This window comes from Kosakonia sp. SMBL-WEM22, assembly GCF_014490785.1.
Taxonomy (GTDB): Bacteria; Pseudomonadota; Gammaproteobacteria; order Enterobacterales; family Enterobacteriaceae; genus Kosakonia.
The window spans coordinates 1,840,276-1,955,618 of the sequence record NZ_CP051488.1 but is presented as its reverse complement, the minus strand read 5'-3'; the positions used below and the strand labels follow the sequence as shown (position 1 = coordinate 1,955,618).

The following is a 115,343-nucleotide window of genomic DNA, read 5'->3' as shown; positions in this document are numbered from 1 at the left end:
ATCTCTGCTCCTTAGCGTCCCGGAGTCCACTCCTGGGCGGTTAATGCGGTGAGGACGTGGTCGCGCCACTGCCCGTCAATCAATAAGTAGGATTTGGCATAGCCCTCTTTTTCGAACCCGAGGCGCGCCAGTAAGTCGCCGCTGCGTTTATTGTGCGGCATATAGTTGGCCATTATGCGGTGCATATGTTGCGTGCGCTGCATATAGCGAATGGCGGATGTCAGGGCTTCAAACATCAACCCTTGCCCCTGCCACTTCTGGCCGATGGAGTAGCCGAGATAACAGGCGTGAAACGAGCCGCGCACCACGTTCGAGAAATTAGCGACGCCGACAATCTCTTTCTCTTCAGGATCGAGCAGGGCGAAGTAAAAAGCGGAGCCCTGTTTATGGAACTCATTGATCATCCCCAGACGCGCCTGCCAGCCAGAAGGGTAACAGTGGCTCTCATCGCGGACGGGCTCCCAGGGCTTTAAAAACTGGCGATTTTCCGCGTAATAATCCGCAAGCCGCCACGCATCGCGCTCGTGAACCAGGCGCACCACTAATCTGTCTGTTACCAAGCGTACTTTCGGCACATTACTGCGATAGCCAAACATGTTAACCACTCCTTCGTTTCGCGGCTTTTTTTACCCCTTCTCTTTACTATACCTTTGCTCTGCGACTCTGTGAAAACAGCAACATGGCATTTTCTGCGCCGCGCCCCCTTTTCGATGAAAAGTCTCAATCAAACGCCCGCCTTGATAAAAAAATATTGTCGCGGTGAATGTGTGAAAACGGTTGCCGAAGCCGCAGAATAGAGGCGTCACCTTTTTCTGATTTCCCGGAGGGGAAATGGCGCGCATCTCGCAGGCAAGGAGCCTGGGTAAATATTTCCTGCTGGTCGATAATTTTTTGGTGGTGCTCGGTTTTTTTGTTGTCTTCCCCCTGATTTCCATTCGTTTCGTTGATCAACTTGGCTGGGCCGCGCTGATGGTCGGGATCGCGCTCGGCCTGCGTCAGTTTATTCAGCAGGGGTTAGGCATGTTTGGCGGCGCGATTGCAGACCGCTTTGGCGCAAAACCACTGATTGTCACGGGCATGCTGATGCGTGCGGCAGGCTTTGCAGCAATGGGGATGGCGCACGAGCCATGGGTGCTGTGGCTCTCCTGTATTCTTTCCGGGCTTGGCGGCACGCTGTTCGACCCGCCGCGTTCGGCGCTGGTGGTCAAACTGGTGCGACCGCGCCAGCGCGGTCGCTTCTTCTCGTTGCTGATGATGCAGGATAGCGCTGGGGCGGTTATTGGCGCGCTGCTCGGCAGCTGGCTGCTGCAGTATGATTTCCGTCTGGTGTGCGCCGCTGGGGCGTTAATGTTTATCCTCTGCGCCGGCTTTAACGCCTGGCTGCTGCCGGCGTGGAAGCTCTCGACGGTGAAAACACCGGTGCGCGAGGGTTTAGCGCGTGTGCTGCGTGACAAGAAATTCGTCACCTATGTCTTAACCTTGAGTGGCTACTATATGCTGGCGGTACAGGTGATGCTGATGCTGCCGATTATGGTCAACGACGTTGCCGGATCGCCGACGCCGGTAAAGTGGATGTACGCGATTGAGGCCTGTCTCTCGCTGACGCTGCTCTACCCGATTGCCCGCTGGAGTGAGAAGCGCTTTCGCCTTGAACAGCGCCTGATGTTCGGCCTGGTGGTGATGTCCTTCAGCCTCTTTCCGATGGGCATGGTCGGCTCGCTGCAACAGCTATTTACACTTATCTGCACCTTCTATATCGGCTCGATTATCGCCGAACCGGCGCGGGAAACCCTGAGTGCGCAACTCGCCGATGCGCGGGCGCGCGGCAGCTATATGGGCTTTAGCCGCTTAGGTCTGGCCTTCGGTGGCGCGCTTGGCTATGCCGGCGGCGGCTGGCTGTTTGATGCAGGAAAGGCGTTCCGCCAGCCGGAGCTGCCGTGGATGATGCTCGGCGTGATTGGGCTTGTCACCTCCCTTGCTTTGCTGTGGCAGTTTGCCCCGCGTCGCGTTCAGCCGCCGATGCTCGAACCCGGCGCCTGATTTGCGCCGCGTCGGCCTCTCTTCCATACTGATTAGTGATGGATAAACCAGTATGGAGGAGAAACGTGAAACTCTACATTTACGATCACTGCCCTTTCTGTGTAAAAGCCCGCATGATTTTCGGCCTTAAGAATCTCCCGGTTGAACTCCATGTCCTGCAAAGCGATGACGAAGCGACGCCGACCAAAATGATTGGTCAGAAGATGGCGCCGATCCTGCAAAAAGATGACAGCCGCTACCTGCCCGAAAGCCTCGATATTGTTCACTACGTTGATAAGCTCGACGGTCAACCGCTGCTGACCGGCTCCCGCAACCCGAAGATCGAGGAGTGGCTGCGTAAGGTGAATGGCTACGTCAATAAGCTGCTCATCCCGCGCTTCGCGCAGGCGCCATTTGACGAGTTTTCCACCCCACAGGCGCGAGCCTACTTCACCGCCAAAAAAGAGGCCGCGATTGGCGACTTCGCCGATCATCTCGCCCACTCTGCCGGGCTGGTGAAGAATATCAGCGACGATCTGCGCGCGCTGGAGAAGCTCATCGTGCAGCCGAATGCCATCAACGGAGAGCTGTCAGAAGATGATATTCACCTCTTCCCGCTGCTGCGTAACCTGACGATTGTCAGCGGCATTACGTGGCCAACCCGCGTCGCCGACTACCGCGACAACATGGCGAAACAGACACAGGTTAACCTCCTCTCTTCCATGGCTATCTAAGCCGTTCATGGCGGAAGCGTCCGGCTTCCGCCCCTTCTTTAAGTATTTTCTGCTGGCCTTTGCGCCGGGCGTCGCGCATGCTACACCTCGATCGAGGCATCGGGACCACGTTGAGGAATTCATGAAGAAGATGATTTTGGCCGCAGCATTAATGCTGAGCGGCGTACTGGTGGGCTGTAACCAACTGACCCAATACACAATCAGCGAGCAGGAGATTAACCAGGCCCTGCAGAAACGGAATAACTTTGCCAAAGATATTGGCGTGCCGGGCGTGGCTGATGCGCATATTGTTCTCAACAATCTTGCCAGCGCCATCGGACGTGAAGAGCCAAATAAAATTACCTTAACGGGCGACGCTAATCTGGATATGACGTCGCTGTTCGGCAATCAAAAAGCGGTTATTAAGCTGAAGCTGAAAGCGCTGCCGACCTTTGATAAGGATAAGGGCGCCATCTATTTGAACGAGATGGAGGTGGTAGACGCGACAGTGACGCCGGAAAAGATGCAGAGCGTGCTGCAAACCGTAATGCCCTACCTGAACCAGTCTCTGCGCAACTACTTTAACCAGCGCCCGGCCTACGTACTGAAAGAGGACAGTACCAAAGGCGAAGCACTGGCGAAGAAATATGCTAAAGGTATTGAGGTAAAACCTGGCGAGATTGTCATCCCGCTTACCGACTGAATCCTTGGGCGCCTGGCGCCCTTTTTTTCAGGAAAAGGATGCAAACGAAAACGTTTCCCCTTATGCTTGGTCTCCGGCAAAAACAGCCCTTTCTCACTTAGCCGGAGCCCTCCAATGACACAACCTCAGGTTTTGAAAATCCGCCGTCCTGACGACTGGCATCTCCATTTGCGCGACGGCGATATGCTGAAAACCGTGGTGCCGTGGACCAGCGAAACCTACGCCCGCGCCATTGTGATGCCGAACCTGGCTCCCCCTGTGACCACCGTTGAGGCCGCTATCGCCTACCGCCAGCGCATTCTTGACGCGGTGCCTGCTGGTCAGCACTTCGAACCGCTGATGACCTGCTACCTCACTGACAGCCTCGATCCCGATGAGATTGAGCGCGGCTTCGCGGAAAAGGTCTTTACTGCGGCGAAGCTCTATCCGGCAAATGCCACCACTAACTCCAGCCACGGCGTCACCAGCATTGATGCCATCATGCCTGTGCTTGAGCGTATGGAGAGGCTCGGCATGCCGCTGCTGGTGCATGGCGAAGTGACCCACGCGGAGATCGATATTTTCGATCGGGAAGCGCGCTTTATTGAGACGGTGATGGAGCCGCTGCGCAAGCGCCTGCCGGAGCTGAAAGTGGTATTCGAGCACATCACCACCAAAGACGCCGCTGACTATGTGCGCGACGGCAATGAGCGGCTGGCCGCGACCATCACCCCACAGCATTTGCTCTTTAACCGCAACCATATGCTGGTGGGCGGCGTGCGTCCGCACCTCTACTGCTTACCAATCCTTAAGCGTAATATTCACCAGCAGGCCCTGCGTGAACTGGCCGCCAGCGGCTTCGACCGCGTCTTTCTTGGTACCGACTCCGCACCGCATGCCCGCCATCGTAAAGAGGCGAGCTGCGGCTGTGCCGGCTGTTTTAACGCACCAACGGCGCTGGCAAGTTACGCCACGGTGTTCGAAGAGATGAATGCGCTACAGCACTTTGAAGCCTTCTGCTCGCTTAACGGGCCGCGCTTCTATGGTCTGCCGGTGAATGAAGAGTTTGTCGAACTAAAACGTGAGGAGTACGTAGTACCGGAGTCCATTGCGCTGGCGGATGATACGCTGGTGCCCTTCCTCGCCGGTGAAACCGTGCGCTGGCAGGTAAAACGCTAAATATTCTTATGCCCCCTGTTGTAATGCGTTTCGATTGACTGTATAAATATACAGTATCTTACACAGGGGGCTGTTATGCGCATTGAAGTGACGATTGCCAGAACCACATCTTTACCCGCAGGCGCTATCGATGCGCTGGCAGGTGAGTTATCCCGCCGTCTGAATGATCACTATCCCGATCGCGAAAATAAAATTTCTGTCCGTTATGCTGCGGCAAATAACCTCTCCGTCCTTGGCGGCGCGAAAGAAGATAAAGACCGCGTTAGTGAAATCCTGCAAGAAACCTGGGAAAGCGCTGACGATTGGTTTATCACCGATTAATTTCCCTCTGAAGTTGAAGTTATTGCCGGGTCGCCCCGGCTTTTTTTGCTTCAATTTTAAGCAAAACCGTAACATCTGATTTTATTAGTGAAATGAGTCGCTTATCTTTTCACCACTCCCTTAAGAAAAATCTATGACTACAAAAAAGATGTTGCAGAGTGTTTATTTTCCCGATCATGGGGTCGGGTTGTTGATATACTGAAAAGGCTTCAAATTAAAACACGCATTGAACCTCGAACGTCGTTGTCTAATTAAAACACGCCAAACAGGGGGTTATGATGGTAAAGAATAATGAAGTCATCCAGACCCATCCACTGGTCGGATGGGACATCAGCACCGTAGACAGCTATGACGCACTGATGCTCCGGTTGCACTACCAGACCCCGAACAGAGCCGCTCAGGAAGGGACTGAAATCGGTCAGACGTTATGGTTAACAACCGATGTTGCCCGCCAGTTTATCTCGATTCTGGAAGCGGGCATTGCCAAGATTGAATCAGGCGATTTTGAGAAAGACGAGTATCAGCGACATTAGTACTATCCGTACTTACTCAATACCAGGCACCCTTGCGGTGCCTTTCTTTTTTCTGCCCTTGTATAAGCCCCCCAGGTTATTTACCCTCCTGAACACGCAATTGCCTGGAGAGAACCATGACATACGACCTGATTATTATTGGCAGCGGCTCCGTCGGTGCAGCCGCGGGCTACTACGCCACACGTGCCGGGCTAAAGGTGCTGATGACCGATGCACATATGCCACCGCACCATGAAGGCAGTCATCACGGCAAGACGCGCCTGATCCGCCACGCTTATGGCGAAGGCGAGAAATATGTTCCGCTGGTGCTGCGTGCCCAGCAGCTATGGGATGAACTGAATACCATCACCGGCGAAGCGGTATTTGAGCGTGCCGGCGTCATTAATTTCGGTCCGGCAACCTCCCCTTTCCTCGCCAATGTCGCTGCCAGCGCCGCGCAGTGGAAGCTGACTCTGGAGAAACTTGATGCCGCCTCGCTGATGGCGCGCTGGCCGGAAATCCGCGTTCCTGATGATTATATTGGTCTGTATGAAGCCGACTCCGGCCTGCTGCACAGCGAGCTGGCAATCAAAAGCTGGATCCAGCTGGCTGAACAGGCAGGCTGCGCGCAGCTCTTCAACTGCCCGGTCACCGCCCTGCACCATCATCAGGATGGCGTCACCATTGAGACTCCGGAAGGGAGTTTCTCCGGCAAAAAAGCGCTGGTCAGCGCCGGAACCTGGGCACAGACGCTGCTGCCGAACCTGCCGATTCAACCGGTACGCAAAGTGTTTGCCTGGTTCCAGGCCGATGGCCGTTACAGCGTGAAAAACAGCTTCCCGGCCTTTACCGGCGAGATGCCGAACGGCGAGCACTACTACGGCTTCCCGGCGGATGAGAATGAGTTAAAGATTGGTCGCCACAACGGCGGACAGGTGATTAACGCGGCCGACGAGCGCACGCCGTTTGGCACAGAAGCTGGCGACGGTTCGGAGTGCTTCTCCTTTTTACGCCAGCATCTGCCGGGCATCGGCGGCTGCCTGTATGGCGCATCCTGCACCTATGACAACTCACCCGATGAAGACTTTATTATCGACACCCTGCCAGGCGAACCGAACACGCTGGTGGTCACCGGCCTGAGCGGTCACGGCTTTAAATTTGCGCCGGTGCTCGGCGAGATCGCCTGCGCCTTCGTGCAGCAGAAAACGCTCGGGTTCGATTTACAACCCTTCTCCCTCGCTCGTTTTACAGATTAAGTTTATGGCGGCCCTATTTCGGGGCCGTTTCTCTTTGCGCAGAATAAAGTAATCACCCGCGTGAAAATGTGGTGGCATATATTCTCAGTTGTTGTTTTCAATTAATTCAGCGTAACGTTAGCGGCGCTAAAACGCTTACAAAAGCTGACACTTAGCGCTTTATTCGCCTTTTACAAACAATATTTTTGAATGCTTTACTTTGACCACAGACCACCTAACCTACTGCACAGCCTGCCTTAAACGTTTAAACTTTCTAATAGCCTGAATATAAACCGGTCAACTCTTTCAAAATTTATGTTATAGAAAAAATAACAATCCAATTCGCTATTTTTGAGTTGCAATATTTTCTCACTGACGCCATTTTAAATTAACTTTTGGTTAACAGTGATGACCCGTTATGCAATTTCGCAACTCTCCGGCACGCTACGGTTTTATTTCCGTAACGCTTCACTGGCTGGTCGCCATCGTGGTGTATGGCATGTTCGCCTTAGGGTTATGGATGGTCACACTCAGCTATTACGATGGCTGGTATCATCAGGCACCCGAAATCCATAAAAGTATCGGCATTCTGCTGATGTTTGGCCTGGTCATCCGTCTGCTGTGGCGTTTTATCTCCCCGCCGCCACCGCCGTTGAAAAGCTACTCCACCGCCACGCGCATCGCCGCGGTGATTGCCCATATCGTTCTCTACCTGCTGTTATTTAGCATCGTCTTTAGCGGCTATCTCATCTCCACCGCCGATGGTAAACCGATTAGCGTATTTGGCCTGTTTGAGATCCCTGCCACGCTTGCCGATGCCGGCTCGCAGGCGGACCTCGCCGGAACGATCCATCTATGGCTGGCCTGGAGCGTAGTGGTTCTTTCCGTGCTGCACGGCCTCGCCGCCTTTAAACACCATTTCATTGATAAAGACGCCACTCTCAAGCGGATGCTGGGAAAATCGTCACCTGACTCTGGAGCATAAGTATGAAGAAGATCCTGCCGGGACTCGCTCTCGCCTCGCTGCTGTTCACCACCGGTTCTGCCGTAGCGGCAGACTACAAGATCGATAAAGAGGGCCAGCACGCCTTCGTTAACTTCCGTATCCAGCACCTCGGTTACAGCTGGTTATACGGTACGTTTAAGGACTTCGACGGTAGCTTTACCTTTGATGAGGCCAACCCGGCTGCCGACAAAGTGAATGTCACCATCAACACCAACAGCGTCGACACCAATCACGCTGAGCGTGACAAACACCTGCGCAGCGCTGAGTTCCTCAACGTGGCGAAGTTCCCGAAAGCGACCTTCACCTCAACGTCGGTGAAAAAGGATGGTGATGAGCTGGATATCACCGGCAACCTGACCTTAAACGGTGTCACCAAGCCGGTTGAACTGGAAGCGAAGCTGATGGGCCAGGGCAATGACCCGTGGGGCGGCGTGCGCGCAGGCTTTGAAGCCTCCGGCAAGATCAAGCTGAAAGACTTTAACATCACCACCGATCTCGGTCCGGCATCGCAGGATGTTGAGCTGATTATTTCGGTTGAAGGTGTGCGCCAGAAGTAAGCAGGCGTAAAAAAGGAGAGGGGTTCCCCTCTCCTTCTGCATTATTCCGGGTCCGGAATGCCCAGTTTGGTGTTCAGGCGGCCACGCGATTTATTGAAGATCTTATTGCCATTCTCCCGTCCGGCGCGGCGTTTACGCTGCTCCTCTTCCGGCAGGGCACGCTCCTCTTTGCACAACTCGCTGCAGCAACCGTCGAACTTCTCAGCACAACTTGGGCACTGAATAAAGAGCAGGTGGCAGCCATCGTTCAGGCAGTTGGTGTGGGCATCGCACGGCGTGCCGCACTGGTGGCAGTGCGCAATCACATCGTCAGAGATGCGCTCGCCCATCCGCTCGTCGAAGACAAAGTTTTTGCCGATAAAGCGCACCGGCAGACCCTGCTCGCGGGCGCGGCGGGCGTACTCAATAATGCCGCCTTCAATGTGCCACACTTTATTGAAGCCGTTATGCTTCATCCAGGCACTCGCTTTCTCGCAGCGAATGCCGCCGGTGCAGTACATGACAATCTTTTTGTCTTTGTGTTCCTGCATCATCTCGACCGCCTTTGGCAACTGCTCGCGGAAGGTGTCGGCCGGGATCTCCATTGCGCCGTCGAAGTGGCCCACCTCATATTCGTAGTGGTTGCGCATATCGATAAATACTGCGTCCGGATCGTCAAGCATGGCGTTCACTTCCGCCGCTTTCAGGTAGTCCCCGACATTGCTGGCATCAAAACTCGCATCCTCAATGCCGTCTGCCACAATGCGATCACGCACCTTCATGCGTAGCACCCAGAAGGATTTACCGTCATCATCAATAGCGATATTGAGACGCAGCCCGTTCAGCGCCGGATCGAAGGTATAGAGCGCTTCGCGAAACGCCTCGAATTTGCTCTGTGGTACGCTGATCTGCGCGTTGATCCCTTCATGAGCGAGGTAGATGCGCCCAAAGACGCTCAACTGCGACAGAGCCTGGTAGAGCGCATCGCGCGTCGCCTGCGGGTTAACAATCGAGAAGTATTTGTAAAACGAGACGGTAACGCGCGGCTCGGTTTCGGCGAGCATGCGGGCTTTCAGTTCATCATTGGAGATGCGGTTGTGTAACACTGGCATGGTGTACGTATCCTGCAGAGTGGAGAGTGAAAAACGGGCGGCATCATAAAGCAAATAGTGTTAATTTACATCCCCACATTTTGCGCTACATTTCCACCCATTCATTTCACACTGTAACGCGCGTTGCGCTTATGGAACGCGGCTTCACACCCTGGTTTTTGCGAAATTCAAAAAAAGTGCGAGAATACAGGCCATTGTAGCTATACACAGGACAGTCATGACGCATTTACCCAAATTTTCGGCATCGCTGCTGCACCCCCGCTACTGGGCAACCTGGTTCGGGATCGGCGTGCTGTGGTTGGTGGTTCAACTTCCCTACCCGCTCCTCTACCGCTTAGGCTGCGCACTCGGCCATCTTGCCCAGCGCCTGATGAAGCGCCGCGCGCACATTGCGCATCGCAACCTGACGCTCTGCTTTCCGCAGATGAGCGAGGAGGAGCGGCAAAATATGGTGGCGAAGAATTTTGAATCCGTCGGCATGGGGCTGATTGAAACCGGCATGGCCTGGTTCTGGTCCGATCGCCGCATGCGCCGCTGGATGGATGTCTCCCATTTCGAACATGTACGTAACGTGCAGGCGCAGGGTCGCGGCATTCTGCTGATTGGTGTGCACTTCCTGACGCTGGAGATTGGCGCGCGGATGTTTGGTCTGAATGAGCCGGGCATTGGCGTCTACCGCCCGAACGACAACCCGGTTATCGATCTGCTGCAAACGTGGGGGCGCATGCGCTCCAATAAGAGCATGATTGACCGTAAGGATCTGAAAGGGATGATCCGCGCGCTGAAAGCGGGTGAGGTGGTCTGGTACGCGCCGGATCACGACTACGGCCCGCGCGCCAGCGTCTTTGTCCCCTTCTTTGCCGTTGAGCAGGCTGCCTCCACTTCCGGCACGTGGATGCTGGCGCGCATGTCGCAAGCCTGCGTGGTGCCGTTTGTGCCGCGCCGCAAACCCGGCGGTAAAGGGTATGAGCTGATTATGCTTGAGCCAGAGTGCTCACCGCCGCTGGACGATGCCGAAACCACCGCCGCGTGGATGAACAAAGTGGTGGAGCGCTGCATTATGATGGCACCCGAGCAATATATGTGGCTGCATCGCCGCTTCAAAACCCGACCTGAAGGCGTCCCTTCCCGCTATTAACTGCCCTGCTCCGCCTGTAAACCACGGGCGGAGCCATCTCTGTTACGGCTTCTCTTCACCCTTTTCGTTCTCATTGCGGTAACCGCCGCCCAGCGCTTTTATCAGCATGATATCGGCACTGAGCTGCTGTGCCTGCATATCGAGTAGCAGAAGCTGCTGCGCCAGCGCTAAACGGCGCGCCTCCTGCGCCCTGAAACGGCTCAGCAGCCCGCGCTGGTAGTGAGCCGCCGCACTGTTGGTTGCCGTCATCGCGGCGCGCACTTTCTCTTGCTGCATCGCCACCATCTGATTGAGATCGTTAAGCTGGCTGGAGGTGATCGCCACATCGCGCACCGCGTCGAGCACTGCCTGGTTGTACTGTTTGATCAGGATATTACTGGCGGTACGCACCGACTTCAGGTGGGCGTTTAACCGCCCGCCATCGAACAGCGGCAGGGTGAGCGCAGGCAGAATATTGAGCTGCTGGAAGGAGTAGCGGAAGAGATCGCCGACATCAAAGGCGTTGTAGCCCCAGAAAGCTTTGATATCAAAGTGCGGATAAAAGGCCGCCTTCGCGGAGTCTACCTGGCTCATGGTGGCAGTGACATACCCGCGCAGCGCCTGCAGATCCGGGCGGCGCGCCAGCAGTTCGAAAGAGAGCGAGGCGGGCAGCGTTTGCTGCAATTGCGGCAGCGCCACCGCATGAATCTCAGGCATGCTCTGCGCGTCCGCGCCGATCAGCGCCCGCAGGGTCTCGCGGTAACGGGTTAACGCGCCGTTCGCTTCCACCAGTTGTTGCTGCGTCGCCAGCCGTTCAGCCTCTGCACCAGCGAGATCGACGCTATCCTCCAGCCCGCGCGCCGCGCGCTGCTGGTGCGCCTGCTCGGAGAAGCGGGCAATCTCCTGCTGCTCATTGAGCAGTGCAATGCGTGCGAAAGTCGCCTGCATCGCAAAGTAGAGCTGCGCGACGCTGCTGGCGATATCCAGCTCAATCGCCGCAGTCTCGGCAAGCTTCGCATTCTGCTCGCCAATCGCGGCCGCCACGCGCGCGCGATCCGATCCCCAGAGATCAATATTGAGCGACGCACCAACGCCGACCGTATTCAGCGTGTACCACGGGCCCTGTTTATCGACCGGCAGAGAGTAGGCATAGGGCCAGGTCGCTTTCGCTTCCCTGTCCGACACGCGCATGTAGTTTTGTGCAGCGACGGCACCTGCCTGCACGCCCATTGCCGACTGCGCCAGCGCCACCGTCGACTGCGACTGGCCAACGCGCAGCCGCGCGGCCTGCATGGTGGGCGAGTTTTGCAACGCGCGGTTGACCAGCATCGTTAGCTGGCGATCGTGATAGTTTTCCCACCAGCGCGCCGCGGGCCAGCCGCTGTTCGCCAGGTGAATTGCCTGCGCCAGCTGCGCCTTCTGCGGGTTGACGATGGCCACCCGCCCCGGATCGTCCTGCACCAGCGCACAGCCGGATAGCAGCAGCAGGCCAAATGCGGCCAGCGTGCCGCAGCGAAAACGCGAAGCGATCATTTTTGCGCGCATACTTTACTCTGCCCGTCGCGAACTCAGTGAAAAGGGGGATGACCACGCCGGCAGGCTGGAGAGTGCCTGCATCAGCGGCGGGCCATAGGGGTTTGCCGCATCGGCGCGAAGCGCCTTCAGCTCCGGCTTCGGCTGCGCCTGATCGATAGCCGCAGCGTAGGCCTCAATATACCCGGCGCAGCGGGATAAAAAGGGATCGTCCGCCGCGCCATAGCGTCGATAGCCTTCAATCAGGCGTACAAGCTCCTGCGCGCTGGCAAAGGTCTCGCCGCGCGGCCAGACTTTCGCTTCCGCATGGGGGTGCGCCCAGGTGTTGAGCGGCTCGGCGGCAACGCGGTTAAGCAGCGCATCGCTCTCAGTCAGGCTGGCAAACAGCGCCGGGGTAGTGGCCTGCCGATCGGTTGCCCGCAGCAGGTCGGCTATACGCCGGTAGAGGCGCGCAAGGCTGGCTTTGAGCTGTGGCGCTTCGCTATCCGGCCATAAATAGAGGTGAATAAGCGACGAAATCAGCACGCCAAGCAGAATACCGATCACCCGATCGCGAAGCTCGGTTAAGTTGGTCAGCGGGCCAAACCAGCTTAAAAAGGCCAGAGCAAAGGTAAAACCGAGCTGAATACCGGCATAGGCAATGCGCTCTGACCCACCCGCCAGCCAGGCGGCCAGCGCCATTACCGGCAGCGCCATCGCCAGCAGGCCTACCAGCGACTCCGTCCAGGGTTGAATAAAAACAATCAGCAGCAGTGCCAGCAGGGTCGCCAGCAGCGCGCCGCCAATGCGCAGCGCGATCTTCTGCATCGTCGCGCCAAGCCCCGGCTGCGCCACAATCACGCAGCTCAGCATAATGGTGTGAATGCCCTGCCAGTCTGCCGCGGTATAGAAGACGTAGCAGATCAGCGTCGCCAGCACAGTTTTCAGGGTGAAGTGCAGATAGGCCGGGTTGCGCCAGGCATCCGGCGGCATCAGGGCAATCTTCTCCCCCTCGCTTGGCGGTAAAGCAATCTCCTCACCACGTTGAAGTGCGGTCAGCAGCGCGGCAATGTCGCGCACAATCACATCCTGCTCACGCTCAACGGAGAGGGAGAGATCCTGCACAGGCGGCAATTTGCCCTCCTCCACCTGCTGCGCCAGCGTAAGCAGCGCATCGACAAGCGGTTTTCGCGCCGCATCGGGTGCAGCGGTTTGCAGCAGCGCGATAAGCTGATAGCTGCGCAGCGTAAAGGCCATCACGCTCTGCCACTTCTGTTGATTATCAGCGATTTCCGCGCTGGAGAGCCGGGCCAGCTTGTAGAGCGTGTGCAGCTGGGACATCTGGCGGGCAATGGCGCTAAAAGTGGGTCGGGTCTGCTCAAGGGAGCCACCATCAGTTTGCGTCAGGCAGGCCGCCGTCTGGCGCAACATCGCGGCGAGCGCGCTTTTGAACTGCCAGCCAGGGAAGGCCTGCGCAAAACAGGCATTGACCAGCAGCGTTACCACAATCGCACTGTTAATAGCCACCCACAGCCACAGCAGCAAGCGCACGAGGATCTCGCTCTGCCCGGTCATCGAGGGAAAGGTTTGCGCATAGATCACCGCCAGCGCCACGACGAAAAATGCCAGCCCCAGCTTGCCCATAATGCGCATCAGATAGACGGCGAGAGCGAAGAGCAGCACCGAGGCAACAAGGCGCACCAGCGGATAGTCATAGGTCCACTTGATAATCAGCAGCACGCCGCCCAGCACCAGTGTCACCACCAGCATAAAGGCGACGCTGACCAGGGAAATCATCACCACGTTGGGCTGGCTGACATAAAAGACTACGATCAGGGCTATCGCCAGAAAGGGGATCTGCAGGCTCATAAACAGCGCAATCAGGATGGCGCAGCTGAGTGTCATGCGCAGGGTGTAGTTGCCCCGCCCCGGTGTGGCGCGCAGCTCTTTTTGCAGATAGCCCCAGGCGTGCTCCATTGCGATGCTCACTCTGGCTTGAGGATGACGCTTGCGGAGGCGCCCATGCGGAACAGCGCCGGATCGGGGTGCTCAACGGCGATTTTCACCGGGAAGCGCTGCGAAACATGCACCCAGTTAATGCTTTTCGGCACAATCGGTAAGCCGCCAATTACTGTTCCGCCCTCCGGCAGCACGCCAAACCCAACCGACTCGACGCGTCCGCTAAAGCGTTTGCTGTGGTCGGTCATCACGGTGATCTCAGCTGGTGTACCGGCACGAATACCCTGCAGATCGGTTTCGCGGAAATTGGCTACCACATACCAGTGGTCGTCATCCATCAGCGTGAAGACCGGTTTCAACGCCGAAGCGTACTGCCCGACCGTGGTTTTCAGTGCCACCACCACGCCGTTAAAGGGGGCGCGCACCTCGGTAAATTCGAGATGCAGCTCTGCCAGCGCAACCTGTGCCAGCGCCCCTTCCCGCTGTGCCACCATTGCATCGACGCCGAGCACGGCGGAGGCTGCCTGGCTGGCCTGAAGCTGAATCGCGGCAAGCTCAGAGCGCGCGGCCTTCTCCGCCGTGCGCGCCTGATCCAGCTCCTCCTGCGAAGCGAACCCTTGCGGCACCAGCGGCTCCAGCCGGCTGCGCGTCGAGCGAGTCTGATCGACCAGCGCCTGCGAGCGCGCCACCGCGGCGGCAACAGACTGCGCGTTATACTCCTGCGCCTTGATGGTGCGTCCGGTCAGGGTGATTTGCGCATCGAGCGCCGCCAGCCGGGATTTCGCATCCGCCAGCATCGCCTGATAAGGGCGCGGATCGATACGAAACAGCAAATCGCCCTTTTTCACGCGCTGGTTATCGCGCACCGGCATCTCGACTATGCGGCCCGTCACTTCCGGGACGACATCAATCGTATCGGTGTAGACATAGGCATCGTTGGTTTGCGGAGAAGTCTGCAGGTGCCAGATCACCGCAATCAGCGCCACAATAGCGCCAATCACGACGAGCAGCAGCGGCCACTTTTTCCGTAACAGCGTTGAGCTGGAATCAGTCATAGGCCTTCATATCTAAAAAAGTAAGAACCAGAAAAGCGCGGCAAAGAGAAACAGCAGAGCCAGGTAGCTTATAACCAGCGGCGAAAAACGCGCCTGCCAGCCTCTACGCACAATCAGCAGATGACACGGAATAAGCAGCAGCGCGGCGGCGAGAAAACAGAAGAACCAGGCGGGAAATGACGCGCCCAGAATCGGGATAGCGGGCGGTAAGCCGCAGCCGGAGAGTAAGCAGCAGAGCATGAGCGCGGCCCCGCGCAGACGTTTTGCGATCCCTTTCACAGCCTTGCTCCTGCGCGCGAAATCATCGTCACTGACACCTTTTCTCCATCCCTTAGATAAATAATTCGCTAACGACGCGTGTGGCACACCCGACTCAGATTATGGGTAACCTTTGCAAGCGGTGATTATAAACCGCTGCGCCAGAAAATATAACGCTGACGTTACATTTCCGCTTTTTTGCATAACCCTCAGGCAAATCTCAAAAGCAAAATGTTCTCCCGCGCAGAATCGTCTGCCTGGCGGCAGAATAAAGCCGGGTACCTTTAACAATAACCGAACCACTCTTTTAAGCTGCCCACAATCAGTGAACGGAGCGCCGCGTCATCCTCGTTTTCGCGCCAGAATAACATCAGCGAGTGCAGGTTATTAAATTCATCATTATTGACATCCAGGGCGACCGCTCGCTTCGCCAACAGCTCCGGGCGCGCAATATGATCCGGTACGCAGGCGATGCCAAGCCCCTTTTTCGCCAGCATCGCGCTCAACGTGTAATCCGTTACCAGCATCGCTTCCGCCGGGGCGTGCAGCGGATAGCGATGGTCATTATTTTCATCCGGAAAGGCGGGATAGATAAGCGTCTCACCATCCAGTTGAAAGGCATCGATATGGCGCTGCTGCGCCAGCCAGTGCTGCGGATGGGCAATGAGCATGGTTTGCAGATCGCCCACTACGCAGCCTTGTAGCCCGCATGGCATAACCGGCAAATGCAGCCCCAGCACATAGTCGACGCGCCTGCCGCACAAGCTCGCTTCGGTGTCATATAAATCGGTATGGATAATGTGAAGCAGCATCCGGGGATAGGCCGCCTTCACGGTGAGTAAAATATCGGCCACCACCTCTGCCGGAATAAGTTCATTGAAGGCCAGCCTGACTATTTCCGGGTCACGGCGTGTTTGTAGTGATAAAGAGAAAGCCTCCAGCCGCTGCCAGCTATTCACCATTGATTTTGCTTTTGGCAGTAGGCGCTTGCCGTTACTGTTAATTTTTACCACTGCTCCATTACCACGCTTGTGAAATAATGGATAGCCAAGAATATCCTCCAGCTCTTTTATCCAGCGACTAATGGTTGATTTCGAGCGATTCATACGTTGACCCGCCTGTTGAAAACTTCCTGTTTCCGCCGCGGCGACAAAGGCGCAGAGCGCTTTATTATCAATAACCAGATCGTTTTTTTTCATGCTGTGTGCGTCCTTACCTCATCTCACTATTGTGATGAGCGTGATGCTAAAGCACCCGACGCCCATCTCGCTGGATCAGGTTTAAGCACTTTTCCATCGCAACATATTGATACAGGTCATTTTGAATCAGCTCCACCGATAATTTCACAGGGCGTTATTAACATGCCAATAAAGATAATTACAAAATGAAAAGCAAATAACCAAACAGCGTCAAAAGGCGTTATTAATTGTCAAAAAGCCGCTTCTCCTGCGTCGTTTCTGATAACCAGAAAAATAGTCTTTTAAGAAAGAACTCATCATGCATATCTACATAAATATTTTCTGTTGCATAAACAGGACTTTTTATGCGGAAAAAGTTTCATTATTGCCACCACACTCCATCACCATCGCTATTTTATGGGCTGTCCGTTTGTATCGTTATTCGCTTCTGATTATTATCGCGGCGAAATTTATTACCCCACTCTTTTAAATGGAGAACATGATATGGCTTTATTTCAGCCTACCAGTACGCTACAAAAAATAATTAAAGTGAGTCTGTTATCGGCATTAATTAGCACCTCACTTACCGCCACCGCGGCAAAAGTTGTGCCGAACGATCCCAATGACCGGCCAACCCCTGCCGATATCATCATAATGAATGCCGATATCCGCACTTCCGATGCCGCCAAACCGCGCGCGCAGGCGCTGGCGATTAAAGATGGCAAATTTATCGCCGTGGGGAGCCCGAGCTATATCAAACTGCTGCAAAGCGATAAAACGACGATGATCGACGCTAAGGGTAAAACGGTGATCCCGGGGTTGATTGATGCCCACACGCATCTGATTTCCGGCATCGATCTCATCAACGGCGTCGATCTCTTTGGCGTCAGCAGCAAGCAGGCGTGGCTGAAGATGATCAAGGAAAAAGTGGCTGCTCAGCCAAAAGGAAGCTGGATCTTCGGCGGTCGCTGGGACGCCACCTTAACCGCCGAGAAGACGCTGCCAACGGCGGCCGACCTCGATAAAGTGGCTCCCGATAACCCGGTCGCGCTGGTGGACGTCGACTATCACACCATGTGGCTGAACAGCAAAGCGCTGGCGGAGCTGGAGATCACCGATAAGACGCCCGATCCGACCGGCGGGACGATCCAGCGGGATAAAAACGGCAAAGCGACCGGTATTCTGCTGGAGAACGCCCTTGATATTTACAACCGCTCGCCAAAAGTGATTGCCGCCCAGGGGGATAAAAGCGAGGGCTTGCGCAAAGTGATGGCGCACTTCAACAGCCTCGGCGTCACCGGTGCCCATGATATGTGGACTAACTCAGGCGACATCTACATCGATATGCTGAAAAAAGGCGGCTTCCCGATGCGCATCTGGTTCGGCTATATGGTGGATACCAGTGAAAAGAACAGTGGTGAAGAGGCGTGGAAAGTAGAGGCCAAAAAGCAGAAAGAGATGAATGCCTTTGCCGAAGACAAAGAGCGCGAGCTTGGTAAAGGGCCGCAGTTCCGCTATGGCTACCATAAATATTTTATGGATGGCACCCTGATGAACCACACCGCCTTCCTGCATGAGCACTACTCCGATCGCCACGATCACTACTTCGGTACCCCGCTCTATACCCAGGCGAAGATGAACGAGATGGTGCAGCGCTCCCATCAATATGGCTTCCCGGTGGCCATTCACGCCATCGGCGATAACGCCGTGACCATGGCGCTGGAGGCGTATCGCAACAGCCCGCAGGGTAAGGATAAAATTAACCGTATTGAGCATATTGAGCTGACGAAGTACGCCAATATTGAGAAGTTTGCGCAGAACGGCATTGTGCCATCGATGCAGCCCGATCATGCCATTGCGCCTAATTATCTGGAAACACGTCTGGGTAATGAGCGCCTGAAGCGCGGTTATGCCTGGCAATCGCTGCTGACTGCTGGCGGGCACCTGGTATTCGGTAGCGACTGGCCGACGGCAAAAGAGAATCCAATGACGCAGTTGGGTGATGCCGTGTTACGCCTTAAAGATGGCAAAGTGTGGTATGGCGAAAACGCCCTCACCTTCGATGAAGCGCTGTATGCCTATACGATGGCACCGGCCAAAATCAGCGGCTGGGATAAAGAGATAGGCTCGATCACCGTCGGCAAGTGGGCTGATTTTGCCATCGTTGACGGCAAAATCAACGATCCGGTGCCGCAGGATATTCGTAACTGGAAAATTGCCGAGACCTGGTTTGCCGGGGAGAAAGTTTACGATAGCGCGCAGAAAAAATCGTAATGCCCTCTTCCCGCGCGGAACTCGCTCCGCGTGGGAAGCTAAATGCAACAGGCCAGATTAAGAGTTTTCACGTCGGGGCAAGAAGATGCCTGGCAACATCACCGCCGCTCTGCTTGTTTTTAGCCCATGGCCTGAAAAAAATAGTGGCTAAGTCCCCCCCACCGGAACCCCTTTTCCAGGATGGAAAATTATGCATATCTTTCTGCTTTGCAGCGCCTTTAATGGCCTGTCACAACGTTTTTTTGTCGAGCTTACCGATGCCGGGCATCACGTCACCGTTGAGGTATTTACTGGCGATGACGCGCTTGAAGAGCGGCTTGCGGCGAACCCGCCTGACATTATCGTCGCACCGTTTCTGAAACGGGCTATCCCTGACTGCGTCTGGCAACGTTTCCGCTGCTTTATTCTGCATCCGGGTATTGTTGGCGACCGCGGCCCCAGCTCCCTTGACTGGGCGATCCTTGAAGGGTGGCACGAATGGGGTGTGACCCTGCTGGAAGCCAACGCGGTGATGGATGCAGGCAACATCTGGGCGACCCGAACCTTCCCTCTGCCGCCGATGGCGAAGAGCCAGATTTATCGGCATCGGGTTACCGATGCCGCCGTCGCCTGTTTGTGGGAGCTAATTGAGAAGTTGCAACGCGGTCAGCAGCATGGCGCTCCGCTTGACTATTCCCGCGCTACGACGCGGGGCCGTGAGAGAGCCATGCTACCGATGCGCGTGCGTACCCTTGACTGGCAGTGCGATCCCACCGATCTGCTGCTGCGTAAAATCCGTGCCAGCGACAGCCTGCCCGGTGCACCGGCGCAGCTGGCAGGCGTGCCGGTGCGGGTGTTTAACGCCTGGCAAGCAGAGGCGGCTGTCGCCAGCCAGCGCGGGCGTGCGGGAGAGATTTTCGCCCGCGACGGCGACGCACTCTGTGTAGCGACGCTCGATGGTGCGCTCTGGATCGGCCACCTGCGCCGCAGTGACGATCACGCCTGTGCTCAGGTTAAACTTCCCGCCGCCGTTGCGCTGCGGGACGAACTCGCGGCGTACGCTTCGCTGCCGGTACTCGATGCGCGACACCCCAACAAACCCTGGCTTGAGACGCGCGGGCGCGTCGCCATTCTCCATTTCCCGCTGCTCAACGGCGCGTTTACTGTCCATGACTCGCAGATCCTCACGACGCTTTTTGCGCGCGCTGCCGCTGATTCCAGCGTGGATGCCATTGTGCTTGCCGGAGGAGATGATTTCTGGTCAAACGGCATTGAGCTGAACTCCATTCATGTGGCGGATAACCCTGCCGAAGAGGGGTGGGCGTCGATCAACGCGATTGATGACTTTGCCGAAGCGCTCCTCACCTGTCGCGACAAGCTGGTGGTAAGCGCGGTCAATGCCAATGCTGGCGCAGGCGGCGCAATGCTAACGCTGGCAGCCGATCGGGTCTTTATGCGCGCGGGTGTGGTGATTAATCCCCATTACAAAACCATGGGACTAAACGGGTCGGAATTCTGGACCTTAACGCTACCGTGGCGCGCGACTGCTGAGGCAGCGGTGGCACTGAGTGAGAATTGCCTGCCCGTTAGCGCCAGAAAGGCGGCGGCGCTCGGTCTTGTCGATGTTGTGCTCGATCTCCCGCGTGAGGCATTTCTTGAGACGGTTGTCAGTCATGTTAACGTGCTTATCGCCCCCGACACTCTGGCAGACAAACTTCAGGCAAAACAGCGAGCTCGGGAGGCGATGCGCAGTGGGCGTCCTCTCGACCACTATCGCCGGGAGGAGCTCGGCAGGATGAGAGGCAATTTTTTTGCTGACGATCTGCACTTCTCTTCTCGTCGTACGGCGTTTGTGATGAAGCAGCCCCCCTGCGGGACCCCGGAGCATTTGCAGCGGCATAACGCCGCCGTAATAGCGAGCCTGGCGGGCCTGCGACGCGATAAAAGTGAGGAGGAAGTTTGACGCTGGGATAACCAGCGACTATAGATTTCTGCATGTCTATATCGTTATCAAGGAGCGTTTTACATGGCTGATTCTGAACTGAACTATTACACAACCCTGGCCGAAGCCATTGACGCGGCGCGCGAAGCGTTTATCGCTAACAACCCCGACGTCGATGAAGATGAGCTCAATGTGCAACAGTTCAATGTCCAGAAGTACGTGCTGCAGGATGGCGATATCGTCTGGCAGGCAGAATTTTTTGCCGACGAAGAGCAGCCAGGCGAGTGCCTGCCGATGTACAGCGGCGAAGCAGCACAGAGCGTCTTTGATGGCGACTTTGACGAGATCGAGATCCGTCAGGAGTGGTTAGAAGAGAACACTCTGCACGAGTGGGATGAGGGCGAGTTCCAGCTCGAGCCACCGCTGGACACCGAAGAGGGCCAGGCTGCGGCAGACGAGTGGGACGAGCGTTAATTACTCATAGGGGCCGTGCTGGGCATCTATCGGCAACAGCAGCGTGTCAAACACCAGCGACAGCGGCAGATCCAGCACGGTCAGGAAGCGCCATGAGGAGTCACGTACGTCCCACTGCACGCCGGGGTAGTACTGATTCCCGTGGCCCTGGCCTGGGATGGTTCTGCTAACAATGCTGCCGCAGCCACTTAATACGCACACCATGACCATCACCATCATCACTCTCACCGTGTTCCCCTTCTAATTATGCAGATAAAAAAATACCGGCTAATGCCGGTATTTTCTTAATGATGGCCTATTTTGCCTTCAGCGCCAGTGGATTAAGCGACAACGTTTCGTAATGCTTCACCCAGGACAAATAGCGCTCTGGTGATTCCCAGACGCGATAGTGCAGGCGTGAGAGCGTAACCGGGTCACTTAACAGCACCAGACGACGATCGCGGTTGAGCTTCTCTGGCGTCTCATTCAGTGCCTGCTCAACGTGACGGTCGCGGGCAATCTCCAGCACATGGCTGGCACGGTGACGCGCCGTCGCCATCGCTGTCGCCAGCGCGTTAAAGGAGGGGTTAAACACGGCGTGCATAAACCCATCTTCCAGCGAGCGCGAGCGGTTCAGCTCGAGGTAGCGATCGGTATCGACCAGCACCTGCGGCGGAGAGTACTCTTCCGGGATCAGGAACAGTTTCCAGCGTTTGGTGCGCAGCCCGACCGTTGAGCGGCTCGAGATCACCGACACGAACGGCGAGAGGATCAGCGAGAAGACGATCGGTGCCAGCCAGAAGAGGAAGCGCAGATCTAACCATGCCATCCCCACTGCCCACACCAGGCCCAGCAGCAGCTGCGAGCCGTGACGCATAAAGGCTTCACCCCACGGGGTAGAGTCATCATCACGCTGCGGCGAGTTCCATACCACTTCCCAGCCAAGGAACGCGCTGACCACGAACACGGTGTGGAACAGCATACGTACCGGCGCCAGCAGCACGGAGAAGAGCACTTCCAGCAGCAGCGAGAGCGTAACGCGGAAGAAGCCACCGTACTCTTTCGGCCCTTTGCACCAGACAAGGATGATACTCAGCAGCTTCGGCAGGAAGAGCAGCACCATGGTCGAGGCAAAGAGCGCGATAGCCAGTTCCGGACGCCACTGCGGCCAGACCGGGAAAAGCTGGCGCGGCTGCAGGAAGTACTGCGGCTCGGTCAGGGCATGCACCACCTGCAGTGCCGTTGAAAGCGCGAGGAACATAAACCACAGCGGTGCCGAGAGATAGGACATCACGCCCGTCAGGAACACCGCGCGGTGAACCGGGTGCATCCCTTTTACGAGGAACAGACGGAAGTTCATCAGGTTCCCGTGACACCAGCGGCGGTCGCGTTTCAGCTCATCAAGCAGGTTCGGCGGCAGCTCTTCATAGGAGCCAGGCAGATCGTAGGCAATCCACACCCCCCAACCGGCGCGGCGCATCAGCGCAGCTTCCACAAAGTCGTGGGAGAGGATGGAGCCTGCAAACGAGCCTTCACCCGGCAGCGGTGCCAGCGCACAGTGCTCGATAAACGGCTGCACGCGGATAATCGCATTGTGACCCCAGTAGTGGGACTCCCCTAACTGCCAGAAGTGCAGACCGGCGGTAAAGAGCGGCCCGTAGACGCGGGTAGCAAACTGCTGGCAGCGCGCATAGAGCGTATCCATACCGGAGGCGCGAGGCGAAGACTGGATAATACCGGCGTTCGGGTTGGCTTCCATCAGGCGCACCAGCCCGGTCAGGCAATCCCCGGTCATCACGGAGTCCGCATCCAGCACCACCATATAGCTGTACTGGCTGCCCCAGCGACGGCAGAAGTCATCGATATTGCCGCTCTTACGTTTCACGCGACGACGACGACGGCGGTAGAAGATCTGCCCTTCGCCCTGCACTTCGGCGATCAGCTCCATCCAGGCTTTTTGCTCTGCGACGCAGATATCCGGATTGTAGCTGTCGCTCAGGATATAGACGTCGAAGTGCTTCTCCTGGCCGGTGGCTTTCACCGACTCCCAGGTCGCACGCAGACCGGCGAAGACGCGATCGACGTCTTCGTTACAGATAGGCATGATTAGCGCTGTACGATGCTCCGGATTCAGCGGTTCATCGCCCACCGTCGAGGCGGAAATACTGTATTTATCCCGCCCGATCAGCAGTTGCAGGAAGCCCATCAATGCCGTCCAGAAGCCAGCCGAGACCCAGCAGAAGAGGACGGCGAAGAGGATCAGGATCCCGGTCTGCAATACGTAAGGCAGCAGTTGCATAAAGGAGACCCACAGATCCTGGTCCGCCATATCGACAGGATTGATCAGCGCCCAGCCCTGATAAGGCAGGATGGTCTTCATGTACCAGGTCGCGACGACGGTCTGTGCCAGCGTCAGCAGCAGCAGGATGTAGCGACGAATGGAACCGACCGTACGCCACTTCTCTTCCTGAACCTGCTCCTCTTTGGTCAGGCGTGCCATATAGCGCGGCATAACCTCACGGCCGCGCAGGCGATCCCAGAAACGACCAAGGGGGTTGGTGCGCCAGGGATCCGGGAACATGGAGGAGCGTTTCGCTTTCGGCATCGCCTGCAGCTGCGCGCGTCCTTCGTCATCCTTGATCAGTTGCCCTTGTGCCAGCGACTCCGGCCAGCTGTTCTCCAGCCGCGCGGTCACCGAACCGAGCGGCGTGTCATCCTCACGCTTCCAGTCCGTGTGCTCCGCGTCCAGCGCCTCATGCACGCCGCGAATCGAATCCGTCGGCAGCGCTGCTTTCTGCTCCGTAGGGAGCGGCAGCGCGTCGATATACTCAGTTATCTTATTCATTGGCAGGTAGCTGATAGCTCCAGGTTTCACTCAGGGGCTGATCGGCGTTGACCAGCGCTGCGCGCATATCCGTCGTTTTCTTCGGATCTTTGACCTTCACGCGCAGCGTCAAACGCCAACCTTGGGTCACTGGATTATAGCGAACGGCATTTTCAACGATCTCACCGTTATCGCCAATGCTCGCCTGCGCCGTTACCGGCGTATCCTGCGGCAGTTTTTTCATATCCTGGCCGGTGAAGTCGATCACGAACGCGATGGTGCCGTCCGGCTGGCGGATAAGGTTGGACTGCTTCACATCGCCCGTAGAGCGACGCGTCTGCATAACCCAGGCATTATCCGGCGCATGCAGCTTATCTTCGTCACGGCTAAAGGTGATGGTGTACTTGAAGTTCATCTCTTTGCCCGGCTCCGGCAGCTGATCCGGCGTCCAGTAGGCAACGATGTTATCGTTGGTTTCGTCGTTGGTCGGGATTTCCACCAGCTCGACTTTCCCTTTGCCCCACTCGCCTTTCGGCGTCACCCACGCGCTCGGGCGCTGGTCGTAGCGGTCATCAATATCTTCGAAACGCGAGAACTCACGGCCACGCTGCAGCAGACCAAAGCCCTGCGGGTTTTCCATCGCGTAGCTGCTGACGGCCAGGTGTTTCGGGTTGTTCAGCGGACGCCAGATCCACTCGCCGTTACCGGCCAGCATTGACAGACCGTTAGAGTCATGCAGCTCAGGACGGTAGTTGACCGCCGGCGAGGGCTGAGAAGGCCCAAACAGGAACATACTGGTGAGCGGCGCAACGCCCAGTTTGCCCACTTTGTCACGCAGGTAGACTTTAGACTGGACATCAACCACGCTGTCGCGGCCCGGAATAATGACAAAACGGTAGGCGCCGGTAGCACGCGGGGAGTCGAGCAGCGCATAGATGGTCAGACGCTTGTCAGTCGGCTTCGGACGCTCAATCCAGAACTCTTTAAAGCGCGGGAACTCTTCGCCGGAGGGCAGCGCCGTATCGATAGCCAGACCGCGTGCGGAGAGACCATACACCTGGCCTGCGCCAATCACGCGGAAGTAACTCGCGCCCAGCATGCTGACGATTTCGTCGTTTTTGTCTTTGCTATTGATGGGGTAAAGCACTTTGAAACCGGCAAAGCCGAGATCCTTAACGGTATCTTTGTCGTGCTGAATATTGCCGAAGTTGAAGTAGTCCGGGCTGCACTTAATCTGATGCACGGCGGTCGCGGTCACTTCATTGATGGTCACCGGCGTGTCGAAATACATCCCCTGATGATAAAACTCAAGCTTGAACGGGGTGCTGGTCTTGTTCCAGTAAGCTTTATCATGGTTGAACTGAATTTGTTGATAGTCCGCATACTTCATGTCGCGGAACAGTGAGGGCAGATTGCTTTTGGGTGCTTCATAGCTTTTGCCAGCCAGGGATTGCGCCTGTTTTGCGACATCGTCGATAGAAAAGGCCCAGCCTGATGACGTATAAAGTGACAACAGTACTGCTGCCCCTACCCAATGCATTTTCATCATTCGTAATTTAGGTTTCATAATAACTAAGCACTTCCCCCTTTGTGTGCTTAAATCGATCCGATCCATTTTAATGGAAACTCTGGCAATCCGACAACCGAATCCCTGCTTTGTTCTCAGGTACCGTTCATTGATTAAACAAGTGCATCCGGCCCCCATTTCCTTTTGCAGTCTTATCCTGGAGACAGGTTATCTGACATAGTGTAGGGTTGCTTTGGAATGTAATCATTATTTGTCTTATGGATAAGACGAAAAGTCTGAGAATGCACGGAGATATATGTCTAAATCCCCCGCACAACGTGAATATTTCCTCGATTCGATCCGCGCGTGGTTAATGCTGCTTGGGATCCCGTTTCACATTTCACTCATTTACTCGAGCCATATGTGGCATGTGAATAGCGCTTACCCATCATGGTGGCTGACGCTGTTTAACGACTTCATTCACGCTTTTCGCATGCAGGTTTTTTTCGTCATTTCGGGTTACTTCTCTTACATGCTTTACTTGCGCTACCCCCTGAAACGCTGGTGGAAAGTGCGCGTTGAGCGCGTTGGTATTCCGATGTTGACGGCAATTCCCCTGCTGACGTTGCCGCAATTTATTATGTTGCAACATGTAAAGGATAACACCGCTAACTGGCACACCCTCTCTACTTATGACAAATTTAATACGCTGTCATGGGAACTGATCTCCCATTTATGGTTCCTGTTAGTGCTCGTTATATTAACGACGATCAGCTTGTGGTTATTCCGCGCCATCAGAAACAACGCCGATCGCCTGCTTAACGACATTTCTCTTGGCAAACTTTCTGTCTGGTTCCTGCTATTGGGGCTCGCCTGGGCGGCATTTCGCCGCGGTGTTTTCCTCTTCTATCCGGAAATATTGCGCGACGCGCTGTTTAATTTCACCGTTATGCAGACGCTGTTTTATATCCCCTTCTTCCTGCTTGGCGCGCTGACCTTTATCAGCCCGCGCCTGAAGAGCCTTTTTGTCACCCCATCGCCCTGGTGCATGGTGGGCTCAGCGCTGGCGTTTATCGCTTATCTGCTCAATCAGCACTATGGCAGCGGTGAAGGGTGGATGTATGAAACCGAAGCGGTCATTACCATGCTAATGGGCTTCTGGATGGTGAATGTGGTCTTCTCACTTGGCCACCGGTTACTCAATTTCCAGTCCGCACGCGTCAGCTACTTTGTTAACGCCTCGCTCTTTATCTACCTGGTGCATCACCCGCTGACGCTGCTGTTTGGCGCGTGGATCACGCCGCATATTCAGTCGAACGTAGTGGGCTTTTTCACCGGGCTGGTGTTTGTGATCGGCATTGCCATCGTGCTGTATGAGATCCACCTGCGCATTCCGCTGCTGCGCTTCCTCTTCTCCGGTAAACCGCAGGAGAAGACGGCGAAATCATCGGTTCAGGCAGGGTAAAGCAGCTGGCTGCTCTGTTCTCAGAGCAGCCACTCTACCGGCAGCCAGTAGACGAGGCGCACGAGAATGCGCTGCCACAAGCGGGTTTGCGGCTCCTTTTTCAGCACAATCTCCTCGCCATCCTGCTGTTCAATCCAGTTAATACGACCGAATCGATCGAGGCGTAGCTGCCATGTGATGTCCTTCTGGCTGCGCAGAAAACGGTGATGGATCTGTTTGGCCAGCGTTTCGCTGTCGATGACAAAGCCCATCTCAGTATTTAGCACCGCGGAGCGCGGGTCGAAATTAAACGAGCCGATAAAGACCTTTTCCTCGTCGATACTGAAGGTTTTCGCATGCAGGCTGGAGCCAGAATTACCGGTTAACCCGCGATCGTGCACCGGGTGAACGGGCGCTTCCCCGCGCGTTGGTTTCAGTTCATAAAGCTCAATGCCGTGGCGCAGCAGCTTTTTGCGCCAGCGCGCATAGCCTGCGTGTACCACCGTGACGTCATTGGCGGCGAGAGAGTTAGTCAGAATAGCGATCTTCACTCCTTTACGCGCCAGCTGAAGCAGTAGGGCGACGCCCGCGCGACCCGGCACAAAATAGGCCGAGATGATATCGATCTGCCGGTCAGGTTTACCCATCACATTCAGCAGCCGCTGCGGCAGTAACGTGTGCTCACGCGCTTTGCCCTCCCCTTTGCGCGGGTCGTCGCTCAGCAGACGCGTTTTTGCCCACAACAGTGGCAGGCTGCCATTTTCAAGGTGCGCGGCGAAATGCGTCGATGCGAGCCTCTCCTGGTAGCGCACGGCGGTGATATCTTCCCGCCAGCTCTCCGGCAGACGAATGCGCTCGGCAATCTCCTCCGGCGACAGGGAGAGTACGCTGCGCAGCGGTGAGACCGAGGCGGAGTTCCAGTAGCGCAGAAAATCCCGCTCCACCTCTTTCACCACCGGGCCGACCGCCATCACATCGAGATCCGTAAATAGCGGCTCTTCGCCAATACCAAAATAGGCATCGCCAATATTGCGCCCACCAACCAGCGTCACCACGCCATCGACGGTGAAACTTTTATTATGCATCCGCCGGTTGAGGCGCGCGAAATCGGTCAAATAGCCGAGCGCGCGCAGGGAGCGAAAGGAGAAAGGGTTAAAGAGCCGCACCTCGATATTGGGGTGGTTATCGAGCTGGCGCAGTACGCCATCCATGCCCAGCGTATTGTTGTCATCCAGCAGCAGACGCACCTTCACGCCGCGATCGGCAGCGGCCAGCAGCGCCAGCATCAACAAGCGGCCGGAGGTGTCATCTTCCCAGATGTAGTACTGCACATCGAGCGTGCGCTCCGCCAGCTCCGCTAACCGGTAGCGGGCGACAAAAGCGTCCATACTGTCATCGAGAATATGCAGACCGCAAAGACCGGGGTGCGCTTCACAAACGGGTGCGACGGCGCGCCCAAGCCGGGAATCAGCGTGCAGGGTCGGCACCGTGTTGGGTGAGTAAGCGTTGATAGAGTCGCAGAGTTTCATCGTCATAGCAGACAAAGTATATCTGCCGTAACAGAGAATAGCGGGTTAGATAATCCGAAACGGTGTTGATGGCGATCTCCGCCGCGGCCGCTTTCGGGTAACCGTAGACGCCGGTGCTGATAGCAGGAAATGCAATAGAGGCGTAGCCGTTGGCATCCGCCAGTTTGAGGCTATTGCGATAGGCATCTTCAAGCAGATGAGCCTCGTTATCACTCCCGCCGCGCCAGACCGGGCCAACCGCGTGGATCACCGCTTTAGCATTAAGGTTGCCCGCGGCAGTGATCACCGCATGGCCCGGCGGGCACTCGCCCTGCTGCTGGCGAACCTGTTTGCACGCCTCAAGCAGTGCCGGACCGGCTGCGCGATGAATTGCGCCATCAACACCGCCACCGCCCAGCAAAGAGGCGTTGGCGGCATTGACAATAACATCCACCTCAAGGGTCGTAATATCCCCCTGAATAACCTGCATACGTGATTCCATTATGGCTCCCTTGTCGGTGCAATACCGAGAACATGCATTAAGTGTATCCTGGCGCAACGGAAATGGTGGAGCGGCAAGCGAGCCGGCAGGAAATATTGTTATGCAGGGAGTAAAAACGAACGCCTAATCACGCTTTTTTCGCTGCCGTCGCGCGGGAAGAGTTGCCCCGAGAAGCGAGCCACAGGCCGCTGTTTTTCATGGCATAGCCAAACAGCAGGCCCAGCGCCAGCGAAGGAGCCACCACTCTCCAGTCGCCCTGTCCGGCAAAGGTGGCACAAGCGCCAATAAAGGTGCCAGGAACGAAGGAGAGCAGCAGGTTTTTAGCCTGCAGACACATCAGAAACGCTACCACGCCGGTCACCAGGTAGCCCAGAATCTCAAGGTGGGGAGCCAGCGCGCTGCCGTACATAATCACCAGCGCCCAGATGAGACCGCTCATCACCGTGCAGGCAGAGATCGCAAGCCCCTTCAGCCCGCCCTGCGGGCAGGCAAAATAGGCCGTGCAACCCAGAAAACCGGCCCAGCCTAAAAGTCCTGAAGCGACGGCAACCCAGCCCCAAATACCGGAGAGGATGCCTGTCGTTAATGCGAGTGCGAAGAGTCTGTTCATGGCGCGCATCATAGCAGATGCGTGCCGCTGAAAAGTGACATTCACCACATAAATTTAAACAACGAAATCATCGTTGCAAATTATTTGTGATTAAAATCACTTTTCACTATCTGACTCTTCCTGCAACTCTTCCCACATCGCGGCAATTGCGTCACGGGAGAGTTCGGCCAGCGTGCGCCAGAACGGCGTGGTGGCATGGGCTTCCACTTTGCCAAAGAAGGTGCCGCACCACGGCAGCAGGTAATCCGCGAAGAGCGTTTCCAGCGCTTCACTCTCATCTTCCGCGGAGTGATCTTCAAGCCACGATGCTGCCAGCAGTAGCGTACCAATATGATCCGCAGGCGCGGCGCTCAGCGGCATGCCGCGGCTGGAGAGAAACTCGCGCACTTCAGTCTCACTTGCCCCATCAACCCATGCGCTGCGCAGTGGTGAGACGCGACACTCTTCGCCGACAAACAGCGCGTTGTAATCGGCGGCCAGCGTCTGGGCATCGCAGCTTTTTTGCAGTCGCTCCAGCAGCGCATCCTGCTCAAGCGGCCAGCTCTCTGCCAGCTTTCCTTCGCGGATCATCGTGTAGAGCGGCACCAGCAGCGGATCCTGCGGCTGACGGTAAAAAAGCGAGCCCAACACGCGGCAGAGAATAGAAAATTCGTTCATTCAGTCGTTCCAGTCAGTATTAAAGTTCAGCAAATTCATCAATCGGCGCCATGCCGCGTGACTCAAGGAAACTCAGCATGCGGCGCGGGGATACGTTCAGGATGCGATCTTCCGGGAAGCCGACCTCATCCAGCACCTTGCGGCACTCCGCGAAGTCGCCCAGCGTAAAGGCGGTGTGCGAGTCGGAGCCAAGCGCCACCCAGCCACCCGCATCGCGCACCGCAGCAGCAATGGCGCGGCAGTTCACTTCACTGCCCTTGCGCGAGTGAATAAAGGAGGAGTTATTAATCTCCAGCGCCACATCATGCTTCGCGGCGGCGGCGGCCACCGCCGGGATATCAATCTCAAATTTCGGATTACCAGGGTGGCTAATAATATGCACGTTGCCGCTGGCTATGGTGGCGATCATCGCCTCGGTATGGCTTGCTTTATCCTGCGGCGGGAAAACAGGCTCATGGAAACCGGCGACAATCAGATCCAGCGCGTCGAGCATCGGCCCTGTGCAGTCGATTTCACCGGCGCGGTTTTTAATATTGGCTTCGATGCCGCGCAGAATGCCGACGCCGTCGACCAGCCGCGGCCAGATGCGCATATTGATAAAGTGCCAGTGGTGAGGGGCATCGGCCATGTCCGGGCCATGGTCGGTAATGGCGAAGAGCTTAATGCCTTTGCGTTTCGCCTCGGCAATATAGTCATGCAGCGTGCTGTAAGCATGGGTGCTGGCGACGGTGTGCATATGCAGGTCAACGGGGTACATGGCTCACTCCTGTAGTCAATTGCGCAAGAATAGCAGCTATTGTTATGCAGTTTAATGAAAACCCGGCGTGGCCGGGCTTATCTCAATATCCTCGCGCTCTGTCAACGCGTCCGCTCACCGGCTCACCCCGCTCAAGCTGGCGGATAGTGCGGCAAATATAAGTAATCGCTTCCTGCGGACGCGTCACGGCAGCGATGTGCGGGGTAATGGCGACGCGCGGGTGCGCCCACAACGGGTTGTCAGCGGGGAGCGGCTCCTCACGGAAGACATCCAGCATTGCGCCCTTTACCTTGCCACTCTCAAGCGCCTGTAACAGATCCGCTTCCACAAGGTGTACGCCGCGCGCGAGGTTGAGCAGATAACTTCCCTCTTCCAGTTGTGCCAACAGGGAGCGATCGATGATGCCTGCGGTCTCTGGCGTATTAGGTAGCAAGTTGATTAATACCCGCGTCCCCTGCAGGAATTCCCCAAGCTCTTGCGCGCCGGCAAAACTGGTGACGTCCGGCAAATCTTTTCGGCTGCGGCTCCAGCAGCGCAGCGGGAATCCCCATTTAAGGAGCGCTTCGGCGACTTTTGCACCCAGCACGCCGGCACCAAGAATGCCGACGGTGAAATCTTCATGCGCATACTCCTCAAGCGGTTGCCACTTCGCCTCGCCTTTAAGCGCCTGATAATCATCGAAGCGGCGGAACCAGTGCAGCACCTGACTTACGGCATACTCCTGCATCTGCTGCGCCATGCCGGTGTCTTCAAGGCGAAACAGCGGCACCGCAGCGTCGAGCATCTGCGGATGGACCTTGAGTTGCCCGAGGATCGCATCAACACCTGCGCCGAGGGCAAACACTGCTTTTAGTTTCCGCCCTTCCAGCATCTCAACGGGCGGATGCCAGACCAGCGCGTAATCGGCTGGGGCGTTATCGCCCGGCGCCCAGACGCGTACGCGGGCATCCGGCAGCGCGTCGCGCAGGGCATTCACCCAAAAGGCGTTATCAAATGAGGGGTGGTAAAAGAGGATCTCCATCGGCACTCCGGTTTTGTTGTCGGTGAGGCATTTTATGCGGCTGATAAGCATAACAAATATCCTCTTCAGCGCGTGGGTTTAGTGCCAAGGCGAGAAAAAAGGCGTTTTCAGAACGTTTAAGAAGCAGGTTGTTTGAAGTTTGTCTAAACGCACTAATTTATTGCAAAAGAAGATTGACGCGGTTACGGGTTTTCCCTACATTAGCGCCCGTCCCGACGACATCGGGACAACAATGTGGTGAGGTGTCCGAGTGGCTGAAGGAGCACGCCTGGAAAGTGTGTATACGGCAACGTATCGGGGGTTCGAATCCCCCCCTCACCGCCATTATTCGAAGAAGAGCTCGCATGAAAATGCGGGCTTTTTTTTCGCATATACCTCCGCGCCAGGGGGGATGAGAACCCCCGACCGGGGTTCGACAACGGGTGAAACCCGTTGGACAGACCACGAACGCAGTGAGCGGGCTGCCCGCAGGGCGAGCGAAGCGAGTCAATCCCCCCCTCACCGCCATTATTCAAGATGAGAGCCTGTACGAAAGTACGGGCTTTTTTCTTTTATATTCCCCGAACAGGGCGGATGAGAACCCCCGACCGGGGTTCGACAACGGGTGAAACTCGTTGGACAGACCACGAACGCAGTGAGCGGGCTGCCCGAAGGGCGAGCGAAGCGAGTCAATCCCCACCCGGCGCACGCATCGGCAGCGGAGCCAGTGCCTGATGGCGGCTACGCCCTATCAGGCCTGCGCGTCCAGGCCAACACCGTGCCATGTCCAAATGCCTGATGGCGGCTGCGCCTTATCAGGCCTACGCGTCCAGGCCAACACCGTGCCATGTCTAAATGCCTGATGGCGGCTGCGCCTTATCAGGCCTACTTGTTTGCCCCTTCCCGACCATCAAATCTGCACTATTCCGTAGGCCGGATAAGCGTGAGCGCCATCCGGCATTTTTATCCCTGCAAATCCCGACATTTCCACCGCTAATCCACGCCGTTGCTCACACCTTAAGCGAACAATCATCAGGGCTGAAAATCTGCTTGACCGCTTCAGCGCAACTCCCTATAGTAGCGCCCCGTTGCCCTCCTGTATGGCGGGTGGCAATACAATGTGGTGAGGTGTCCGAGTGGCTGAAGGAGCACGCCTGGAAAGTGTGTATACGGCAACGTATCGGGGGTTCGAATCCCCCCCTCACCGCCATTATTCGAAGAAGAGCTCGCATGAAAATGCGGGCTTTTTTTTCGCATATACCTCCGCGCCAGGGGGGATGAGAACCCCCGACCGGGGTTCGACAACGGGTGAAACCCGTTGGACAGACCACGAACGCAGTGAGCGGGCTGCCCGCAGGGCGAGCGAAGCGAGTCAATCCCCCCCTCACCGCCATTATTCGAAGAAGAGCTCGCATGAAAATGCGGGCTTTTTTTTCGCATATACCTCCGCGCCAGGGGGGATGAGAACTCCCGACCGGGGTTCGACAACGGGTGAAACCCGTTGGACAGACCACGAACGCAGTGAGCGGGCTGCCCGCAGGGCGAGCGAAGCGAGTCAAGCCCCCCCGGCGCACGCATCGGCACCTGAGCCAGTGCCTGATGGCGGCTACGCCTTATCAGGCCTACGCGCCTGAGCCAACACCGTGCCATATCCAAATGCCTGATGGCGGCTACGCCTTATCAGGCCTACGCGTCTGGGCCAACACCATACCATGTCCAAATGCCTGATGGCGGCTACGCCTTATCAGGCCTACACGCCAGGCGTACGAGATCGCGCTTTCCCTGCCCCACAAAAAATAAAACCCGGTTTCCCGGGTTTTAACGCTAACTGGATCTTGCGCACCGCTTAATCGTAGGCTTTCAACGTGCGCTGGCAGAGGGCGGAGCGTACGCAGTCGTCTTTATTAAAGCGCACCACACCAATCATCTCGTCCTCTTCAAAACGTGCCAGCGCATCGCTCAGCCCCGATTTAACACCGGAGGGCAGATCGCACTGGGTGATATCGCCGTTGACAATCACGGTCACGTTTTCCCCGAGGCGCGTTAAAAACATCTTCATTTGCGCAGCGGTGACATTCTGGGCCTCGTCAAGAATGACCACCGCATTTTCAAACGTACGTCCGCGCATATAGGCGAACGGCGCGATCTCTACCTTGCCAATTTCCGGGCGCAGGCAGTATTGCATAAAGGACGCACCAAGACGTTTCAACAGCACGTCATAGACGGGCCGGAAATAGGGTGCGAACTTCTCCGAGATATCGCCGGGTAAGAAGCCGAGATCTTCATCAGCTTGCAGGACCGGCCGGGTCACGATAATCCGCTCCACGTCCTTATGGATCAGAGCCTCTGCAGCTTTCGCCGCGCTAATCCACGTTTTCCCACAACCCGCTTCGCCAGTGGCGAAAATCAACTGCTTCGTCTCAATCGCATGTAAATAATGCGCCTGAGCCTCATTGCGGGCAGCAATCGGAGAGTTATCACGGCAATCCCGCGCCATGCCAATTGCTTCTACACCACTCATCTGCACAAGCGAGGTGACCGACTCTTCTTCACGCTGTTTATGGCTACGTGAATCACGTCTCAGCACGCGTTTCGCTTCACGACGAGCTTTGATCACTGCTTTCTGTCTTCCCATGGATAGCACCTTGAGTTGTTGGTTTACATCACACGCATCGAAATCGACGCGATTATGCGCACGAACGTCTGAGGGTTGGCTTCCTTGTAAGCCATGGCTTGCCTTTGAAAATGACATGGCGCAACGAACAGCAAAACCGTCTGCCACATCGTCAGAAGGAGTTAAAAAACAGCAGGAGGAGAAATCAGGGGCGAAAAAGTCGTTGCCGGAGATGCGCTCCCCGGGCCGGGTTTTGCGAGGTCGTTTTGTCTGTCCACTACAGCACTTTACCATCCGCGATCTCCAGAAGACTTCATCACCGCAGGGATAACCGAATGAACTGCTCTTCTAAAGCGTAGCATCAATGCAACAATTTTTTTACTAAACATTAACAGCTACGCACTCTGCGTCGTTTCACAGAGTCTCTTCGATGAATATTACAGAAATATAACAGATACTTTGTAATACATTAAAATTATGCGTGGATGGCAGAAAAAGTATGTCAAATTGCTACAGATAACAGAATATCCTGCCCGGGCGGGCAGGATAGGATCTTCACGCTTCGAGCAGAGACTGGGCAAGATAGCCTTGGGTTGACTTCACGCCGGGTAACGCGAAGAAGAAACCGCCGCCGATGGGCCGGATATACTCCTCCAGCGCTTCACCATTGAGCCGCTTCTGTACGGTCAGGAAGCCCTTCTCCAGATCGTGCTGGTAACAGACAAACAGCAGGCCCATATCCAGTTGACCAGCGTTGGTAACGCCCAGGGAGTAACTGTAACCCCGGCGCATCATCAGGTTCGCCTGCGTCTCTTTCGTACGCGGGTTTGCCAGGCGGATATGGCTGTCGAGAGCGATAACATTGCCCTCGGGATCGCTGGCGTAATCGGGCACATCGTGCTCATGCTGCATACCGAGCGGCGCGCCGCTCTGCTTATCTCGCCCGAAGATGGTCTGCTGCTCTTTCAGCGGTGTGCGATCCCAGAACTCAACGCGGAACTGGATAATGCGCACCGCCTGATAGCTGCCGCCAACCGCCCATGCCGGCTCATCCTGATCGCTGGTCACCCAGACGATCTCATTCATCAGCGGCGCATTGCTGCTGTCGGGGTTTGCCGTGCCATCCTTAAAGCCGAGCAGATTTACCGGCGTCTCTTTCCCCCGGCTGCGCGCAGCGTGGTCTGAGATAAACCCTTCCCGCTTCCAGCGCACGCTGAGCAGATCCGGCGTGTGTTTAATCACATCGCGTAGCGCGTGAATCACCGTATCCTGCGTGTTAGCGCAGATCTGCAGCAGCAGATCGCCATGACAGAGCGCGGCATCAAGAGAGTCGTTAGGAAAACGCATCATCTTCTGCAGCTTCTTGGTTTTCTGCGCCGAGAGACCAAAGCGCTCATCAAACAGCGCAGAACCAACCGAGACCGTCATCGTTAGGTTATCCGGGGCGATAAACGGCCCGAGAATGCCGGAATCCATCGGCGGCAGGCGCGGGTTTGGCGTTTCCGGTGCCGGGCCGCCCGTCGTCAGGAAGGCAATTCGTTCGGTGAGCAGGCGAAACAGACGGATAAGATCGGCTTTATCCGTCGCCAGCACATCAAACGCCACCAGCATCATCGAGGCCTGCTGCGGCGTTAAGATGCCCGCCTGATGCTCACCATAGAACGGCTGCTTTTCCATACGCGAATCGGGCGAAAGGGTTCCCGGCGCGCTTTGCGGTTTCGCCGCATGCGCCACCGGACAACCGCCAGCGAGAGCAAGCGCGCCACCCAGTGCGCCCATCCCTTTTAATAACCGACGCCGCGAAGGTTCGCTGACGTCGTTTTCATCATGCTGCTTCATGATTAATCCAGCCCAAGTACGCCGCGCAGCTGCGCCAGATCTTCCGCCAGGGTGGTGATTGGCCCCTTCAGCGCATTACGATCGGCATCGGTCAGCTTGTCATAGGTCTCAAAGCCCGTTTTAGTGCGGTACTTCGCTAAAATGGTATTCACTTTCTTAAAGTTGGCATCCACTTTCGTAAGCAGCGCGCCGTTCTCTTTTTGCAGCTGCGGACGCAGCAGGTCAACGATCTTCTGCGCGCCTTCGATATTGGCCTGGAAATCCCACAGGTCGGTATGGCTGTAACGATCCTCTTCACCGCTGATTTTGCTCGCCGCCACCTCTTCAATCAGCCCAGCTGCACCGCCGACCACTTTTGACGGCGGGAAGGCCAGTTCATTAATGCGGGTTTGCAGTTCAAGCACATCGTGATTGAGCTTATCGGCGTAGCTCTCCATGCCTTTGATGCTGTTATCGCCAAACAGTGCCTTCTCCAGGCGATGGAAACCGGTGAATTTCGGATCGGCGGCCTTCTGCTCGTAATCATCTTCACGGGCATCGATGCTGCCATCGAGATCGGAGAAGAGCTCAGCAATGGGCTCAATACGCTCGTAGTGCTGGCGCGTCGGGGCGTAGAGCGATTTCGCTTTTTCGATATCGCCCGCTTTCACCGCATCGGTAAAGGCTTTGGTGCCGGTGACCAGCTGCGCGGTTTCGCCAACGACATAGGCTTTATAGGCGGTGATCGCCTCGCCAAGGCTCAGCAGCGCATCCCCTTTCGCCGCATCCGCCGTCGCTTCCCCTTTGACCACCAGTTTGCCTTTCGGGTTGGTTAACAGGCCGCAGGTCATCTCATACTCGCCCGGCTGCAGGTTGGCGGTGAGCTTCTGGCTGAAGCCCGGCGCAATGTTTTCGCGCTCTTCAACCACCATCACGCCTTTAAGGATCTCCCACTCCAGCGCTTTCTGGCTGTGGTTGAGGATCACAAACTGTGTTTTGCCCGCGTTGACCGTCAGGTTCATCGGTTCGCATTGCTTATCTGTCACCGTCACTTTTACCTGCGGCACATCCGCTGCCTGTGCCCCAAACGCACACGCCATCAGCGCGGCGACCCCGATTTGTACTGCGCTACGTCGAAAAAGAGTTGCCATGATCCTTCCCTTTAATAAGTGTGTTGTAACTAAGAATTGTTATGGAGACTTATGGTGCCGCTCGTGATGGCTGCGCGCCGGCGCGCGGCGGTAAAACAAACAGCACCAGCGCCGGGATTAAATAGAGGAAGTAGACAGCCACTTCGCTGACACTTGGCGTCTCCTGGTAACCAAAAATGCCCTCCAGCAGTGTGCCGGTCAGCGAATGGGTGGTCAGCACGTTGCTTAAATCAAAGGCCACATCCTGGAAGTGGTTCCACAAGCCCGCTTCGTGGAAAGCGCGGATCGCACCGGCGGCAAGACCGGCGGCGACAAAGAGGATAAACAGGCTGGTCCATTTGAAAAACGCACCGAGATTTAGGCGCACGCCCCCCCAATAGAGCAGAAAACCGAGCACTACGGCGGTAGCGAGGCCCAGCACAGCGCCGAGTGGCGGCCAGATGCCAACATCTTGCTGAAACGCTGCCAGCAGGAAGAAGACTGACTCCAGCCCTTCGCGGGCGACGGCGAAAAAGACCATCAGGATCAGCGCCCAGCCGTGGTTATTACTGCGCGCCAGCGCACTATCGACGGCCTGCTCCAGCTGCACTTTGACGTTGCGCGACACACGGCGCATCCAGAAAACCATCCAGGTAAGGATCACCACGGCTATTGCCGCGACAATGCCTTCGAATAGCTCCTGCTCTCTTTGCGGAAACTCGCCGGTGGTTTCATTAATGGCGATGCCAAGCCCGAGGCAGAGCGCGGCAGCGAGAAAAACACCGACCCACATCACGCTTATCCAGCGCCCGCGTTGGGTGCGTTTCAGGTAGCTGGCGATCAGGCTGACAATCAGGGCCGCTTCAAGGCCCTCACGCAACATAATGAGGAATGGGACAAACATAGAACCGCCCTTGTGTTATGCACCGTCAAAGGTTGCAAAGAAAGGTAAATTGCATTGATAGTGATTATCATTACGCAAGAAAGAAACTCAAGCGAAAAATATGTTGAGAATGATAACCGGATGTAACCGGCTAGCAGGCTAACGAATCTCTTATTCGTCTTATGCAGAAGCCGTTGAAAAGCAGAAAAAAGTTAGCTAACGAAGCATTATCTTTCTGTTTACCGCCCCTCACGCCTGTGGCTAAATAAACGCCCGTTTCGTTTACCTGGCTACACCCAACTATGCTCAATTTTTTACATTTCCTGCTGGCGCTGGGGGTGATCCTCGCGCTGGCCTGGCTGGTGAGTTTTGACCGCAAGCGCATTCCGTTTCGTTTCATCCTGCAACTGATTGTGATTGAACTGGCACTGGCCTGGTTCTTTTTGCACGCCCAGAGCGGATTAACGCTGATTAAATATGTCTCCGGCTTCTTTGAAATGCTGCTGAAATTCGCCGCCGAAGGGACCGGCTTCGTCTTTGGCGGCATGAGCGAAAAAGGGCTGGCGTTTATTTTCCTCGGCGTCCTCTGCCCTATCGTCTTTATCTCGGCGCTGATTGGCATTTTGCAGCACTGGCGCATTCTGCCAATCTTTATTCGTCTGATTGGCACGCTGCTCTCGAAGCTTAACGGCATGGGCAAGCTGGAGTCCTTCAACGCCGTTAGCTCGCTGATCCTCGGCCAGTCGGAGAACTTCATTGCCTATAAAGGTATTCTGGCGGATCTCTCCTCACGCCGGATGTTCACCATGGCGGCGACGGCGATGTCGACGGTATCGCTGTCGATTGTCGGTGCCTATATGACGATGCTTGATGCGAAATATGTGGTCGCGGCGCTGCTGCTCAATATGTTCAGCACCTTTATCATTCTGTCGGTGATCAACCCGTCGCGCGGGCAGGAGGAAGCGGAGATCAAGCTGGCGAAGCTCCACGAATCGCAAAGCTTCTTCGAGATGCTTGGGGAATACATTCTCGCGGGCTTTAAAGTGGCGATGATAATCCTGGCGATGCTGATTGGCTTTATCGCGCTGATCAGCGCCGTTAACGCCCTCTTCTCAGCGCTGTTTGGCATTAGCTTTCAGCAACTGCTCGGCTATGTCTTCTACCCGTTCGCGTGGCTGATTGGCATCCCGTTGAGCGATGCGCTCTCGGCAGGCAGCATTATGGCAACTAAGCTGGTGGCGAATGAGTTTGTGGCGATGATTGAGCTGCAAAAGGTTGCCCCGCAGATGAGCCCGCGCGGGCTGGGCATTCTTTCGGTCTTCCTGGTCTCCTTCGCTAACTTTGCCTCCATCGGCATCGTCGCGGGTGCCATCAAGGGGCTGAACGAGCAGCAGGGTAATGCGGTTTCGCGTTTCGGCCTGCGGCTGGTGTATGGCGCGACGCTGGTGAGCCTGCTCTCCGCAGCGTTTGCCGGTGTGGTGCTCTAAGGTGTGATTTCCCTCTCCCATTGCGGGAGAGGGACGCTGTCAGAACTGTACGCAGACCGATTGATCGACGCGCATCACCGACTCCTGGGCGAAACGCGATTTGTAAATCCCGCGCAGGTCATCAATATTTTTATCACTTTGCGCGTCCGCGGCGTGAATCAGCATCAGCGCTTTACTCGGCTCCCGCGCCACTTTGCCATCATTGCCAAGCCACTGGCCGCGCGCGTCAAACACCGTTAACCCCTCACGAAAACGCGGCGTTACATCGCCATCGACAAACTGCTGCCACTCCTCGGCGGTGATCGCGTTACCTGCCGGGCGATTAAGGCCGAAATAGAGCGTCGTTTGCTCCATCCGATCCGCCGGTGCGCACTGTTGCGCCATAGGTTGCGGCTTTTGCGCCGGCGCATTACAGCCCGCCAGTAGACCAGCCACCATCAATGCCATAGCCAATTTTATTGTTTTCATTCCCCTGCCCTCACGGTTAGTTGTCGGAAGATATCAGCGTAATCTCCATGATTTAGCAACAAAAAAACCCGCCGCAGCGGGTTTTATTAAGTGAATAGTTACTTGACCATTGCGCGAACCGGGGGCGCAGAGCGGTAATGGGCATCCGCCTCTGCGAAGCGCTGCTGCATGGCGGCAGACGGCACTTTACCGATCAGGCTGAAGACGACGATCCCAAGGCTGCCGAAGATAAAACCAGGGATGATTTCATACAGCCCCAGCCAGCCGAAATGTTTCCAGACGATAACGGTGACCGCGCCGATAATCATCCCCGCCAGCGCGCCGTTGCGCGTCATACGTGACCACATCACCGAAAGCAGAACCACCGGGCCAAACGCCGCACCGAAACCGGCCCATGCGTAGCTTACCAGGCCAAGCACGCGGTTGTCCGGGTTTGCCGCCAGCGCGATTGCCACCAGCGCGACCACCAGCACCATTGCACGGCCAACCCACACCAGCTCTTTCTGGCTGGCGCCTTTACGCAGGAACGCTTTGTAGAAATCTTCCGTAATCGCACTGGAGCAGACCAACAGTTGGCAGCTTAGGGTCGACATCACCGCCGCGAGGATCGCAGAGAGCAGAATACCGGCAATCCACGGGTTAAACAGCACCTGCGCCAGCTCAATAAAGACACGCTCGGCGTTCTGGTTTACCGCGCCCGCCAGCGACGGGTTGGTATCAAAGTAAGCGATGCCGAAGAAACCGACCGCCACCGCACCCGCCAGGCAGAGGATCATCCAGGTCATACTGATACGACGCGCATGCACGATGGTGTGGTGGGAATCGGCCGCCATAAAGCGCGCCAGAATATGCGGCTGACCGAAGTAGCCCAGCCCCCAGCCCATCAGCGAGACGATGGCGACAAAGTTGAGACCTTTGAGCATATCGACGTTTTCAATGCTCTTCTGCTTGATCACTTCCAGCGAATCACCAAAACCGCCGACGGAGATAATCACAATCACAGGGGTGAGGATCAGAGCGAAGATCATCAGGCTGGCCTGGACGGTGTCGGTCCAGCTGATGGCAAGGAAACCGCCAATGAAGGTATAAAGAATGGTTGCCGCCGCCCCGGCCCACAGCGCCGTTTCATAGCTCATGCCGAAGGTGCTTTCGAACAGACGCGCACCCGCCACAATGCCGGAGGCACAATAAATGGTGAAGAAGACCAGAATCACCACCGCAGAGATAATGCGCAGCAGCCGACTATTATCTTCAAAGCGGCCGGTGAAGTAGTCAGGCAGGGTCAGGGCATTATTGTTCGCTTCGGTGTGAACGCGCAGGCGCCCTGCCACCAGTTTCCAGTTGACCCAGGCACCGACGGTCAGACCAATCGCGATCCAGCTTTCAGAGATACCGGAGATAAAGATCGCCCCTGGCAGCCCCATCAGTAACCAGCCGCTCATATCAGATGCACCGGCTGATAATGCCGTGACTAATGGCCCAAGGCTGCGACCGCCGAGAATGTAGTCATCAAAGTTTTTTGTTGATCGCCAGGCAATAAAACCGATCAGGATCATGCCAAAGATATAAATAAGAAAGGTCACCATCATCGGTGTGCTTATTGCCATCAAAATAGTCTCCAGGATCTTCGTCGACAAATGTCTATTTGCCGCTTTTATCCATCGCCGGAACGTAGCGACGGTGCGTATGTATTATTAGAAGCGCCCGTATCCTGCCGGAAGCCTCCGTTATTCACAATTGATTTAACACACCATTTACATCGAAGATATCCCATCAGGAATAGGATTTTGTTATAGGTTGCACTCCGTCACAATTTTAAAGGTTGCACCTTTGAAAAGTGTTAGCAACCGCATAAATCCTGGGCTAGAGGCAAATTGCAGCCCTCTCATCGCCTCTTAAGATAATTAACAATTCATTCATTTATAACCTTGCCAGCCAGCTCACAATTAACAAGGTTGCACAAAGTTGCAACATGGTGGATATTTCAGCCTATTGTGCAAAACACCATATGAACAGGAGCAACGCATGGGCACCACCACCATGGGGGTCAAGCTTGACGACGCCACGCGCGAAAGGATTAAAGCTGCCGCAGCGACCATTGACCGCACGCCACACTGGTTAATTAAACAAGCCATTTTTAATTTCCTCGAAAAGCTGGAGAGCAGCGAAGGATTACCGGAGCTGGCAGGCGCACAGGCGCATAACGTGCAGGAGGATGAGGCAAGTGCGGTGATTGACGAAAGTCCGCAGCCATTCCTCGACTTCGCCGAGCAGATCCTGCCGCAGTCCGTCTCCCGGGCGGCGATCACCAGCGCCTGGCGTTGGGCGGAAACTGATGCCGTACCCATGCTGCTTGAGCAGGCGCGCCTGCCGCAGCCGGTGGCAGAGAGCGCCCATAAGTTGGCTTACCAGCTGGCCGAAAAATTGCGTAACCAAAAAACCGCGACCGGCCGCGCGGGCATGGTACAGAGCCTGCTGCAGGAGTTCTCCCTCTCCTCGCAGGAGGGTGTGGCGCTGATGTGTCTCGCCGAAGCGCTGCTGCGTATTCCTGATAAAGCGACGCGCGATGCGCTGATCCGCGACAAAATCAGTAACGGCAACTGGCAATCCCATATTGGCCGCAGCGCTTCACTGTTTGTGAACGCCGCTACCTGGGGTTTGCTGTTTACCGGCCGCCTGGTCTCTACCCACAACGAAGCCAATCTCTCCCGTTCGCTGAACCGTATTATCGGCAAGAGCGGCGAGCCGCTGATCCGCAAAGGGGTCGATATGGCGATGCGGCTGATGGGCGAGCAGTTTGTGACCGGCGAGACCATCGCCGAAGCGCTGGCCAATGCCCGTAAGCTTGAAGAGAAAGGGTTTCGTTACTCCTACGATATGCTCGGCGAAGCGGCGCTGACCGCTGCCGATGCGCAGGCCTACATGGTCTCTTACCAGCAGGCGATCCACGCTATTGGTAAAGCCTCTAACGGCCGCGGCATCTATGAAGGACCGGGCATCTCCATCAAGCTGTCGGCGCTGCATCCGCGTTACAGCCGTGCGCAGTATGACCGCGTAATGGACGAACTCTATCCGCGTCTGAAATCCTTAACCCTGCTGGCGCGTCAGTACGACATCGGTATCAACATTGATGCCGAAGAGGCGGACCGGCTGGAGATCTCCCTCGACCTGCTGGAAAAACTCTGCTTCGAGCCAGAGCTGGCGGGCTGGAACGGCATCGGCTTTGTGATTCAGGCCTACCAAAAGCGCTGCCCGTTTGTCATTGATTATCTGATTGAGCTGGCAACCCGCAGCCGTCGTCGTCTGATGATCCGTCTGGTGAAAGGCGCGTACTGGGACAGCGAAATTAAACGTGCGCAGATGGAAGGTCTTGAGGGCTACCCGGTCTATACCCGCAAGGTCTACACCGATGTCTCCTATCTTGCCTGCGCGAAGAAACTGCTGGCGGTGCCGAACCTGATCTATCCACAGTTTGCGACCCATAACGCCCATACGCTGGCGGCGATCTACCAACTGGCCGGGCAGAACTACTATCCGGGCCAGTACGAGTTCCAGTGCTTGCACGGGATGGGCGAACCGCTCTATGAGCAGGTGGTCGGCAAGGTCGCCGATGGCAAGCTCAACCGTCCGTGCCGTATTTACGCCCCGGTCGGTACCCATGAAACCCTGCTGGCCTATCTGGTGCGCCGTCTGCTGGAAAATGGAGCCAACACCTCGTTCGTTAACCGTATTGCAGATAACACGCTCCCGCTCGATACGCTGGTCGCCGACCCGGTTACGGAAGTGGAAAAACTCGCCGCCCAGGAGGGCCAGATTGGCCTGCCGCATCCGAAAATTGCCCTGCCGCGCGCGCTCTATGGCGAAGGCCGCATCAACTCGGCCGGTCTCGATTTGGCGAACGAACACCGTCTGGCTTCCCTCTCCTCTGCCCTGCTTAATAGCGCGGCGCAGAAGTGGTACGCCCATCCGATGCTCGAAGAACCTGTAATGGAGGGCGAAGCAATTGCGGTGATCAACCCGGCAGAGCCGAAAGATATTGTCGGTTATGTGGTGGAAGCGAGTGAAGCGCAGGTGAACCAGGCGCTGGAGAACGCGGTTAACCATGCGCCAATCTGGTTTGCTACGCCTGCGCAGGAGCGTGGCGCCATTCTGCAGCGCGCCGCAGTGCTGATGGAAGACAATCTGCAAACGCTGATTGGTATTCTGGTGCGTGAAGCGGGCAAAACCTTCAGCAACGCGATTGCGGAAGTGCGTGAAGCGGTCGATTTCCTGCACTACTACGCAGGCCAGGTCAGCAGCGATTTCGATAATGAGACCCATCGCCCGCTTGGGCCGGTGGTCTGTATCAGCCCGTGGAACTTCCCGCTGGCGATCTTTACCGGGCAGATTGCCGCCGCGCTGGCGGCCGGTAACAGCGTACTGGCGAAACCGGCGGAGCAGACCCCGCTGATTGCCGCCCAGGGCGTGAAGATCCTGCTTGAAGCGGGCGTACCGGCAGGCGTACTGCAACTGCTGCCTGGCCGCGGTGAAACTGTGGGCGCACAGCTGACCGGCGATGCGCGCGTGCGCGGCGTGATGTTTACCGGCTCCACCGATGTCGCCACGCTCTTGCAACGCAACATCGCCACCCGCCTGGATGCCCATGGCCGCCCAACACCGCTTATCGCCGAAACCGGCGGTATGAATGCGATGATTGTCGACTCCTCGGCGCTGACGGAGCAGGTAGTGATTGATGTGGTCGCTTCGGCGTTTGACAGCGCCGGTCAGCGCTGCTCGGCGCTGCGCGTGCTCTGTCTGCAGGAGGATATCGCCGACCATACGCTGACCATGCTGCGCGGCGCGATGGCCGAGTGCCGGATGGGCAATCCAGGGCGCCTCTCCACCGACATCGGCCCGGTGATTGATGCCGAAGCCAAAGCCAATATTGAGAAGCATATTCAGGCGATGCAGGCGAAAGGCCGCACCGTCTACCAGGCAGTGCGTGAAAACAGCGAAGATGCCCGCGAGTGGCGCACCGGCACGTTTGTGCCGCCAACACTGATTGAACTGGAAAGCTTTGACGAGCTAAAAAAAGAGATCTTCGGCCCGGTGCTGCACGTGGTGCGTTATTCACGTAACCAGCTCGATCAGCTACTGGAGCAGATTAACGCCTCCGGCTACGGTCTGACGTTGGGTGTCCACACGCGTATTGATGAAACCATCGCGCAGGTCACCGGAAACGCCCACGTGGGGAACCTCTACGTGAACCGCAATATGGTCGGCGCCGTGGTTGGCGTGCAGCCCTTTGGCGGCGAAGGGTTGTCGGGCACCGGGCCAAAAGCCGGTGGGCCGCTCTATCTCTATCGCCTGCTGAGCAGCCGCCCGGAGAAGGCGGTGCTGAAAACCCTGTCGCGCCACGACGCCGAGCGCCCGCTGGATGCACAGGTGAAAGCCGTGCTGACTCAGCCGCTGGCGGCGCTGACCGCGTGGGCCGCCACGCAGCGCCCGGAATTAAACAAGGTGTGCGAGCAGTTCAGCGAACTGGCGCAGGCGGGTACGCAGCGACTGCTGCCAGGCCCAACCGGGGAGCGCAACAGCTGGACGCTGGCACCGCGCGAGCGCGTACTCTGCGTGGCCGATAACGAGCAGGATGCGCTGGTACAGCTGGCTGCCGTGCTGGCATCGGGCAGCACGGCGCTATGGCAGGATGACACGCTGCACCGCGATCTGGCTAAGCAGTTGCCGGAAACCGTCAGCCAGCGGATCACATTCGCTAAAGCGGAGAGCCTGATGGCGCAGCCGTTCGACGCAGTGATCTTCCACGGTGACTCCGATCAGCTGGTGCATCTGTGCGAAAGCGTCGCGGCACGTGATGGCGCGATCGTCTCCGTTCAGGGCTTTGCGCGGGGTGAAACCAATATCCTGCTCGAACGCCTGTGGCTGGAGCGCTCCCTCAGCGTCAACACCGCAGCAGCCGGTGGTAATGCCAGCCTGATGACGATTGGTTAAATCTTCGGTCATATTGAAACTTGCTATTGCCCTACAAAAAAAGGCACCCTCAGGGTGCCTTTTTTATTTGTGACGGAACACAATGCTCAGAATCAGACAAACAAATTCGACCAGGCCGCTTCATCTCACGACGCTGATAGCGCTTATCTCAGTGACCGTTTTGTTAATCAGCGTTCTCATAAACTTCGCATTTTTCAGGCAACCCGAGATCATGGCAACCAAACAGAATCTCAATTTCTCTGATGTTGCGGTGAAAAATATGCCTTTTACTGAAAACGGGAAAATAGCGTGGTGGCAAGAGAACAAAGGTAAATTGCATAAAGAGTTCAATATCCCTTCTCCGGCCAAAAACGGCGACTGGTATATAAGCGTCTGGAACTCTGGCTCGGGCTTTCAAAACAGACCTGAAGGTGACATTCGGGTTTTCAGTTCAGAAACACAGGATATGATCTGTTTTAGAAATGACAGCGATAAATGTCTGCAAAAAGATCTAGTTATGCGCATTGAAAATAACCGAAGTGGCGGTGTGAATATTCAAATCGGTGATAAAGATATCTCTGTGAAATAGAAAAACAGGCAAAGCTCTCCTGACCTCTGATTACATGCCCGATGGCGCTGCGCTTATCGGGCCTATGCGACGATCTGTAGGCCGTATAAGGCGTCAGCCGCCATCCGGCAGCGTGTCGAAAGTGAAAGAATCGTTGTAATAAAAAAGCGCCTTACGGCGCTTTTTTTCGTAGCGTTAAACCGACGTCGCCGCCGGGGTGTACGGCGAGCAGTGTCTCTTTCGAGTAACTGCTTTCACTCATCAGACAGGCGCAGGCGGCATCAAAAATCGCCAGCACCAGCACAATGGAGGTGGTCGCCAGCATATTAAGCGGATCGATCTCGCGCTGTACGCCGGTAGAGATCACAAGCCTTGATGCGAGCGCAATCGCCGAAGCCGGGTTCTCCGTCACGCAGAGAATCGGCGTATTTTTCCTTGCTAACCCCGGCAACAAACGGGTCAGCTCTTCCGAGTTACCGCCGCGCGAAAGCATAATCACTAAATCATCTGGTCCGATAAAACCGAGATCGCCGTGCGCGGCATCGGTGGCATTCAGGTAGATGGCCGGGCGCTCAACACAGGCCAGCATATGGGCAATTTTACGCGCTGCAATGCCGGAGGTGCCGACGCCGGTAACGACAATCTTTCCTTTGCAGCCGCGCAGTTCCGCCATCAACGCCGCCCAGGTCGCGGGATCAAGGTGGCGGCTCAGTGCCGCCATCTCTTCGCTGTAGATACGCCAGGCATTGCACGCCTGCTGCCAGCTTTCGCTCATGCCTCCTCCTGCATCAACGCGCGGTACTTCATATGATCGGCGTACATCTCATGGAAGACGGTGTATTTACGGTCGTAATAGAGCTTGATGCGGTTGGTCTGCGGCGTCACTGTTTTACCAATGCGGCTCATCGCCGACATCGCCTCCGGGAAGCTGTCAAACACGCCGGCAGCAATGGTGCCCATCATTGCCCCGCCAAGCAGCATCGCCTCGCTCTCCTCCGGCAGCAGCATCGCGCAGCCGGTGGCATTGGCGTGCTCCTGCACAAAGATTGGGTTTTTAGTGCCGCCACCGCTCGCCATTACCGTATCAATACTGTAACCGCTTTGATTCATGGTCTCGATAATATGGCGCGTACCGAGGGCGATAGCCTGAATGGTCGCCAGATAGTGCAGCGCCATATCTTCCGGCGTGCGCGACAGTTTCAGCCCGCTAATTACGCCGGTCAGCGTCGGGTTGGCGCGCGGGGAGCGGTTGCCGTGGAAATACGGCAGGATATGAATATCGCGTGTCAGAAAGGCGATATTCTCAGGCTCACCCGCCATTTTGCGCAGCAGCGCATTCAGCACTTCATAGATGGTCTGCCCCTGGGTTTTAGCTTGCGCAAGCAGCGTTTCGTAACAGGGGTGAGACTGAATGACGTGATCGATCAGCGCCCCGGTTGCCGACTGCCCACCTTCATTCAGCCAGTAGCCCGGCAGCACCGCCGAGTAGTATGGCCCCCAGACGCCGCCGATAAAGCGCGCCTGCGGTGAAATCGCCATGTGACCGGTGGAGGTGCCGCCAATCAGCGCGATGCGGCGGTCAAAATCGGCCATCTCGCCAGAGGGGCCGCTGGCACCCAGCGTACCGAGCGTCCCGGCGTGAGCATCGATAATAGACACGCTGACCGCCGTGCCCGGCATCAGCCCCATCTCGGTAGCCGCGCGCTGCGACAGCCCGCGACCAAGCGGTTCACCCATCGTTTTCACGTAGCGGCCAATTTTCTCCGCATCATGTTCGAGCAGATCTTCAAGGCCAATCTGGCGGAAGTAGCTGGTATCCCACTTATCTTCATGGCCCATATAGGTCCATTTACACACCGTCGAGCAGAGGGAACGGGTGTCATCGCCGGTGGCGCGCCAGGTCAAAAAATCGGGGAGATCGAAGAAGAAGCCGGCGTTCGCCCAGGTGTTCGGCATGTGCTGTTTCAGCCACAGCAGTTTTGGCGTCTGCATCTCAGGCGAGATAATACCGCCGACATAATCCAGCACCCGGTGATGGGTGGCGTTGATGCGATCCGCCTGCGCAATGGCGCGGTGATCCATCCACACGATAATGTTCTGCTCGCTGCGCCCGGAGGGGCTGATGGTCAGCGGGTTACCCTTTTTATCCAGCACCACCAGCGAACAGGTGGCGTCAAAGCCCAGCCCTTTAACCTGAATCGGGTTGATATCGGCCTGGTTGATGGCATCACGCACGGCGTTACACACCGCCTGCCAGATGTTGTCTGAGGATTGCTCGACGAAATCGGCCTGCGGGCGATAGATCTCAATGCTCCTGCTGGCCTGGCTGACCATGCGGCCCGTCAGATCAAAGATGCCCGCACGGGCGCTGCCGGTCCCTACATCCACACCAATAAAGTAGCTCGCCATGGTTTTTCTCCCGAAATCAGGCTTTACGATTCTGTAATGCGATAAAGAGGATCAGCACTGCGCCCCAGAGCGCCATCGTCAGATAGCTGCTGATACCTAATAAGTTAAAGCCACTTTCCAGCATCTGCAGCACCACCAGCGCCAGCACCAGCCCGAGCACGCGACCAAAGCCGCCGTCCGGGTTAATGCCACCGAGCACCGAGGCCAGAATGGTTACCAGAAGATAGGATTCGCCATACCCCGCTTTCGCGGAGTTAAATTTTGCCATCATCAGAATGGCGGCAACCCAGCCGAGCAGCGCGGAGATGACATACACCGCGATCTGCACGCGCACGGTGTTGACACCGCTGTAGCGCGTTGCCTGTTCATTCGAGCCCACCAGGTAGAGGCTGCGCCCGAGCGTGGTGTGTTCCAGCAGCACCCACAGCAATAATGCCACCACTAAAAAGAGCAGCAGTGCCACCGGAATACCGACAATCGTGGCGTTCCCGAGATACTGGATCGCCGCCGGGAAGCCGGAGATCACCGTGCCGTTAGAGAGCAGAATATTGAGCCCGGAGATAAGCGTCATGGTGCCGAGGGTCGCGAGGATCGGCGAGACGCCCACCCAGGCAACTAAGGTGCCGTTCAGCACGCCAATCGCCACCGCCGTCAGCAGCCCGGCAAACAGCGCTAACGCGAGGAAGAGCGGATTATCCGGGTGCATCACAATCACCGCTGCCATCACCAGCGAACAGGCGTTAGCCCCGGCAATGATCGACAGGTTGATGCCGCCAGTGAGCATGGTTATCCCCATGCCGAGCGCCAGCATGCCAAGGATCGGCAGCTGCGATCCAATGGACTGGAAGTTCGCAACGCTGAAAAAGCGCCCGCCGAGCAGGAAGGAGAAGATCAGCGCAACGCCAATAATAATCACACACTGCAAGCGGATGATGGCATCACCGGGCAGGATTCGGACGATGGATTTCATCTTATAGCTCCCTTGCGAGTTTGCGTTTTTCATGCCACGCGGTGGCGCTGATACTGACCAGAATGATGGCGCCGCTAAAGACCGTGTGCCAGTAAGAGGAGACGCCAAGCAGCGTTAAACCGTTTTGCAGGAAGGCGAGCAGAATCACACCGAGCAGCGTACCGATTAAGGTGCCGCGCCCGCCGGACATGCTGGTTCCGCCAAGTACCACCGCCGCCAGCACCGTCAGCTCATAACCAAACAGCGAGTTGGGTGCCACCGATTGGGTGATCTGCGCCTGCACCACCGCCGCAACGCCCGCCAGAATGCCCATATAGCCGTAGACATAGAAGTGCAGCCTCAGCAGATTTAGCCCGAGACGGGACGCCGCATCACGGTTGCCCCCCATGGCGTAGATTTGCCGCCCCAGACGGGTGTAGTTCATCAGCACGGCGGTAAAAATAATCGTCGCGCCAAGGCAGATAAGCGGCAGGGTCAGACCATAGTCATAACCATCCGCACCGGTAAAGGTGAACCAGTTGACGCCGTTCATAAACCAGTCCGGGAAGCCATACAGCCAGGTGCCTTTGGTGGCGTAGACCAGCAGGCCGTAAAAGAGGTTCAGGGTGGCAATGGTGATAATGATGGCCGGTACGCGCAGCCAGTAGACGAGGAAGCCGTTGATCAAGCCGAGCAGTAAGCCGACCGCCATCGCTAATGTCAGCGCGAGGACAAAGTTGCCGCCGTGGGCAATTACCCAGCTGGCCATCGCGTATTGCGCAATCGCCGTCATTGCCGGGAAGGAGATGTCGATGCCGCCAGAGATGAGCACGACAAACAGCCCGCAGGCCAGGATGCCGAGGATCGCATAACTGGTGGCGACATCCGTTAAATTGCCGAGGGTGAAAAACTCATCGGTACGGATTGTCAGGCCAACCGCCAGTGCAACCACCAGCACACCCAGCCAGAACTCATGTTGCCCGATCAAGCGGGCGAGCGAGTTACGCATTGACCACCTCCGCGATCTCCTCTTCGCTACAGCGGTGCGGGTTGAACTCCGCCACCAGTTCACCCCGGCGCATCACCAGCACGCGGTGGCTGTTGTAATAGGCTTCCGGGATTTCATCACAAATCATCAATACTGCCATTCCCTGCTCTGCCAGCTGGCGGGCGATCTGATAGATGCCCTCTTTGTTGGCGATGTCGACGCCTACGGTTGGCGAGTCGAGGATCAGGATCCGCGGCTGGGTGGCGACCCATTTGGCGATAGCAATACGCTGAGCATTGCCGCCGGAGAGGGTTTTCACCGGCAGCTGCGGGTCGGAGACTTTGATATTCAGGTTACTGATTAGGTCATTGACCAGTTGCCCGGCTTTAGCGTGATCGAGCAAGCCGCTGCGGGTATGAAGCTTGTCGAAAACGGTGACAATGGTGTTGTCATAGATTGACTGCTCCATAATCAGCCCCTGGGTTAAGCGATCTTCCGAGACATAGCCGATGCCATGGCGAATGGCGTCATGGTTATTGCGCAGTTTCACCGGCTTATCATTAATGCGGATTTCGCCATCTTCCGGTTTGGTCATGCCAAACAGGCTCATGCAGAGCTCGGTACGCCCGGAGCCCAACAGCCCGACAATCGAGACGATCTCGCCGCTGCGCAGTGAAAGATTGATATCGCGGTACTTGCCTTTACGGCTTAAGTGGCGCAGTTCCAGCATTGGCGGCTGGTCGACCGGCGGTTTTTCCGGCAGTGGGCTGTAGTGAAAACGCTGCCCGGTCATCAGATACGCCAGTTCGTGACTATCAAGTTCGCTGGCAGGCCAGGTGCCGACCAGCTTGCCGTCGCGCATTACGCTGATGCGATCCGCCACTTCCATCACTTCATCGAGGCGGTGACTAACAAATACAACGCAGATACCGGCGGCTTTCAGTTCATTGACCACGCGCAGTAAGCCATTTACTTCATGGCGAGTTAATGACGCCGTCGGTTCATCCATAATCACCAGCCGGGCTTCGGCGGCAATCGCACGGCAGATCGCCACCAGTTGGCGGTCAGCAATAGAGAGTTTTTCGACCTTTTTATCCGGATCGAGGCGCACGCCAATGCGTGCCATTGCGGCCAACGCCTGTTTGCGCATCGCACCGCGGCGTACCCAGATATCACCGCCGGGCAGATAGCGATGCAGGGCGATATTTTCTGCCACGCTGAAATTGGGGAATAACGAGAGATCCTGATAGATCACCTGAATGCCGTAATGGGCGGAGAGCTGTGGCGTCAACTGATGAAAGAGCTTGCCATCAAGTTGAATACTGCCGCCCTTTTCCGGGTGATAAACGCCGGAAATCACTTTAATAATGGTGCTTTTCCCGCAGCCGTTTTGCCCTGCCAGGCAGTGAACTTCACCTTTTTTGAGGGTTAAATTCACCCTATCCAGCGCCAGCACGCCCGGGAATTGCTTGCTGATGTTCTCAAGAGTGATAAATGCGGTGGGGTCGGTCATCGACAATACCTCTGCCAGCGCCCGTGAAGGACGCGAGGATGAAATCTGCGGCGGAAGAGCCGGCCTGAATGGCCGGCGTTCCGGTTCCCTGGTGTGGCCAGTAAGGCTCAGAAACCGAGTGTTTTAGCGTTTTCTTTTGTCACTTCGAGGATCTTATTAAAACGGATCACTTTCTTATTCATATCAACATCGGCTTTGCCCAGCCCCTCGATAGAGAGATCGGACGTGACTTCTTTTCCTTGCAGCAGCTGGTCGGCGACGGTCACCAGTGCGTAACCGGCATCACGCGGGTCCCACAGCAGTGCTTTTTTGATATCGCCGCGCATCAGATAAGGAGCAGCCTGCGCCGGCATCGCGATGCCAACAACCGCCAGTTTATCCTTCGCGCGTTTCTTCTGAACGGCCTGCCCTGCGCCAATCGGCCCAAGGGATCCGAAACCAATCACCCCTTTCAGATCCGGGTAGGTTTTCATCAGGTCCAGGGTCGTGGCATAGGATTTATCAATGCTCTCTGCCACCGGTAAGCGCGAGGTGACTTCAAACATATCCGGGTACTTCTCTTTTTGATATTTGATGGCGTAATCAGCCCAGGCGTTGTGCAGCGGCACGGTCAGCGAACCGACATAAATCGCGTAACCGCCCTTACCGCCCATATCTTTTGCCAGCTCATCGACGTTAGCCTGCGCATATTTTTCGCTGTCGATGGTTTCAATATCCCACTGCCCAATCTGCTGGTCCGGGGACTCATGGGTCAGTACCACAATGCCTTTGTCGCGCGCTTTTTTCAGCACCGGCTCCAGCACCTTCGCGTCGTTTGGCACCACGATGATGGCGTTAACGTTTTTCGCGATCAGATCTTCGATCACTTTCACCTGCTGCGCCGGATCGGGGGTAGATGGCCCGGTCTGGTAAGCATTGACGTCCAGTTTCTTTGCCGCTTCGTTGACACCGGTTTCCATGCGGTTGAACCACGGGATCCCGGTCACTTTAGCCACAACGGCAATTTCATACTTCTGGGCAGCAAAGGCCTGACCGGAAAGCATGCTGACAGAAATCATCGCTGCGCTAATCAGGGCGAGTTTGAATTTCATGGTTGTACCTTTCTTAAGGACAGAGGAAAGTCGCGGAAGAGAGATTAACAACGATGGGAAGAGGCAAAACAACGAAAATGCCATAAATGTGATACACGCCCAAAAATGTTAAATTAAAGATAATTAAAAGTTAATTTTAAGTTAAAATAAGATATATCTGCCTCTGATTGCCAGTAAATTCTGTTAAATAAAACTCATTATATAACAACTTAATAACATTTACGTAACCAACGTCTCTTAAGAATGTTTTTTGTACCCGATTTTGGCGCGTTTCACCCGCAGAAAATTATCAATTTTGTGAACTGAAACGAAAAGGGCACCTCACCAGACATGCTGACAGATGGCGAAGTGACATTTTTTAAGGGCTATGTTAATAAATCCGCTGAATGAATGTGAGAAGGAAAGGAAGAGAATGAAACGATGCTTGTTGATGCTAAGCGCATTGCTGCTCAGTCAACCGCTCTACGCCGATGAGTGCGATAATGCCTCAACCCAGGGGGAGCTTAATAGCTGCACTGCTGCGCAATATCAGACGGCAGACAAAAAGCTTAACCAGACTTATCAGGAAGCACTGAAGCGTTCGTCACCGCAGCAGGCTGAGCTACTAAAAAAAGCACAGAAAAGCTGGATAGCCGTCCGCGACAACGACTGTGCGTTTGTCATTTCCGGCTCTGAGGGCGGCAGTATTCAACCGATGGTACAAAACCAGTGCCTGGCAGATAAAACCAGTGAACGCGAAGCGTGGCTCGCCTCGCTATTGCAGTGTGAAGAGGGCGACATGAGCTGCCCGCTGCCGCCTGCCCATTAACGCACACGGATGCCTTCAATAATCATGCGCTGAATATTATCAACGGTACGCTGAAAAAAGGCTTCATCCTGCAGAGTCGCGCCGGTGACCGCTTCCACCTGGGTGGCGAAATCGGCGTAGTGCTGTGTGGCGGCCCAGATCATAAAGATGAGATGGTGCGGATCTACTGCGGCGATCTTACCGCTGGCGATCCAGCCTGCAATGATGGCTGACTTATCCTCCACCAGCGTTTTCAAATCGCCCGTCAACTCCGCTTTAAGCAGCGGCGCGCCCTGCAACATCTCATGGCAGAAGAGGCGCGAAGCCTGCGGATGATCGCGCGACACTTCCAGCTTCAGGCGAATGTACTCTCCGATCGCCGCGAGCGGCAATAGATCGGAGCGAAACGCTCTGAGCGGTGCCAGCCAGACATCCAGCAGTTGGCGCAGCACGGCAATATAGAGCGCCTCTTTTGACGGAAAATAGTAGAGGAGATTGGTTTTGGATACGCCAGCCTGCTCGGCTACCTGCTCCAGACGCGTACCGTGAAAGCCGAGACGGGAGAAGATCTCCAGCGCCGCGCTAAGAATCGCGTGTCGTTTCTCGCTGACTGCCCGCGTACGTTTACCCATTTCCTTTGCCATACCGACTCCCAAACCCTGATCTGGCAGCAGCATAGCAAAGCTCGCTGTCTGGCTCGACCCTCTGTGTAGCATTCCCCAGCGGGAAATTGAGGGGAGCCGGCAATCTGAGGCCAAAAAAAACCGCCGGGTCTCCCCGGCGGTGGGCGTTTTCAGCAACCTCACGGGTTACCGCACGTCGTGCTAGCTATTGCTGTTGTTGCTCCGGCTACCATGACTATTTTTGCCCCCTTTTTTACCTGCTTCTGAGGCGCGCTGAGGATCGTTCTTGAAGTTCCCCCCGCTCTGCTGGCCACCTTTGCGGCCTGCTGCTGATGCTCTTTCACGGTCTTCAGCGAAATTACCTGAACCACCACGATGATTTGCCATCTCTCACCTCCGATCGGTGTAAGTGAAATATCAGACATCTTTCTGCATTCAGTAAAAGAGGACTCTTTCACCTCACGACGTCAAAGTTAACTCTTTAACTGCGCCGCGTGGGAATAAGCTTAGTGGAACGTGCTCTGTCGGAAGATGCTCATTAACATTTCGCAACACCTTCAGAGCCTGGCGGCATAGGTGACTTAAGCTAAACCAATAAATAATTCTTATGTATGGGAAATTTAACAGGGCGAAAAGTGTGTCAAAAAGTAACGGCACGATTATCCGGGGAAATATTCTTAATTATCAGTAATGACGCGTGTTGATTTGCACTCTCGCTATCACGTCATACCCTTAATAAGGTGCGCAGCGTACCGCTGCGCAATGAACCTGGCAGGAGGAGAAGCCAATGGCTAAAGTGCTGGTGCTCTATTACTCCATGTATGGACATGTTGAAACCATGGCGCACGCTGTCGCGGAAGGTGCGCAGCAGGTGGAAGGTGCACAAGTCGTGGTGAAGCGTGTTCCTGAAACCATGCCGGAAGAGCTGTTTTTAAAATCAGGCGGTAAGACGCAAAGCGCGCCCGTTGCCACCCCTCAAGAGCTGGCAGAGTATGACGCAATCATCGTCGGTACGCCGACTCGTTTTGGCAATATGAGCGGGCAGATGCGGACCTTCTTTGACCAGACTGGTGGGCTGTGGGCCTCCGGCGCGCTGTACGGCAAACTGGCGAGCGTCTTTAGTTCTACCGGTACCGGCGGCGGTCAGGAACATACAATTTCCTCAACCTGGACTACGCTTGCTCACCATGGGATGGTGATTGTTCCCATCGGCTACGCCGCGAAAGAGCTGTTTGATATTTCGCATGTGCGTGGCGGTACGCCTTACGGCGCGACCACCATTGCCGGCGGCGATGGTTCGCGTCAACCAGGCGACGACGAGCTGGCCATCGCCCGTTATCAGGGCGAGTACGTTGCCGGCCTGGCAGTCAAATTGAACGGCTAACTTAACAGGAGGCACTTATGCCAACTCAGGAAGCAAAAGCTCATCGCGTCGGTGAATGGGCCAGTCTACGTAATACATCGCCGGAAATCGCCGAGGCGATCTTTGAGCTGGCTGATTACGATGAGGTTCTCGCCGAGAAGATTTGGGAAGAAGGTAGCGATGAAGTGTTGATGCGCGCCTTCGAAAAGACCGATAAAGACTCACTCTTCTGGGGTGAGCAGACTATCGAGCGTCAGAACGTCTAGCGCTTCGGCTCCCCCATTTTACTGGGGGAGCTTATCTGCTTTTTACTTCGCGACTTCGCGCATCACTTCACTGAATTTTTCCATCGGGCAGAAGCCGTTACTGTCCGTCGGGCAGCCCGTGAGCTCCAGCGTGTAACGTTGTACTGGCGTATCAAAACCCATTTTTGACACATTACGCATCTGCTCGGCAGTGAAGTAGAGATACTCAATCTTCATGAGATCGCGGTTGCTCTTACTATCATGCCAGCGTTGGAACACCACTTTGCCGCTGATCGGTGTCTGCTCAAACTGCCCGGGAAGCTGCCACGGTTTGGCCTCCAGCGCCGCCAGCAAAGAGGCGATATTGGAATCATGACCGACCAGTAGCGTCACTTTCGGTGCCGCGGCGGGCTTCTCCACCAGTTGCTGGTCGAGGTAGTTGAGCAGCGGTTTTGCCACATTGCGCGCCACCTGCGGCGTGGTAAAGAGGATCGCTTGATAGCTATTCTTCAGCTTCTCCAGCAGTTGCCACTGCTTATCGCTTTGAATCCCACCAAAGGCGACTTCATTTTGCGGGAAGCCTTCGTAATATTGCAGGGTAAACGCATCCACCAGCGCATTTGCCGTTTTTAACGGCCCGCTGACCGAGGGCTCCAGCCGATAATCGGCGCGAAAGGTATCCTTTTCATCACTGAGATTACAGGGTTCATCGGCTTTCGCTTTGCAGGCTGGCGAGGCCGGATAGTCTACGATCTGCTCCAGCAATTTATAGCTTTCTTTCAGATCGACATGCTGGCGGCTGGTCACCATGGCCGCCACCGCTTTCTGGCGAAAGTCGTCACTATCTTCGGTAATCACCGGGTTGAACAGCGGATCCATCTCCCCCATTTTGCGCTGATGGAAGATCGGCACATCGCAGGCAATAAAGGTGTTGCTGACGAAGAATTGCGCGGTGTCGTGAGTACGCGGCAGGCTGTTTGCCCAGGCGAAAAATTGTTTCTTTGTCGGACACTGTTCGGTGGAGAGCACCTTTTCGTGGGTCATCCACTTACGCATCTGGTGGGCAAAAAAGATCTCCACCAGCGCACCGCGATCCGTCAGCTCCCCGCCTGCCACTTTCCAGGTCGGCCACGGTTTGGCGGTGGCCTGCGCCAGCGCACTGCCGTTGTTTGCCAGCGGCGCGCGGATACCGTGGCGGCTGACAATTACCACCTGTTGCAGGGTGTAGCCCCCTGGTGTCGTTTGCGCCATTGCGGTGGGTAAGGCCAGGGCCGTGGTGATGGCGGCTGACCAGAATAGACGTTTCATCCTTTCTCCTTGTATCTCAACCCGATGAGGCAAGTGTGACACACCCGCACAGCTTGCAAAGGCAGTTCCCCTCGTTTTAATCACAGCAGCCGCCCTGGATCACAAAAAAAGGAGCCGCTAGCGGCTCCTTGCAGTGGGTAAACTTTCAGTATGGGCTTTGCGTATGACGCACAATGATCTCGCTAACATCGACGCTATCCGGCTGCTCAATGGACCACGCGATGGCATCGGCAATCGCCTCAGCGGGTAACGCGATACGGCGAAAGTCCTCCATCGACTCTTTCGCACTGGGATCGGTAATATGATCGGCCAGTTCAGAGGCGACTACGCCCGGACTTACTACCGTGACACGAATGCAGTCGCTCTCCTGGCGCAGCCCGTCTGAAATCGCCCGCACAGCAAACTTGCTGGCACAATAAACGGCGGAGAGCGGAAAGACCGCATGGGCACCGATTGAAGCAACGTTAATGATCTGCCCTGCTTTTTGCTGCTGCATGGTTGGTAGCACCGCCGCAATGCCGTTCAACACGCCGTGAACGTTGACGTCGATAGTCTGACGCCACTCCTCCATTTTCAATGCCGCCAGCGGTGAGAGCGGCATTACGCCAGCGTTATTGATCAGGACATCAATACGGCCATGCTGCCGCAGCGCAAATTGTGCCATCTGCGCCAGATCTTCCGCCTGAGTTACGTCAATGGCTAAACAGTCGATACTACCCAGTTCATCACGCAGAGCCTGCAAACGCTCGATACGGCGCGCGCCAATCACCAGATGATGACCCGCCTGCACCAGACGACGTGCGGTGGCCTCACCTATCCCACTGCTTGCGCCAGTGAGCAGAATAATTTTGCGTTTACTCATCTCTCTTCTTCCGTTTTAAGTAACGCAATCAGATTAACCAGCATGTGCCACACAAAACAGGTGCATTCTTATTCCATGATTGCCTGTTTCTCTCGACGTTGTTCACTTGTTGCGCGTGAATCGGCAGAATGGTTGCTTAAATATCAATATCAGTGAGGGGCAATGATGGAGGAGATGGTGGCGCTGCTGCGGGCGCTGGCACCGCATGAGGGCTGTACACGTTCCGCGCTGGAGAGCGTCTGCTTTATGCGTTCAGACCGTCCACTGGCGCGCACGCCGGTGGTTTATAAACCCTCTATCGTCATTGTCTGCCAGGGACAAAAGCGGGGATATCTGGCGAACCGCGTTTATCACTATGATAAACAACACTATCTGGTGTTATCGGTGCCGCTCCCCTTTTCGACAGAGACGGATGCCAGCCCCGAGCAGCCGCTGCTGGCGGTTACGGTGGATCTTGATATAACGCTGCTCTCTGAGTTAATGCTGTCACTGGATCTTCCACCTGGTCGCGCCGAGGCTGCGCCTGAAGGCATTATGTCAACGCCGCTTGAAGCGGACCTGGCCGATACGGCAGTGCGGTTATTAAAAGCGCTCTCGTCAAAACAGGAGGCGCAAATTCTGGGGCCACAGCTGGTGCGGGAGTTATATTACCGGGTGCTGGTAGGTAAGCGTGGCGATGCGCTGCGTGCGGCGCTGGTAAATCAGGGGCAATTTGCGGCAATTGCCAGAGTGCTGCAGCGTATCCACACACACTTTACTGAGCCACTGCATATTCCGTCGCTGGCCAGGGATGCAGGTCTTAGCGTACCTGCGTTTCATAAACACTTTAAATCTGTTACCAGCACCTCACCGCTGCAGTACATCAAGTCTGTGCGGCTTAATCAGGCACGCTTATTGATGATCCGTGATAACGCAACAGCTGCGGGTGCGGCTTTTCGTGTTGGCTATGAGAGCCCTTCGCAGTTTAATCGTGAGTTTCGCCGCCTGTTTGGCCGCAGCCCGCGCGAAGAGGCGAATGAAATGCGAGCCTCCTTCGCGCTCTTTCCTCCGGAGTAAGTTACTCGGCGGCTTGCCAGATATGGATACAGTTGCGGCCGCGCGCTTTCGCAATATAGAGCGCTTCATCTGCGCGCTGAATAAAACGCTCATAGTCAGGGTGACCATCAAACATGGCGGCACCGATAGAGAGAGAAATGGGCACACGCTCCCCCTCCGCCGTTTTAATGATGGTCTTTTCGACACGAGAGCGAATACGTTCGCCAATGCGATGCGTATCAAACTCTGTCGCTTCAGTTAACAGGATCACGAACTCATCGCCGCCATAACGGAAGACATAATCACTACTGCGCACGTTGTCATAAAAAGCATTTGAGACTTTACGCAGAATCTCATCCCCCATCGGATGCCCCCAGCTATCATTTATTTGTTTAAATTTATCGACATCAATGATTAATACTGAAAGGGGAGTTGAAGCTCTTTGCGAATGAGCAATTTCACGCTTAAAAATTGTAGGCATAAATCGTCGATTCAATAGCTTCGTTAATACATCCATTCCCACTTCATGGCGGGAAACTTCTTCGAAAAGCTCACGTAACAATGTGATAATTTGCACCACATTTTTCCTTACCGAAATAAGGAAGCCCACGCGCAGTGCGCGATTACTTAATGAACGGGGCGTTGCTCGGGTGGAGCGAAATATTTCATCAAGCTCTTGCAGCAAGCGCGAAATATGTCCTACTTCCGCAATACCACTAAAATAGTGGCGTCCCTTATGGTTAAACCATAAACCAAAATCGGACTGGCTAATGGCCAGTGTGTTGCCTAAATCAGCGTCCATGATAATTTTATAAATCAGGTCGATCTCCCAGCTGAGTAATGCCGCAGTTTGCCGCTCTTTCTCCTCTTCTGCATTCTCCATCAGCGTGAAAATACGATAATTTTCATCCTCTTTTGCTGAGTTATGCTCGCTGAAAGAGAATGCGCGCGACATCACCTCCATTGCCAGATCGATACTGTTAATTGCATGGTGATAGACCTGCAATTTTTCTTCCGCTGTGAAATGACTTTCAATAATTACCGGGTAGAAGAGTTTTTTAAGGACACGAAAACCCATCTCAACCAACTCAACAGAGATACCAATGCGCGCATGCACTTCGGCAACCGTATGCTGCTGCTGAATCAGACGCTCGATATCATCCGGTTTGCAGGCCAGTACTTCTCTTATCCAGCGCTCCAGCGCGGATTTAAGATGTATTTCAACCTGGGCATTGGAGAGAAATTCCCGGGCATGCGGATCGGTTAGCACTATGCGGTAGAAGGTTTCGCTGAGTTCGTGTGCGTGTGAGTGAGCGACTTCAGCGGTAAGGCGGCGAATGTGTTGGTCGGTCTTTTCTAATAGGGTAAGCCATTCGCCCTTCATCGATTTAAGATAAGTTTCCATCAATCAAACCCTTACGGTAGTTAAAATATCTTACGTTCAGGATGGTGCAAACAAATGTCCATCGACGCAGATCGACAGGGCGAGAATAACCGTGGCACCGCCCCACTCCTTCCCTCTGTTAGCGTCCGAGCGCTCCTCGCTCACAAATTGAATAATATTACAAAACAACAATTTAGATTGAAGCCCAACCATATTAGAAGGCAAAAGCAGAAGCATGCCGAAATAAAGTATAGACCGTCTAATTGCTATCACAAGTTGGAATAATAACTCGGGCTGGGTGTTAAGATCTTATTTAAGACTATTTAATTACGTGTTCGCGTCAGGGCAATTTACAATCCGAAACAATCTCCCAAGCATTATTCTGCATGGTAATTAATCATATGAAGATCTATACAATAAGTGATGATGTATATTTTCAGAACGGAATGATTTCATTGGCTAATGCAAGAGGCTGGAATATCGAAGCACAACAATTTAACCCACAATTATTGACTGAACTCACTCTCGATGATGTTGTTATTCTTCATCTCGACAAAAAGAACATGGCGTATGCTAAGGCCATCTCTCCTCTCAATAAAGTATGCAAGCTTCTTGTTATTTCCGGTACAACGCGCAATATTTTAATCGACGAAGCCGATATTGTACTCAAAGCACAGGACTCGCTAAATGAAATAAGCCACGCTATAAAAAAGCTGGCCAAACTTACGAAAGAGTCCACACACAAAGAAAATATTCTTAGCGATATTGAGAGAATCGTTTTAAATGAGTCACTGAAGGGCAAAAACATCCATCTTATTGCCAAGCTGCTCTCTATTTCACCTAAGCGAGTTTATGCCTACCGGAATAAAGCATGCAAAAAAATGGGTGGAAAAAAGATAAGTGATCTACTCCTGATAAAAGATAATTTACTGGAGCATGCCCAACTTCCCTTCCCTGCCCTTTCTTCCTGACCCGCCCCCCCTTAATGCCCGTCTGCAGCGTTAAACTGCTACAGACGGGCATTACCTACCAGAGCTGTGACTGCTTGTTGATCTCCTCCCAGCGAAAACACATATCGCATGCCATCAGAAAATCGTTGTGCCACAGCCGGTATATATACAGAAAGCTAAACGCCAGGCATGGCAATAAACACAACAGAAAGTAGGCCTCGAAAAAGATAGCCCGACCCGACAAACCGAGTAATAAGCTGATGACTGCAATCCAGAGCGTTTCAATCAACACTAAGCTGGAAAGCTGAATCCATAAAGGCGTCGCTACATCAATGCACCGGGGTAGTGGACTGGCGAAGTAAAAGTCAATTTCGCGTGTGAAAAGGCGCCCCAGAAAGATATAGCGCCTGGATAGCCGAACAAAGATCAGATTTATCGCCAGCACAACAGCACAGAGCACGAGCATCGCGACTATTAGCCGCGCAGAGAATAGCCCTTCATCAAGGGAAAATTCAGGCTGATGTTTTAGCGGCACAATGGTTAACAAGGTGACGCTAAGGCTGATTAGGAGATGACGGGCAACATAACGGTGAAGATGCTTAAACCTCAGTTTTTCATTCACTTCTTGCCCGAGCAGCTTGATATAGGTGGTTCTGATAAAACGAAAGACGATATAGAGAAAGAACGGTGATACCGCAGCCAGAAGCGGTAGCACCCGCTCTGGCGTAAAGAACAAAAGTGCCATCTGAGTAATCAGCCAGAAAAGTATTCCGCTTAGCAGGCTGGCGCTCGCCGGTCGTGATAGCACCCTTTCTGTTTGGCTCGCTTTTTTGTTAACGAAGAAAGAGAGATCGATATTTTTAACCACGCATTTATATGCCCAGTAGGCTTTTAACTCCCAGATAAAATGAAACATCACCAGGGCAAGAATTGCACTAATAATAATCGCATCCTGCGATGTCAGATTAAACGCCGTATTTTTCCAGTATAACCCCAGTAGCAGATAAATAATGGCGCAGAGCAGCATCACTATTCTTTTGTCCTGGTGGCGGATAAAAGTCTGGTAATCAGGAATCACGATGGCGCCCTCACGCTGATAAAAGCGCTTTGCAGTGCCGGGACATCGCGGGTGTGAAATCGCTAAAGTCAGTGAGCATCTGTGCGAGGTAAGCTTTATTGCTGATCTCAATAAACTTCACGCCCGGCTGATGGATAAGCCAACCATTGATTGAATCACGCCATTTAACTGTGTGAGTCAAATGGAGCGCGAGGTTCTCTTTAATCTGCTCAGGATGGTACTCTTCCTTACCGGATACATTCATTACCACAGCATGGCGCGGCGGCTTCATCTCTATCCCGGCAAGATAGTTCCGCATCAAGGCAATGCCCTCCGTCATTAAACGCGTATGCCATGCGCCGCTAACGCCAAGTTTAACCGGTTCGAATCCCTTCTCACGCAAAAGACGAGAGCACTCACGTAGTGGCTCGCTCGCCCCGCCAATAACCTGCTGGTTAGGAGTGTTATCACAACTGATATCAACAATTAACCCGGCGCTGTCGATTAATTCGCGCAAGCGCAGAGTATCAAGACCTTTTACAGCCGCCATCTCTCCTTTGTGTAGACGGCTGATATCATGCATGACCTTCGCGCGAAAGTGGATCGCCTCAAACAGCTTCTCCAGAGAGATCGAGCCTGCGGCATAGAGGGCGCTGTATTCGCCGACGCTGTGTCCGCAGGAGCCGACTATCACACAGCGATCGAATTCTTGCTGGCAAAGGGCATAGAGCGTGACATTAATTGCCGTCACCGCCAGTTGCTGTACCGTTGTCTGGATCAACCGATTCATCGGGCCTTTCAGGCAGAGACGACGCAGATCCATTCCTGATACATCACTGGCGCAATCCCAAATGTGCTTTGCCGCCGGAGTGAGATCCCATAAGTCAGCGCCCATGCCGATAGCGGGATTGCCCTGTCCGGCGAACAGTAATACAAGCGGTTTTTCAGTGTTGTGTTCACTCATCTGCCATGTCCTTATAGGAAATAGTTAAGTCCAAGATAAAATCCGAGGGTTTTGCCAAAAAAAGCGAATTCCGTATCCTGCTTGCCGAGCCCTGTCCAGCCGCCAGCATAGAGATTGAGGCTGTCATCAAAGGCCGCTACTGGCGTCGAGACGTGAAGGCCTAACAGCGAGCTGTTATCACGCATATTCATCGTGATATAGGGCTGGAGCGTTGCGCCTTGCTCGCTGCGAAAACTGCCATAGGCACTCAAATAGTGTTTTCCTTGCAGTTGGCCTCTGTTGGCGACATTCCCAATCTCTCCCCCCATCAGATATTTGTAAGCATCGAAGATGTGATCTAATAACGCCGACTGCGAGGCGCTGTTCAGATAGCGTGAGAGTTGTGCCTGCTGTTGCCATTCACTTTCTGAATAGCCTTCACTCTGGAAGTAGTATTCAAGCCCCAGCACAGCGAAGTCGCGGGTGGTGTATTGCGCCCCTAAGGCCACCTCCACCCCTGCGTTACGATCGGCGCGGTAAAGCGACGAGGGAAACTGATAATCGACAACTTCTGCGGCACGTTCCGGCGAGAAGTGCCGCCATTGCTGAGCGTTATGCAACGCCACCTCGCCATTGAAGGTGAGCGCTGGCGTATAGCTGAAGCTGTCCGAGAGTGCGAGAGAGCGGGTGTCGCCGAGCAACAGGCTAAGAGCTGGGGTATGGTTCGCCAGTCGGTAATCGGAATACCTTAACAAGTAGCGCGCCTGCGCATTACCGCGCCGTTTTGCTGACCAGTTGCTGGATGTTTCATACCGCTGGTTAAGGGTCGCCAGCTTCGGAGTGACCGTTAAAGAGAGGCTGTAGTTACGGTTGTTATCAACCAGGCGTGCCCCCCAAGAGGATTCGCTATAACTCGCGCGCATGGCTGGATCATAGATGCGCGTGTTTTTAAATCCCGCGTAATAGTTGCTCATCAGGGCGGTGGGTGATTTGAGAAAAAAGAGGCCCGGTATTGACGCTAACTTTCCAGCCTCCAGTCGAAGCCGGTCAGAAAGGGTGTAGCTAAGTTGCAACCTATTGAGCAGCACACGTGAACGCTGCTGATCCTCTTCAAAAGGGCCGGGCAAATGCCATGCATAATAAGTCAGGCCTGAGAGGGAGAAATCGATATCAAGACGGTTTTCGATAACCGCACATTTGCTGCTGAATTTTATTCCGGCATCCTGAAAAGCATTTGTCGGGGCATAAGCACGTTCTCCGCCAACCCTCCACGGTGAAGCGGTGCGCTTCATATATGAGGTTTGCAGCATCAGCGCGGTTTCGCTATTCGCGGCCACCTCATCGCCAGAGAGGCAAGAGGCCTGAGAGAAAGAGGCGAGTAATGACAAAGGAAGCAGCAGAGTATTAACACAACGTCTCACCTGACACCCCGCTGAATAGCTTCCCTGGTAAAGTAAAATTCTGGCAAGGACTCAAGCCTGACGTTGCTATATTCCATAACGGTAAATCCCTTATTGTGGCGTGCATCTTGCACAATGATCTTCATTGGCCGCGCTTCTCCCAGCACCGTCTGATAATCCTTGTAACGTACCTCTTTGAGTAATTTCTCATCCTGTGAATAAAAGGAGGCGGTATAAGGTCGGGAACTCTCCTTCTCTACCAGATAGACAATTTTGGGATAGGTTGCCGCAGCAGTTTTTCGCTCAAGGGAGAGTCGATAACAGACGATATTTCCACAAGTCGTTTCGCCAGTGAGGTGAGCGTGGTACGAGTAATCAAAATTGGTGACAATAACATCGCTATTAGCGATCTGTCCGACTAAGCGCTGCTCAGGCGAAACAGGCATCGGGCGACGTAATTCCGGTGAGTAGAACCATAAGTCATACCAATCAGAGAGCATGACCTTACCTTTGTCTCTGGCAGGATAGATAAAACGGACAAGGGATCGTGCATCCGCAGGCCGGCCATTTTCGGGCTTCATAAAGCGCATCGACACATCGAAAATCTGCTTATTAACCGCTTCGCCGGCTATATCTTTATATTCATGTACCGTAACCGTATAACGGAACGGTTTATTAGGTGAGCGTATTTCATCAGCCCGGCGAATAATATCCTGTGCCAGCGTTGCATTGCAGATGGCAGGAAGTATCGACAGCGCAATAAGAAATGGAGAGAAAATATTCATAATCGGTCCTGTTTATGAAAATTTAAAAGCGTCGGCTAAATTCAATTTTGCTGCGCGTAATGAAGGGCGCAGAGAGGCGAACATTGCGGTAATGATCGGTAAGAAAAAAGTAAACCAGACCGTATCTATATCCGTGATTTTAATAAATGCGGTATAGCCCTGCGACTGTCCCGGAGAAGGCGGCATCGCAATACCTTGAATGTTAATAAGCCATGCAAGGGCAACTCCTATAGCCAGACTCCCTGTCGCGCCAATAATGCCAATAAAGATCCCTTCCAGAATAAATAGCCGCGTAACATGCCATGGCCTGAGTCCAATAGCGCGCAAAGTGGTAATTTCTCGCGTACGCTCAATGATATTCATGGTGAGGGAGTTACCAATCATAAAAATAACAATTACCGCGACAAGAAGTTTAATAAAAAAGTAAATCCCTGAGAGAAGATCTTCGACCTGCTGGTAAAACGGCGAGACGTTATTCCACTCTTTTACGATCAGCGGTAAGTGATGCTGGGCAATAAAGTGTCGAAGTTTAGCTGCAAAGCCTGACACATTTTCTGTATTGAGTAGAATCAGTATTTTACTAACACCCTCTGTTCCCATCAGGCGCTGCGCCGTCGTTAACGGCATCTTCATTGCCGTATCATCATAGTCTTTAATACCGGAGGCAAAAATACCGCGTACTTTCAAAGATATTGCTCCCTGCCCTCCTTGTGCATTAACCACCATAATATCGAGCCAGTCGCCATACGCGGCATTGAGGGTTTTAGCAAGTCCGCTTCCGGCGGTCACTTCGTCCATTTTTACGCGGGATAAGTCGCTGCCGATAATGAGCTTATCGAATGAGCCAAGCTTTAACGCAGCTAAAGGCTCGACGCCAAGCCCGGAGAAATAACTGGTGGTTTCGTTTTCATATTGTGAGGCCACACCAGTAAATTCAAGCTGGCCCGAGATGGTCGAAATATCCGCCGCTAAATCGGGTTGAGCAAGAATGTCTTGCTTCAATGCCGCATAATTTTTAATCAGGCTCTTATTTTTCTTTGCACTCTCAAAATAGCCCGCATTATAAATTTGCACATGACCAATATTGGTACGAATGGTTTGCTCTTTCAAAATCCAGAAGGAGTACTGAATAAAACCGCCGTAGAGAAAAATCGCCACACCGCCAAGCATAATTGCCGCAAGCGTTGAGAAAGAGCGCCGTCGATGGCGGAAAATATTCAGCAAAGCAAACTGCGTATCTCTGAACCTGAACAGTAAACAGAAAAGTATAAAAAGCAGGACAGCGCTCATCGCCAGATTAATAAATAACATGATGGATTCCTTTACTTCTCTTTTAATAGCGGCATCACTATCTGCGTCATTTCCTGCAGATCCCACTCTGGCGTGGCGCCAGGCGATAAGAGGATATATTTCTCTGCTTGCGCTCCTGATTGTCTTAATTCACTTAACAGGCGCTCAGCGTCGTGCTGCTGCCGACAATTGATGAGCGCGCGATAGCGCATATAACGAACGGGAATGAGCATTTTCTCATCGAATAAGCCCGCTGCATTTAGTAAGCGTTCGGTGTCATGCAGGGCGATAATGCATCGACCGCTTTCCGCAGGTAAATAAGCATCAATACGCGCTCGCAGGTAGTGCAGCCGCAGATTATCGTCGTTTGACTCCACCGCTTCATCGAGAAAGAAAAAACCGGTTTTTGCATACTCTGCGGCGTGGATAAAATCATTAATCGCAGCATAGTGTTTTGCCTGTTGTAACAAGCCGTAGGCATAAAAGATCAGCGAGGCAATATGCTGTTCACGGCGATATTCACGCCACAACGCAGAGGTTGTTTCCACCAGCGCCTGCGGCTGTGCCGGAAACCCCTGCTGGATTATTTTCTCAACTTCAGACGTTGGTGCGGCAATTACCGTGTTCACTACCAGCGTCAAGGCGATGATGACGCCCTTCAGGCGATTGCGTTTAACGGGCCGAATCATAAGTTAATTCTCCATCCGTGATTTCAATTACCCGCTTCACCCGATCCTTGAGTGGGGTGGAGTGCGTGGAAACAATAAAGGTGGTTTGTGTTTCCTGGTTAATTTTTAATAGTAAATCCATGATCGCTTCGCCGGTCGCTAAATCCAGATTCCCCGTTGGTTCATCGGCAACAACGATGCGCGGCTGATGGGCAAGCGCGCGGGCAATCGCCACACGTTGTTGCTGACCTCCGGATAGTTGGCCTGGTTTTCGCCGTGCAAGTTGCGCGAGGCCGACGCTGTCGAGCGCATGTAATGCGCGCGCTTTCGCCTCTTTTTTATCGTAATAGCCATTGAGAACCAGCGGATAAAAAATATTATCCAGCACGTTCAACACCGGAATCAGATTGAAAAACTGAAAGATAAAGCCTAGATGCTTACCTCGAATTGCGGCGAGTTCGTTTTCAGGAAGGTTATTGAGTAGATGATTTAAAAAAATAACCTGTCCTGTGCTCGGGCGGTCTAGCCCGGAGAGGATATTGAGCAGGGTACTTTTGCCGCTACCGGAGGGGCCGCACAGCGCGATAAATTCCCCCTTCGCAATCTCAATGTTCACCTTTTTTAATGCATTTACCTGACTTTCACCTGCGCCAAACTGTTTTGATATATTGCTCAAAATAATGGCAGGCAGAGCTTTTACGCTATTTTTCATGCGCCTTCCCTTTCAGTGTCGATCCAACTGTCGAACCAGGCGCTACCACCAAAACTATCTTTCACGATAGTGCGGATTTTTGTCCCGCCAGGTGCTTGATGTTGCAGGTACTCCCAACTTAGGGCGGGAGTTAAACAACCGCTGGCTCCAAACATAGCGCTGAGATCGAGGACGTTAGCCGCCTGTTCAGGCACCCGGCGAAGTGTTGTCGTATCGGTCTGCGCGAACAGGTCGATATCGCTCGCAGTCTCATAGAGCTCACGCTGAGTTTGCGTGCCATCCTGCCAGCTAAGGTAATTTCCGCAGCGAACGCTGATGCCACCTGCACGGCGGCTAAAGATAAAACAGCCTGCCCGCTCAACGCTGAGATGAATACCGCTTCTCTGCTGCGCTCTGCTCTTCCCAGCCTCGCCCGCTAATGCTGCTTCGGAGAAAACCAGCAGCGGTATTGCACGCCACGCGGCGCACACCACCACAAAATCAAACGTATCCCAGCAGAGATAATCCTGTGCACAGCGCATCGCAGCAATTAACGAGAGCTTCTCGCCGCGCATTTTGCAACTGACATCTTTGATGGCGAATTTCTTCAGCAGATTTTTCGGCAAGGTATCAATAGTTGAGGTGTGTAATGCGCTGCTTATATTTTCGAAAATTGCACTCTCCCCCCACGCATCAACATAAAGAAAAGCAGTGCGGGATTTTAATAATAGCATCCGCTCTTTTGCGCCGAGGCTCTGTAACACTTCCTCGGCTGCCTGCTCAAGCGCCTCGATATAATGGATATAGTCAGGTTTACGCAGCATTTCTTGTGCATAGGCAGCTTTGCTTGTACCGAAACGTTTAAAACCCCAGCCACATTTAGCCGTTTCTTTTAGCGCCTGGTTGTAGAGATGTGATTCCCAGACGTTCAACCATCCGGGAGAGTAAATATAAAAATCATCTTCCGGCTCGATAATCGCAAAGGCATTGAGATATATTGCATCGTTCATTACGCTGCTTCTCCGTTCGCGAATAGAGAAATGACAATGCCGATAATTGAACCATCAACACCGAGGCCAGTTTTCAACAAATATTTTTTTTGATGAGAGACGATCGGCTGATCAACTAATAAATGCTGAGATATTTCATCACTTATCTCGTCGTTCGCCACCGCGGGAATTAACTCGCCCTTTCGCAACGCCTCGGCACCGATAATAAGATCGACAATACCGGAGCCGGTGGCGGTATAACCCAGCATGCCTTTATAGGCCAGTATCGGTATTGTTTGGTCGCCCACCAGCATTGAAATCGCTTGCGCTTCAGATTTATCGCTGGTAGAAGAGCCGTTGCCGTGTGGAATAATAGCGCAGAGTTGATCCAGCGTTACCGCAGCTTCACTCATTACGCTGCGCATTACTTTTACCAGGTTGGTACTAAGCCATGTTGGATCGTGGCTTCGCCCGGCACTGGTCTGGGTATAGTTTGATTGCAACTTCACATGGCGTTTCCCCTTCGGCCCACCACGATACCCTTGGCGCTCCAGCAATATCACCGAAAAACCTTCTGCAAATAAGACAGCCTGGCTGTTTTTACCAAACGGCTGCACTACCCTGCTTGCCAGCATCAACTGATTTTCCAAGAACCATATATCCTGGGTATTAATTTTTGAGCAATTAATCACGCAAACCAGATTGAGGCCGCCGCGCTCAATGGCCTGGCACCCCAAATGGATGGCTGTCAACGCGGAATTACTGGTGCAGTGCATCGCAGCTGGAATGTTTGTCAGGTGATACTTTTCTGCCAGTTTAAAAGCCAGATAATCCTGGGACATATTTCGGACATGCAGATTTTTTATCGACTCTGAGAGCGCGACATCTTCAATGTCGTTTTTGTCGTAAAAAGATTTGTAGTCCATCGCATCGACACGCGGGCCGAGACCGGTCAAATAGACCCGGACGGACTCCCCCGCCAACGCGGCGGGGGGTAAAGCGGCCTGCGCTATTGCTTCTTCAATTAAGCAGCAGATGAGGTCAAGATCGCTCTCTTTCGTTGTATTAAGCCGGGCGACGTTGACATTTCGCTTAAATCCACATTTGATGGCCTCCTCTTCGCTGGCAAACCAGGGCGTGGTATTGACGCGGATACCCTGGTGCAGATTATCAATCAGCTGCGCGGGATGACGGGCATAGGGTAGCGCCAGGCTGTAGCCGGAAATCAGGGCTGCATTTTTCACGGCGCTACCCCTTTATAATCATCGCGTAGTAGTTCCCACCTTCTGTTGCGCCAACCAGTAGCGCATGGCGAACAGCAAGCCTGAGCGGCTCGCGCACAAAATTCATTCGCTTATCAAAGAAGGGATGGGAGCCAGGCATTGCCGGTACGCATTGCGTTTTCATGCATTCAGTCAGCACCAGCAAGTTCAACAGAGCGGCCACTGAGGCGACAAAACCGAAACAGGCGTTGTAATTAACAACCGGCACCTGCGGATGGCTCTGGTGAAATACATCGTAAAGGGCGTTGATCTCAACCTGCGCATGCGCAGGTCCACCGTGGCTGCTGCCACATACCAGATCGATTTCCTGAACGCTCATGCCGGCATCAGCAAGGGCGCGTTGAATAGCAAGCGCCATGGCAGCCGATTTTTCGCCTAACTGGGCGGAATCAAACCAGCTGTTATCACAAGATTTTCCATAGCCGATAATTTCGGCCAGCACTTCAACACCACGCTCGCGCGCCGCCTGCGGATCCTCAAGCAACAGCATACAGGCGCCTTCGCCTGGTACATATCCTTTCGACTCGTCACTATAAATTTGATAATCGCTCACATCGGAGATCATGGCGATTTTTTGCGTCACGGCATCCATGTAGAGCGCCATGGAGGGAAAAAACTCATCCGCGCCACCGACAATTACCTGCGGCTGCAGATTCTGCCGCACGAGTTCGTAACCATAAGTCAGTGCGCCAAGCGCTGCGTTTTCGCCCGTTGCCAGCGTCGTGGTGTACCCTTTAATCCCTTCAGAGATGCCGCAAAAAGTGGCAATCGCATTCATTAGCGAACCGGGAAACTCGGAGGTGCGGACTTTACGCGGATCGGGTTTGAGGCTTTGCAAATATTTATAGGTTGTCTCCTGCGGACCGCGCGACATTCCCATGATCAGCCCAAGGTTTTCGCCGTCGCGCTTAATTTTGCGCTTACCGCTATTCAACGCCTCTGAGAGTGCGACCAGAGCAAAAGTTCCGCCGCGCGTGGCTTTGCGTGCATCAAAGCGGCGCAGATACTTGCGGGGTTCCAGATTCTGCACCTGAAAAGTTTTGAAATGCGCCTCCTCTACCGGCACTTTTCCCGCGCCTATGCCGTACTCACTTCCGAATATGTCGCTCAGTTGGCCAGTTTTTTCCAGAACCGCTAACAGCTCACGGGCTTCGGCGAGCGTATCCTGCGGGAATGTCACGCCCCCCAGGGTTCCGGTGGTACTCCGCTGCCAGATGTTCTGCAAAATGTCGCCGACGGTGTGTCCAATGGCCGTTACGGCACCGGCGCCTGTTATCGCAACGCGCTTAGGGGAATAGTGCGTTACAGGTACTGTTGCAGGCCTTGTACTGATAACCATGGAGCAGTTATTACCGCCAAACGCATAGTTGTTTTTCAAAAAGAGATTAACCTCTTTCTCTCTGAATTCATTTGCCACGTAGTCCAAATCGCAATTGGGGCGTGGAGTTGAGAAGTTGAGGGTCGGCAAAACGATATTGTCAGGAAGGGTAACCAGACAAGCGATTAACTCCACGATGCCAGCAGCGCCGATATTATGACCAAAGTAAGATTTAGTTGAGCTGACAAGCAAGTCCTTGCGGTGGCCGAAGACTTTGGTCATCGCCATGCTCTCTATCCGATCGTTAGCCTCCGTTCCGGTGCCATGAGCATTAACATAGTCAATCTGTTCAGGCGAGACACCCGCGTTTGCCATCGCCTTGAGCATAACCTGTACCGCGCCATTCGCACGCGGATCGGGACCGGTCTAATGATAGGCGTCGCAGGAGGTAGCATAGGAGAGGATTTCACCATAGATAGTGGCTCCACGCGCTACAGCATGCTCATACTCTTCCAGTACCAAAGCCCCTGCACCTTCGCCAATGGACATGCCAGGTTGACCAGAGAATGGAGTACAAGTATCCGGATGCATGACGTTTAGGGCGTAGAAACCGGCGAAGGTCGGCAAATAAATGGGTTCCGTTCCCACGGCAAGCATCGTTTTGCTTTTCCCGTTTTGCAGATAGTCGAACGCTATACCGATGGCGTTCGGGCTGGCCGTACAGGCGGTGGCTACAAGTTCTACACCTCCTTTTACCCCAAGCAGCGTTGAGACGCTTGAGCAGCAAGAGGCGAACCCGCCAGCATAGAGAGCCTTACGCAGAGAGAAGTCTTCAATGCGCTGTTCAAATAGCGGCAGAAAGGCTTCTGTGCCTGCAGAAGAGACGCCAACAATTAATCCCATTTCCTCGAGCGCAGAGGCGTTTGTGATAAGGCCCGCATGGTTTAACGCATCCTTACCTACTTTATAAGCCCAGAGTGCAGCGTTATCTAATGACTGCACGACCTTATCTGACAGCTCAGGGTAATGAATCTCGTGCATCACCTCTGCTGCACGCGCATTTTCGAACCATGTACTAAAACGTTGGCTATCCGTTACGCCACACTTCTTATTAAGAAGTGCGGACTTAAAATCCTGGAGAGTTTCAGCCAGAGACGAAAGTATACCCATCCCGGTAACAACCACTCTTTTTCTAGTGCTCTTCATTATTCATCCCTGCAGCAGAAGTGAAAAACAGACCTCATGAGGTGATACGGTTAACAAAGCCAGTTACACTCGCGGGAAACTGGCGTTGCGGACGATTAAGCGTGTCGTGTCTTCGTGTCATCGATATAGCTGTGCTCTGTCGGGTTGACCAACAGACTCAAGTTATAAAGAAAGGGAAGAGTTTGTGTTTTTGCCGGGATCTTTGCCGTAGCGGTTTCGATAGTGAAGCCTGAAATATCTGACCACGCGTAATCATCTTCGAGCAGCGCGAGAGCAATTGACGCCTCGAGTGCAGGAGACCAGGCAGATTTAACGATTACGCCGACCTGTTTATCATCGACCAGAACTTTGTCATTGGGCGCGATTCCGGTGCTATCCGTTAGTGGACAGATGCCGACAATTTTACGTTTTGCAGGATTATGGGAACGCTCGACAGCCGCCGCTTTACCAATGAAGCCCTCTTTGTCGTATTGCACAGCCCATTGCAACTGCAGTTCAGCCGGATGACGGCTGAAGTCGGCATAAATATTTTCATCCCAACACATATTTTCAATGCGCACTGTACGCTGATAATCAAGACCGCCTGTTTTAAGTTGATATTTTTCACCTTTCTCAATAAGCATTGACCATGTATCTACGAGCTCTGGCTGTGGGCCAACTAGCAGGTAAGCAAACTCTCCATGTTTACCGCAGCGAAAAAGAATCAACTCGCCGTCCTGGTTAATATATTCATGGTAGGGTAAGCCGATGATATCGAAGCCGTAGACTTCAGCAAGCAACTCCCAGGAGTAAGGGCCTTCAACCATAAGCGCCCCCCACGCCTCCTCTGTCATTGACTTAATAGCAGGTAGTTCAGCGATCTCAAGTTCTTCAGCACGCAGCAGAAGGTTATGGAGGGAGCTAATCATATCGGACGCGGCAATATTTTCTGACAAGATGTAGTAGCCATCGGGCGTACACAAAATATAGATGTCGCCTTTAATCGTGCCATCCTCATTAAGCACCAATGAATAAAGCCCTTGTTCATCGCGGATGATAGAGACATCAGCCGAAGCTAGATGATTAACTAAAGCCCATGCATCATCACCCATAACGCTTACTATCGACATATGAGAATAATCAACCAGCAGTGCATTTTCTCTCACCGCTCTATACTCAACGCTGGGTTCGTGATACGCGGCCGGGAGTAAATAATTATTAAAAATACCCATTTTAGCCTTATTGGCTAAATGTAAGTCATGCAGCGATTTCATAGAAGTCCTTATTAAAAAAACCAACCCAAATTAAGCCTGGCGTTTAACAATCACAAAAGAAGCAAGGCTGTTAATGCTACGCATATATGACGGCTCATCGCTTTCATTAACCTGAATATTAAAAACTTTATCCAGCATTACAATAATTTCGGTAGCATCAACAGAATCCAACTTCAGACCATTACCAAACAAGGGCGTATCGTCGTCAATTTGCGACAGTTCGCGAGAAATATTTAAACGCTGAATAATCTCTGTTTTAATAGTGAACATAACCTCTTTGCGCTCTTCAATTTTACTTTGCATTACTGTCATTTTTTTCATCCCTGTAATAGAGTTTCGCGAAAGTTAATGATTGTTCCTTGGCTAATATTTTTCTTACCGACGCTTGCCGTAACGGAGTAGTGTTTGAACCCGACAGGATCGGTAAAAGCTGGCCTGCTTATTATCTCAATAGTATCTCCAGGATAAGCAGTGCCTTTAAACTTCAAATTTTGTGACGCCAGCACACCACGGACTTGAGCCCGACGCTCACGAATAATTGCGACTAATTCGGGGCTGTGAATAACACTGTAAAAATCACGCAAACTGGTTAATGACGTACCGAACCGCCCTGCAAAAATATCGCAAACATCGCTGATAAAAGAAAAATACTCACTTGCCTGACCGAATATTTCCGCAACTATTACACCGGGCATAATGGGATTGCCCGGAAAATGCCCGATTAGGTAGGAATCGTTATATGTTACATGTTTGATCACGCGAATATAACCGTTTTCACCATATTTATAATCCTCTATGCGATCGACCATCATAAGAGGTTGGCGCCATGCACCCATCTCAAGAAACAATTTCGGAGGGATAGTATACTTTGACATAAATCACCGCATGACCAGTCCACCATCAACAACAATAGTTTGCCCAACGATATAACTGGATGCTGCTGACGATAACCAAACGATAGTATCAGCAACTTCATTACAGTTTCCTAACCGCTTGAGTGGGATTGAGTTGGTTACATCACGAACAACAGTCCTTGAGACCTTTTTAACCATCTTTGAAGCAATCATTCCCGGCGCTACGGCGTTAACACGAATGCCGCGTGGTGCAAGTTCAGCAGCCAGAGTCCGGGTAAAGCCTAGTAAGGCCCCCTTAGAAGCACTGTAGTTTGTCTGTCCAACACTAGGAATAATTGCAGCGATAGAAGCAACATTAATAATCGTCGCATTTTCCGCACTTCGCAGGAATTTTAACATCGCTTTGGTAAGGTTAAAGGTGCTCAACATATTAGTTTCGATAACCATATTAAAATCCTCGAAACTTATAGCGGAAAAAAGATTGTCTTTAACAACCCCAGCATTATTAATAAGAATGTCAAGTTGCGAGATAGCAGAGCTAAGATAGATAATCAGTTCACTCAGACTCTCATTATTAGTAAGATCGCACTGTAAGGTAGTCAAACGACAGCCGTAGTCATGTTGCTCGCTTAATAAACGAAGCGGCTCTACGTTGCTTTTAAATAATGCGAAGACATTACAACCCTGTTCAAGATATCTCTCACATGTTGCCAGGCCAATATCTCCGCTTGCGCCGGAAATAAGCACGTTTTTTGTTTTCAAATCCTTATATGCATACATTTTTGTTTTTCCTTCATCGGGATATAATTGTTACTGCAACAGCATGTGTTCGACAGTGAGATATGCTTAAAGAGATATGTTCTATTCCTCGCTCCTTGATTATCTGTGCTATACGTCCAGAAAGAGAAAAAAAGGGGCAACCTAAACGGTCATGCTGAATCTCCATATCCTGAAAGGTTATGCCTTCACGGAACCCTAAGCCTAACGCCTTAACAAGAGACTCTTTTGCAGCCCAAAAACCCGAAGCTCTTTCATAATCCAGCGCTTCTGCAACAAACTGCGCTCTTTCGGATGAAGAAAAAACGCGATAAAGGAAATTATTCCCCCCATGGTTTATTGCCCTGGTAATCTTACTTACTTCAACGATGTCAGTACCGAGATAAAGATTATTTTTTGCCATAGATACTAGAACTGATAACTGAAGTTAAATTTCGCCGTAAAATCATCAACAATCATTTTGGAAGGATAGAGTAAAGGAAGGGATAATGATAATTCATATCCCAAAGACTGAACATTCCCTTTTACTCCACCGGTAATACCCATAAGTTTGTTGCCACCATATAGTTGCCGCGTGGATTGGTTATTACCAACTTGCCCATAATCAGTTCCGAAGAAAGAAGTTACCCCATTAAAGGCAGTTGTAATATTAAGAGTGTTTTGTATATAGAAAGCATTTATAGCATCCACACCAGAACTATTTTCAAAACCTCGTACATTCCAGCGATTGCCTAAATTAAACTGATCCTGAATGGTTAGTGATTCAGGGCTATATTGCGCACCTATAGTCATCTCATACCAGGCTGGAGAAGTTAATAGCTTCATTACCTTCAAATAAGTCATATTTAAGTTATAGATGTGACTAACACTGTCTACGTCGCCTGATAACATATCTGGAGTTTCCTTCCCCCCAGGCCATTTAACAAATCGTTGCCAGCTTAATGTTGAGTCCAGTGAGGCCCCATCAAAGCTCTGGAGGTAATTGAGCGCTAGCTTCAGGTTGCTCATGTCACGCTTTTGCATGGCCAGCTGGACTCCACCGAACTCGTAACCTGATTTTCTTTTAAAAAGCTCTATACTTGCAGAAATTTTCTTGGACATATCACGATAAAGCAGGCGCGTGCTTTTGATACTGTAATATTTATTTTTACCGATATAATTATAATGCCAGTCAGCTATAGGAATATTTTGGTTAGAAAAACTTGTGCTATATATAAATTCATACTCCCAAAAGCCATATGGGAAAGAGTACCAAGCGGTAATGTTTTTGTAACCCCCTGTCGTACTACTCGCCCCAGACAAATAACCTATATCACTTAAGCCTGCGACATTAAATAGATAAAAAGCCGCACTAAATAGGTTTTGCCCCGTACTTTTATCCCCCTGGTTACTATAGTTTGCTTTGACACTCCATTTTTTAGCGCGGTGCGTATTAATTAATATTTTGCTGTACCCGTTACGACTTCCAGGAGCAATGTTTATTTTTACATCAACCGCAGGTGTTCTTTGCAAATTCTCTAGCCCCTGCTCTATATCTCTTAGATTTACAATATCACCTTCTTTAAAAGGCAATATATAAGAGTTAACATCTTTACCTTCAATTATAATATGCTCTATCCGACCAGGAACTATCGTTAAGATAAGCTGCCCCGTTGTCAAATCTTGATTGGGGATATCTACACGTGTTGTTACAAACCTGACATTAATAAAATAGTCCTGAATAATCTTAGCTAAAATTCGTATGGCGCTGATACCAATACAATGCCCAGAGAATTTATTTTTAATAGCGCTGATATTACGATCATGTATAAAATCATTACTAAAAATAAACTTATCAATTTTATAGCATACTTTATCATGAGGGATCTGTATGTTATTGATAAGCAACTCTCTTTTGTTTGAGAACACATTTTTTTTAGTAAGTTTATTTTCACGCAATACATTCGAGTCATTGCGTTGCTGCTCTTTCGCAAACGTGTCCAGATTATCCGCTGCTACCACATGAAAACAAAAAAAACAAATAATAAGATATAACTTATGAAGTTGCACTATTACGATCGCTCTTATTTTTGAAAAGCAGCAGAGAAACTGCTGCTTTTCATTGTGTATTTAAATCACAAACCAACAATAGTGCCTGACCCGGTCAATTGTTCAGTATTTAGTATAACGCCCCTTTCACCACCTAAAATAGCATTAGCTCCTGAGTTATGTACCATTTTCGAAGTAATGAACGCATTGCCTTGAGTATAGATATTTTTATAATTATAAATTGTGCGAGCAGCCTGGACATCGAGATAATCCCATGCCACCACATTACCATAGTTAGTTAAATCAGTTCCCGCCTTTATAAACGCTGAACTACCAACCAGATTGCCTTTGCTGCTGTTAACAACATTTCCATCTGATTCAACATATAGTATTGTACCCGCCACAATATCTTTCTCATTAGTAAGAGTACCTGACGTGTCAACTTCTAACGTATTATCAGCGGAGATAGTATTATAATTATGTAATACACCCGCCACGCGTACTAATGAGTTTTGCTTACTGCTTACCCACCCATAATTAGTGAAAGCACTACCCACAATTAATGAGAGATGCCGATCGGAAGAAATTATTCCCGTTGCATCATTGCTTTCGATTGTTCCAGTACTGTAATTGGATAGCGAATTGACGTCAATATTAAGATCTCCAGCGCTATGAATTGTGGAGTAATTATTAGTTAATCGTTTCGCAATAATATTTGCATCACTACCGCTAGCTATTAAAGCGCGATCGCTACTAAGTGTTTCCAGAACATTCATGGTTAATGGACCATACTCCGCAATGATACGGCTATGGTTGTTGTTAACTGACTGAGCATTGATTGAAACTCCGTTGCTCCCAATCAACCCACCAATCTGGCCTGGTATACCGAAATAATTACCATATACTTTCCCAAAATTCTCTCCATAGGAGTTATTAACATTTGTTTTAGCATCAATATTCAGTACATTACTTGCCACCATCAAGCCGTGATAGTTATCAACATCTGCTTCAGTTTTGATTGAAATATCTTTACCAAGAATCATGCCACCGATGTTTTTGACATTTTTAGCTTCGATATCAACATTGCCAAACTGTGAGCTTACTAAGCCAATATGGTTATTAAAGTATCCGGTCAAATCGATTTTGATACCACGATCGCCAATGATTTGCCCGACATAAAGACTGTTATCCATTGTGGAACCAACGACTGAGATGGTGTCTTTAGAAAGAACTCTTCCGCTCGAGTTTTCAATATTTCCAATTGCAGAAAGTGACACGGATTTATCAGCAGCAATTTTGCCATTACCATTATTGATAGTGCTATCACTTGCCAGAGAGATACTTCCCGATGAACTTATTCCGCCTGTGGAATTATTAATTACGCCAGCCTTTACTTTAATTCCACCATCGCCTGAAATCAGTCCTAAGGAGTCGCTACTTGTAGCATCAGCAGTAATGTTTTCTTTATTAATAAAAGACTTTGCCGTCTCAATCTGTATACCACCTGCTTGAGACCTGATAAGGCCTTTAGTATTGTCTATATTTCCAGAGCTAATCATATCAATCTTGCCAGCAGATTGAATTTCACCTCCTACATTAGTTAATTCTGAAGTTTCAAAGGCTAAATAACCACCTTTAATCTGACCAGTCCGGTTATCTAACTTACCGGTTTTCAGGGCAACAACACCTGCCTCCAATCCTACAGCAGTACCCTTGCCAGTGTTAGTTAATGTTTTACCATTGGTATTAATGCCTAGTACACCACTAGAGGCAACTTTTCCATTTTTATTATTAAACTCACCACTATCGATATAGATATCAGCCTCTGAGGAAATACTACCTGCCGTGGTGTTGTTAACAACATTTTTTGCTGTATTGATGAGTATCTTACCTTTACCAGCGATGTCACCACCAATATTATCCAGAGCTCCATTAGTTGTGATTTGAGTTTCTCCAACCGCTTGTACATTGCCATTGCTGTTAATGAACTTGCCGTTTACATCAATTACGATATTATCTGCACCGCCTGCAATTATCCCTGTATTTCTTACACCAACACCGCTTTCAGTACTGATTAGATTAATGCGATTAGCGTACATTCCACCCAAGTCTGAAACATCAACTGCATATGTGTTTCTGGCTCCGCTCGCCGTTACATGTCCCGAGACTGCTGCGTTTTCATTGATATAATTATTGCCTGCGATCACGGTAAGCTCATCTGTCACGATTTGGCCTTGCACCGCCACAGAGCGAGCAAGGATCTCTGTTGGTGAAGAACTCATTAACCCCTGGACGTTGATAATGCCGCCCCCAACTGAATAACCTTTTAACGCACCATTTTGAATATCGGGTTTACCGGTCGTGATGGTAGCCTTACTGGTATTGATAAAACCACTTCCCATAGTTGTTGAAATACCATTAGGATTGGCAATAACCAAGTGTGCCTTATCCCCTGCAACTTCCATCAGGCCTTCAAGCATACTGGATTTATTGGACGTAACTTCATTAAGGATAACGTTGGCGCTACCAGAAGTAAGATTACTATTACCCGCAATTGAACCACCAATTACAGTATTAGTACCGGAAGAGCTATTATTAAAAATCACCCCATCCTTACCAACGTTGAAATCATCATAAACATTATGAGAAAGACCATTTTCATTTGGTTTTGCAATGTTTATTATCGGCACGCCATTTGCTTTGAAGAGGGTACCATTTTTGATATTGAGATTTGCTGCTTGAACTATAACCGGTAGAGAGAGCAGAATAGACGCTGCTATTGGATTAAATTTCATTAACATTCCTGTGATCCTTTCACTTTTCATTGATTACCTACCTGTAATTTATGCAACTTATTAAGATGAGCTTATTCGTTCAAAGAAACTAATATTACAAATGCGGCTAATTCAGGCATTTAAATTCGTAATGCAGACTAAAACCACATTAACATTTGGAACTTCCTCGTTTGTCTTAACACTTTTACCATATAGAACCAAAGTACATGTAAGAACATCAGATGTATGCTTCTTAAATCAAGGGGAATATTATACTTTTTTCTTGATACGCCTTCAAAAATGGAGAGCCGATAGGAATTTTTTAATTATTACTAAAGCAAGTATTAAAACAAGTGAATTACCCTTAAAGGATAGAAAATTTTTTATTAAGGCTGCTTAAGAAAATTTTCCATTTTTCCTTTGATATCAACAAATTACAAAATTTAATCATATCTATAATAAATTCCAGAGCGCCTAATATAGGCCATACAAATAAATAGTGAGCATAGATATCTTCTACATCACAAAGGCAAAGAAAAATGAACGACCCTCACCGGTGCTTACGCGCGGACTGAGCATGAATTTTCAACCAGACAATACATTTTTGTTGCGGGATATCTACAGCCAGGGATGAAACTCAGTCTCAGCATAGTCTTTAAGGTTGGTGATAAAATTTAAATCTTAAAAGAACGCATCGAGGCACCCTTAAATAAACAATCATTCATTTAAATAAAATTTATTTACTTCTTAAAAAGAAATCAACGGTATTATAAAGGCAAAACAAAAAGGTTAACGAAATGTTATCAACAAGGCGGTAAGCGGCATTGCTTCAGATGAAAAGAGCACAATTAGTTAACAGTTATTATTTATTCGCAGCATAACATTTTATTACTATCCGATTATTTCGCATCAAGGTTATTATTTTTGTGAGGAGCAAATATTTTGCGTAAGCTCATGATTAATTAAAAGTTGCTAAGCACTCATTAACTAACGCAACTGTAAGGTATTGAGTTGTTATTAGCGCATATATTCAAGTTATACTTTCTTAGCTTCTTATGATCGGTTTGACTATTTGATAGAAGTACCGATTAGAAAAAATCCTTGTGCATACAAGGAACCTTCAAGGTTAAAAACATTAAGAGTAAGGTGCATTTATGAAACGTAAAATTCTAGCGCTTGCATTATTGTCTTCTTTTAACATGGGTGCAGTTCAGGCAGCTGACACTTCAGCACAAGCTGTTGCAACGTGGTCCGCCACGGCAAAAAAAGATACAACAAGTAAATTAGTTGTAACGCCTCTAGGAAGTCTTTCTTTTCAATACGCAGAGGGCGTTAAAGGTTTCAATACACAAAAAGGTCTTTTTGACGTTGCAGTTGAAGGCGATTCAAGTGCAACGGCATTCAAACTCACCTCACGATTAGTGAGTAACACGCTAACACAGCTTGATGGATCAGGGTCCACGCTTAATGTTGGTGTTAATTACTTCGGTAACGCAGTTAACAAAACGACTGATACTGTTCTTGTTGATACTCTTTCTGGTCAAAGTGGTGGTCTTGGCAATATTGCTTCTAATTAAAATAATGCAGGTCGTTTTGCCGGTCAGGATGCATTTACATTCTCAATTGCAAGTGCAACGACTGACGGAACGACGCCTGCAACAGATTTGAGCGTATTGCCAGAAGGTATTTGGAGCGGCGATGTTAGCGTTCAGTTTGATGCAACCTGGACTAGCTAATTTCCAATATTTGAGGAGCGAGGGACCGCTCCTTTTTTTTAGGAGAATGGATATGACGAAGAATTTTCTAACTTTTGCCATTTGTTTAAGTTTCATGATGCCCACTTACGCATTAGATATTGGCGATATATCTTCTTTTATGTATAGCGATAGTTCCATTATTAATAAAGAGATCAAAAACTCTACCAATACAGGTCGCCTTATTAATATCAAAGTCGAAAGAATAACAAACCCTTTGGAAGGCGGTAGCATCATTCCTATGGAGAGTAAAGATGAACTTCTTTTGACACCCGGGAGTTTGCTGCTTCCGGCTAATAGCAATGAGACTATTCGTTTTTTCTATAAAGGTCCGAATGATGATAAAGAACGCTATTACCGTATTCTATGGTCCGACCAAGCATTGAGCGAAGGGAAAAGGAGCAACGCAAAGCGTCATGCCGTTGCCACAGCCTCAGCGTTAATCAGTTCAATATTAGTAGTTGCGCCACGCAAAGCAAAATATGCATACCACTACTCTGAAGGGAAAATCACTAATCCAGGAAATGCAACTTTGCGTATCATTGCTTATGGGCCATGTTTGAAACCCACTGATGGCGACTCTTGCAAAGAGAATTATTACCTTATGCCAGGAAAATCGCGAAAATTTACGCGGGTCAACGTTGCAGATAGAAATGGTCGTGTAGCATTCTGGCAAGAGAACCATTTCGTTTCAGTAAAATAGTTTTCGGAAGACGTAATCTGTGCGCATTGTCGAGAACAAGATCTTCCAAGCTTGCGTTACTTATACAGTCATTTTCTTTGCTGGTATGAATGAAGTTTACTCTACTCCTTTTCAAAACTTACATATCGCCGGCATAATGGTTCCTGATGCTTTTAGAAAAGCATTACAAGATGGTATGAGCATCCCTTTATATATCCACCTGAATGGGTCTTCTGGTACAGAAGATGATCAGCGTATTGGCACGGCTTCCATATGGCTTGATGATAATATGGTAAAAGTACGTTTAATTGAGCTTGAAGATCAAAACGGCAATGCTTCATTGAATGAAGTTACACGTTCAAAAATAGATAGCCTTAAAGATGTTGCATTTAATGAAGAGTTTAAAATATCTCTCACCGATAACGCTTGGCTATATTTAAATTTCCAGCAACTTACATTACAAATAATTGTAACTCAGCAGGCGCTCAAGACTCTCTTTCGTCCCAAGATTGAGGACATAGGTAAATCCAGTGCGGAAAATTTAAGCGGCACGCTGAGTTATAACTTTGGCATTTATAACAATAAGATGAAGGGGGGTGAAAGCAGCACTTCCAACTATCTTTCATTTGATTCTGTTACAGCATTAAAAGAGCACCATTTAATGGTGAATGGTACTATGTACGGTCTGGGATCTAATTCCCAACAAGCCCAATTTTATCGTGCTATGTACGAACGTGACTTTTCAGGCTTTAGACTTGCAGGTGGCATGTTAGATGCATGGAATTTACAGTCGCTTGGTTCTGTTACCGCGCTTCCTTCAGGAAAAATTTATGGCTTCTCCTGGGGTAACTATGCCCAGTCAACAGTCTTCAATGATTCACATTCTGTTGTACCAGTCATTGTGTTTTTACCTTCTGCTGGCGAAGTTCACCTATCTCGAGACGGTAAACTTCTCAGCGTACAAAATTTCAGCATGGGTAGTCATGAAGTTGATACCAGCGGACTCCCCTATGGTATCTACGATATCAAAGTCGATGTGATCGTTAATGGCCAACATATAAACCAAACTATTCAAAGAGTTAATAAGCTTTTCGCTCGCGGCAAATCTGCGGGAATGCCATTCCGTTGGCAATTTTGGGGAGGCAACATGCATATTGAGCAATGGGAGAGTGGCGAGAGGGAAATTCAGGAAGCTAAAAACAGTTTACTGATTGGCTTGTCCACGTCCGGTACACTTCATGCTTTATCCTGGATAGCCTCAGCGTATAACTATGATTCTGTCAGTATCGGGGAATTGCAGCTTTCATGGCCTGTTTTCGAGGATTTACAAATAAGTTTACAAAATATGCTGGCTACAGATGGGTCATGGAGTTCAATTAGTAGCTTAAATGCTACTTTGCCTGGAAGATTCAGTACTGTCTGGTTAAGCCAGGAAAAAACTTCAATCGGAAACAAAGTTCGGCGGAGCGATGCCACCAATATTTCAATGGGTGCGTCATTAAATCTTAATACATTTTGGTCCCGGCTTGGTTCATTAAGTGCGAGTTATAACAAAGATCACCAACATAATAGTCATTATTACACTGCCGATTATACGCAGACACTATACAATGGCCAGTTCGGTTCACTATGTCTACGTGCAGGCCTGCAACGTTACCAGCACAGCAATAGTCGGCAAACAAGCCGTATGCAAAAATATGTCGCTTTTGATTTTCTGCTCCCACTTGGTAGCACCTTTCGAGCAGGGATAACGCAACAAAATGGTTATGCTATGGCAAACATCTCCGCTCAGAAGCAGTTTGACGAGACTAATACTATACAGGCTATTGGTGCCGACCTTTCCCGAGGCATTTCTGGTGAGAAGAGTAATAATAAAAACCTGAGTGCCACTGCATGGACAAAATATGAGAGCCGTTTTTCCACAGGAACATTGAGTATCAATAGCGGCCTGGATGGATATTTAAACTCTAACTTCACTGCGAATGGCAGTGTCGGCTGGCAAGGAAAAGAGTTAGGTGTTAGCGGCAGCACAGAAGGTAATGCTGGCGTAATATTACATACTGACATTGAGCAAAATGGTCAACTAACTGCAAAAGTCAATGGCCGCCTTTTCCCATTGCTTGGTAAACGTAACTACCTTCCTTTAGATCCTTATTCACGTTATGAAGTTGAAATTATAAATAGTAAAAATTCTATTGACAGCTATAACATCGCAAACGGTAAAAAAGGTCAATTCACGCTTTATCCAGGCAATGTTGTTACCATGAAACCTGAAATCAAACAAATGGTAACTGTTTCAGGCCGGATACGCGCTGAAGATGGAACATTGCTTGCTCATGCTCACATTAATAACCATATTGGGCGGACGCGTACAGATGGTAATGGTGAGTTCGTAATGGATATTGATAAAAAATTTCCTACTGTCGATTTTAGCTACGAAGATAATAAGAGTTGCGAAGCAAATCTTGATATCAGTAATGCTCGTGGTGCAGTTTGGGTAGGCGATATTATTTGCCAGGGATTGAAAACCTTTGCCGGCACTATGGTTGAGGGAGAGACCAATGAAGGTTAAACACTATTTATTCTTAACACTAGCATTTATACTCTCAAAAATAACGAATGCAGAAGCAGGCGTTAATAAAACTATATTTCCCGACGCACCTACGCGCGAATATGTTTTTGTAGAAAATAATAACAACGATAACTTTTTTGTTACACCAACTGGTGCACTGGATCCACGGATGACAGGCTCCAACCGTTGGACAGGGCTAAAATACAATGGTTCAGGCACCATATATCAGCAAAGCCTTGGCTATATTGATAACGGATATAATACACTTTTGTTAAGTAACCGCCGTTTCGATATGTGGCTTGAAAAGGCCCCCACCTCACATCTACTGACAGGGTTACGCTGTATCAACTGGTATAAAGGCTGCGATATGTCAACAAGTTTAATTTCGCCAGAGGCCAGGGATGCCGCTGGATTTTATGGCGTATCCGTTCCAGCAGGGGGAGCTAAATGGATGCATGGAATGATGAGCGATCAGTTTTATCATTATCTAAATAATGCGTCCGTAGGAAGTAACTTTACCATGACCATTAACACCTGCACTACAGCGGAAAGTTATAGCGCTAAACTGGGCCAACGCTGCCGCTATCTGGGTTCAGGTAACTGGTACGTCCGCAAAGTCTCATATACCAAAGGCGCTCATATTAAGTTTGAAAACACCAACAACATTTCGGAAGTTTTCATTAATAGCGATGGCATACCTACGATTGGAGAAGGCAACTCTGGCTGTTATCCCCTTGTTATAGGGAAAATTTCCGGTTTGGCCTGTAAAATGCTCACTTACTCATTACGTGACAACGGGATGAGCAACTCAACAATAAAAGTTTTTCCATCGATTAATAAACCCGATCTAGAATCAGCAATAAATTCTCAGGATATGCAGTTTAGTCTGGATAGCAATACCTGGAAGACTGTAAGCAAAACAAGTCATTACTTTACGTTTAATGAACTAAAAGGAAAGAGAAATATTTATATTTTTCTGTCGCAAAATTTTTTCAAACAAATGGTAAAATTAGGCATTAGCGACAGTAATACAAACGATCTCTTCAATTTTAGAATGCACAATGCCCTCGCTCCAGAATCAGGTTGGTACGAATTCTCAACTTCAAGTCAGATCATTATCAAGCCACGCGATTTTAGCGTGAGTATAATTTCGGCCGATTATGTGCAAAACCCTTCACGCACTGGAAAAATTGGTAGAAACACTCCTTCGCTTGATTTTGATTATATCGTTACGACCAATGGAAAGACCTCTGCAGATGAAGTGCTAATTAGCGTAACGGGTCCTACGCAAAAGATCCATGGGCGATCGTGGTGCATATTCAAATCGCCTAACAGCATAACTCAGGTTCCTTTTCCCGCATCATTAATTTATAAAACCAGAAACGGAGTAAATAAAACTTATGATGTCGGCTGCGATGGTCTGTGGCGCGATATGACTGATGCTTTTTGGCTAACGACACCATGGTTTAGTGCAAACGGCTCTATGGGGTTAATGAATAAATCAAATGTTCGTTTTTCAATACCTATGAATGATGAGCGCTCTCTGTATACATTAAACCAGTCAACATGGTTCGGAGATGTTAGCGCATCGGGTGAAATTAGAATTAAGGCAACATGGCGCAATGTTAATTAAACTACTATCAAAATATTTCTTAATCTTTTTTTTGCTAGCACCCTTTTTTGCAAATGCTATATATGTCGGCAATCAAACTTTTTCGATTAACTCTGATAGCAATATGTATGCAAAGCTGGTTATAAATAATAATCAGGCGCCTCGTCTTTACCGCATAACTATTAAGGCGATTGTAAGCCCCGGAACATCCGAGGTTTATTTTCAGCCTAATGATGGAGAGCTACTATTCGCACCGCGACAAATGATGTTGAAACCTGGCGAGGGTGATTTTTTTAAGTTTTATTACCATGGCCCAGCTGATGACAAAGAACGTTACTACCGTATTGCATTTGAAGAAATTCCTCCTCAAAACAAAAAATCAAAGAATGCGAAGGACAACATTATAAGTATGATGCCGGTCATCGTAATGGATACAATACTTGTCGTGAGGCCTCGTAAGATAAACTTTGAATGGTTTTTTGATCACTCTCATGGGGAGGTAGCTAATAAAGGAAATACATGGTTTAAGTTATTATTAAAACCAGGGTGCGGTGCCACAGAGGATACCAGCTCGACATGGTATCTCCGGCCCGGGGAGGCACTGAAGAGTGGTTATGTGAAGGGAGCCGGTGAAATATTTATACTCTATAATGATTCATTTATAAAAATACATGATGATTGTACTTGAATCATTATGAAGGTTTATATTTTTTTGACTATTCTTATACCTTAGAGTTTAACTTCAAGAAAAATGGAGATTCTAAAAAATTGTCTCCTGGCATCGACCTTTTCAAACTCCATATAGGAAAGTTGATAATTTGAGTGCTTAAAGCAGTCTTGTCAATGTTCATTCATGCTACAAAAAAACGTGGAAATTACTCTTACATCATGTTGAAATTACTGTATGGAGTAATAGCTATGTTTAATATGGAATGTTGATAAGGAACTCAGCCCTGGCTGCGTTGAAAGGTATATGCACTGGATTATAAACGAATGTATTGAATTCAGACCAGTTTTAAAGAAATTAACCTCCCTTAAAAACCCTGAAGTGAGTGTGATCTTAACCACCCCAGCAAGTCGGTGCCTTCTGCTATTACTTGAGGCATCTCCCGACATTGTCCTGCAGCAAGATTTTTTCAAGAAAGTATGGGAAGAGGAAGGAATGTTGGTTCCGGCCAACACTCTCTATCAGAATATTTCAATTGTCCGACGCGGACTACGTGCAGTGGGCGACACGGATCAAAAACTCATCGCCACCATTCCTCGTAAAGGCTTCCAAATTGATGACAGTGTCAGAATCATTAAACAGGATGATATCGTAGAAGCAACTGACAGCATTGCGCTTGATATTACCAACGCCTTAGACTCGGAATTGCCTGATAAGAGCTTCAATCCCGTTATTGATGATGCCTCGTCAGAGCCTCTCATAACACCATTATCCCAACCATCACCTATTGAAAATGAAAAGCAAATTAAAAAAATGCTTTTGCCTGTCATGCTTGTTCTCATCGCTTTTTTCACTGGCTTCATTGTTACAAGCTTCATTTGGTATGCACATGAAGAACCCGCTTTCTTCAACAATTACACTCTCATTGAGACAGATAATGGTTGCCATTTTCATACGAGGAATGACATTCATGACAACAATAATCCCTATTCGAAATATAAAAGCTTAATTCTGAACACAGGATTAAGTTGCAAGAGCTATCCATGGGTCTATTTTCCTCTTTCTGCTACGTCTCCTACTTTGACCGCATTAGCCTGTAGAAATAAATACACTACAGAGTCTTCACCAGGATGTATCTCTCTCCATATTAGTGGAATCAAGCGAGATGACTAAAAAGAGGATTAGCTTATTAATTTTTTTTCTCTCTGCAGGTCTCGCATTTGGCTATCTGTACCTAAAGGCCATAGCAAAATTGCGCGCTGCGGAAACTTGCTCAGCAATGGTTGTTGTCTTTAATAAGGATGCGCAAGCTAACTTGACGCTGGACTTTATGTACAACAGACGAACGCTGAGCGGAATCGTCTCTGTGAGTGGGCGCTATCGTCACCCCAACCACCCGGAGGGTACGATTAGAAGGGATGTCGCATACACATGGGTGGAGAACAAAAATACCTTTCAACTTTTATCAACCAATATCAATAAGGTCGATAACGTTGAGAGTTTGCCCGATGATGTTATCGCTACCATTATGCCCGCTTTTTACGTTTACCCTAACAGACAGATAAATTACGCAATCAAACGACAAGGCGGTAGTAGCTTTCTCTTCAGTGTCGGTAAACGACCGTTGTTTGTCTGTAGTACATGATCAAAACACATGAAAAGGTATAAGACATTACTTGGTTATTTGGCAGCATTTTTGCGGCTATAGCCCGTTTCTTTACAAGCAAAATACGGGGTTATCTTTCGAGAACCCCTTATCATAGCTTGCGGTAGCGCAGACATTCGAACTCTGGAACCCTTTCGGGTCGCGGACTTCAAGAACGAAAAAATAACATCATTTGTAAATGTTATCAAAATGTTTTCGTGTATTTAGCGCATCAATATATATATGACAAATTAATACAATGAATCGACAGGGATAGTCCAACATCTCCGAGTCTTAATAATATTGTTTTTTAAATTTTGTCGATGATATTCGCTCACTCGCACCATACCGATGTTTACTGTCACAGAATATTTAGTGTGAATCAATAAGATCGTTACTGGATTCTCCCCTCCTTTCATAGATTTTTATCCTTTCGCATTTAATAACACGAAAATGCTTAGCTGACAGCTCTGGTAACAGTGGACCAAAACCTGATTTGGTGGTGATTACGGCGCCACACATCCACCTTCAACCAACCTTTATGGGTCTGATGGATGTAGCCAGTCCCAAACGGTTCTTGTCAGTACACCTACTGCCGCCCAGTGGCAGGGGCCTACTTTGTCAAGTAATTGAAGTAATTATCAAATGCTACTTCCTCTACAGGTGACGCTGGATACTACCACCGCCAGGGTGAATGACTTTTTATCCTCATGCCTTACACCCGTGGGTTTCACTTAATTTTGTATGAATGTAAGGCATCGGAGTGGTCGGCTTACCGACTTTAATAGCTTGTAACGTGATGACCGTACGGCTAAAATCATCTAACTTTTTTTCTGAAAATTTAGGTATGTGCCGTGATGTGTATTTTTGGAAAAATTAAAAAATTTATTAATCGTAGCTAATACTTCTTAGGGATAAACATGAAAAATTTCATCAAAACACTTATTTATGATTTGAAGATAAACAATGCAAAATCTAAGGTTGTCATATTACTATTTAGATTATCTACGATACATGCAAAAACAAAGATATTGTATCCACTATCTCTCGTTTTTGTAATTCTCAATAAAATAGTAAATGAGTTTTTCCTTGGAGTTGAATTATCCTACCATTTAAAAATAGGTAAAGGATTTAAAATATGGCATGCAAATTCTGTAATCATCAACAGAAACTGCGTTATAGGAGATCACTTTGTCATCCGTCAATGCTGTACACTTGGTGGAAACAAGAGAGGAATAGATATAAATTTCAAAGTTGGCAATAACGTCGAAATGGGTGCGCATTCCTGCATCATCGGAGACGATATTGAAATCGGTGATAACGTTAAAATTGGTGTTGGAACGCTTGTAATGAAAAGTGTCCCTTCGGATAAAGTAGTTATTTCAAGCAATAAAATGGTTATTCTTGATAATTGAAGTTGTAATTATATTATTCATTTTAATCATCGCTTTTGCTATATTTCTTCCGGTTGAGCGGTGCATCTATGGGCTCTTTAATCATTAATTTTTCTTCAGCTCAAAGATGCACCTGCTGGACTCCAGTATCCCATCCTCAGTATGAGTCCTTCGGAAAAGAACTGGCCGATATCGCTAGATGGCCCAGTCAACATTATGCTATCTCTATATTAAAGTCGGACCGGTCATAAAGATGATATCTGAGCGATCGACGCCCTCGAACACCATCTTTTGCGGCGATCATTCAACCTCTTTTCCTTTGGCTGCTTATTTAAGCGCGTATTGGCCCACAATGGCGTATCACCGATGTCGGTGGAATGACGGCATTATTCGCATCTTTCACTACAGCGGACTCGGACACGCCATCGACATACTTACCGTCCCATTTTCCAACATTACTGATATGCAGAGCATCGATAACCACGCCGTTTTTCTGAAATTCACTACTGATACGCGCAACCATATTATTGTCGATGCTAATTTTCGCGCACATGCCGAAACCCGTGACGAAGAAATGAATCGCCTGGCGGAACGCATAAGATCTTTCGCAAATAAAGATAAAAACGCTTAGGAAATTAATTCTGTTGTGCCTTATGTCGATGAATCTGGATAGCTCAAGATACAACAAAACACATTCACTCTCCGCAAAGGTCTCGTCTACTTTACGATCGATAATAAAAAGCTTCTGCCTGATGATTTGTTATCTGTTCAAAAGATCAAAAAGCCATCTTAGAGGTAATTAAGGCTAAGAAAATTGCCGCAGCACAAATTACCGTTGATGGCGGCGCATTACCTGCCGAACAGTTAAACCCGCTTCCGGAAGCCCATCTTGAGATTGGCGAACACTTAGTACAGGTACACTAACAATACTGAAACTACCGCTCAAACGTAGCAATGAGTATATATCGTTCTATATGATGGTAGTAACGGCATTATTGAATGCCTGCAGCTGTTCTGAATTTTGGATACATCCGCCAAAAACGTAACGGTTACGCGTATGAGAAGCATTTCTCACTTTAAATCTCATTAAGTGTAATCAGAAATGTATTCCATCACTGTTAGAATTTAGATCTCATTATTTGCATGAGATCGCAATGAGGCTATGGCAATCCGGATCTACCCTCTTCAACAATTTCGATATAACAACTGGCCCGTTATCGGCAAGCTTGCGAAAGAAGACCCTGCCCTGTTTGACATCGAACACGCCTGCCGTGATGCTTTTTATTGGATGATGAGAAAAGAGCAACATGACCGGAGAAAATAGTCTGCTAACAGACGCGGAACTGATGGATTATACCGGTTATCCACAACCATCCAAACAACAGGAAATAGAGGAGCGTGGCCATTTTTAATATATCCCAGACCGACAAGTAAACCCGATGATTATCTGGACATATACCACGATATACTGAACGGACAGTACACCATGCAGATCAGTACAGAAGATAAAATCGATTTCGGATCTATTTATTTGGCGAAACCGGGCGATAGCAAGCTCCCTCCCCGCGTATAAAAAATCAGAATGCGTTACTAATACAAACCCACGCCGAGGGAGACCGTGACGCTGGGACCAACCACCCTCACCATGTCAGCGTTACACAAACGAAACGAGGAAGACGATGCAAATATTCAGATGTGATTACGTTCGAAAAGCCTTGGAAGATTTTCTTGAAAGTGCCTACTAAACTGAGCTTGCAATACGAACACCGCGAGATCATCTGCAACATCAAAAAAACTTTTCGCCGTATACGGTAAAGTTAAAGCTGACTTAATCTAACTGGCAGACGTTCGTCATTTTATGGATCGTCGTGGCCTGCAAAGTAAAAATCAGTCCAACCAGGAAATGAGCTGTATGTCGAGTGTTTACCGCAGGGGATATGAACGCGGTTACGTTAAGGGAAACCTCTGCGCCTGGGTCAGTAAATTTTCTCTTAAGTCTCGCGTAAGATACAGTACTGACGAAGACTTTATGGCAATTTGTAAGCGTGCCTATCACGTCGTTATGGCAGCAATATCGTAACTGTCCGCAGCCCGGCAATCTGACGTACTTTCTCTGCGCTGGATGCAGGTATCTGATAAGGGAATTGTGATGCTCATGGAGAGATAAGATATTCTCCGACAACACTCTTTTTCTTCGCCTCAAAAACAAAGGGGTTACCTTTCGGTAACCCCTCATCTTATATGGCGGAAGCGCAGAGATTCGAACTCTGGAACCCTTTCGGGTCGCCGGTTTTCAAGACCGGTGCCTTCAACCGCTCGGCCACACTTCCGGTGTGAGGCGCACTATAAACATCCTCGCCCTTCATGTAAAGCGTGACAATGTTTGTTTGCGTGAAAAACAAGCAAAAACAGGTTAATTGCTTTAAAAATCAACACAGTGTTCAACAAAGAAGCGGATACGGGTAAAGATTTAATGTTTTTTGATGTACATGTCCTGAGTGAGGTAGTAACCAAGAGGATCGGGATTGAAACCTCCGACCCAAGGTTTCACTAAATGTGTACGGACGTAGTGATAGACAGGAATTGCCGGAACATCACGTGCCAGAATATCCTCTGCTTGCTGATAATATTTTCCTCGCTCGGTGACATCTTTCGCCTTCGCCGCCTCATCCAGCGCGTCGTCATAGGCTTTGTTATTGTACTTACTTGTATTTTCACTGCTTCCGGTACGGAAATTGTTCAGGAAGGTCGCTGCATCGTCATAATCCGCGATCCATGCGTAGCGCACCGCATCAAAATTGCCGGTATGCATCGTATCCAGCATCGTTTTCCATTCCTGATTCTGCAGCTTTGCCTCAACGCCAAGATTTTTTTTCCACATTGAGCTCGCCGCAATGGCAATTCGTTGATGCGTCTCCATTGTGTTGTAGAGAAGATTGAAACTTAAAGGATGGGCCTCGTTAAAGCCTGCCTCATTCAGCAATCTTTTTGCCTCCGCGAGGCGTTTTTCGCGTGGCCATGTTGAATAATCTGGCGGGGATATTTTCACTCCGCCGATCTCAGGCTGACTGACGACCCATGCAGGCCTTTGCCCCTGCGCCATCACTTTGTCAGCAATGATATCTTTATCTAACCCCATATTGAGCGCACGCCGTAGACGTGGATCGTTGAAGGGGGGGTTAGTGGTATTAAACTCGTAATAGTAAGTTGCAAGTTGAGGCTCAACGCTGACCTGCTTGCCAAATGTTTTACGCAACTGGGCAAACTGGTTTACAGGGATGGTATAGGTAATATCTATCTCCCCGGCCTTAAAACGGTTCACATCCGCCGTTTCCGCGCTGATAGGCAAATAGGTGACTTTATTGATTACCGTAGCCTTATTATTCCAGTAGCGCGTATTGCGTTCCGCTACGATACGCTCGTTGACCACCCAGTCGGTGACTTTATAAGCCCCACTGGTCACAATATGTTCTGGTTTGGTCCACTTATCTCCGAAGCGGTTAACAAGAACTTGATCAATTGGTACTAAAGAGGGATGGGCCAACATCGATAAAAAAGAGGCTGTAGGCTGAGTAAGGGTAATCTCGAGAGTCGAGTCATCCACCGCTTTTACACCCAACGCATCTACCGGCTTTTTACCTTGTGCGATATCTGCTGCGTTAAGGATATGCATATTCCCCGGATAGCTGGCGTATGGTGATGCCGTTTTAGGATCAACAAGACGTTGCCAACTCCAGACCACATCTTTTGCTGTAATCGCTGTACCATCCGACCATGTGATCCCCGGGCGTAGATGAAACGTCCAGACACTATTATTTTTGTTCTCCCATCTTTCGGCTAAAAGCGGCTCAATAGAGCCATCCTTTTTGACGGCCACCAGCCCGTCAAACATATCGCGAATAATGTTGAACTCGATATCACTTTCAACCTTGTGGGGATCCAGAGATGCCGGCTCACTGCCATTGTTACGGACTAATTCCTGCTTTGCCGCCAGTTCAACACCCGTGGGTACGCTTGCCCCATAGACCTGAGTCGTTGCGGACATCATCCCAACTGCAAATAAAACGCGAGTTATGTTGTTTAGTGTTTGTGGTTTCATATCCATTTCGCCTTTGAAATTTGTTTTATACCGACGCCATTACACTCTTAACGTGCTAAAGATTAGACGGCAAAACATTTCGAGGGATATAAGAGATAAATATGGCTCTGCATCACATTTGCTTCCCATTCATCTGGTAACACTTTTTATTGATAAAACAGGCATCAGCAGCCGCTGCGATGAGTAAAGATGGGTAAAACGGCTTTTACAGCAAGCGAGACTTTCCTAGACTCCACTTCTAATTACATCTGTCATAAGAGAGTGGCTTATGGATCGTCTAATTACTTCTTCGCGTGATCGCACATCCCTGCTGAGCACGCACAAAGTTCTTCGTAATACCTATTTCCTGCTCAGCCTGACACTGGCTTTTTCGGCGATCACAGCAACAGCGAGCACCGTTCTGATGCTGCCTTCGCCGGGTCTCATTCTGACGCTGGTGGGTATGTATGGTTTGATGTTCTTAACCTATAAACTGGCGAATAAGCCGAGCGGTATTCTGGCGGCATTTGCCTTTACTGGCTTTCTTGGGTATATCCTCGGGCCGATGCTAAACGCGTATTTGTCTGCCGGGATGGGTGACGTCATAGCGCTGGCGCTTGGCGGCACCGCGCTGGTCTTTTTCTGCTGTTCAGCCTATGTGCTGACAACACGCAAGGATATGTCCTTCCTCGGCGGTATGCTGATGGCAGGTATTGTGGTTGTGCTTATCGGTATGGTTGCAAATATTTTCCTTCAGCTCCCTGCCCTGCACCTTGCAATCAGTGCAGTGTTTATTCTGATTTCAACCGGCGCGATTTTGTATGAAACCAGCAACATCATTCACGGTGGCGAAACGAACTATATTCGTGCGACCGTGAGTCTCTATGTATCGCTGTACAACATCTTTGTCAGCCTGCTGAGCATTCTGGGTTTCGCTAGCCGCGACTAACAACTATGCCGTCTCAACCAGGCCCCGCTTATGCGGGGCTTTGTTTTTTGGTACACTCCCGCCGTTATAAACAGCCGTTGTGGAAATTATGTTGATCTTCGAAGGTAAAGAGATTGAGACGGATAGCGAAGGCTATCTGAAAGAGACCTCACTGTGGAGCGAAGCGCTGGCAGAGGCGATCGCAGAGAAAGAGAGTATTTTTCTCACCCCGGAACATTGGGAAGTGGTGCGTTTTGTGCGCGACTTTTATCTTGAGTTCAATACATCGCCTGCGATTCGCATGCTGGTAAAGGCAATGGCCAATAAATATGGCGAAGAGAAAGGCAACAGCCGCTATCTCTACCGCCTCTTTCCAAAAGGGCCGGCTAAGCAGGCAACCAAGATTGCCGGCCTGCCTAAACCGGTAAAGTGCATTTAGTAGCGGATCCCGAAATCGGTCCACTCTCTGTCGGGTTGATGAGGCTCGGTCAAAACCTTATCGACCCGCGCGCTACGCGGCCCGCCAGCTTTTAACCACTCGATTAGTTTGTTGACATTCTCAGCCTCACCACAGGCAACCACCTCAACGCTGCCATCATCCAGATTGCGCGCATATCCTGATAATCCAAGACGCCGCGCTTCATGTTGAGTGGTGTAGCGAAATCCGACACCTTGTACGCTGCCATGTACCCAGGCAATTGTGCAAACTTGAGCCATATCTTATCTCCATCAATGCGGGCGCGTTGCATTTACCCGGCGAACCCGTGACAATAGCGCCCATTTTCTTCAGCCGACAGAATAGCCAAATATGAGTGTACGTTTAGTGTTAGCCAAAGGACGCGAGAAGTCATTGTTGCGTCGTCATCCCTGGGTATTTTCCGGCGCCGTAGCGCGAATGGAAGGCAAAGCCAGCCTCGGAGAAACCGTGGATATTGTCGATCATCAGGGTAAATGGCTGGCCCGCGGAGCGCTCTCTCCCGCTTCACAAATTCGCGCACGCGTCTGGACATTTGATAAAGACGAAAGCATTGATATCGACTTCTTTACGCGCCGTTTACAGCAAGCGCAACAGTGGCGTAACTGGCTCGCCGGGCGTGATGGACTGGACAGCTACCGCCTGATTGCGGGCGAGTCAGATGGCTTACCGGGCGTAACAATTGATCGTTTCGGCAATTTTCTGGTGCTGCAACTTCTGAGCGCGGGTGCGGAATATCAGCGTCCGGCACTCCTTTCGGCACTACAAACGCTCTATCCGGAGTGCGCCATTTACGATCGCAGCGATGTTGCGGTGCGAAAAAAAGAGGGACTGGAATTAACCCAGGGCCCGGTACTGGGTGAGCTTCCGCCGCCGCTGCTGCCGATTGAAGAGAACGGCATGAAGCTTTTGGTTGATATTAAGGGTGGCCACAAGACAGGTTATTACCTCGACCAACGCGACAGCCGCCTGGCGACACGCCGCTATGTAGCGGACAAACGCGTGCTTAACTGCTTCTCTTACACCGGTGGCTTTGCCGTCTCCGCACTGATGGGCGGCTGTCGTGAGGTTGTTAGTGTAGACACCTCACAGGAAGCGCTGGACGTGGCGAAGCAGAACGTTACCCTGAATAAGCTGGATCTGAGTAAAGCAGAATTTGTCCGCGATGATGTATTTAAACTGCTGCGTAAATATCGCGATCAGGGCGAAACTTTCGATGTAATTGTGATGGATCCGCCGAAATTTGTTGAAAACAAAAGTCAGCTGATGGGCGCGTGCCGCGGCTACAAAGACATCAACATGCTGGCGATTCAGTTGCTCAATCCCGGCGGCGTGCTGCTGACCTTCTCCTGCTCAGGTTTGATGAACACTGACTTATTTCAGAAAATCATCGCTGATGCCGCCTTAGATGCCGGGCGTGATATACAATTTATAGACCAGTTCCGTCAGGCCGCCGATCACCCGGTGATCGCAACCTACCCGGAAGGGCTTTATCTGAAAGGGTTTGCCTGTCGCGTCATGTAAGTTGAAATCTGGAGCCGTGCCCCCATATTTGGGGTTATCTAAGGTTCCCGGGAGGTGACAATGATAGCCAGCAAATTCGGTATCGGTCAGCAGGTTCGCCACTCTCTGCTGGGGTATCTTGGCGTAGTGGTCGATATCGACCCCGAGTACTCTCTGGATGAGCCGTCAGCAGACGAGCTGGCGGTTAATGATGAGTTACGCGTACTGCCCTGGTACCACGTAGTGATGGAAGATGACGACGGTCAACCCGTCCACACTTATCTCGCTGAAGCGCAGCTCACCAGTGAAATAACGGATGAGCATCCTGAACAGCCCTCAATGGACGAACTGGCGCGCACTATTCGGCGCCAGCTGCAGGCTCCAAGACTGCGAAACTGATCTTACCCCGCAACCGGCGGGGTATTTTTTTATTTAGCCAAACCCAGACGCGGAATTTCAATCGCCGGGCAGCGATCCATGACGACATTTAGCCCCGCTTCCTGCGCCAGCACAGCAGCCTGTTCATTGATTACGCCCAGTTGCATCCACAACGTTTTCGCCCCTACGGCAATCGCCTCTTGCGCAACTTCCCATGCGGCTTCAGAGTTGCGGAACACATCCACCATATCAATTTTTTCTGGCACATCTGCCAGCGTGGCATACCCTTGTTGTCCCAGTAGCGTCTTGCCAGCTACTTTTGGCGACACAGGGATAACATGATAACCCTGCCCTAACAGGTAATTCATAACGCGATAACTGGGACGATCGGGTTTGTCGCTTGCGCCGACCAGAGCAATGGTATGCGTAGCGCGTAAAATCTCGGCAATATTGTTCTCTTTCATCTTTTCCTCCGCGTGATTTCACAAAGTGTAAATCAATCGGGGTAACTCAACCATTTTCTGTTTTTTTTATTCGCTTCTCTTGCAGCATCAATCGCTTCCAGTAATCTGTAGCAAACATCACTGACGGAAATAGATCATGGAATCAACCACTCGCACGCTACCCGTACGCAAGAATATCGCTCTCGTTGCGCACGATCACTGCAAGCAGTCGTTAATGAAATGGGTTGAGCGGCATCAGCCCGTGCTGGCGGCGCATCAACTGTATGCAACCGGCACGACGGGTAATTTGATTCAACGTGCAACCGGGCTGGAAGTGAATGCTATGCTGAGCGGCCCGATGGGCGGCGATCAGCAGGTCGGCGCACTCATCTCTGAAGGTAAAATCGACGTACTCATTTTCTTCTGGGATCCGCTGAATGCCGTTCCCCACGATCCCGATGTAAAAGCCCTGCTTCGCCTGGCGACCGTATGGAATATTCCTGTGGCAACCAATCTCTCAACGGCCGATTTTATTATCGAATCCCCACAATTTAATCAAAGCGTCGATATTTTGATTCCGGACTATCAGCGCTACCTGGTTGAGCGGTTGAAGTAACTTCAGGCGGCAATGCCGCCTGAGTTCAGGGCTTTTTGACCACGGGCACATCCAGCGATTTGAGTATTTCAACAAAGGGTGATGGCTCATCTTTGTTGAACAGTAACCACACTCGCTGGCGTGCCCGCGTCAGTGCAACATAGAGCAGGCGACGCTCCTCCGCGTCGGGAAAATCCTCTTCTGCGGGCAAAAGCGCCTGCTCCATAATCGACTCGCGCGCGGGCGCAGGAAACCCGTCAGCACCCTCTTTTAGCCCAACAATAATAACGTAGTCGGCTTGCTGCCCTTTACTGGCATGGACAGTCATAAAATCCAACTGCAGCTTCGGCCAGCGCGTAGCCGCTTTATCGAGGCTTGTTGGTTTGGCGTGATGATAACGGGCAAGCACCAGGATGCGCTCCTCCGGCTTCGCGAAACCGCTTAGCTTGTCGAGCAGCGCATCGAGTTGATCTTCTGCCAGCAGAGTTACGGATTTTTTATCGCCAGGCAGCAAACTATTAAGCGGCTTGGCAAGCTGGGAAGGATTTTGCTGAATAAAGCGGTTCGCCACTTCTCCGATACGGGAATTAAAGCGATAAGTGGTATCGAGGGCGCAGAGATCGCCTTCGCCAAAATAGTGATGAAACGCGGTGGTGAGCGAAAGTTGCGCCCCACTGAAGCGATAGATGGCCTGCCAGTCGTCGCCGACGGCAAAAAGCGTTGTTTGCGTGTTCTGTTTGCGTAACGCAGCCAGCAGCGCCGCGCGCTGGGGTGAAATATCCTGGAACTCATCCACGAGGATATGCTTCCACGGGCTGATAAAGCGGCCTTTTTCCAGCACGCTAATGGCCTGGTGAATAAGCCCCGAAAAGTCGACGGCGTTCTCTTCCTTAAGCGCGGTTTTCCATGCTTTCAGCAATGGAGCCATCAATTTGATGCGTTTAGCAAAGAGATCGCGTATCTCTTCTGGTGCGCTGGCAACCATTTCCGCCTGCGCGCCGCCATGCATGCGCATTAAACTTATCCAGCGATCCAAACGCGGTGCAAGGCGCCGCTGTAGCGCCTCATCTTGCCAGTAATTTCCTTCGGGAAGATGCCAGCCCAGCTCCTCTTGCAGCCATAGCCGCCACCCTTTTGCCTGCGCTTTTTTCTCGCTGCACTGCTGGACCCATGTTTGGGTTAACAATGCTAATCGTGCGGCAGTGTCGTTTTCCAGCTCGCTCAGGGCGGGCACTTTCTTGCTGCCTTGCTGAATGATATGCAGCGCCAGGGCATGGAAGGTGCGCGCAGTAATCTCATCGCTATGCAGACGCTCGCTAATGCGCTCATCCATCTCCTGCGCCGCTTTACGCCCAAAGGCGAGCAGCAGAATTTGATCGGCAGAGGCCTCGCCACGTGCCAGTAGCCAACCGGCGCGCGCCACCAGCACTGAGGTTTTACCGCTGCCGGCGCCGGCCAATACCAGAAGAGAGTGTTCGCCGTTGACCACAGCCCTCGCTTGCGCCGGATTTAATGGCGAGCATTCTACCTGTTCAAAAAAGGTCGCATACTGCTCCAGCATCGTTTCGGTAAAAGCCTGATTATGTTCTGCCCGACGCCCTTCAACATCCTGCAGCCATGCCTGGCACTGTTGCCAAAGCTCGCGACAATTATCAAACTCCAGCAGACGGCTGGTGGGCATCGGAAGCGCGGAGAAAGCCTCCTGTAGCTGACGCTGTACGCCGGTCAACTGACTACGTGTCAACCATCTGGATGGATCAATACGCGCCGAGATAAGCGCCAGCTGGCTCGATAAAAGCTCTGCTGCTATCTCGCTCATCTCCGCGCTCCAGTTGCGCCAGCGCTCATTCAAAAGGTGATAAAAACGCTGTGTGTCACTCCATTCGGTACCATGCAAGCGCACCACTTTGTTATCAGCCAGCTGAAACTCCATCTCTCCCCAAACTAAACCCCGTTTACACTCAATATCCAGTAATTGATTAAAAGGTATGAGGTATTCATGGCGGTCACCCGCTACTTTTATGCCTGCATTCAGGATGGTCGCGCGATCGTACGGGTGCTGCGCCAGGCGTTTTCCCAGGGAAGTCGCTTTCAGTTCCATCTCATGGTGATCTCAGCTTGTGACAATTATTGCCAGTTTACCTGTCAGAGAATTGGTGCTCCAGTCCAAAAAATCGTTACAATTGCCGGAATAATCAATACCCCGAACTCAAATGAGGTTTTATGCGTACCATTTTGAATATCCTGAATTTTGTCCTCGGTGGTTTTGCCACGACCCTTGGCTGGCTGGTGGCAACAGTTGTCAGCGTGCTGCTCATTGTGACCCTTCCGCTAACGCGCTCATGCTGGGAGATCACGAAACTCTCCCTTATTCCGTGGGGAAATGAGGCGGTACATGTCGATGAACTTTCTCCGCAAGGTAAGAATGGCCTGCTGAACGCAGGAGGAACCTTACTGAACGTGGTCTGGTTTATCCTGTTCGGCTGGTGGCTTTGCGTGATGCATATCATTGCCGGTATAACTCAGTGCCTGACAATTATTGGCATTCCGGTTGGCGTGGCGAATTTTAAAATCGCCGCTATCGCACTGTGGCCGGTAGGGCGTCGTGTTGTGTCCGTTGAAACAGCACAAGCGGCACGTGAAGCCAACGCGCGTCGTCGTTTTCAGTAACCGGATCCCCACCCTATGTTGAGCCCCATTCTTCGCCGTTACACATGGAACAGCGCCTGGCTGTATAACGTCAGGATCTTTATCGCTCTTTGCGGCACCGCTGCACTACCCTGGCACCTTGGCGAAGTAAAACTGACTATTCCATTAACACTGGGCGTGGTGGCTGCGGCGCTGGCCGACCTTGATGATCGTCTTACAGGGCGGTTAAAAAACCTGGTCATTACCCTGGTCTCGTTTTTTATCGCCTCAACATCCGTTGAGTTGCTGTTCCCCTGGCCATGGCTCTTCGCGCTAGGACTGGTAAGCTCCACTATCGGCTTTATCTTGTTAGGTGGGCTAGGTCAACGCTATGCCACCATTGCCTTCGGCGCGCTGCTGATTGCTGTCTATACCATGCTGGGCGTCTCACTGTTCGAGCACTGGTACCAGCAACCTCTACTGTTGCTGGCTGGCGCCGTGTGGTTCAACTTTCTGACGCTGGTCGGGCATCTGGTTTTCCCCATTCGCGCGCTGCAGGACAACCTGGCGCGCTGCTATGAGCAACTTGCGCATTATCTGGAACTAAAATCCCGCCTTTTCGATCCTGATATTGAGGAAGCCAGCCAGGCACCTTTATATGAACTTGCCTTATCGAATAGCCAACTGGTCACCACACTTAATCAGACGAAGGGCACTATGCTCACCCGTTTACGGGGCGATCGTGGCCAGCGAAGCACGCGTCAGGCGCTGCACTACTACTTCGCGGCACAAGATATTCATGAACGGGCGAGTTCATCGCATATTCAGTATCAAACCCTGCGCGAACATTTCCGTTACAGCGACGTCATGTTCCGTTTTCAGCGCCTTCTCTCGATGCAATCGCAAGCCTGTGCGCAGCTCTCACGCGCGATTTTGCTTCGTGAACCCTATCAGCATGACAGCCGTTTTGAGCGTGTATTTATTCACCTTGACGCCGCGCTGGCGCGAATCAAAAACAGCGGAGAAACGACCCCTGAACATGTAAAAGCACTCGGGTTTTTACTCGACAATTTACGTGCAACCGACGCCCAGCTTGCGGCGATTGAATCAGGGCAGCCTCATCCTCAGGCTCATGGCGAAACAGAGAATCAGCTAGCAGACGACAGTCTGAACGGCTTACACGACGTCTGGTTACGTCTGCGCCAAAACCTGACACCCGAGTCAGCCCTGTTTCGCCATGCGGTGCGTATGTCCGCAGTGCTCTGTATCGGCTACGCCTTTATCCATCTCACCGGTTTACAACATGGCTACTGGATCCTGTTAACCAGTCTGTTCGTTTGCCAGCCAAACTACAATGCGACTCGCCATCGCCTCAGCTTGCGTGTCATCGGCACACTAATAGGGGTCGCTATCGGTCTTCCGGTGCTCTATTTTGTCCCTTCGCAAGAGGGGCAGTTGCTGCTTATTGTTGTTACAGGCGTGCTTTTTTTCTCATTCCGCACAGTGCAATATGCCCATGCCACAATGTTCATCACACTGCTGGTGTTACTCTGTTTCAACCTACTTGGCGAAGGATTTGAGGTAGCAATCCCGCGCATTATAGATACGTTGATTGGCTGTGCTATCGCCTGGGCGGCAGTGAGTTTTATCTGGCCAGACTGGCGCTTCAGGAACCTTGCGAGCGTCACAGAGAAGGCATTTAACGCCAACTGTCGTTATCTTGATGCAATTCTTGAGCAGTATCATCAGGGGCGTGATAACCGGCTTGCCTACCGTATCGCGAGGCGTAATGCTTATAACCGCGATGCCGAACTGGCTTCGGTCGTGTCAAATATGTCTTCGGAACCAGGTACCTCACCTGAGCTTCGTGAAAAGGCTTTCAGATTGCTTTGCCTAAATCAGACTTTTATAAGCTACATTTCTGCTCTGGGAGCCCATCGCGAGCAATTAGCCCAACCGGAGGTGTTGCGTCTACTGGATGACGCGGTGTGTTATGTTGATGATGCCCTCCAACATTCGCCTGCCGATCAAGGTCGCGTGCAGGATGCGCTTGCTGATTTATCGCAGCGCATCAAGCAACTGGATCCGCGCCCTGACAGCAAAGAGCCGCTTGTATTACAACAGATTGGCCTGTTGATAGCGCTTTTGCCGGAAGTTTCTCGTTTAAAAAGCCAAATAGTCTAGAGAGGGTTTGCTCCTTTTTTCATCACATCATTGGCCCACGCAAGCAGCGCCTGGCGACGACTTGCCGGTAGCGCTGCTTCGTGAATGCCGACGATGGCCCCTTCCAGTGCAAATAAAACTTTTACACTGAGCTGCTTGTTCATTTTCCGAAGCCGGAGCCAGCAAACTTTTGCACCAAGTAGCCGCAGGATTTGTGCATCGTTGATGCCAGCCTGCTGCAATTGACACTCAAGTTGACTGGAAAGATTGGGTAGATCGCGCAGACGAAAAAGTTTTTCGCGCTGCGCTTTCGCCCGCCTTGCTGCATCAAGCGCCAGTGTTGAAAGCTTCAGCAGCAAGCCGCGGTCGCCCCATACATTGTCGCTGACGTAGTAATAATTTAACGATATCTGCCGCCCCCGCTTTTTAAGATTTAAAAGTGGTGCACGCCGGACTACATCATACTGCGCGCTTTCGTCACAGGCGCGTAAGTACAGTTTCCCCTCGGCTATCATCGCAAAAACGATGTTATCCACTGCAAGGCTATAACCACCAAAGTGGGCGCGATGGCTAATTTGTCCGAGTGAAGTGAGATATTCGCGCGATTGATATATCCGTTGATAACATAAGTCTTCCATGATTTTTCCTTTATAAATCACCTGGTAATGCGTTTTCCTGTGAACGGATCCAGTAATCAGGAACATAGGCAACTGCGCGCGAGACAGCAAGCAAATTTTGTATTGAGTAGCAGGCACAAAACAAAAATGCGAGATGCTTTCAGAAATTGAGGTTGATCTTTAAACACTCTGCAGGTACTGTATGTTTATACAGTAACTCAAAGGGCTGGATTGCTTATGCACACTTCAGGCTATGCTAATCGTTCGAAAACATCCGCTTCCGCACGCCAAACATTGAACCAGAGCGAAACTACCACTCTCGCTACCGGGCTTATTAGCGAAGTGGTTTACCATGAAGACCAGCCCATGATGACCCAGCTATTATTGCTGCCACTGCTGCAGCAACTCGGTCTGCAGTCACGCTGGCAGCTGTGGTTAACACCGCAACAGAAATTAAGCCGTGAATGGCTTCAGTCTGCAGGTTTGCCGCTGACGAAAGTGATGCAAATTAACCAACTTTCTCCAGGCGTCACGCTGGATTCAATGATCCGGGCTTTACGTACCGGTAATTTCAGCGTTGTTATCGGCTGGCATACTGAGGAGTTGACGGAAGATGAACATCGCCGCCTTGCACTGGCAGCTGAGGAGGGAAATGCGATCGGCTTTGTTATGCGTCCAATTCGTCGCAATCCCCTCGCTGCGAGACAGCTTTCCGGAATAAAAATTCACTCAAATTTGTATCATTGAGTAAATTTAGGAGTTTTCCTGGGATTATTTTTCTTATCTGTCAGCATCCCCTATTTATTAACCAAATAGAGCCGCAAAGCTTGTGCGGCGTGGTTTGCCGCACATCAAGGATGAGTGATATTTCAGCACAAATGTTAAATTTTGTGTACACAAAGCCTTTTTTTTCATATGCCTGACGGACTTCACACTTGTAAGTTTCCAACTACGTTGTAGACTTTACATCGCCAGGGGTGCTCGGCATAAGCCAAAGATATCGGTAAAGATATCTGCAGAGTTGTCAGTGAGCAATGCCCCCGGTGAAGGATTTAACCGTGACTTCTCAACGAGATTTCCATGGCGATTTTTGGATGATAACGAGGCGCAAAAAATGAAAAAGACAGCTATCGCGATTGCAGTGGCACTGGCTGGCTTCGCTACCGTAGCGCAGGCCGCTCCGAAAGATAACACCTGGTACACCGGTGCTAAACTGGGCTGGTCTCAGTTCCACGATATTGGTAACAACCAGATCCCTAACAATGGCCCGACTCACGAGAGCCAGTTAGGCGCTGGTGCGTTCGGTGGTTATCAGGTTAACCCGTACGTTGGCTTTGAAATGGGCTATGACTGGCTGGGTCGTATGCCGTACAAAGGCAGCGATGTAAACGGCGCATTCAAAGCTCAGGGCGTTCAGCTGACCGCTAAACTGGGTTACCCGATTGCTGATGACGTTGACCTGTACACCCGTCTGGGTGGTATGGTTTGGCGCGCAGACGCTAAAAACAACCAGGGCTTCAAAGATCACGATACCGGCGTTTCTCCGGTCTTCGCTGGTGGTGTTGAGTGGGCAGTTACTCGTGACGTTGCAACCCGTCTGGAATACCAGTGGACCAACAACATTGGTGACGCGAACACCGTTGGTGGCCGCCCGGACAACGGTCTGCTGAGCTTAGGTGTTTCTTACCGCTTCGGTCAGCAGGAAGATTCCGCACCGGTAGTTGCTCCGACTCCTGCTCCGGCTCCGGAAGTACAGACCAAGCACTTCACTCTGAAGTCTGACGTTCTGTTCACCTTCAACAAAGCTACCCTGAAACCAGAAGGTCAGCAGGCGCTGGATCAGCTCTACAGCCAGCTGAGCAACCTGGATCCGAAAGACGGTTCCGTAGTGGTTCTGGGCTTCACCGACCGCATCGGTTCTGACTCTTACAACCAGGGTCTCTCTGAGAAACGTGCTCAGTCCGTTGTTGATTACCTGGTTTCCAAAGGTATCCCGGCGAACAAAATCTCTGCACGTGGCATGGGTGAATCCAACCCGGTTACCGGCAACACCTGTGACAACGTGAAAGCACGCGCTGCTCTGATCGATTGCCTGGGTCCGGATCGTCGCGTAGAGATCGAAGTTAAAGGTATCAAAGACGTTGTAACTCAGCCGCAGGCTTAAGTTCTCCGTTAGAAAAAACCCCGCCATTGCGCGGGGTTTTTTATTATTTGGCGTATGGATAATGGAAAAATCAGGAAGCCCAATAACTACTCTTTTCCAAGCAGCGCCTGCAGGTCGTGCTTTATAGTCGACATTTTCGATGCATACTTCTCTTTATGCTCAGCATCCTCAATCAGCTGGACAATCGTTTCGGAAAGCGTCTTCCCGCGACGCTGTGCCAATCCGGCTAATCGCTGCCAGACGACAAATTCCAGGTCGATTGATTTCTTACGCGTATGCTGATGTTCAGCATTGAAATGCCGTTTACGACGAGCACGAATCGTCTGCTTCATTCGGTTTACCAATGCCGGGTTAATATGCTGCTCTATCCAGGCATTAACACGCACGGGCTCATTTTCAAGGGTCAACAAATTATCGACGGCCTCTTTAGCCGCGCTGGCTTCCAAATAGCGCGTGATTAACTCCCCTTCACGGTGCTTTTTAACCAGATACTTCCATTTCCAGCCGCTTTCGAGATTTTCCAGTTGTTGATATTTCATTTCTCTCTCAACGTAACCGCGTAACTAAGTCCAGAATATCAGTTTTTTAAGACTCTGCTCAGAAGAAATCACCAGTAACTCCCGATCTGCCGGGTGAGGCTGGCTCAAAGTTGTAATGATTGTGTGATGAGTCAGCGTTTACGGTATAATCCCGCCTTTTACAGCTGACTAAAAAAACGACTTTGACCACTACAAAACTTGAATGGAACGACCTGGTTCCTGAAACAGACAGCTATCAGGACGTGTTTGAATCTCCCTCGCTTGCACGCGAAACGGACTTCTCACTGGCCGATACTCAGCCTCGATTACACTACGCGCTTGAGCAGTTGCTCTACCCGCGCGCAACCTCGCGTTTTTTACTAGCAAAAGCGCCAGAAGAAGTCGAATATCTGACGCTTATTGGTGATGCGCTCAATCCGCTTCTGCCTGCCACTTACACTCCTGCGGGCGGGCAGTACTGTATTACTGGCTCAACCGTACGTTTCGAACCTACCACTGAAACCGAGAGTCATTTCGTTGGTAAGCAGCCGGTAGTGCTCGCCGACTGGGTTGAAGCGGAGCAGCTTTTTGGCTGCCTGCGTCAGTTTAATCAAGAAATTACCCTTCAGCCGGGCCTGGTTCATCAGGCGAACGGCGGTGTATTGCTTATTTCGTTGCGTCCGCTGTTAGCCCAGCCTCTATTATGGATGCGCCTGAAAACTATGGTTACCCAGCGCCGTTTCGACTGGGTTTCGTTTGATGAATCCCGCCCTCTCCCGGTGTCGGTACCGTCCATGCCGCTGGATCTGAAAATCGTGCTTATCGGTGAGCGCGATTCGCTGGCAGAGTTCCAGGAGATGGAGCCGGAACTCGCGGCACAGGCGATTTATAGTGAATATGAAGAGACTCTGCAAATTGCAGATAGCGACACGCTGCGTGCATGGCGACAATGGGTTGAACAAACCGCTTACGTTGCGCAGTTACCGACGCCGGCAGCAGACGCCTGGTCAACGCTCATTCGTGAAGCCGTGCGTTATACCGGCGATCAGGAAACATTACCGCTCTGTCCGCTATGGCTTTCGCGACAACTGCGTGAAGTTGCGGCATTAACTGCTGACGATACCTTTGATAACGATGCCCTGAGCTCCATGCTTGCTCAGCGCGAATGGCGAGAAGGTTTCCTGGCCGAGCGGATGCAGGACGAGATCCTGCTCGAGCAGATCCTTATCGAAACCGAAGGTGAGCGTATCGGTCAGGTTAACGCCCTTTCAGTGATTGAGTTCCCGGGCCATCCGCGCGCGTTTGGCGAACCCTCGCGCATCAGCTGCGTTGTGCATATCGGCGACGGCGAATTCAATGATATTGAGCGTAAAGCGGAACTCGGTGGCAACATCCATGCGAAAGGGATGATGATCATGCAGGCGTTCCTGATGTCGGAACTGGATCTGGAACAGCAAATCCCGTTCTCTGCCTCACTTACCTTCGAACAATCCTACAGCGAAGTGGATGGTGATAGCGCCTCTATGGCTGAGCTTTGCGCCCTGATCAGTGCGCTGGCCGAGGTGCCCATTAATCAACGGCTTGCTATCACCGGTTCGGTCGATCAGTTTGGTCGTTGCCAGCCAGTTGGCGGACTGAATGAAAAAATTGAAGGCTTTTTCGCCATCTGCCAGCAGCGTGAACTGACAGGCGAACAAGGGGTCATTATCCCTTCCGCTAATGTTCGACATCTATGCTTACGCCAGGAGTTGCTCGACGCCATTGAGGCGAAACAGTTTTCTGTCTGGGCAGTGGATGACGTGATAGATGCGCTACCCTTATTAATGGGTCTGGCATGGGATGCTGAAGGGCAAACCAACCTCAAGCAAATCATTCTTGAACGTATCGCGCAGGCGACCCAACAAGAGGCTCGCCATCGCTTTCCCTGGCCGTTACGCTGGCTAAACTAGTTCGCTGTTAACTGATCGGACTTGTTCAGCGTACACGTGTTAGCTATCCTGCGTGCGAAATTACAAATAAGGCTTATTAAGAACATGGTAGATAAACGCGAATCCTATACAAAAGAAGATCTTCTTGCCTCTGGTCGCGGCGAACTGTTTGGCGAAAAAGGCCCGCAATTACCGGCTCCGAATATGCTGATGATGGACCGTGTGGTCAAAATGTCTGAGACCGGCGGTAACTTCGATAAAGGCTACGTTGAAGCTGAACTGGATATCAATCCAGACCTGTGGTTCTTTGGTTGCCATTTTATCGGCGATCCGGTGATGCCGGGCTGCCTTGGTCTTGATGCCATGTGGCAGCTGGTAGGTTTTTATCTTGGCTGGCTGGGCGGTGAAGGCAAAGGCCGTGCACTTGGCGTAGGTGAAGTGAAGTTTACCGGTCAGGTTCTGCCTACAGCGAAAAAAGTCACCTACCGTATTCATTTCAAACGCATCGTTAACCGTCGTTTGATCATGGGCCTTGCGGATGGCGAAGTGCTGGTTGACGATCGTCTTATCTACACAGCATCCGATCTGAAAGTCGGTCTGTTCCAGGATACCTCTGCTTTTTGATAGCAGCACAACCCTGCTAAAACGCGAAACCTCCGCAGTGCGGAGGTTTCTTTTTCTAAAGAGACAGAATCAGGCAGTCACTGCCCTGTCCTCCATGGCCTGTCGCCAGCCTCCAAGCCACTCGGACCTTTGATTCAGGGTTTGGTAGGGACACATCTCTTTCGAGCGCCCCGTAATACCAGCCTGATAACCACGTTGATGTGCCCGTTCCAGGCGATCGCGTTTTTGTCTCTTCATGCCTCGTTTCCCTCATTCTTTTATCTGGTGGAAAAGAAAACAGTGGTCACTTAATGTGCAACCACAGGTCACAAATACCTTGATTAGACCGCGTCGTCAATGCGCAAAATTCACGCCAGTGTCATAAATGTGACCTGGACAAAACTTCGCCTGCACAAGAAACACCCATTTTCCTGACTAAGTTTTTGAGCGTCAAAACAAAAAAAGCCGCAGCAGGTGAAGACCCGCTGCGGCTGATCAGATCATTAAATCTACTTATGGCAGACGATTCAGCTCCGCGGCGATAGTTGCGGCTTCCTGCTGCCACCCCTGCGCCAGCGTTTTCACCATCGCATCGTAACCATCTTCCTGCTGTTTAAGCTCGAGATGGAAAGGTCGCTTAATCAAACTGCCCTGATGCTTAAGCAACCATTCGCCGCTGACAATAACCCGCCCGTCATAGCGACCATGAAAACCGGTTACCGTCACGTTCAGTGTATCCTGATCACTACCTAATGGCTGCGATGCCACTACCCAGCCGGGTAAGGCGTTGCCCAGATTCGCTACCAGCGTATTACGTAACTGCTGATCGAGCGGGCTGGCCCAGAGGTTGTTATTGGCAATGACATATTGCACATCACTGGTTTGATATACCACGCCATTACCGGCCAGATAGTCCGGCACAGAGACCTGCTCAACCCAGAGCTGGCGGTTACCCTGCGTTTGCCCGGTCATCGACTGCATCGTGGTTACCGACGGCGATGGAAGCTGGTAGTAACTTTTGTTATCGCCGCCACTGCTGCAGGCGGCTAATAACAGGACAAGCATCGCCAGTACGCTTTTTCTCATTGTTTCGCCCTCTTCGGCTGCGGATCGTCTTTCCCTTTCGCTTCGAATACCAGCGCATTGCTCTTATCGTTCAGCGTTTTCAGCACAGGCTGCAGCTCCCGTAACACCTGATCAAGACGCTGCATATCTGCAACCATCTTGTTATAGGCGGCCGACCCCGGCTGGAAGCCTTGCATACTGCGATTAAGCTCGCGCAGCGTAGACTGCATATCCGCCGGAAGCTGCTGCATTGACTGACTTGCCGTCAATTTATTCAGATTATCCAGCGTCGCCTGCAGACGTTTCAGGGTTTGCTGGCTCTCAGAGAGCGTGTTTGTCGCCTGCTGAATCATCGGATTGAGCGGCAGGTTGTTTATTTTATCCAGTGTATCCATCAGCCGCTGCTGGATTTGCGCCAGACCACCACTCATCGTCGGGATGATTGGATAACCCTCGAACTCAGCGAACTCTTTAATCGGCGGCGCATTATTGTAGAAGTCGAGATCGACATACAGCGCGCCGGTCACGATATTACCGGTCTTCAGCGAGGCGCGTAGGCCACGATTAAGCAGCTCTTTCATGTGCGCAGTCATATCCGCATCCTGACCCAGCTGATTCGCCAGCCGCTCAGGTTCAATGCGGATCAGAACCGGAATGCGGTAATCATCGTTCAGCGCCTGGCGCATGCCCGGATTAAAGAATGGCACCTTGCTCACGGTCCCGAGTCGAATACCGCGGAATTCCACGGGCGCGCCCGGCTGCAGGCCACGGATAGAGTCTTTAAAGAACATCAGGTAGTCGACATGGTCAGTATAGAGCGAGTCCTGAATACTGCGCTGATCGTCATACAGTTTAAAGGCGCTCTTCTCCGCCACCGGCTGCCCTAAATCCAGCCCATCCGGGATATCAAAACTGACGCCACCGCCAAACAGCGTCGCCAGCGATCCCATCTCAACACGCATACCGGCGGAGGTGAGATCGACGGCGATGCCGCTATCTTTCCAGAACCGGACATTGCTGGTCACCAGCCGATCGTTCGGCGCATTGATGAAGAGCTGATAGGTCATGGTCCGTTTTTGCGTATCAAAGTTACTGGTTTCAACCGAGCCCACACGATAGCCGCGGAACAGTACCGGATCGCCCGGTGAGAGTTGGCCCGCCTTGCTGCTGTCGAGGATCACGCGGATGCCTTTAGCATCCGGCGGTGCCAGCGGAGGCGCATCCAGCAGAGTGTATTGATCGGGCACGCTGCCCTTAGCACCCGGCTGAAGTTCAATATAGGCCCCCGAAAGCAGCGTTCCGAGGCCACTCACCCCTTCACGGCCAACCTGCGGTTTTACTACCCAGAATACCGAGTCGTTATGCAGCAGTTTTTCCATGCCGGAGTTGAGCCGCGCTTTGATCTCCACGTGGGTTAAATCATCGGTCAGCGTTGTACTCTCCACGACGCCGACATCCACGCTGCGGCTTTTAATCGGCGTTTTCCCGCCGACTATGCCCTCGGCATTAGTGGTGATAAGCGTGACTTCCGGCCCCTGGTGACTATAGTGATAAAAAAGGATCCAGGCGCCAATCAGCGCGGTCACGATCGGGAAAATCCAGACCGGCGACCAGTTCCTTACTTTTTGCACCTGGGCTTCCCCCTGTTTATTCTCCATGCTCTGACAACTCCTCATGGTGCGTTTGTGGCTCCCGATCCCAACTGAGACGCGGGTCGAAAGTCATCGCCGCAAACATCGTGATAATAACGACCAGCGCAAACATTAGCGCACCCATTGCAGGATAGATATTCATCAGCCCGCCAATACGGACTAACGCAGACAGTACTGCAATAACAAAGACATCGATCATTGACCAGCGGCCGACAAACTCGACCACTTCATAAATAAAATGCATCCGTTCGCTGTCGCGTCTGCCATAGCCCTTCGCATCAATACAGAGCCAGGCAATGCCGATCATTTTCAGCGTTGGCACCATAATGCTGGCGATAAAAATTACCAGTGCCACCGGATAAGAGCCCTCGCTCCATAACAGCACCACCCCCGCGAGTATGGTCGAAGGCGTCGGATCGCCCAGCAGATCCGTTATCATGATTGGCAAAATATTGGCTGGCAGATAGAGCATGATCGCTGTGACGAGCAGCGCCAGCGTCCACTGAATACTGTGGCGTCGCCGGACATAGCCGCGCGTATGACACCGCGGACAAACCAGAATATCCATCGGCACTATTGCCGTGCAGCAGGGACAAGAGCGCAGCCGCTGACGAATGCCGGTGATACCCGCACGCAGAGGCTGTTCCAGCGCAGGTGCTGGCGCGATGTCATCCCATAGCCAGTGGCGATCAACACACTGAAACGCGCGCAGCTGCAGCAGGCAGAAGAGGCACCACGGAATGAAACTGCTGCCGATGCCAATATCACCATAGGCCATCAGTTTAACGAAGCTTACCAGCACGCCCGCCAGAAAAATCTCTGCCATGCCCCAGCTTTTCAGCTGAAACAGCACTCGTGCCAGCGCGATTTTAAGGCGAGAATCCATCCGCACCCGGTTAACCAGCAGCAGAATGGTGACAAGGCAGAAGGCAGGCACCAGCTGGACGAAAAGCAGAAAGAGCGTGCCGAGGCTGGCGTAATCTTCCGAAAACATGACGCCTGGGATCTCAAGCAGCGTCACCTCGCTGGCGATGCCCGCCACCTGCATATTGACGAAGGGGAAAAGATTGGAGAGCAGCAGCATAAACAGGGCGACAAGGGCGTAAGCCGTCGGACGCTGCCGCGGCTCTTTCCATTCGGTCGTCAGGGTTGTGCCGCAGCGCGGACACGCCGCCCGGTGTCCATGTTGCAGCGGCGGTAACGCCACCAGCATGTCACATTGCGAGCAGAGAATGTGGCGCGTGCCATGATGGTGGTGTTCACACATACCGCTTTCCTCTATGCGCCGTTTTTCAGCGCCTCCAGATACTCCCAGCGTTCAAACGCCGCTTCCAGTGCCTGCTCGGCTGACGCCATGTCAGCGAGGACTTTTTGCGTATGATCGTGCGGCTGGCTGAAGAAATTCGCATCGGCAACCTGCGCCTGCAATGTTTCCAGCTCGGCTTCCAGCTGTTCCAGCTTTTGTGGCAGCTGTTCCAGCTCACGCTGCAGGTTATAGCTTAGTTTGTTGGCGCTACGTTTAACAGTTTCTGCTTTGGCGGCAGGCGCCTCGGCACCTTTCTGCACCGCAGCGTGTTTAAAGGCCTGCGAAGCCGCCTGCTGACCACGCGCATCATGATAACCACCAACATACTGCCCAATGCGCCCTTCCCCTTCGAAGATCCAGCATT

Annotated in this window: 101 protein-coding genes, 3 tRNA genes and 3 pseudogenes (2 of these 107 only partly in view); 43 read left to right on the top strand and 64 right to left on the bottom strand. The window is 51.6% G+C overall.

Annotated elements, in window-relative coordinates; genetic code table 11:
- Both HF650_RS09215 and rimJ read right to left on the bottom strand, forming a co-directional pair.
- Window positions 1-2, bottom strand: partial view of a YceH family protein gene (locus tag HF650_RS09215; RefSeq protein WP_187802088.1) — a 2-nt sliver only. Its footprint begins 646 nt before the window's first position; only 2 of the gene's 648 nt are visible here; the start codon is cut by the window's left edge — 2 of its three bases fall inside, at window positions 1-2; its stop codon lies beyond the left edge, outside the window.
- Between the two features lie 9 nt (window positions 3-11).
- Complete coding sequence (gene rimJ / locus HF650_RS09210) at window positions 12-596, bottom strand: ribosomal protein S5-alanine N-acetyltransferase (protein WP_076769679.1); 585 nt, start codon at window positions 594-596, stop codon at window positions 12-14.
- A gap of 235 nt (window positions 597-831) precedes the next feature.
- On the opposite strand from rimJ, the gene mdtH reads away from it, so the two are divergent.
- The 9 genes from mdtH to HF650_RS09165 all read left to right on the top strand — a co-directional run bounded on the left by mdtH (window position 832) and on the right by HF650_RS09165 (window position 8,224).
- Complete coding sequence (mdtH, locus tag HF650_RS09205) at window positions 832-2,040, top strand: multidrug efflux MFS transporter MdtH (RefSeq protein WP_187802087.1); 1,209 nt, start codon at window positions 832-834, stop codon at window positions 2,038-2,040.
- 65 nt (window positions 2,041-2,105) lie between these two features.
- Window positions 2,106-2,753, top strand: a complete 648-nt coding sequence (gene grxB / locus HF650_RS09200) for a glutaredoxin 2 (protein WP_187802086.1) — start codon at window positions 2,106-2,108, stop codon at window positions 2,751-2,753.
- A 121-nt stretch (window positions 2,754-2,874) separates the two neighbouring features.
- Complete coding sequence (locus tag HF650_RS09195) at window positions 2,875-3,435, top strand: lipoprotein (protein ID WP_187802085.1); 561 nt, start codon at window positions 2,875-2,877, stop codon at window positions 3,433-3,435.
- Between the two features lie 114 nt (window positions 3,436-3,549).
- Window positions 3,550-4,593 (top strand): dihydroorotase, encoded by a 1,044-nt coding sequence (gene pyrC / locus HF650_RS09190; protein ID WP_187802084.1) that lies wholly within the window; start codon window positions 3,550-3,552, stop codon window positions 4,591-4,593.
- A gap of 75 nt (window positions 4,594-4,668) precedes the next feature.
- Entirely contained in the window at window positions 4,669-4,914 is a 246-nt protein-coding gene (gene dinI, locus HF650_RS09185) for a DNA damage-inducible protein I (RefSeq protein ID WP_023481401.1), read from the top strand.
- 278 nt (window positions 4,915-5,192) lie between these two features.
- Window positions 5,193-5,447, top strand: coding sequence for a biofilm formation regulator BssS (gene bssS / locus HF650_RS09180; protein WP_187802645.1), 255 nt, complete (start codon window positions 5,193-5,195; stop codon window positions 5,445-5,447).
- Between the two features lie 116 nt (window positions 5,448-5,563).
- Complete coding sequence (gene solA / locus HF650_RS09175) at window positions 5,564-6,682, top strand: N-methyl-L-tryptophan oxidase (RefSeq protein ID WP_187802083.1); 1,119 nt, start codon at window positions 5,564-5,566, stop codon at window positions 6,680-6,682.
- A gap of 397 nt (window positions 6,683-7,079) precedes the next feature.
- The gene (locus tag HF650_RS09170) at window positions 7,080-7,646 is read left to right on the top strand and encodes a cytochrome b (protein ID WP_187802082.1); all 567 of its coding nucleotides are present in this window, start codon (window positions 7,080-7,082) and stop codon (window positions 7,644-7,646) included.
- 2 nt (window positions 7,647-7,648) lie between these two features.
- Complete coding sequence (locus HF650_RS09165) at window positions 7,649-8,224, top strand: YceI family protein (protein WP_187802081.1); 576 nt, start codon at window positions 7,649-7,651, stop codon at window positions 8,222-8,224.
- Between the two features lie 41 nt (window positions 8,225-8,265).
- On the opposite strand, the gene HF650_RS09160 is transcribed toward HF650_RS09165, so the two are convergent.
- Entirely contained in the window at window positions 8,266-9,315 is a 1,050-nt protein-coding gene (locus tag HF650_RS09160; RefSeq protein ID WP_187802080.1) for a rhodanese-related sulfurtransferase, read from the bottom strand.
- 217 nt (window positions 9,316-9,532) lie between these two features.
- Here HF650_RS09160 and HF650_RS09155 point away from each other — a divergent pair, with 217 nt between their 5' ends.
- Complete coding sequence (locus HF650_RS09155; protein ID WP_187802079.1) at window positions 9,533-10,453, top strand: Kdo(2)-lipid IV(A) acyltransferase; 921 nt, start codon at window positions 9,533-9,535, stop codon at window positions 10,451-10,453.
- A gap of 42 nt (window positions 10,454-10,495) precedes the next feature.
- Here HF650_RS09155 and HF650_RS09150 read toward each other — a convergent pair whose 3' ends face one another.
- The 5 genes from HF650_RS09150 to HF650_RS09130 all read right to left on the bottom strand — a co-directional run bounded on the left by HF650_RS09150 (window position 10,496) and on the right by HF650_RS09130 (window position 16,415).
- Window positions 10,496-11,977: an MdtP family multidrug efflux transporter outer membrane subunit gene (locus HF650_RS09150; RefSeq protein WP_223284290.1), complete on the bottom strand. Its 1,482-nt coding sequence runs from the start codon at window positions 11,975-11,977 to the stop codon at window positions 10,496-10,498.
- 3 nt (window positions 11,978-11,980) lie between these two features.
- Window positions 11,981-13,921: an FUSC family protein gene (locus tag HF650_RS09145; RefSeq protein WP_187802078.1), complete on the bottom strand. Its 1,941-nt coding sequence runs from the start codon at window positions 13,919-13,921 to the stop codon at window positions 11,981-11,983.
- A gap of 8 nt (window positions 13,922-13,929) precedes the next feature.
- Entirely contained in the window at window positions 13,930-14,958 is a 1,029-nt protein-coding gene (mdtN, locus tag HF650_RS09140) for a multidrug transporter subunit MdtN (RefSeq protein WP_187802077.1), read from the bottom strand.
- A 12-nt stretch (window positions 14,959-14,970) separates the two neighbouring features.
- Entirely contained in the window at window positions 14,971-15,198 is a 228-nt protein-coding gene (locus HF650_RS09135; protein ID WP_187802643.1) for a YtcA family lipoprotein, read from the bottom strand.
- A 302-nt stretch (window positions 15,199-15,500) separates the two neighbouring features.
- A complete protein-coding gene (locus HF650_RS09130; protein ID WP_187802076.1) occupies window positions 15,501-16,415 on the bottom strand; it encodes a LysR family transcriptional regulator in 915 nt (304 codons plus the stop codon).
- A 483-nt stretch (window positions 16,416-16,898) separates the two neighbouring features.
- On the opposite strand from HF650_RS09130, the gene HF650_RS09125 reads away from it, so the two are divergent.
- From HF650_RS09125 to HF650_RS09115, 3 genes are all read left to right on the top strand, one after another.
- The gene (locus tag HF650_RS09125) at window positions 16,899-18,668 is read left to right on the top strand and encodes an amidohydrolase (protein ID WP_223284289.1); all 1,770 of its coding nucleotides are present in this window, start codon (window positions 16,899-16,901) and stop codon (window positions 18,666-18,668) included.
- A gap of 190 nt (window positions 18,669-18,858) precedes the next feature.
- Window positions 18,859-20,610, top strand: coding sequence for an enoyl-CoA hydratase-related protein (locus HF650_RS09120; RefSeq protein WP_187802075.1), 1,752 nt, complete (start codon window positions 18,859-18,861; stop codon window positions 20,608-20,610).
- Window positions 20,611-20,673: 63 nt separating this feature from the next.
- Complete coding sequence (locus HF650_RS09115) at window positions 20,674-21,063, top strand: MysB family protein (protein WP_187802074.1); 390 nt, start codon at window positions 20,674-20,676, stop codon at window positions 21,061-21,063.
- Here HF650_RS09115 and HF650_RS09110 read toward each other — a convergent pair whose 3' ends face one another.
- From HF650_RS09110 to mdoG, 3 genes are all read right to left on the bottom strand, one after another.
- Window positions 21,064-21,291: a YceK/YidQ family lipoprotein gene (locus HF650_RS09110; RefSeq protein ID WP_187802073.1), complete on the bottom strand. Its 228-nt coding sequence runs from the start codon at window positions 21,289-21,291 to the stop codon at window positions 21,064-21,066. It lies immediately after the preceding gene.
- Between the two features lie 67 nt (window positions 21,292-21,358).
- The gene (gene mdoH / locus HF650_RS09105) at window positions 21,359-23,887 is read right to left on the bottom strand and encodes a glucans biosynthesis glucosyltransferase MdoH (RefSeq protein WP_187802072.1); all 2,529 of its coding nucleotides are present in this window, start codon (window positions 23,885-23,887) and stop codon (window positions 21,359-21,361) included.
- On the bottom strand, window positions 23,880-25,415 hold the full coding sequence (mdoG, locus tag HF650_RS09100) for a glucans biosynthesis protein MdoG (RefSeq protein ID WP_187802071.1): 1,536 nt from the start codon (window positions 25,413-25,415) through the stop codon (window positions 23,880-23,882). Before mdoG ends, mdoH begins: the two co-directional genes overlap by 8 nt.
- 274 nt (window positions 25,416-25,689) lie before the next feature.
- Here mdoG and mdoC point away from each other — a divergent pair, with 274 nt between their 5' ends.
- A complete protein-coding gene (gene mdoC, locus HF650_RS09095) occupies window positions 25,690-26,838 on the top strand; it encodes a glucans biosynthesis protein MdoC (RefSeq protein ID WP_187802070.1) in 1,149 nt (382 codons plus the stop codon).
- A 20-nt stretch (window positions 26,839-26,858) separates the two neighbouring features.
- Here the strand turns inward: mdoC and HF650_RS09090 are convergent, their stop codons facing one another.
- From HF650_RS09090 to ghrA, 6 genes are all read right to left on the bottom strand, one after another.
- Entirely contained in the window at window positions 26,859-28,346 is a 1,488-nt protein-coding gene (locus HF650_RS09090; RefSeq protein WP_187802641.1) for a phospholipase D family protein, read from the bottom strand.
- Window positions 28,285-28,827 carry an O-acetyl-ADP-ribose deacetylase gene (ymdB, locus tag HF650_RS09085; RefSeq protein WP_187802069.1) on the bottom strand — a complete coding sequence of 181 codons (543 nt, stop codon included), beginning with the start codon at window positions 28,825-28,827 and terminating at the stop codon, window positions 28,285-28,287. Before ymdB ends, HF650_RS09090 begins: the two co-directional genes overlap by 62 nt.
- 127 nt (window positions 28,828-28,954) lie before the next feature.
- Window positions 28,955-29,437, bottom strand: coding sequence for a DUF1097 domain-containing protein (locus HF650_RS09080; protein WP_223284288.1), 483 nt, complete (start codon window positions 29,435-29,437; stop codon window positions 28,955-28,957).
- Window positions 29,438-29,533: 96 nt separating this feature from the next.
- Window positions 29,534-30,094, bottom strand: a complete 561-nt coding sequence (locus HF650_RS09075) for a molecular chaperone (protein WP_187802067.1) — start codon at window positions 30,092-30,094, stop codon at window positions 29,534-29,536.
- Between the two features lie 19 nt (window positions 30,095-30,113).
- Entirely contained in the window at window positions 30,114-30,851 is a 738-nt protein-coding gene (locus HF650_RS09070; protein WP_187802066.1) for a phosphatase, read from the bottom strand.
- 82 nt (window positions 30,852-30,933) lie between these two features.
- Window positions 30,934-31,872, bottom strand: coding sequence for a glyoxylate/hydroxypyruvate reductase GhrA (ghrA, locus tag HF650_RS09065; protein WP_187802640.1), 939 nt, complete (start codon window positions 31,870-31,872; stop codon window positions 30,934-30,936).
- Between the two features lie 236 nt (window positions 31,873-32,108).
- On the opposite strand from ghrA, the gene HF650_RS09060 reads away from it, so the two are divergent.
- Together HF650_RS09060 and HF650_RS09055 are read left to right on the top strand one after the other, a co-directional pair.
- A tRNA-Ser gene (locus HF650_RS09060) sits at window positions 32,109-32,196 on the top strand.
- Between the two features lie 777 nt (window positions 32,197-32,973).
- A tRNA-Ser gene (locus tag HF650_RS09055) sits at window positions 32,974-33,061 on the top strand.
- A gap of 636 nt (window positions 33,062-33,697) precedes the next feature.
- On the opposite strand, the gene phoH is transcribed toward HF650_RS09055, so the two are convergent.
- The 4 genes from phoH to efeU form a co-directional block, all read right to left on the bottom strand.
- Window positions 33,698-34,486, bottom strand: a complete 789-nt coding sequence (gene phoH / locus HF650_RS09050) for a phosphate starvation-inducible protein PhoH (RefSeq protein ID WP_023481530.1) — start codon at window positions 34,484-34,486, stop codon at window positions 33,698-33,700.
- 534 nt (window positions 34,487-35,020) lie between these two features.
- Window positions 35,021-36,304: an iron uptake transporter deferrochelatase/peroxidase subunit gene (gene efeB / locus HF650_RS09045; protein ID WP_187802065.1), complete on the bottom strand. Its 1,284-nt coding sequence runs from the start codon at window positions 36,302-36,304 to the stop codon at window positions 35,021-35,023.
- Window positions 36,305-36,306: 2 nt separating this feature from the next.
- Window positions 36,307-37,434: an iron uptake system protein EfeO gene (gene efeO, locus HF650_RS09040; protein ID WP_187802064.1), complete on the bottom strand. Its 1,128-nt coding sequence runs from the start codon at window positions 37,432-37,434 to the stop codon at window positions 36,307-36,309.
- 49 nt (window positions 37,435-37,483) lie between these two features.
- Entirely contained in the window at window positions 37,484-38,317 is an 834-nt protein-coding gene (gene efeU, locus HF650_RS09035) for an iron uptake transporter permease EfeU (RefSeq protein WP_187802063.1), read from the bottom strand.
- 281 nt (window positions 38,318-38,598) lie between these two features.
- Between efeU and HF650_RS09030 the strand changes: the two genes are divergently transcribed.
- Complete coding sequence (locus HF650_RS09030) at window positions 38,599-39,783, top strand: nucleoside transporter C-terminal domain-containing protein (protein WP_187802062.1); 1,185 nt, start codon at window positions 38,599-38,601, stop codon at window positions 39,781-39,783.
- Window positions 39,784-39,822: 39 nt separating this feature from the next.
- Here the strand turns inward: HF650_RS09030 and HF650_RS09025 are convergent, their stop codons facing one another.
- Complete coding sequence (locus HF650_RS09025) at window positions 39,823-40,251, bottom strand: DUF3574 domain-containing protein (protein ID WP_187802061.1); 429 nt, start codon at window positions 40,249-40,251, stop codon at window positions 39,823-39,825.
- 98 nt (window positions 40,252-40,349) lie between these two features.
- A complete protein-coding gene (putP, locus tag HF650_RS09020; RefSeq protein ID WP_187802060.1) occupies window positions 40,350-41,858 on the bottom strand; it encodes a sodium/proline symporter PutP in 1,509 nt (502 codons plus the stop codon).
- A 418-nt stretch (window positions 41,859-42,276) separates the two neighbouring features.
- Here putP and putA point away from each other — a divergent pair, with 418 nt between their 5' ends.
- Together putA and HF650_RS09010 are read left to right on the top strand one after the other, a co-directional pair.
- Window positions 42,277-46,239: a trifunctional transcriptional regulator/proline dehydrogenase/L-glutamate gamma-semialdehyde dehydrogenase gene (gene putA, locus HF650_RS09015; RefSeq protein ID WP_187802059.1), complete on the top strand. Its 3,963-nt coding sequence runs from the start codon at window positions 42,277-42,279 to the stop codon at window positions 46,237-46,239.
- An 82-nt stretch (window positions 46,240-46,321) separates the two neighbouring features.
- The gene (locus HF650_RS09010) at window positions 46,322-46,807 is read left to right on the top strand and encodes a DUF943 family protein (RefSeq protein WP_187802058.1); all 486 of its coding nucleotides are present in this window, start codon (window positions 46,322-46,324) and stop codon (window positions 46,805-46,807) included.
- Window positions 46,808-46,958: 151 nt separating this feature from the next.
- On the opposite strand, the gene HF650_RS09005 is transcribed toward HF650_RS09010, so the two are convergent.
- The 6 genes from HF650_RS09005 to HF650_RS08980 all read right to left on the bottom strand — a co-directional run bounded on the left by HF650_RS09005 (window position 46,959) and on the right by HF650_RS08980 (window position 53,736).
- Window positions 46,959-47,561: an SIS domain-containing protein gene (locus HF650_RS09005; RefSeq protein ID WP_187802057.1), complete on the bottom strand. Its 603-nt coding sequence runs from the start codon at window positions 47,559-47,561 to the stop codon at window positions 46,959-46,961.
- A complete protein-coding gene (locus HF650_RS09000; protein ID WP_187802056.1) occupies window positions 47,558-49,195 on the bottom strand; it encodes an FGGY-family carbohydrate kinase in 1,638 nt (545 codons plus the stop codon). The genes HF650_RS09005 and HF650_RS09000 overlap by 4 nt, the downstream gene beginning before the upstream one ends.
- 16 nt (window positions 49,196-49,211) lie before the next feature.
- The gene (locus HF650_RS08995) at window positions 49,212-50,165 is read right to left on the bottom strand and encodes an ABC transporter permease (RefSeq protein ID WP_187802055.1); all 954 of its coding nucleotides are present in this window, start codon (window positions 50,163-50,165) and stop codon (window positions 49,212-49,214) included.
- A 1-nt stretch (window position 50,166) separates the two neighbouring features.
- Window positions 50,167-51,153, bottom strand: a complete 987-nt coding sequence (locus tag HF650_RS08990) for an ABC transporter permease (protein WP_187802054.1) — start codon at window positions 51,151-51,153, stop codon at window positions 50,167-50,169.
- A complete protein-coding gene (locus HF650_RS08985) occupies window positions 51,146-52,645 on the bottom strand; it encodes a sugar ABC transporter ATP-binding protein (RefSeq protein ID WP_187802053.1) in 1,500 nt (499 codons plus the stop codon). Before HF650_RS08985 ends, HF650_RS08990 begins: the two co-directional genes overlap by 8 nt.
- A 107-nt stretch (window positions 52,646-52,752) precedes the next feature.
- Complete coding sequence (locus HF650_RS08980) at window positions 52,753-53,736, bottom strand: autoinducer 2 ABC transporter substrate-binding protein (RefSeq protein WP_187802052.1); 984 nt, start codon at window positions 53,734-53,736, stop codon at window positions 52,753-52,755.
- A 412-nt stretch (window positions 53,737-54,148) separates the two neighbouring features.
- On the opposite strand from HF650_RS08980, the gene HF650_RS08975 reads away from it, so the two are divergent.
- Window positions 54,149-54,544, top strand: coding sequence for a lysozyme inhibitor LprI family protein (locus HF650_RS08975; protein ID WP_187802051.1), 396 nt, complete (start codon window positions 54,149-54,151; stop codon window positions 54,542-54,544).
- On the opposite strand, the gene rutR is transcribed toward HF650_RS08975, so the two are convergent.
- Together rutR and HF650_RS08965 are read right to left on the bottom strand one after the other, a co-directional pair.
- Window positions 54,541-55,167, bottom strand: a complete 627-nt coding sequence (gene rutR / locus HF650_RS08970) for an HTH-type transcriptional regulator RutR (protein ID WP_187802050.1) — start codon at window positions 55,165-55,167, stop codon at window positions 54,541-54,543. The genes HF650_RS08975 and rutR overlap by 4 nt on opposite strands.
- 180 nt (window positions 55,168-55,347) lie before the next feature.
- Complete coding sequence (locus HF650_RS08965; protein ID WP_187802049.1) at window positions 55,348-55,533, bottom strand: general stress protein; 186 nt, start codon at window positions 55,531-55,533, stop codon at window positions 55,348-55,350.
- Window positions 55,534-55,933: 400 nt separating this feature from the next.
- Here HF650_RS08965 and wrbA point away from each other — a divergent pair, with 400 nt between their 5' ends.
- A complete protein-coding gene (gene wrbA / locus HF650_RS08960) occupies window positions 55,934-56,530 on the top strand; it encodes an NAD(P)H:quinone oxidoreductase (protein WP_187802048.1) in 597 nt (198 codons plus the stop codon).
- 17 nt (window positions 56,531-56,547) lie between these two features.
- Window positions 56,548-56,775, top strand: a complete 228-nt coding sequence (locus HF650_RS08955; protein WP_023481800.1) for a YccJ family protein — start codon at window positions 56,548-56,550, stop codon at window positions 56,773-56,775.
- 42 nt (window positions 56,776-56,817) lie between these two features.
- On the opposite strand, the gene agp is transcribed toward HF650_RS08955, so the two are convergent.
- Both agp and HF650_RS08945 read right to left on the bottom strand, forming a co-directional pair.
- The gene (gene agp / locus HF650_RS08950; RefSeq protein WP_187802047.1) at window positions 56,818-58,062 is read right to left on the bottom strand and encodes a bifunctional glucose-1-phosphatase/inositol phosphatase; all 1,245 of its coding nucleotides are present in this window, start codon (window positions 58,060-58,062) and stop codon (window positions 56,818-56,820) included.
- Between the two features lie 145 nt (window positions 58,063-58,207).
- Complete coding sequence (locus HF650_RS08945; RefSeq protein ID WP_187802046.1) at window positions 58,208-58,924, bottom strand: SDR family oxidoreductase; 717 nt, start codon at window positions 58,922-58,924, stop codon at window positions 58,208-58,210.
- A gap of 162 nt (window positions 58,925-59,086) precedes the next feature.
- Between HF650_RS08945 and HF650_RS08940 the strand changes: the two genes are divergently transcribed.
- The gene (locus tag HF650_RS08940) at window positions 59,087-59,980 is read left to right on the top strand and encodes an AraC family transcriptional regulator (RefSeq protein ID WP_187802045.1); all 894 of its coding nucleotides are present in this window, start codon (window positions 59,087-59,089) and stop codon (window positions 59,978-59,980) included.
- A 1-nt stretch (window position 59,981) separates the two neighbouring features.
- Here HF650_RS08940 and HF650_RS08935 read toward each other — a convergent pair whose 3' ends face one another.
- The gene (locus HF650_RS08935; RefSeq protein WP_187802044.1) at window positions 59,982-61,364 is read right to left on the bottom strand and encodes a diguanylate cyclase; all 1,383 of its coding nucleotides are present in this window, start codon (window positions 61,362-61,364) and stop codon (window positions 59,982-59,984) included.
- A 380-nt stretch (window positions 61,365-61,744) separates the two neighbouring features.
- Here HF650_RS08935 and HF650_RS08930 point away from each other — a divergent pair, with 380 nt between their 5' ends.
- Window positions 61,745-62,314: a LuxR C-terminal-related transcriptional regulator gene (locus HF650_RS08930; protein WP_187802043.1), complete on the top strand. Its 570-nt coding sequence runs from the start codon at window positions 61,745-61,747 to the stop codon at window positions 62,312-62,314.
- Window positions 62,315-62,369: 55 nt separating this feature from the next.
- Here HF650_RS08930 and HF650_RS08925 read toward each other — a convergent pair whose 3' ends face one another.
- The 17 genes and pseudogenes from HF650_RS08925 to HF650_RS08845 form a co-directional block, all read right to left on the bottom strand.
- Window positions 62,370-63,371, bottom strand: a complete 1,002-nt coding sequence (locus tag HF650_RS08925; RefSeq protein ID WP_187802042.1) for a hypothetical protein — start codon at window positions 63,369-63,371, stop codon at window positions 62,370-62,372.
- Between the two features lie 10 nt (window positions 63,372-63,381).
- The gene (locus HF650_RS08920) at window positions 63,382-64,314 is read right to left on the bottom strand and encodes an ACP S-malonyltransferase (protein WP_187802041.1); all 933 of its coding nucleotides are present in this window, start codon (window positions 64,312-64,314) and stop codon (window positions 63,382-63,384) included.
- Between the two features lie 11 nt (window positions 64,315-64,325).
- Window positions 64,326-65,714 carry a hypothetical protein gene (locus HF650_RS08915; RefSeq protein ID WP_187802040.1) on the bottom strand — a complete coding sequence of 463 codons (1,389 nt, stop codon included), beginning with the start codon at window positions 65,712-65,714 and terminating at the stop codon, window positions 64,326-64,328.
- Window positions 65,711-66,478 (bottom strand): outer membrane lipoprotein-sorting protein, encoded by a 768-nt coding sequence (locus tag HF650_RS08910; RefSeq protein WP_187802039.1) that lies wholly within the window; start codon window positions 66,476-66,478, stop codon window positions 65,711-65,713. Before HF650_RS08910 ends, HF650_RS08915 begins: the two co-directional genes overlap by 4 nt.
- Before the next feature lie 12 nt (window positions 66,479-66,490).
- Window positions 66,491-67,789, bottom strand: a complete 1,299-nt coding sequence (locus HF650_RS08905; RefSeq protein ID WP_187802038.1) for an ABC transporter permease — start codon at window positions 67,787-67,789, stop codon at window positions 66,491-66,493.
- A gap of 11 nt (window positions 67,790-67,800) precedes the next feature.
- A complete protein-coding gene (locus tag HF650_RS08900) occupies window positions 67,801-68,457 on the bottom strand; it encodes a hypothetical protein (RefSeq protein WP_187802037.1) in 657 nt (218 codons plus the stop codon).
- Window positions 68,441-69,148: an ABC transporter ATP-binding protein gene (locus HF650_RS08895; RefSeq protein WP_187802036.1), complete on the bottom strand. Its 708-nt coding sequence runs from the start codon at window positions 69,146-69,148 to the stop codon at window positions 68,441-68,443. The genes HF650_RS08900 and HF650_RS08895 overlap by 17 nt, the downstream gene beginning before the upstream one ends.
- Window positions 69,145-70,137, bottom strand: a complete 993-nt coding sequence (locus HF650_RS08890; protein WP_187802035.1) for an ATP-binding protein — start codon at window positions 70,135-70,137, stop codon at window positions 69,145-69,147. The genes HF650_RS08895 and HF650_RS08890 overlap by 4 nt, the downstream gene beginning before the upstream one ends.
- Window positions 70,137-71,360, bottom strand: a complete 1,224-nt coding sequence (locus HF650_RS08885) for a beta-ketoacyl synthase N-terminal-like domain-containing protein (protein ID WP_187802034.1) — start codon at window positions 71,358-71,360, stop codon at window positions 70,137-70,139. Before HF650_RS08885 ends, HF650_RS08890 begins: the two co-directional genes overlap by 1 nt.
- A gap of 4 nt (window positions 71,361-71,364) precedes the next feature.
- A pseudogene (locus tag HF650_RS08880) lies at window positions 71,365-73,923 on the bottom strand (beta-ketoacyl-[acyl-carrier-protein] synthase family protein).
- A gap of 95 nt (window positions 73,924-74,018) precedes the next feature.
- Window positions 74,019-75,176, bottom strand: coding sequence for an aminomethyltransferase family protein (locus HF650_RS08875; RefSeq protein ID WP_187802033.1), 1,158 nt, complete (start codon window positions 75,174-75,176; stop codon window positions 74,019-74,021).
- Between the two features lie 30 nt (window positions 75,177-75,206).
- Window positions 75,207-75,488 carry a phosphopantetheine-binding protein gene (locus tag HF650_RS08870; RefSeq protein WP_187802032.1) on the bottom strand — a complete coding sequence of 94 codons (282 nt, stop codon included), beginning with the start codon at window positions 75,486-75,488 and terminating at the stop codon, window positions 75,207-75,209.
- Window positions 75,489-75,493: 5 nt separating this feature from the next.
- Window positions 75,494-76,051 carry a 3-hydroxyacyl-ACP dehydratase FabZ family protein gene (locus tag HF650_RS08865; RefSeq protein WP_187802031.1) on the bottom strand — a complete coding sequence of 186 codons (558 nt, stop codon included), beginning with the start codon at window positions 76,049-76,051 and terminating at the stop codon, window positions 75,494-75,496.
- Window positions 76,052-76,054: 3 nt separating this feature from the next.
- Window positions 76,055-76,810 carry an SDR family NAD(P)-dependent oxidoreductase gene (locus tag HF650_RS08860; protein WP_187802030.1) on the bottom strand — a complete coding sequence of 252 codons (756 nt, stop codon included), beginning with the start codon at window positions 76,808-76,810 and terminating at the stop codon, window positions 76,055-76,057.
- A 13-nt stretch (window positions 76,811-76,823) separates the two neighbouring features.
- Window positions 76,824-77,210 carry a holo-ACP synthase gene (acpS, locus tag HF650_RS08855; protein ID WP_187802029.1) on the bottom strand — a complete coding sequence of 129 codons (387 nt, stop codon included), beginning with the start codon at window positions 77,208-77,210 and terminating at the stop codon, window positions 76,824-76,826.
- A gap of 5 nt (window positions 77,211-77,215) precedes the next feature.
- A complete protein-coding gene (locus HF650_RS08850) occupies window positions 77,216-78,856 on the bottom strand; it encodes a ShlB/FhaC/HecB family hemolysin secretion/activation protein (protein ID WP_187802028.1) in 1,641 nt (546 codons plus the stop codon).
- 65 nt (window positions 78,857-78,921) lie between these two features.
- Window positions 78,922-81,630: a filamentous hemagglutinin N-terminal domain-containing protein gene (locus HF650_RS08845; RefSeq protein WP_223284287.1), complete on the bottom strand. Its 2,709-nt coding sequence runs from the start codon at window positions 81,628-81,630 to the stop codon at window positions 78,922-78,924.
- A gap of 1,133 nt (window positions 81,631-82,763) precedes the next feature.
- On the opposite strand from HF650_RS08845, the pseudogene HF650_RS08840 reads away from it, so the two are divergent.
- From HF650_RS08840 to HF650_RS08805, 8 genes and pseudogenes are all read left to right on the top strand, one after another.
- Window positions 82,764-83,345: pseudogene (locus HF650_RS08840) on the top strand (common pilus major fimbrillin subunit EcpA).
- A 52-nt stretch (window positions 83,346-83,397) separates the two neighbouring features.
- Window positions 83,398-84,066: a hypothetical protein gene (locus HF650_RS08835; RefSeq protein WP_187802026.1), complete on the top strand. Its 669-nt coding sequence runs from the start codon at window positions 83,398-83,400 to the stop codon at window positions 84,064-84,066.
- A 70-nt stretch (window positions 84,067-84,136) separates the two neighbouring features.
- A complete protein-coding gene (locus HF650_RS08830) occupies window positions 84,137-86,617 on the top strand; it encodes a CS1-pili formation C-terminal domain-containing protein (protein WP_346014256.1) in 2,481 nt (826 codons plus the stop codon).
- Window positions 86,607-88,250: a hypothetical protein gene (locus HF650_RS08825; protein WP_187802025.1), complete on the top strand. Its 1,644-nt coding sequence runs from the start codon at window positions 86,607-86,609 to the stop codon at window positions 88,248-88,250. The genes HF650_RS08830 and HF650_RS08825 overlap by 11 nt, the downstream gene beginning before the upstream one ends.
- Window positions 88,240-88,917, top strand: coding sequence for a fimbria/pilus periplasmic chaperone (locus HF650_RS08820; protein ID WP_187802024.1), 678 nt, complete (start codon window positions 88,240-88,242; stop codon window positions 88,915-88,917). Before HF650_RS08825 ends, HF650_RS08820 begins: the two co-directional genes overlap by 11 nt.
- A 285-nt stretch (window positions 88,918-89,202) precedes the next feature.
- Window positions 89,203-90,069, top strand: coding sequence for a transcriptional regulator (locus HF650_RS08815; RefSeq protein WP_187802023.1), 867 nt, complete (start codon window positions 89,203-89,205; stop codon window positions 90,067-90,069).
- Window positions 90,062-90,541, top strand: a complete 480-nt coding sequence (locus tag HF650_RS08810; RefSeq protein ID WP_187802022.1) for a hypothetical protein — start codon at window positions 90,062-90,064, stop codon at window positions 90,539-90,541. Before HF650_RS08815 ends, HF650_RS08810 begins: the two co-directional genes overlap by 8 nt.
- Window positions 90,542-91,461: 920 nt before the next feature.
- Window positions 91,462-91,956, top strand: a complete 495-nt coding sequence (locus tag HF650_RS08805) for a serine acetyltransferase (RefSeq protein ID WP_187802021.1) — start codon at window positions 91,462-91,464, stop codon at window positions 91,954-91,956.
- Between the two features lie 282 nt (window positions 91,957-92,238).
- Here HF650_RS08805 and HF650_RS25245 read toward each other — a convergent pair.
- The 3 genes and pseudogenes from HF650_RS25245 to HF650_RS08790 form a co-directional block, all read right to left on the bottom strand.
- A pseudogene (locus tag HF650_RS25245) lies at window positions 92,239-92,482 on the bottom strand (hypothetical protein); the annotation flags it as partial.
- Between the two features lie 1,695 nt (window positions 92,483-94,177).
- Window positions 94,178-94,265 (bottom strand) — tRNA-Ser (locus tag HF650_RS08795).
- A 140-nt stretch (window positions 94,266-94,405) separates the two neighbouring features.
- The gene (locus HF650_RS08790) at window positions 94,406-96,034 is read right to left on the bottom strand and encodes an ABC transporter substrate-binding protein (RefSeq protein WP_187802019.1); all 1,629 of its coding nucleotides are present in this window, start codon (window positions 96,032-96,034) and stop codon (window positions 94,406-94,408) included.
- A gap of 268 nt (window positions 96,035-96,302) precedes the next feature.
- On the opposite strand from HF650_RS08790, the gene yccA reads away from it, so the two are divergent.
- Window positions 96,303-96,962 carry an FtsH protease modulator YccA gene (yccA, locus tag HF650_RS08785; protein WP_054803117.1) on the top strand — a complete coding sequence of 220 codons (660 nt, stop codon included), beginning with the start codon at window positions 96,303-96,305 and terminating at the stop codon, window positions 96,960-96,962.
- An 88-nt stretch (window positions 96,963-97,050) separates the two neighbouring features.
- A complete protein-coding gene (gene tusE / locus HF650_RS08780) occupies window positions 97,051-97,380 on the top strand; it encodes a sulfurtransferase TusE (protein WP_187802018.1) in 330 nt (109 codons plus the stop codon).
- On the opposite strand, the gene yccX is transcribed toward tusE, so the two are convergent.
- Window positions 97,377-97,658: an acylphosphatase gene (yccX, locus tag HF650_RS08775; protein WP_187802017.1), complete on the bottom strand. Its 282-nt coding sequence runs from the start codon at window positions 97,656-97,658 to the stop codon at window positions 97,377-97,379. The two genes, tusE and yccX, sit on opposite strands and share 4 nt — an antisense overlap.
- Window positions 97,659-97,749: 91 nt before the next feature.
- Between yccX and rlmI the strand changes: the two genes are divergently transcribed.
- Both rlmI and hspQ read left to right on the top strand, forming a co-directional pair.
- The gene (gene rlmI, locus HF650_RS08770; protein ID WP_187802016.1) at window positions 97,750-98,940 is read left to right on the top strand and encodes a 23S rRNA (cytosine(1962)-C(5))-methyltransferase RlmI; all 1,191 of its coding nucleotides are present in this window, start codon (window positions 97,750-97,752) and stop codon (window positions 98,938-98,940) included.
- 60 nt (window positions 98,941-99,000) lie between these two features.
- On the top strand, window positions 99,001-99,318 hold the full coding sequence (hspQ, locus tag HF650_RS08765) for a heat shock protein HspQ (protein WP_187802015.1): 318 nt from the start codon (window positions 99,001-99,003) through the stop codon (window positions 99,316-99,318).
- Window positions 99,319-99,347: 29 nt separating this feature from the next.
- Here hspQ and HF650_RS08760 read toward each other — a convergent pair whose 3' ends face one another.
- Window positions 99,348-99,761 (bottom strand): CoA-binding protein, encoded by a 414-nt coding sequence (locus HF650_RS08760; protein ID WP_187802014.1) that lies wholly within the window; start codon window positions 99,759-99,761, stop codon window positions 99,348-99,350.
- Between the two features lie 136 nt (window positions 99,762-99,897).
- On the opposite strand from HF650_RS08760, the gene mgsA reads away from it, so the two are divergent.
- Window positions 99,898-100,356, top strand: coding sequence for a methylglyoxal synthase (gene mgsA / locus HF650_RS08755; protein ID WP_187802013.1), 459 nt, complete (start codon window positions 99,898-99,900; stop codon window positions 100,354-100,356).
- A gap of 25 nt (window positions 100,357-100,381) precedes the next feature.
- On the opposite strand, the gene helD is transcribed toward mgsA, so the two are convergent.
- On the bottom strand, window positions 100,382-102,436 hold the full coding sequence (gene helD, locus HF650_RS08750; protein ID WP_187802012.1) for a DNA helicase IV: 2,055 nt from the start codon (window positions 102,434-102,436) through the stop codon (window positions 100,382-100,384).
- A gap of 122 nt (window positions 102,437-102,558) precedes the next feature.
- On the opposite strand from helD, the gene HF650_RS08745 reads away from it, so the two are divergent.
- Window positions 102,559-103,005, top strand: a complete 447-nt coding sequence (locus tag HF650_RS08745; protein WP_187802011.1) for a YccF domain-containing protein — start codon at window positions 102,559-102,561, stop codon at window positions 103,003-103,005.
- A gap of 15 nt (window positions 103,006-103,020) precedes the next feature.
- Window positions 103,021-105,147 carry a YccS family putative transporter gene (gene yccS, locus HF650_RS08740; protein ID WP_187802010.1) on the top strand — a complete coding sequence of 709 codons (2,127 nt, stop codon included), beginning with the start codon at window positions 103,021-103,023 and terminating at the stop codon, window positions 105,145-105,147.
- On the opposite strand, the gene HF650_RS08735 is transcribed toward yccS, so the two are convergent.
- A complete protein-coding gene (locus tag HF650_RS08735) occupies window positions 105,144-105,764 on the bottom strand; it encodes a TfoX/Sxy family DNA transformation protein (RefSeq protein WP_187802638.1) in 621 nt (206 codons plus the stop codon). The two genes, yccS and HF650_RS08735, sit on opposite strands and share 4 nt — an antisense overlap.
- A 216-nt stretch (window positions 105,765-105,980) precedes the next feature.
- Between HF650_RS08735 and sulA the strand changes: the two genes are divergently transcribed.
- Both sulA and ompA read left to right on the top strand, forming a co-directional pair.
- Window positions 105,981-106,490 carry an SOS-induced cell division inhibitor SulA gene (gene sulA / locus HF650_RS08730; RefSeq protein WP_187802009.1) on the top strand — a complete coding sequence of 170 codons (510 nt, stop codon included), beginning with the start codon at window positions 105,981-105,983 and terminating at the stop codon, window positions 106,488-106,490.
- 367 nt (window positions 106,491-106,857) lie between these two features.
- The gene (gene ompA, locus HF650_RS08725; RefSeq protein WP_187802008.1) at window positions 106,858-107,907 is read left to right on the top strand and encodes a porin OmpA; all 1,050 of its coding nucleotides are present in this window, start codon (window positions 106,858-106,860) and stop codon (window positions 107,905-107,907) included.
- An 86-nt stretch (window positions 107,908-107,993) separates the two neighbouring features.
- On the opposite strand, the gene matP is transcribed toward ompA, so the two are convergent.
- The gene (gene matP, locus HF650_RS08720) at window positions 107,994-108,446 is read right to left on the bottom strand and encodes a macrodomain Ter protein MatP (protein ID WP_187802007.1); all 453 of its coding nucleotides are present in this window, start codon (window positions 108,444-108,446) and stop codon (window positions 107,994-107,996) included.
- Between the two features lie 182 nt (window positions 108,447-108,628).
- On the opposite strand from matP, the gene HF650_RS08715 reads away from it, so the two are divergent.
- On the top strand, window positions 108,629-110,374 hold the full coding sequence (locus HF650_RS08715) for a Lon protease family protein (protein WP_187802006.1): 1,746 nt from the start codon (window positions 108,629-108,631) through the stop codon (window positions 110,372-110,374).
- 84 nt (window positions 110,375-110,458) lie between these two features.
- Window positions 110,459-110,977: a bifunctional 3-hydroxydecanoyl-ACP dehydratase/trans-2-decenoyl-ACP isomerase gene (gene fabA / locus HF650_RS08710; protein WP_023481591.1), complete on the top strand. Its 519-nt coding sequence runs from the start codon at window positions 110,459-110,461 to the stop codon at window positions 110,975-110,977.
- A 69-nt stretch (window positions 110,978-111,046) separates the two neighbouring features.
- Here the strand turns inward: fabA and rmf are convergent, their stop codons facing one another.
- The 5 genes from rmf to HF650_RS08685 all read right to left on the bottom strand — a co-directional run.
- A complete protein-coding gene (gene rmf, locus HF650_RS08705; RefSeq protein ID WP_023481470.1) occupies window positions 111,047-111,214 on the bottom strand; it encodes a ribosome modulation factor in 168 nt (55 codons plus the stop codon).
- 255 nt (window positions 111,215-111,469) lie between these two features.
- Entirely contained in the window at window positions 111,470-112,042 is a 573-nt protein-coding gene (gene pqiC / locus HF650_RS08700) for a membrane integrity-associated transporter subunit PqiC (protein ID WP_187802005.1), read from the bottom strand.
- Complete coding sequence (gene pqiB / locus HF650_RS08695; protein WP_187802004.1) at window positions 112,039-113,679, bottom strand: intermembrane transport protein PqiB; 1,641 nt, start codon at window positions 113,677-113,679, stop codon at window positions 112,039-112,041. Before pqiB ends, pqiC begins: the two co-directional genes overlap by 4 nt.
- A complete protein-coding gene (pqiA, locus tag HF650_RS08690) occupies window positions 113,669-114,940 on the bottom strand; it encodes a membrane integrity-associated transporter subunit PqiA (RefSeq protein ID WP_187802003.1) in 1,272 nt (423 codons plus the stop codon). Before pqiA ends, pqiB begins: the two co-directional genes overlap by 11 nt.
- 11 nt (window positions 114,941-114,951) lie before the next feature.
- Window positions 114,952-115,343, bottom strand: partial view of an ABC transporter ATP-binding protein gene (locus tag HF650_RS08685; protein ID WP_187802002.1) — the 3' portion only. Its footprint extends 1,516 nt past the window's final position; 392 of the gene's 1,908 nt are visible here — the last part of the coding sequence; the start codon falls outside the window, past its right edge; its stop codon occupies window positions 114,952-114,954.

Coding starts and splice junctions, on each gene's coding strand:
- HF650_RS08790 (WP_187802019.1), bottom strand. CDS start 96,034: ATGAAACCACAAACACTAAACAACATAACTCGCGTTTTATTTGCAGTT.
- acpS (WP_187802029.1), bottom strand. CDS start 77,210: ATGGCAAAAAATAATCTTTATCTCGGTACTGACATCGTTGAAGTAAGT.
- bssS (WP_187802645.1), top strand. CDS start 5,193: ATGGTAAAGAATAATGAAGTCATCCAGACCCATCCACTGGTCGGATGG.
- mdoH (WP_187802072.1), bottom strand. CDS start 23,887: ATGAATAAGATAACTGAGTATATCGACGCGCTGCCGCTCCCTACGGAG.
- agp (WP_187802047.1), bottom strand. CDS start 58,062: ATGAAACGTCTATTCTGGTCAGCCGCCATCACCACGGCCCTGGCCTTA.
- HF650_RS09160 (WP_187802080.1), bottom strand. CDS start 9,315: ATGCCAGTGTTACACAACCGCATCTCCAATGATGAACTGAAAGCCCGC.
- HF650_RS09170 (WP_187802082.1), top strand. CDS start 7,080: ATGCAATTTCGCAACTCTCCGGCACGCTACGGTTTTATTTCCGTAACG.
- ghrA (WP_187802640.1), bottom strand. CDS start 31,872: ATGGAGATCCTCTTTTACCACCCCTCATTTGATAACGCCTTTTGGGTG.
- mdtN (WP_187802077.1), bottom strand. CDS start 14,958: ATGACTGATTCCAGCTCAACGCTGTTACGGAAAAAGTGGCCGCTGCTG.
- yccS (WP_187802010.1), top strand. CDS start 103,021: ATGTTGAGCCCCATTCTTCGCCGTTACACATGGAACAGCGCCTGGCTG.
- phoH (WP_023481530.1), bottom strand. CDS start 34,486: ATGGGAAGACAGAAAGCAGTGATCAAAGCTCGTCGTGAAGCGAAACGC.
- matP (WP_187802007.1), bottom strand. CDS start 108,446: ATGAAATATCAACAACTGGAAAATCTCGAAAGCGGCTGGAAATGGAAG.
- HF650_RS08995 (WP_187802055.1), bottom strand. CDS start 50,165: ATGAAATCCATCGTCCGAATCCTGCCCGGTGATGCCATCATCCGCTTG.
- HF650_RS08965 (WP_187802049.1), bottom strand. CDS start 55,533: ATGGCAAATCATCGTGGTGGTTCAGGTAATTTCGCTGAAGACCGTGAA.
- HF650_RS08990 (WP_187802054.1), bottom strand. CDS start 51,153: ATGCGTAACTCGCTCGCCCGCTTGATCGGGCAACATGAGTTCTGGCTG.
- HF650_RS09115 (WP_187802074.1), top strand. CDS start 20,674: ATGGCTGATTCTGAACTGAACTATTACACAACCCTGGCCGAAGCCATT.
- HF650_RS08825 (WP_187802025.1), top strand. CDS start 86,607: ATGAAGGTTAAACACTATTTATTCTTAACACTAGCATTTATACTCTCA.
- HF650_RS08895 (WP_187802036.1), bottom strand. CDS start 69,148: ATGAAAAATAGCGTAAAAGCTCTGCCTGCCATTATTTTGAGCAATATA.
- dinI (WP_023481401.1), top strand. CDS start 4,669: ATGCGCATTGAAGTGACGATTGCCAGAACCACATCTTTACCCGCAGGC.
- tusE (WP_187802018.1), top strand. CDS start 97,051: ATGTTGATCTTCGAAGGTAAAGAGATTGAGACGGATAGCGAAGGCTAT.
- HF650_RS08985 (WP_187802053.1), bottom strand. CDS start 52,645: ATGACCGACCCCACCGCATTTATCACTCTTGAGAACATCAGCAAGCAA.
- pqiC (WP_187802005.1), bottom strand. CDS start 112,042: ATGAGAAAAAGCGTACTGGCGATGCTTGTCCTGTTATTAGCCGCCTGC.
- solA (WP_187802083.1), top strand. CDS start 5,564: ATGACATACGACCTGATTATTATTGGCAGCGGCTCCGTCGGTGCAGCC.
- HF650_RS08835 (WP_187802026.1), top strand. CDS start 83,398: ATGACGAAGAATTTTCTAACTTTTGCCATTTGTTTAAGTTTCATGATG.
- HF650_RS09090 (WP_187802641.1), bottom strand. CDS start 28,346: ATGAAACTCTGCGACTCTATCAACGCTTACTCACCCAACACGGTGCCG.
- HF650_RS09155 (WP_187802079.1), top strand. CDS start 9,533: ATGACGCATTTACCCAAATTTTCGGCATCGCTGCTGCACCCCCGCTAC.
- efeU (WP_187802063.1), bottom strand. CDS start 38,317: ATGTTTGTCCCATTCCTCATTATGTTGCGTGAGGGCCTTGAAGCGGCC.
- helD (WP_187802012.1), bottom strand. CDS start 102,436: ATGGAACTGAAAGCGACTTCCCTGGGAAAACGCCTGGCGCAGCACCCG.
- pqiA (WP_187802003.1), bottom strand. CDS start 114,940: ATGTGTGAACACCACCATCATGGCACGCGCCACATTCTCTGCTCGCAA.
- pyrC (WP_187802084.1), top strand. CDS start 3,550: ATGACACAACCTCAGGTTTTGAAAATCCGCCGTCCTGACGACTGGCAT.
- HF650_RS09150 (WP_223284290.1), bottom strand. CDS start 11,977: ATGCGCGCAAAAATGATCGCTTCGCGTTTTCGCTGCGGCACGCTGGCC.
- HF650_RS08810 (WP_187802022.1), top strand. CDS start 90,062: ATGACTAAAAAGAGGATTAGCTTATTAATTTTTTTTCTCTCTGCAGGT.
- fabA (WP_023481591.1), top strand. CDS start 110,459: ATGGTAGATAAACGCGAATCCTATACAAAAGAAGATCTTCTTGCCTCT.
- HF650_RS08905 (WP_187802038.1), bottom strand. CDS start 67,789: ATGTTATTTATTAATCTGGCGATGAGCGCTGTCCTGCTTTTTATACTT.
- HF650_RS08900 (WP_187802037.1), bottom strand. CDS start 68,457: ATGATTCGGCCCGTTAAACGCAATCGCCTGAAGGGCGTCATCATCGCC.
- hspQ (WP_187802015.1), top strand. CDS start 99,001: ATGATAGCCAGCAAATTCGGTATCGGTCAGCAGGTTCGCCACTCTCTG.
- mdtH (WP_187802087.1), top strand. CDS start 832: ATGGCGCGCATCTCGCAGGCAAGGAGCCTGGGTAAATATTTCCTGCTG.
- HF650_RS08815 (WP_187802023.1), top strand. CDS start 89,203: ATGCACTGGATTATAAACGAATGTATTGAATTCAGACCAGTTTTAAAG.
- HF650_RS08760 (WP_187802014.1), bottom strand. CDS start 99,761: ATGAAAGAGAACAATATTGCCGAGATTTTACGCGCTACGCATACCATT.
- HF650_RS09120 (WP_187802075.1), top strand. CDS start 18,859: ATGCATATCTTTCTGCTTTGCAGCGCCTTTAATGGCCTGTCACAACGT.
- HF650_RS08940 (WP_187802045.1), top strand. CDS start 59,087: ATGATGGAGGAGATGGTGGCGCTGCTGCGGGCGCTGGCACCGCATGAG.
- rutR (WP_187802050.1), bottom strand. CDS start 55,167: ATGGCAAAGGAAATGGGTAAACGTACGCGGGCAGTCAGCGAGAAACGA.
- HF650_RS08865 (WP_187802031.1), bottom strand. CDS start 76,051: ATGTCAAAGTATACTATCCCTCCGAAATTGTTTCTTGAGATGGGTGCA.
- HF650_RS08875 (WP_187802033.1), bottom strand. CDS start 75,176: ATGAAATCGCTGCATGACTTACATTTAGCCAATAAGGCTAAAATGGGT.
- HF650_RS08745 (WP_187802011.1), top strand. CDS start 102,559: ATGCGTACCATTTTGAATATCCTGAATTTTGTCCTCGGTGGTTTTGCC.
- HF650_RS09125 (WP_223284289.1), top strand. CDS start 16,899: ATGGCTTTATTTCAGCCTACCAGTACGCTACAAAAAATAATTAAAGTG.
- rmf (WP_023481470.1), bottom strand. CDS start 111,214: ATGAAGAGACAAAAACGCGATCGCCTGGAACGGGCACATCAACGTGGT.
- HF650_RS09080 (WP_223284288.1), bottom strand. CDS start 29,437: ATGAACAGACTCTTCGCACTCGCATTAACGACAGGCATCCTCTCCGGT.
- HF650_RS08930 (WP_187802043.1), top strand. CDS start 61,745: ATGAAGATCTATACAATAAGTGATGATGTATATTTTCAGAACGGAATG.
- HF650_RS08980 (WP_187802052.1), bottom strand. CDS start 53,736: ATGAAATTCAAACTCGCCCTGATTAGCGCAGCGATGATTTCTGTCAGC.
- HF650_RS08955 (WP_023481800.1), top strand. CDS start 56,548: ATGCCAACTCAGGAAGCAAAAGCTCATCGCGTCGGTGAATGGGCCAGT.
- HF650_RS09075 (WP_187802067.1), bottom strand. CDS start 30,094: ATGAACGAATTTTCTATTCTCTGCCGCGTGTTGGGCTCGCTTTTTTAC.
- HF650_RS08805 (WP_187802021.1), top strand. CDS start 91,462: ATGAAAAATTTCATCAAAACACTTATTTATGATTTGAAGATAAACAAT.
- mgsA (WP_187802013.1), top strand. CDS start 99,898: ATGGAATCAACCACTCGCACGCTACCCGTACGCAAGAATATCGCTCTC.
- HF650_RS09025 (WP_187802061.1), bottom strand. CDS start 40,251: ATGAAAACAATAAAATTGGCTATGGCATTGATGGTGGCTGGTCTACTG.
- HF650_RS08820 (WP_187802024.1), top strand. CDS start 88,240: ATGTTAATTAAACTACTATCAAAATATTTCTTAATCTTTTTTTTGCTA.
- efeO (WP_187802064.1), bottom strand. CDS start 37,434: ATGGCAACTCTTTTTCGACGTAGCGCAGTACAAATCGGGGTCGCCGCG.
- HF650_RS09165 (WP_187802081.1), top strand. CDS start 7,649: ATGAAGAAGATCCTGCCGGGACTCGCTCTCGCCTCGCTGCTGTTCACC.
- HF650_RS08920 (WP_187802041.1), bottom strand. CDS start 64,314: ATGAGTGAACACAACACTGAAAAACCGCTTGTATTACTGTTCGCCGGA.
- putA (WP_187802059.1), top strand. CDS start 42,277: ATGGGCACCACCACCATGGGGGTCAAGCTTGACGACGCCACGCGCGAA.
- HF650_RS09135 (WP_187802643.1), bottom strand. CDS start 15,198: ATGCTCTGCTGCTTACTCTCCGGCTGCGGCTTACCGCCCGCTATCCCG.
- mdoG (WP_187802071.1), bottom strand. CDS start 25,415: ATGATGAAAATGCATTGGGTAGGGGCAGCAGTACTGTTGTCACTTTAT.
- HF650_RS09130 (WP_187802076.1), bottom strand. CDS start 16,415: ATGAAAAAAAACGATCTGGTTATTGATAATAAAGCGCTCTGCGCCTTT.
- rimJ (WP_076769679.1), bottom strand. CDS start 596: ATGTTTGGCTATCGCAGTAATGTGCCGAAAGTACGCTTGGTAACAGAC.
- HF650_RS09030 (WP_187802062.1), top strand. CDS start 38,599: ATGCTCAATTTTTTACATTTCCTGCTGGCGCTGGGGGTGATCCTCGCG.
- HF650_RS08870 (WP_187802032.1), bottom strand. CDS start 75,488: ATGACAGTAATGCAAAGTAAAATTGAAGAGCGCAAAGAGGTTATGTTC.
- HF650_RS08910 (WP_187802039.1), bottom strand. CDS start 66,478: ATGAATATTTTCTCTCCATTTCTTATTGCGCTGTCGATACTTCCTGCC.
- HF650_RS09010 (WP_187802058.1), top strand. CDS start 46,322: ATGCTCAGAATCAGACAAACAAATTCGACCAGGCCGCTTCATCTCACG.
- HF650_RS08890 (WP_187802035.1), bottom strand. CDS start 70,137: ATGAACGATGCAATATATCTCAATGCCTTTGCGATTATCGAGCCGGAA.
- efeB (WP_187802065.1), bottom strand. CDS start 36,304: ATGAAGCAGCATGATGAAAACGACGTCAGCGAACCTTCGCGGCGTCGG.
- ymdB (WP_187802069.1), bottom strand. CDS start 28,827: ATGGAATCACGTATGCAGGTTATTCAGGGGGATATTACGACCCTTGAG.
- HF650_RS08845 (WP_223284287.1), bottom strand. CDS start 81,630: ATGAAATTTAATCCAATAGCAGCGTCTATTCTGCTCTCTCTACCGGTT.
- HF650_RS08945 (WP_187802046.1), bottom strand. CDS start 58,924: ATGAGTAAACGCAAAATTATTCTGCTCACTGGCGCAAGCAGTGGGATA.
- putP (WP_187802060.1), bottom strand. CDS start 41,858: ATGGCAATAAGCACACCGATGATGGTGACCTTTCTTATTTATATCTTT.
- pqiB (WP_187802004.1), bottom strand. CDS start 113,679: ATGGAGAATAAACAGGGGGAAGCCCAGGTGCAAAAAGTAAGGAACTGG.
- wrbA (WP_187802048.1), top strand. CDS start 55,934: ATGGCTAAAGTGCTGGTGCTCTATTACTCCATGTATGGACATGTTGAA.
- HF650_RS09145 (WP_187802078.1), bottom strand. CDS start 13,921: ATGGAGCACGCCTGGGGCTATCTGCAAAAAGAGCTGCGCGCCACACCG.
- rlmI (WP_187802016.1), top strand. CDS start 97,750: ATGAGTGTACGTTTAGTGTTAGCCAAAGGACGCGAGAAGTCATTGTTG.
- HF650_RS09070 (WP_187802066.1), bottom strand. CDS start 30,851: ATGTACCCCGTTGACCTGCATATGCACACCGTCGCCAGCACCCATGCT.
- mdoC (WP_187802070.1), top strand. CDS start 25,690: ATGTCTAAATCCCCCGCACAACGTGAATATTTCCTCGATTCGATCCGC.
- HF650_RS08735 (WP_187802638.1), bottom strand. CDS start 105,764: ATGGAAGACTTATGTTATCAACGGATATATCAATCGCGCGAATATCTC.
- HF650_RS09000 (WP_187802056.1), bottom strand. CDS start 49,195: ATGGCGAGCTACTTTATTGGTGTGGATGTAGGGACCGGCAGCGCCCGT.
- HF650_RS09195 (WP_187802085.1), top strand. CDS start 2,875: ATGAAGAAGATGATTTTGGCCGCAGCATTAATGCTGAGCGGCGTACTG.
- HF650_RS08975 (WP_187802051.1), top strand. CDS start 54,149: ATGAAACGATGCTTGTTGATGCTAAGCGCATTGCTGCTCAGTCAACCG.
- HF650_RS08935 (WP_187802044.1), bottom strand. CDS start 61,364: ATGGAAACTTATCTTAAATCGATGAAGGGCGAATGGCTTACCCTATTA.
- ompA (WP_187802008.1), top strand. CDS start 106,858: ATGAAAAAGACAGCTATCGCGATTGCAGTGGCACTGGCTGGCTTCGCT.
- HF650_RS09005 (WP_187802057.1), bottom strand. CDS start 47,561: ATGAGCGAAAGCTGGCAGCAGGCGTGCAATGCCTGGCGTATCTACAGC.
- yccX (WP_187802017.1), bottom strand. CDS start 97,658: ATGGCTCAAGTTTGCACAATTGCCTGGGTACATGGCAGCGTACAAGGT.
- sulA (WP_187802009.1), top strand. CDS start 105,981: ATGCACACTTCAGGCTATGCTAATCGTTCGAAAACATCCGCTTCCGCA.
- yccA (WP_054803117.1), top strand. CDS start 96,303: ATGGATCGTCTAATTACTTCTTCGCGTGATCGCACATCCCTGCTGAGC.
- HF650_RS08860 (WP_187802030.1), bottom strand. CDS start 76,810: ATGTATGCATATAAGGATTTGAAAACAAAAAACGTGCTTATTTCCGGC.